At 72.6% G+C, this 115343-nt stretch carries 92 protein-coding genes and 1 riboswitch (2 of these 93 cut by a window edge); of the genes, 34 read left to right on the top strand and 58 right to left on the bottom strand.

Annotated elements, in window-relative coordinates:
* The 3 genes from ACH414_RS09695 to ACH414_RS09685 form a co-directional block, all read right to left on the bottom strand.
* Window positions 1-119: the 5' end (the start) of an acetolactate synthase large subunit gene (locus tag ACH414_RS09695; RefSeq protein ID WP_398941397.1), read on the bottom strand. The gene continues 1735 nt to the left of window position 1, outside the view; only the first 119 of its 1854 coding nucleotides appear in the window; the start codon lies at window positions 117-119; its stop codon lies off the left edge, out of view.
* 215 nt (window positions 120-334) lie between these two features.
* Window positions 335-3097 carry a putative bifunctional diguanylate cyclase/phosphodiesterase gene (locus tag ACH414_RS09690; protein ID WP_398941513.1) on the bottom strand — a complete coding sequence of 921 codons (2763 nt, stop codon included), beginning with the start codon at window positions 3095-3097 and terminating at the stop codon, window positions 335-337.
* Window positions 3098-3815: 718 nt separating this feature from the next.
* On the bottom strand, window positions 3816-4778 hold the full coding sequence (locus ACH414_RS09685; RefSeq protein WP_382538237.1) for a 2-hydroxyacid dehydrogenase: 963 nt from the start codon (window positions 4776-4778) through the stop codon (window positions 3816-3818).
* Window positions 4779-4853: 75 nt separating this feature from the next.
* On the opposite strand from ACH414_RS09685, the gene ACH414_RS09680 reads away from it, so the two are divergent.
* The 3 genes from ACH414_RS09680 to ACH414_RS09670 all read left to right on the top strand — a co-directional run bounded on the left by ACH414_RS09680 (window position 4854) and on the right by ACH414_RS09670 (window position 7305).
* Window positions 4854-5855 (top strand): aldo/keto reductase, encoded by a 1002-nt coding sequence (locus tag ACH414_RS09680; RefSeq protein WP_382538235.1) that lies wholly within the window; start codon window positions 4854-4856, stop codon window positions 5853-5855.
* A gap of 90 nt (window positions 5856-5945) precedes the next feature.
* Window positions 5946-7076, top strand: coding sequence for a PQQ-dependent sugar dehydrogenase (locus tag ACH414_RS09675; RefSeq protein ID WP_398941395.1), 1131 nt, complete (start codon window positions 5946-5948; stop codon window positions 7074-7076).
* Between the two features lie 13 nt (window positions 7077-7089).
* Window positions 7090-7305 (top strand): DUF6191 domain-containing protein, encoded by a 216-nt coding sequence (locus ACH414_RS09670; RefSeq protein WP_382538230.1) that lies wholly within the window; start codon window positions 7090-7092, stop codon window positions 7303-7305.
* Here the strand turns inward: ACH414_RS09670 and ACH414_RS09665 are convergent.
* From ACH414_RS09665 to ACH414_RS09650, 4 genes are all read right to left on the bottom strand, one after another.
* Window positions 7302-10382, bottom strand: coding sequence for a BREX system ATP-binding domain-containing protein (locus ACH414_RS09665; protein WP_398941393.1), 3081 nt, complete (start codon window positions 10380-10382; stop codon window positions 7302-7304). The two genes, ACH414_RS09670 and ACH414_RS09665, sit on opposite strands and share 4 nt — an antisense overlap.
* A gap of 7 nt (window positions 10383-10389) precedes the next feature.
* A complete protein-coding gene (locus ACH414_RS09660; protein WP_382538225.1) occupies window positions 10390-10563 on the bottom strand; it encodes a hypothetical protein in 174 nt (57 codons plus the stop codon).
* 155 nt (window positions 10564-10718) lie between these two features.
* Window positions 10719-11285, bottom strand: coding sequence for a GNAT family N-acetyltransferase (locus ACH414_RS09655; RefSeq protein WP_382538223.1), 567 nt, complete (start codon window positions 11283-11285; stop codon window positions 10719-10721).
* Entirely contained in the window at window positions 11263-13518 is a 2256-nt protein-coding gene (locus ACH414_RS09650; RefSeq protein ID WP_382538221.1) for an MMPL family transporter, read from the bottom strand. The genes ACH414_RS09655 and ACH414_RS09650 overlap by 23 nt, the downstream gene beginning before the upstream one ends.
* A gap of 307 nt (window positions 13519-13825) precedes the next feature.
* Between ACH414_RS09650 and ACH414_RS09645 the strand changes: the two genes are divergently transcribed.
* Window positions 13826-15037 carry an acyltransferase family protein gene (locus tag ACH414_RS09645; protein WP_382538217.1) on the top strand — a complete coding sequence of 404 codons (1212 nt, stop codon included), beginning with the start codon at window positions 13826-13828 and terminating at the stop codon, window positions 15035-15037.
* A 19-nt stretch (window positions 15038-15056) separates the two neighbouring features.
* Here the strand turns inward: ACH414_RS09645 and ACH414_RS09640 are convergent, their stop codons facing one another.
* From ACH414_RS09640 to ACH414_RS09575, 14 genes are all read right to left on the bottom strand, one after another.
* A complete protein-coding gene (locus tag ACH414_RS09640) occupies window positions 15057-16466 on the bottom strand; it encodes a ricin-type beta-trefoil lectin domain protein (protein ID WP_382538214.1) in 1410 nt (469 codons plus the stop codon).
* Between the two features lie 136 nt (window positions 16467-16602).
* Window positions 16603-18114 (bottom strand): Asp-tRNA(Asn)/Glu-tRNA(Gln) amidotransferase subunit GatB, encoded by a 1512-nt coding sequence (gene gatB, locus ACH414_RS09635; protein WP_382538211.1) that lies wholly within the window; start codon window positions 18112-18114, stop codon window positions 16603-16605.
* Window positions 18115-18129: 15 nt separating this feature from the next.
* Window positions 18130-18375, bottom strand: a complete 246-nt coding sequence (locus ACH414_RS09630) for a hypothetical protein (protein WP_382538208.1) — start codon at window positions 18373-18375, stop codon at window positions 18130-18132.
* Window positions 18372-19874 carry an Asp-tRNA(Asn)/Glu-tRNA(Gln) amidotransferase subunit GatA gene (gatA, locus tag ACH414_RS09625; protein WP_382538205.1) on the bottom strand — a complete coding sequence of 501 codons (1503 nt, stop codon included), beginning with the start codon at window positions 19872-19874 and terminating at the stop codon, window positions 18372-18374. Before gatA ends, ACH414_RS09630 begins: the two co-directional genes overlap by 4 nt.
* A gap of 6 nt (window positions 19875-19880) precedes the next feature.
* Window positions 19881-20177, bottom strand: a complete 297-nt coding sequence (gene gatC, locus ACH414_RS09620; RefSeq protein WP_046905390.1) for an Asp-tRNA(Asn)/Glu-tRNA(Gln) amidotransferase subunit GatC — start codon at window positions 20175-20177, stop codon at window positions 19881-19883.
* 231 nt (window positions 20178-20408) lie between these two features.
* Complete coding sequence (locus ACH414_RS09615; RefSeq protein ID WP_386569620.1) at window positions 20409-22559, bottom strand: putative bifunctional diguanylate cyclase/phosphodiesterase; 2151 nt, start codon at window positions 22557-22559, stop codon at window positions 20409-20411.
* 273 nt (window positions 22560-22832) lie between these two features.
* Entirely contained in the window at window positions 22833-25010 is a 2178-nt protein-coding gene (ligA, locus tag ACH414_RS09610; RefSeq protein ID WP_382538199.1) for an NAD-dependent DNA ligase LigA, read from the bottom strand.
* Between the two features lie 41 nt (window positions 25011-25051).
* Complete coding sequence (locus ACH414_RS09605; RefSeq protein ID WP_382538459.1) at window positions 25052-26074, bottom strand: methionine synthase; 1023 nt, start codon at window positions 26072-26074, stop codon at window positions 25052-25054.
* Between the two features lie 5 nt (window positions 26075-26079).
* Window positions 26080-28125, bottom strand: coding sequence for a tetratricopeptide repeat protein (locus ACH414_RS09600; RefSeq protein ID WP_398941387.1), 2046 nt, complete (start codon window positions 28123-28125; stop codon window positions 26080-26082).
* A 7-nt stretch (window positions 28126-28132) separates the two neighbouring features.
* Window positions 28133-28822, bottom strand: a complete 690-nt coding sequence (locus ACH414_RS09595; RefSeq protein ID WP_382538194.1) for an SDR family oxidoreductase — start codon at window positions 28820-28822, stop codon at window positions 28133-28135.
* Window positions 28823-28845: 23 nt separating this feature from the next.
* Window positions 28846-29310, bottom strand: a complete 465-nt coding sequence (locus tag ACH414_RS09590) for a hypothetical protein (protein ID WP_398941385.1) — start codon at window positions 29308-29310, stop codon at window positions 28846-28848.
* 95 nt (window positions 29311-29405) lie between these two features.
* The gene (locus ACH414_RS09585) at window positions 29406-31217 is read right to left on the bottom strand and encodes an alpha/beta hydrolase (protein ID WP_398941383.1); all 1812 of its coding nucleotides are present in this window, start codon (window positions 31215-31217) and stop codon (window positions 29406-29408) included.
* Entirely contained in the window at window positions 31214-31633 is a 420-nt protein-coding gene (locus ACH414_RS09580; protein WP_398941381.1) for a hypothetical protein, read from the bottom strand. Before ACH414_RS09580 ends, ACH414_RS09585 begins: the two co-directional genes overlap by 4 nt.
* 184 nt (window positions 31634-31817) lie before the next feature.
* Window positions 31818-32351, bottom strand: a complete 534-nt coding sequence (locus tag ACH414_RS09575; protein WP_382538183.1) for a TIGR00730 family Rossman fold protein — start codon at window positions 32349-32351, stop codon at window positions 31818-31820.
* 132 nt (window positions 32352-32483) lie between these two features.
* Here ACH414_RS09575 and ACH414_RS09570 point away from each other — a divergent pair, with 132 nt between their 5' ends.
* A complete protein-coding gene (locus ACH414_RS09570; RefSeq protein ID WP_382538180.1) occupies window positions 32484-33020 on the top strand; it encodes an alpha/beta fold hydrolase in 537 nt (178 codons plus the stop codon).
* A 16-nt stretch (window positions 33021-33036) separates the two neighbouring features.
* Here ACH414_RS09570 and mnmA read toward each other — a convergent pair whose 3' ends face one another.
* Window positions 33037-34167: a tRNA 2-thiouridine(34) synthase MnmA gene (gene mnmA / locus ACH414_RS09565; protein WP_382538177.1), complete on the bottom strand. Its 1131-nt coding sequence runs from the start codon at window positions 34165-34167 to the stop codon at window positions 33037-33039.
* A 60-nt stretch (window positions 34168-34227) separates the two neighbouring features.
* Between mnmA and ACH414_RS09560 the strand changes: the two genes are divergently transcribed.
* A complete protein-coding gene (locus tag ACH414_RS09560; protein ID WP_398941378.1) occupies window positions 34228-34917 on the top strand; it encodes an N-acetylmuramoyl-L-alanine amidase in 690 nt (229 codons plus the stop codon).
* Here ACH414_RS09560 and ACH414_RS09555 read toward each other — a convergent pair.
* From ACH414_RS09555 to ACH414_RS09505, 11 genes are all read right to left on the bottom strand, one after another.
* On the bottom strand, window positions 34910-36073 hold the full coding sequence (locus tag ACH414_RS09555; RefSeq protein ID WP_382538171.1) for a cysteine desulfurase family protein: 1164 nt from the start codon (window positions 36071-36073) through the stop codon (window positions 34910-34912). The two genes, ACH414_RS09560 and ACH414_RS09555, sit on opposite strands and share 8 nt — an antisense overlap.
* A gap of 94 nt (window positions 36074-36167) precedes the next feature.
* The gene (locus ACH414_RS09550; RefSeq protein ID WP_386569638.1) at window positions 36168-37010 is read right to left on the bottom strand and encodes a thioesterase family protein; all 843 of its coding nucleotides are present in this window, start codon (window positions 37008-37010) and stop codon (window positions 36168-36170) included.
* Window positions 37011-37033: 23 nt separating this feature from the next.
* Window positions 37034-37711 carry a trimeric intracellular cation channel family protein gene (locus ACH414_RS09545; RefSeq protein ID WP_382538167.1) on the bottom strand — a complete coding sequence of 226 codons (678 nt, stop codon included), beginning with the start codon at window positions 37709-37711 and terminating at the stop codon, window positions 37034-37036.
* Window positions 37712-37931: 220 nt separating this feature from the next.
* A complete protein-coding gene (locus ACH414_RS09540) occupies window positions 37932-39071 on the bottom strand; it encodes an ABC transporter ATP-binding protein (RefSeq protein WP_382538456.1) in 1140 nt (379 codons plus the stop codon).
* Window positions 39072-39094: 23 nt separating this feature from the next.
* The gene (locus ACH414_RS09535) at window positions 39095-40198 is read right to left on the bottom strand and encodes an ABC transporter ATP-binding protein (RefSeq protein WP_382538164.1); all 1104 of its coding nucleotides are present in this window, start codon (window positions 40196-40198) and stop codon (window positions 39095-39097) included.
* On the bottom strand, window positions 40195-41193 hold the full coding sequence (locus ACH414_RS09530; RefSeq protein ID WP_382538161.1) for an ABC transporter permease: 999 nt from the start codon (window positions 41191-41193) through the stop codon (window positions 40195-40197). Before ACH414_RS09530 ends, ACH414_RS09535 begins: the two co-directional genes overlap by 4 nt.
* Window positions 41194-41315: 122 nt before the next feature.
* Window positions 41316-43091 carry an ABC transporter substrate-binding protein gene (locus ACH414_RS09525; RefSeq protein ID WP_398941375.1) on the bottom strand — a complete coding sequence of 592 codons (1776 nt, stop codon included), beginning with the start codon at window positions 43089-43091 and terminating at the stop codon, window positions 41316-41318.
* Between the two features lie 111 nt (window positions 43092-43202).
* Complete coding sequence (locus ACH414_RS09520) at window positions 43203-44201, bottom strand: ABC transporter permease (RefSeq protein WP_382538155.1); 999 nt, start codon at window positions 44199-44201, stop codon at window positions 43203-43205.
* 323 nt (window positions 44202-44524) lie between these two features.
* Window positions 44525-45316 (bottom strand): enhanced serine sensitivity protein SseB C-terminal domain-containing protein, encoded by a 792-nt coding sequence (locus ACH414_RS09515; RefSeq protein WP_382538152.1) that lies wholly within the window; start codon window positions 45314-45316, stop codon window positions 44525-44527.
* Between the two features lie 96 nt (window positions 45317-45412).
* Complete coding sequence (locus ACH414_RS09510; RefSeq protein WP_382538149.1) at window positions 45413-46150, bottom strand: enhanced serine sensitivity protein SseB; 738 nt, start codon at window positions 46148-46150, stop codon at window positions 45413-45415.
* 137 nt (window positions 46151-46287) lie between these two features.
* Complete coding sequence (locus tag ACH414_RS09505) at window positions 46288-46980, bottom strand: AAA family ATPase (protein WP_386565693.1); 693 nt, start codon at window positions 46978-46980, stop codon at window positions 46288-46290.
* Between the two features lie 154 nt (window positions 46981-47134).
* Window positions 47135-47246, top strand: a riboswitch (glycine riboswitch).
* A gap of 156 nt (window positions 47247-47402) precedes the next feature.
* Between ACH414_RS09505 and gcvT the strand changes: the two genes are divergently transcribed.
* The 4 genes from gcvT (at window position 47403) to ACH414_RS09485 (ending at window position 51869) form a co-directional block, all read left to right on the top strand.
* Entirely contained in the window at window positions 47403-48527 is a 1125-nt protein-coding gene (gene gcvT, locus ACH414_RS09500; protein ID WP_398941371.1) for a glycine cleavage system aminomethyltransferase GcvT, read from the top strand.
* A gap of 128 nt (window positions 48528-48655) precedes the next feature.
* Entirely contained in the window at window positions 48656-49033 is a 378-nt protein-coding gene (gene gcvH, locus ACH414_RS09495; RefSeq protein WP_382538140.1) for a glycine cleavage system protein GcvH, read from the top strand.
* A gap of 24 nt (window positions 49034-49057) precedes the next feature.
* A complete protein-coding gene (gene glyA, locus ACH414_RS09490; RefSeq protein WP_382538137.1) occupies window positions 49058-50317 on the top strand; it encodes a serine hydroxymethyltransferase in 1260 nt (419 codons plus the stop codon).
* A 166-nt stretch (window positions 50318-50483) separates the two neighbouring features.
* Window positions 50484-51869 carry an L-serine ammonia-lyase gene (locus ACH414_RS09485; RefSeq protein ID WP_382538133.1) on the top strand — a complete coding sequence of 462 codons (1386 nt, stop codon included), beginning with the start codon at window positions 50484-50486 and terminating at the stop codon, window positions 51867-51869.
* Here the strand turns inward: ACH414_RS09485 and ACH414_RS09480 are convergent.
* From ACH414_RS09480 to ACH414_RS09465, 4 genes are all read right to left on the bottom strand, one after another.
* Window positions 51856-52482: a hypothetical protein gene (locus ACH414_RS09480; protein ID WP_398941368.1), complete on the bottom strand. Its 627-nt coding sequence runs from the start codon at window positions 52480-52482 to the stop codon at window positions 51856-51858. The genes ACH414_RS09485 and ACH414_RS09480 overlap by 14 nt on opposite strands.
* A complete protein-coding gene (locus ACH414_RS09475; RefSeq protein WP_398941366.1) occupies window positions 52479-53984 on the bottom strand; it encodes a hypothetical protein in 1506 nt (501 codons plus the stop codon). Before ACH414_RS09475 ends, ACH414_RS09480 begins: the two co-directional genes overlap by 4 nt.
* Before the next feature lie 75 nt (window positions 53985-54059).
* Window positions 54060-54968, bottom strand: coding sequence for a CopD family protein (locus ACH414_RS09470; RefSeq protein ID WP_386565702.1), 909 nt, complete (start codon window positions 54966-54968; stop codon window positions 54060-54062).
* 87 nt (window positions 54969-55055) lie between these two features.
* Window positions 55056-55271, bottom strand: coding sequence for an EF-hand domain-containing protein (locus ACH414_RS09465; RefSeq protein WP_382538122.1), 216 nt, complete (start codon window positions 55269-55271; stop codon window positions 55056-55058).
* A 74-nt stretch (window positions 55272-55345) separates the two neighbouring features.
* Between ACH414_RS09465 and ACH414_RS09460 the strand changes: the two genes are divergently transcribed.
* Window positions 55346-55984, top strand: a complete 639-nt coding sequence (locus ACH414_RS09460) for a GNAT family N-acetyltransferase (RefSeq protein ID WP_398941363.1) — start codon at window positions 55346-55348, stop codon at window positions 55982-55984.
* Window positions 55985-56018: 34 nt separating this feature from the next.
* Here ACH414_RS09460 and ACH414_RS09455 read toward each other — a convergent pair whose 3' ends face one another.
* From ACH414_RS09455 to ACH414_RS09430, 6 genes are all read right to left on the bottom strand, one after another.
* Complete coding sequence (locus ACH414_RS09455) at window positions 56019-57215, bottom strand: YncE family protein (protein WP_382538116.1); 1197 nt, start codon at window positions 57213-57215, stop codon at window positions 56019-56021.
* Window positions 57215-57970: a polysaccharide deacetylase family protein gene (locus ACH414_RS09450; protein WP_382538113.1), complete on the bottom strand. Its 756-nt coding sequence runs from the start codon at window positions 57968-57970 to the stop codon at window positions 57215-57217. Before ACH414_RS09450 ends, ACH414_RS09455 begins: the two co-directional genes overlap by 1 nt.
* A 391-nt stretch (window positions 57971-58361) precedes the next feature.
* Window positions 58362-58865: an ATP-binding protein gene (locus tag ACH414_RS09445; protein WP_382538110.1), complete on the bottom strand. Its 504-nt coding sequence runs from the start codon at window positions 58863-58865 to the stop codon at window positions 58362-58364.
* Between the two features lie 101 nt (window positions 58866-58966).
* Window positions 58967-59734, bottom strand: a complete 768-nt coding sequence (locus ACH414_RS09440) for an enoyl-CoA hydratase/isomerase family protein (protein ID WP_382538108.1) — start codon at window positions 59732-59734, stop codon at window positions 58967-58969.
* Between the two features lie 86 nt (window positions 59735-59820).
* A complete protein-coding gene (locus tag ACH414_RS09435; RefSeq protein WP_398941359.1) occupies window positions 59821-61065 on the bottom strand; it encodes an Ig-like domain-containing protein in 1245 nt (414 codons plus the stop codon).
* Window positions 61066-61238: 173 nt separating this feature from the next.
* A complete protein-coding gene (locus tag ACH414_RS09430) occupies window positions 61239-62453 on the bottom strand; it encodes an Ig-like domain-containing protein (RefSeq protein ID WP_382538102.1) in 1215 nt (404 codons plus the stop codon).
* Between the two features lie 160 nt (window positions 62454-62613).
* On the opposite strand from ACH414_RS09430, the gene glgX reads away from it, so the two are divergent.
* Complete coding sequence (gene glgX / locus ACH414_RS09425) at window positions 62614-64821, top strand: glycogen debranching protein GlgX (RefSeq protein WP_382538099.1); 2208 nt, start codon at window positions 62614-62616, stop codon at window positions 64819-64821.
* A gap of 3 nt (window positions 64822-64824) precedes the next feature.
* Here the strand turns inward: glgX and ACH414_RS09420 are convergent, their stop codons facing one another.
* Complete coding sequence (locus tag ACH414_RS09420; protein WP_391769412.1) at window positions 64825-66075, bottom strand: hypothetical protein; 1251 nt, start codon at window positions 66073-66075, stop codon at window positions 64825-64827.
* Between the two features lie 296 nt (window positions 66076-66371).
* On the opposite strand from ACH414_RS09420, the gene ACH414_RS09415 reads away from it, so the two are divergent.
* The 5 genes from ACH414_RS09415 to ACH414_RS09395 all read left to right on the top strand — a co-directional run bounded on the left by ACH414_RS09415 (window position 66372) and on the right by ACH414_RS09395 (window position 74929).
* Window positions 66372-68192, top strand: coding sequence for an ABC transporter ATP-binding protein (locus ACH414_RS09415; protein WP_398941357.1), 1821 nt, complete (start codon window positions 66372-66374; stop codon window positions 68190-68192).
* Window positions 68189-70060 (top strand): ABC transporter ATP-binding protein, encoded by a 1872-nt coding sequence (locus ACH414_RS09410; protein WP_398941355.1) that lies wholly within the window; start codon window positions 68189-68191, stop codon window positions 70058-70060. The genes ACH414_RS09415 and ACH414_RS09410 overlap by 4 nt, the downstream gene beginning before the upstream one ends.
* Before the next feature lie 566 nt (window positions 70061-70626).
* Entirely contained in the window at window positions 70627-72645 is a 2019-nt protein-coding gene (locus ACH414_RS09405) for a M4 family metallopeptidase (protein WP_382538087.1), read from the top strand.
* A gap of 96 nt (window positions 72646-72741) precedes the next feature.
* Window positions 72742-73398 carry a response regulator gene (locus ACH414_RS09400; protein ID WP_382538084.1) on the top strand — a complete coding sequence of 219 codons (657 nt, stop codon included), beginning with the start codon at window positions 72742-72744 and terminating at the stop codon, window positions 73396-73398.
* Entirely contained in the window at window positions 73391-74929 is a 1539-nt protein-coding gene (locus ACH414_RS09395) for a histidine kinase (RefSeq protein WP_382538081.1), read from the top strand. Before ACH414_RS09400 ends, ACH414_RS09395 begins: the two co-directional genes overlap by 8 nt.
* A 21-nt stretch (window positions 74930-74950) precedes the next feature.
* On the opposite strand, the gene glgP is transcribed toward ACH414_RS09395, so the two are convergent.
* Entirely contained in the window at window positions 74951-77497 is a 2547-nt protein-coding gene (glgP, locus tag ACH414_RS09390; RefSeq protein ID WP_382538078.1) for an alpha-glucan family phosphorylase, read from the bottom strand.
* A 507-nt stretch (window positions 77498-78004) separates the two neighbouring features.
* Here glgP and ACH414_RS09385 point away from each other — a divergent pair.
* The 4 genes from ACH414_RS09385 (at window position 78005) to glgB (ending at window position 85652) form a co-directional block, all read left to right on the top strand.
* Complete coding sequence (locus ACH414_RS09385; protein WP_398941352.1) at window positions 78005-79999, top strand: alpha-1,4-glucan--maltose-1-phosphate maltosyltransferase; 1995 nt, start codon at window positions 78005-78007, stop codon at window positions 79997-79999.
* Window positions 79996-81708, top strand: a complete 1713-nt coding sequence (gene treS / locus ACH414_RS09380) for a maltose alpha-D-glucosyltransferase (protein WP_382538073.1) — start codon at window positions 79996-79998, stop codon at window positions 81706-81708. Before ACH414_RS09385 ends, treS begins: the two co-directional genes overlap by 4 nt.
* 214 nt (window positions 81709-81922) lie before the next feature.
* On the top strand, window positions 81923-83272 hold the full coding sequence (locus ACH414_RS09375) for a maltokinase (protein ID WP_382538070.1): 1350 nt from the start codon (window positions 81923-81925) through the stop codon (window positions 83270-83272).
* A gap of 139 nt (window positions 83273-83411) precedes the next feature.
* Window positions 83412-85652, top strand: coding sequence for a 1,4-alpha-glucan branching enzyme (gene glgB, locus ACH414_RS09370; protein ID WP_382538067.1), 2241 nt, complete (start codon window positions 83412-83414; stop codon window positions 85650-85652).
* Here the strand turns inward: glgB and ACH414_RS09365 are convergent.
* On the bottom strand, window positions 85639-87876 hold the full coding sequence (locus ACH414_RS09365; protein WP_398941350.1) for a HelD family protein: 2238 nt from the start codon (window positions 87874-87876) through the stop codon (window positions 85639-85641). The two genes, glgB and ACH414_RS09365, sit on opposite strands and share 14 nt — an antisense overlap.
* 336 nt (window positions 87877-88212) lie before the next feature.
* Here ACH414_RS09365 and thrS point away from each other — a divergent pair, with 336 nt between their 5' ends.
* Together thrS and ACH414_RS09355 are read left to right on the top strand one after the other, a co-directional pair.
* Window positions 88213-89439, top strand: a complete 1227-nt coding sequence (gene thrS, locus ACH414_RS09360) for a threonine--tRNA ligase (protein ID WP_398941348.1) — start codon at window positions 88213-88215, stop codon at window positions 89437-89439.
* Window positions 89440-89488: 49 nt separating this feature from the next.
* Window positions 89489-90727 (top strand): glycosyltransferase, encoded by a 1239-nt coding sequence (locus ACH414_RS09355; RefSeq protein WP_386565728.1) that lies wholly within the window; start codon window positions 89489-89491, stop codon window positions 90725-90727.
* Window positions 90728-90750: 23 nt separating this feature from the next.
* On the opposite strand, the gene ACH414_RS09350 is transcribed toward ACH414_RS09355, so the two are convergent.
* From ACH414_RS09350 to ACH414_RS09340, 3 genes are read right to left on the bottom strand one after another with little or no spacing between them, the layout of a single operon-like run.
* Window positions 90751-91086 (bottom strand): thioredoxin family protein, encoded by a 336-nt coding sequence (locus ACH414_RS09350; protein ID WP_391769418.1) that lies wholly within the window; start codon window positions 91084-91086, stop codon window positions 90751-90753.
* Window positions 91083-91484, bottom strand: coding sequence for a MerR family transcriptional regulator (locus ACH414_RS09345; RefSeq protein ID WP_382538053.1), 402 nt, complete (start codon window positions 91482-91484; stop codon window positions 91083-91085). The genes ACH414_RS09350 and ACH414_RS09345 overlap by 4 nt, the downstream gene beginning before the upstream one ends.
* Window positions 91485-91526: 42 nt before the next feature.
* On the bottom strand, window positions 91527-92048 hold the full coding sequence (locus ACH414_RS09340; RefSeq protein ID WP_382538050.1) for an Lrp/AsnC family transcriptional regulator: 522 nt from the start codon (window positions 92046-92048) through the stop codon (window positions 91527-91529).
* A 44-nt stretch (window positions 92049-92092) separates the two neighbouring features.
* Between ACH414_RS09340 and ACH414_RS09335 the strand changes: the two genes are divergently transcribed.
* The 3 genes from ACH414_RS09335 to ACH414_RS09325 all read left to right on the top strand — a co-directional run bounded on the left by ACH414_RS09335 (window position 92093) and on the right by ACH414_RS09325 (window position 95445).
* Window positions 92093-92995: an NAD-dependent epimerase/dehydratase family protein gene (locus tag ACH414_RS09335; RefSeq protein WP_382538047.1), complete on the top strand. Its 903-nt coding sequence runs from the start codon at window positions 92093-92095 to the stop codon at window positions 92993-92995.
* Window positions 92995-93873, top strand: coding sequence for an aldo/keto reductase (locus ACH414_RS09330; RefSeq protein ID WP_398941343.1), 879 nt, complete (start codon window positions 92995-92997; stop codon window positions 93871-93873). Before ACH414_RS09335 ends, ACH414_RS09330 begins: the two co-directional genes overlap by 1 nt.
* 111 nt (window positions 93874-93984) lie before the next feature.
* Window positions 93985-95445, top strand: a complete 1461-nt coding sequence (locus tag ACH414_RS09325; RefSeq protein ID WP_398941341.1) for a glycoside hydrolase family 16 protein — start codon at window positions 93985-93987, stop codon at window positions 95443-95445.
* Window positions 95446-95540: 95 nt separating this feature from the next.
* On the opposite strand, the gene ACH414_RS09320 is transcribed toward ACH414_RS09325, so the two are convergent.
* Entirely contained in the window at window positions 95541-96896 is a 1356-nt protein-coding gene (locus tag ACH414_RS09320) for a cation:dicarboxylate symporter family transporter (protein WP_386565737.1), read from the bottom strand.
* A 144-nt stretch (window positions 96897-97040) separates the two neighbouring features.
* On the opposite strand from ACH414_RS09320, the gene ACH414_RS09315 reads away from it, so the two are divergent.
* The 4 genes from ACH414_RS09315 (at window position 97041) to ACH414_RS09300 (ending at window position 100916) form a co-directional block, all read left to right on the top strand.
* Window positions 97041-98657, top strand: a complete 1617-nt coding sequence (locus ACH414_RS09315) for an ATP-binding protein (protein WP_398941340.1) — start codon at window positions 97041-97043, stop codon at window positions 98655-98657.
* Window positions 98654-99355, top strand: coding sequence for a response regulator (locus ACH414_RS09310; RefSeq protein ID WP_382538033.1), 702 nt, complete (start codon window positions 98654-98656; stop codon window positions 99353-99355). The genes ACH414_RS09315 and ACH414_RS09310 overlap by 4 nt, the downstream gene beginning before the upstream one ends.
* 176 nt (window positions 99356-99531) lie before the next feature.
* Entirely contained in the window at window positions 99532-100140 is a 609-nt protein-coding gene (locus tag ACH414_RS09305) for a helix-turn-helix domain-containing protein (protein WP_382538453.1), read from the top strand.
* 29 nt (window positions 100141-100169) lie between these two features.
* Window positions 100170-100916: a tyrosine-protein phosphatase gene (locus ACH414_RS09300; protein WP_382538031.1), complete on the top strand. Its 747-nt coding sequence runs from the start codon at window positions 100170-100172 to the stop codon at window positions 100914-100916.
* A gap of 9 nt (window positions 100917-100925) precedes the next feature.
* Here ACH414_RS09300 and ACH414_RS09295 read toward each other — a convergent pair whose 3' ends face one another.
* On the bottom strand, window positions 100926-101927 hold the full coding sequence (locus tag ACH414_RS09295) for a helix-turn-helix domain-containing protein (protein WP_391769421.1): 1002 nt from the start codon (window positions 101925-101927) through the stop codon (window positions 100926-100928).
* A 200-nt stretch (window positions 101928-102127) separates the two neighbouring features.
* The gene (locus tag ACH414_RS09290) at window positions 102128-103153 is read right to left on the bottom strand and encodes an ATP-dependent 6-phosphofructokinase (RefSeq protein ID WP_382538025.1); all 1026 of its coding nucleotides are present in this window, start codon (window positions 103151-103153) and stop codon (window positions 102128-102130) included.
* Between the two features lie 291 nt (window positions 103154-103444).
* On the opposite strand from ACH414_RS09290, the gene pta reads away from it, so the two are divergent.
* The 3 genes from pta to pyk all read left to right on the top strand — a co-directional run bounded on the left by pta (window position 103445) and on the right by pyk (window position 108260).
* The gene (gene pta / locus ACH414_RS09285; protein ID WP_382538022.1) at window positions 103445-105535 is read left to right on the top strand and encodes a phosphate acetyltransferase; all 2091 of its coding nucleotides are present in this window, start codon (window positions 103445-103447) and stop codon (window positions 105533-105535) included.
* Window positions 105532-106767, top strand: a complete 1236-nt coding sequence (locus ACH414_RS09280) for an acetate kinase (RefSeq protein WP_382538019.1) — start codon at window positions 105532-105534, stop codon at window positions 106765-106767. The genes pta and ACH414_RS09280 overlap by 4 nt, the downstream gene beginning before the upstream one ends.
* Before the next feature lie 74 nt (window positions 106768-106841).
* Window positions 106842-108260, top strand: a complete 1419-nt coding sequence (pyk, locus tag ACH414_RS09275; protein WP_382538016.1) for a pyruvate kinase — start codon at window positions 106842-106844, stop codon at window positions 108258-108260.
* Window positions 108261-108334: 74 nt separating this feature from the next.
* Here pyk and ACH414_RS09270 read toward each other — a convergent pair whose 3' ends face one another.
* The 4 genes from ACH414_RS09270 to ACH414_RS09255 form a co-directional block, all read right to left on the bottom strand.
* Entirely contained in the window at window positions 108335-109639 is a 1305-nt protein-coding gene (locus ACH414_RS09270) for a hypothetical protein (protein WP_398941336.1), read from the bottom strand.
* Window positions 109629-110204, bottom strand: coding sequence for a DUF6114 domain-containing protein (locus ACH414_RS09265; RefSeq protein WP_386565745.1), 576 nt, complete (start codon window positions 110202-110204; stop codon window positions 109629-109631). Before ACH414_RS09265 ends, ACH414_RS09270 begins: the two co-directional genes overlap by 11 nt.
* A 127-nt stretch (window positions 110205-110331) precedes the next feature.
* Entirely contained in the window at window positions 110332-110985 is a 654-nt protein-coding gene (locus ACH414_RS09260; protein ID WP_382538007.1) for a DUF6230 family protein, read from the bottom strand.
* A 568-nt stretch (window positions 110986-111553) separates the two neighbouring features.
* On the bottom strand, window positions 111554-112528 hold the full coding sequence (locus tag ACH414_RS09255; protein WP_382538004.1) for a tetratricopeptide repeat protein: 975 nt from the start codon (window positions 112526-112528) through the stop codon (window positions 111554-111556).
* A 261-nt stretch (window positions 112529-112789) separates the two neighbouring features.
* On the opposite strand from ACH414_RS09255, the gene ACH414_RS09250 reads away from it, so the two are divergent.
* The gene (locus tag ACH414_RS09250; protein WP_382538001.1) at window positions 112790-113416 is read left to right on the top strand and encodes a TetR/AcrR family transcriptional regulator; all 627 of its coding nucleotides are present in this window, start codon (window positions 112790-112792) and stop codon (window positions 113414-113416) included.
* Window positions 113417-113524: 108 nt separating this feature from the next.
* On the opposite strand, the gene ACH414_RS09245 is transcribed toward ACH414_RS09250, so the two are convergent.
* Together ACH414_RS09245 and ACH414_RS09240 are read right to left on the bottom strand one after the other, a co-directional pair.
* Window positions 113525-115225 carry a methylmalonyl-CoA mutase gene (locus ACH414_RS09245; protein WP_382537998.1) on the bottom strand — a complete coding sequence of 567 codons (1701 nt, stop codon included), beginning with the start codon at window positions 115223-115225 and terminating at the stop codon, window positions 113525-113527.
* Window positions 115226-115296: 71 nt separating this feature from the next.
* Window positions 115297-115343, bottom strand: partial view of a DUF3817 domain-containing protein gene (locus ACH414_RS09240; RefSeq protein WP_382537996.1) — the final stretch only. Its footprint extends 286 nt past the window's final position; only the last 47 of its 333 coding nucleotides appear in the window; the start codon falls outside the window, past its right edge; its stop codon occupies window positions 115297-115299.

Below are 115343 nucleotides of genomic sequence, written 5' to 3'. Positions count from 1 at the left end.
TCGAGAGAGCGGATGAGGGACTGCGCACCCGTGACGTGCTCGACGGTGGTGGCGGGCTGCGCGCCGCTACGGGGCCGCGGCTGCGGATGGTGCCCGGTGGCCTGCTCGGTCATCAGCATTCTCTTCTCGAAGCAGAGGGTTTTTGCGAGGGTTTGGTACGACTTCGGGGGGATCCGGTGCAACAAAAAACCCCTCGTGCCGGGAGGCAAGCGAGGGGAGCGCGTCGGGAGCGTTTTAGGCGGCCTTCTCTTGGCCTGCCTCAGCCGACGCGCTTTCCAAGTACGAGAATTCGGGTGCGCATGGCACTGACCCTCCCCCCGACGCGCATTCACTGTCAAGTGGGTGGGACGGGCGTCTCACTATTTGAGCGGAACGGGGGACGGTTTCCGACGCTCACCGAGACGGCTCCGGGCAGCGGGTACTCGTCCCGCACCAGGGCCCGGCGCAGCCGGTACTCGTCGAGCGGGCCGGAGAAGGCCATGCCCTGACCATGGGTGCAGCCCATGGAGCGCAGGGCGAGCACCTGCTCGGGCACGTCCACCCCGTCGGCCACGGACTGCATGCCGAGATCGCCGGCGATCCGCAGCAGACCGCTGGTGATCTTGCGCAGTCTGGCCGATTCCACCACTCCCTCGACCAGGCCCCGGTCCAGCTTCAGTATGTCGACGGGCAGCCGGCGCAGCGCGGTGATGGCGGCGTGTCCGCTGCCGAATCCGTCCAGGGCGATCTTCACCCCGAGGCGGCGCAGCGCGGCGAGCCGCTGCTCCAGCTCCTCGAAGGAGACCCGGGGGTCCCGGGGGTCGCTTTCGGCCAGCTCGATGATCAGGGAGCCGGAGGGCAGGCCGTGCCGGGTCAGCAGGGACTCGACGGAGCCGAGCGGCAGGGAGCGGTCGAGCAGCAGGCGCGCGGAGAGCCGGATGGTGACCGGGGTGCGGTGGCCGATGCCGGCCCGCTCGGCGGCCTGCTCGACGGCCTCCTCCAGGAGCCAGCGCCCGAGCTCGGCGATCCGCTCGCTGTCGTCGGAGACCCGCAGGAACTCGGCCGGCGTGAACAGGATGCCCTGGGCGGAACGCCAGCGGGCCTGGGCGGCTACGGCGGCGATCCGGCCGGTGCTCAGGTCCACCACGGGCTGGTGCAGCAGGGCGAACTCGCCGTCGTGCAGGGCGGTGCGCAGTCGGGCGGCGAGCTCGGTGCGGCGGACGACCTCGGCCTGCATCTGCGGGGCGTAGAGCTCGACGCGGTCCTTGCCGCCGGCCTTGGCCCGGTACATGGCGAGGTCGGCGTTGCGCAGCAGGTCCCCGGCGCTGATGCCGGGCTCGGCGAAGGCGACGCCGATGGAGGCGGCGACCCGGACCTCGTTGGCGCCGTCGACGCGGTACGGCTGGGAGAGCGTCACGCGCAGCCGGTCGGCGATCTCGTGCACCTGGCACTCGCGGGCGGCCCGGTCCCGGTTGCCGTCGCCGAGGATGAGCGCGGCGAACTCGTCCCCGCCGAGCCGGGCGGCGGTGTCCCCGGCCCGTACGGAGTCCTGGAGGCGGCGGGCGGCCTGGATGAGCAGCTCGTCGCCCGCCTGGTGCCCGAGGCGGTCGTTGACGCCCTTGAAGCCGTCGAGGTCGATGAAGAGCACGGCGGTGCCGGGGTCGGAGGAACGGCGGCCGCTGAGGGCGTTCCTGACCCGCTCGGTGAACAGGGCCCGGTTGGGCAGGTCGGTGAGCGGGTCGTGCTCGGCGTTGTGCCGGAGCTGGGCCTGGAGCCGGACGCGCTCGGTGACGTCCCGGCTGTTGAAGATCAGGCCGCCCTGGTGCCGGTTGACCGTGGACTCCACGTTGAGCCAGTCGCCCCGGCCGGAGCGGAAGCGGCACTCGATCCGGGTGGTGGGCTCCTCGGAGGGCGACGCGGCGAGGAAGCGGCGCACCTCGTGGACGACGCCGCCCAGGTCCTCGGGGTGGATGAGGGAGGCCAGCTCGGAGCCGATCAGGTCCTCCGCCTCGCGGCCGTAGACCCCGGAGGCGGCCGGGCTGACGTAGCGGAGTATGCCGGTGGGCGCGGCGATCATGATGACGTCGCTCGAACCCTGCACGAGGGACCGGAAGTGGTTCTCCTTCTGGGCCAGTTCGTGGGTGAGGGCGATGTTGTCGAGCAGCATGATGCCCTGCCGCAGGACCAGGGCGAGCACGACCGTGCAGCCAGTGAAGACGACCACGCGATCCACTCTGCGTCCCTCGACGACGTTGTACAGGATGCCGAGGGTGCAGACCGCGGCGGCGAGATACGGGGTGAGGGCGGCGAGCGACCCGGCGAGGGGGCGGCTGTGCGGATGCCTGGCCCGTGTGGCGGCCGCCGGGTCGGCGGTGCGGCGCGCTCCCCAGGGCGCGTAGGCGAGCAGCAGGGAGCCGGCGAACCAGCCCGCGTCGAGCAGCTGGCCGGAGCTGTAGTGCTCGCGCAGCAGCGGCGAGGTGAACAGGGCGTCGCACAGCACGGTGAGCGCCAGGGCCGCGATGGCGGTGTTGACCGCCGAGCGGTTGGCGTGGGAGCGGCGGAAGTGGAGCGCCAGGACCATGCTGACGAGGACGATGTCGAGCAGCGGATACGCCAGGGAGAGCGCGGCACGGGCCACGCTCTCGCCCTCGGCCGTCTCGACGCGCGCGGTGTGCGCGAGGGCGAGGCTCCAGGACAGGGTGAGCAGGGAGCCGCCGATGAGCCAGGCGTCGAGTGCGAGGCAGATCCAGCCGGCCCGGGTCACGGGTTTCTTGGCGAGGACGAGCAGACCGACGATGGCGGGCGGGGCGAAGAGCAGGAAGCAGAGGTCGGCCAGCGAGGGGGTGGGCACCTCGCGGTCGAGCACGACCTCGTACCACCCCCAGACGCCGTTGCCGACGGAGGCCATGAAGGAGGAGAAGGCGAAGAGCAGCCAGGCGGGGCGGAAGCTGCCGAGGTGGCGCCGGGCGTAGAGGAAGCAGGAGACGGCGGCGGCGAGCGCGGCGGCGCTCAGCCCGAAGTCGCCCATGACGAGCGCGAGTTCCTCGGAGCCCCAGCCGAGGGCGGCGCCGGTCGCGTACCCCCCGGAGATCAGGCCGAGCCCGATCTGGGCGAGCACTCCCCCGGCCCCGGGTCCCGGGCGCCCCGGACCGGGGGCGGGCAGGCCGGGGCCGGGCCGCACCCCGGCCGTGTCCCGCACGGGGCGGGGCCGGACGAGCGCCCCGGGGGTGCTCACCGGATCCTCCGGGCTCTCGCCCGGGTGCGCGTGGGCGTGGGGGCCGGCGAGGGCGTCGGCCGCGCCGTCCGGACGCGGCACGGCGTGCCCGCAGGAACCCCCGGCGCTCGCGTCGGGGTGCGGGGCGGCACCGTCGCCGTCGCCGTCCACTGCCGGGCGCTTCGGGGCCGCGGGAGCCGCGGGCCCTTCGGCGTCCGCCGACGCGGGCCGGCCGCTCCGTGGCGCGACCGGTGCGTCACCCCCGCGGGGCACGGGGACGGCGTGGGCGCCGGCGCCGGCCGTGGCGTGGGTGGGGGTGTCCGCGCCGACCCCGGCCGGGGTCGGCCGATCGGAGACCGGCTGGTCCGGCGGGGCGGGGGTGATACGCGGGAGGGTCGTCGGCGGACCCGCCGCGTCGGATCGGCGGTCGTTCGGACGTACTTCATCCGTCGCCCCCCTCGGAATCTGATGACCCGTCACTTTGCTCCCCAGCGTCTGCCCGTACTCGACGCAGTCCCCCGCTCCGGGACGATACACCAGGATCGTCACTCAGGGACAGGGTCGCAGTACTCTCCGTGACGGGCAGGGGGCTCGCGACCGGCGCGCACCGGGGGCGCGCGCGTCAGGTGGTCAGAACGACGTTGGCCAGCTCCTCCCCGGCCGCGAAGCGGGTGAGCTGCGCGGCGAGCAGCCGCTTCGCGCGCGGCATGAACGCCGAGGTGGAGCCGCCGACATGGGGACTGACCAGAACACCGGGAGCGTGCCACAGGGGGTGACCGGCCGGCAGCGGCTCCGGGTCGGTGACGTCGAGGGCGGCGGTGATCCGGCCGCTCTCCGTCTCCTTCAGGAGCGCGGCCGTGTCCACCACCGGCCCGCGGGCCACGTTGACCAGCAGGGCGCCGTCCTTCATCCGGGCGAGGAAGCCGGCGTCGGCGAGGTGCCGGGTCTGGGGAGTGAGGGGCGTGGAGAGCACGACCACGTCGGCCTCGGGCAGCAGCGCGGGCAGTTCGGTCAGCGGGTGTACGGGACCGCGCTCGGTGGCACGCGCCGAGCGCGCGACGCGCACGACCCGCGCGCACTCGAAGGGGGCGAGCCGGTCCTCGATGGCGGCGCCGATCGACCCGTACCCGACGATCAGCACGGACTTGTCGGCGAGCGCCGGGTAGAAGCCGGCCCGCCACTCCTCCGCGTCCTGGCCGCGGACGAAGCCGGGGATGCCGCGCAGCGAGGCGAGGATCAGGGCGAGGGTCAGCTCGGCGGTGCTGGCCTCGTGCACGCCCCTGGCGTTGCACAGCCGGACGCCGGGGCGCAGCGCGCCGAGGCCGGGGGTCACATGGTCGATGCCGGCGGAGAGCGTCTGTACGGCGCGCACCGAGGTCATCCCGGCGAGCGGGCGCACCGCGATCTCCTCGCCCTTCATGTAGGGCACGACGTAGAAGGCGCAGCGCGCGGGATCGGCGGGGAACTCCGGCCCGCCGTCCCAGAAGCGGTAGTTCAGCCCCGACTCGCCCGGCTCGGGAAGTCCCGCGATCTCGTCCGCGGGAATCGGAAGCCACACGTCAGCGGCGGTGTCATCGAACGTCATGACCGGGAGGCTATGCGATGGATCCCGCGCGCGATTGGTTAGTTTGGGGGGCGGCACAGGGAGGGGTACCGGCAGGTGGAGCGCAGGACGATCGGGGCGACGGCGCTCGATGTGGGTGCGGTGGGCCTCGGATGCATGCCGATGAGCTGGGCGTACAGCAGTTCGCAGCAGCGGGGCGACCGCTCCTTGCGGACGGTGCACGCGGCGCTGGACGCCGGGACGAGCCTGCTCGACACCGCCGACATGTACGGGCCGTTCACCAACGAGCTGCTGCTGGGGCGGGTGTTGAAGGAGCGCCGGGCGGACGTCTTCGTGTCGACGAAGGTCGGGCTGCTCGCCGGCGACCAGCACATCGTGGCCAACGGGCGCCCCGGGTACGTGCGCAGGGCCTGCGACGCCTCGCTGCGGCGGCTCCAGACGGACGTGATCGACCTCTACCAGCTGCACCGGGCCGATCCGGAGGTCCCGGTGGAGGAGACCTGGGGCGCGATGGCCGAGCTGGTCCGGGCGGGCAAGGTGCGGGCGCTCGGGCTGTGCGCGGTGGGCGCCCGGGCGACCCGGCGCGGCCGGGCGGGCGGTGGCTACGAGGGAACGATCCGGCAGCTGGAGCGGGTCCAGCAGGTCTTCCCCGTGGCGACGGTCGAGGCCGAGCTGTCGGTGTGGTCGCCGGAGGCGCTGGAGCGGCTGCTGCCCTGGTGCGAGGCGCGGGGGGTGGGCTTCCTCGCCGCGATGCCGCTGGGCAGCGGCTATCTGACCGGGACGCTCACGCCGGGCGGCGGATTCGAGGAGGACGACCCACGGGCCAGGCATCCGCGGTTCACGGCCGAGATGATGGCGGCCAACCAGCCGCTGATCGCGGGGCTGCGGCGGGTGGCGGCCCGGCACGGCGACGGGGTCACCCCCGCGCAGGTGGCGCTGGCGTGGGTGCTGGCGCGCGGGCGGCACGTGGTGCCGATCCCGGGCGCGAAGCGGGAGCGCTGGGCCGTGGAGAACGCGCGCGCGGCCGAGCTCGCGCTCACCGCGGCGGACCTGGCGGAGATCGCCGCGCTGCCGGCGCCGCGGGGGTCGTGGGACTGACATACCCGGCGCGGGAGCGGGAACCAGAGGAGCCTCGGAGGAGTATCAAGGGGGAGACCGCCGCTGGGGCCGCCGGAAGGGATCGGGACCATGGGCCGAGGCCGAGACCGGGTCGTCGTGGGAGGCGTGGCGGGCGCCGCCGCCGTGCTGCTGCTGGCCGGCGGGTGCGGGTCGCCGCCGGACGGGGACCCGGGGCGCCCGTCGTCGCCGCCCGCCGCGTCGGCCTCTCCGGCGCCGTCCGCACCGGCCGGGGCGCCGCGCGTCGCGGGTGTGCTCACCCAGGGCCTGCGGTCGCCCTGGGGGCTCGCCGAGCTGCCCGGCGGGGACCTGCTGGTCTCCTCGCGCGACGAGCGGACCGTCACCCGGATCGACGCGCGGACCGGGCGGAAGACCCCGCTGGGCGAGGTGCCCGGGGTGGTGCCGGGCGGTGAGGGCGGCCTCCTCGGGATCGCCGTGCGGGACGGCCGGCTGTACGCGTATCTGACCTCGGCGACGGACAACAGGATCGTCCGCATGCCGTACGGGGGCGGCCCCGGCGACCGGCTCGGCCCGCCCGAGCCGGTGCTGACCGGCATCCCCAAGGGGGTGATCCACAACGGCGGCCGGATCGCCTTCGGCCCGGACGGGATGCTGTACGCGGGGACGGGCGAGACGGGCAGGACGGGACTCGCCCAGGACCGGGGCTCGCTCGGCGGGAAGATCCTGCGCATGACCCCGGAGGGCAGGCCGGCGCCGGGGAACCCCTTCCCGGGCTCCGTGGTCTACTCGTACGGGCACCGGAACGTGCAGGGCCTCGCCTGGGACCCGGCCGGACGCCTCTGGGCCTCCGAGTTCGGGCAGGACACCTGGGACGAGCTCAACCTGATCCGCCCCGGCGGCGACTACGGCTGGCCGGTGGTGGAGGGGCGCGCGGGCCGGGCCGGGTTCACGGACCCGGTGGCCCAGTGGCGCACCGGCGAGGCCTCGCCCAGCGGGATCGCGTTCGCACGGGGCGCGATCTGGATGGCCGGGCTCAGGGGCGAGCGCCTGTGGCGCATCCCGCTCTCCGGAGCGGAACGTTCCGGGGACCCGGAGGCGTTCCTGAGAGGTGAGTACGGGCGGCTGCGCACGGTCCTGGCGACCGGGGGCGGCGCCCGGCTCTGGCTGGTGACCAGTGAGACCGACACCCGGGGGACGCCCGGGCCCGGTGACGACATGATCCTCCGGCTGGAGGTCGGCTAGGAAGGCGAGGCGGATGTTCAACCTGATGGAAGAGCTGTTCGCACCGGGTCGCAAGCACACCGACGACGAGCGGCAGCGGCTCGCCCTGACCAGGGAGGACCTGGGCGACGGCGACCCGCACAAGGGCCCGATAGACCTGGCCTCGGGCAAGGTCGTGATCCGCATACCCGGCGCCGCCGAGGAGCCCTCCTCCGCGGCGGACGACCGGGACGGGACCGGGACGGCCTAGGGCTGCGGCTCCAGGAGCCGCAGGCGGTGGGCCAGTGCGGCGGCCTCGCCGCGGCCGGTGACGTTCAGCTTGGCGAGGATGTTGGAGACGTGGACGCTCGCCGTCTTCGGTGAGATGAAGAGCTCCTCGGCGATCTGGCGGTTGGTGCGCCCCTCCGCGACCAGGCGCAGCACGTCCTGCTCGCGCGGGGTGAGGCCGAAGACCTCGGAGGCCTCGGCGGGGTCGTTTCCGATCTCCGGTCCCGCCGGGTCCGGTTCCCCCGCGGGGGCGAGCAGGGTGAGGCGGGCGCGGGCCGCCAGCAGCTCGACGTCCTCGCGCAGCGGGTGGGCCCCCAGGCGGACGGCGGTGGCGTGGGCCTCGCGCAGCAGGGCGGCGGCCTCCTCGCGGTGGCCGCCCTCGGCGAGCAGGGCGTCGGCGAGCCGGTGCCGGGCCCTGGCCAGCTCGTGGGGGCGGTCGAGCGGGGCGAAGGCGGCGACGACCTCCGCCCGGCGTTCGGCGGTGTCCCGGCCCTCGGCGCGGGCCAGCTCGGCGGAGACCTGGAGCGAGTGGGCCTGCCACAGGGGCGCCGGGATGGCCAGCGAGCGTACGCAGCGGCGGATCGCGTCGAGGGCGGCGGCGCGGCCCTCGGCGGCGGCCGGCAGGCCCCGGGCGTCGGCCTCCGCGGTGGCCGCGACGAGGACGAGCGGCCAGCCGTAGCGGTGGGTGCCGGCCGGGAAGCCGGAGGCGGCCAGGGCGGCGAGCTCCGCGCGTACGTCGGCGAGGCGGCCCTCGGCGGCGGCGATGGCGGTCCTCACGTGCGTCATCGGCAGCGTGTACTGCGGGATCGGGTCGCGGCTGCCGTAGCGGGCGGCGGCCTCGGCGAGGCGGGTGGCGGCCAGGGCCGGTTCGCCGCGCCACAGGGCGAGATGGGCGAGCTGGAGCAGCGCGGTGCCGCCCGGCTTGGTGCCGGCGGCGCCGGTGCGCAGCAGCACTTCGCACTCCTCCTGGCCCCGCTCCCACTCGCCGAGCGACAGCAGCGACTCGGCGAGGTTGGCGCGGATCCAGCCGGCGCTGTCGACCAGGCCGTGGGAGCGGGCCATGGCGATCCCGGTGGTCGCGACCTCCACGGACTCGCGGGAGCGGCCGAGGCCCTCCAGGGCGGAGGAGATGTTCACCGCGGCCCGGGCGGCCTCGTGGAACTGGCCGAGGGCCAGGGTCCGTTCGCCGACCTCGCGCATCTCGGCGAGCCCGCTCTCGGTGTCCCCGGCGGAGACCATGATGGTGCCGAGGGTGAGCCGGGCGGAGAGTTCGGTCGCCTCGGCCCTGACCAGGCGGGCGTACTCGACGGCCCGCTCGGCGGCGGCGAGCGCGTCGGCGCCGGGGTTGCGGAGCATGCCCCAGCCGGCGGCGAAGGCGAGCACCACGGCGTGGACGGCGGACGGCGGCAGGCCGCGGACGAGGTCCTGGGCGCGGGCGATCTCCTCCCAGCCGTCGCCGCGGGCCAGGTTGGACTGGAGCCGGGCCCGCTCGACCCAGAACCAGGCGGCGCGCAGCGGGTCGTTCTCCTCGGCGCCGTCGAGCAGCCGGTGGGCCATCTTGCCGATCTTCAGGGCGCGTTCGCGTTCGCCGCAGAGCCGGGCGGCGACGGCGGCCTCGGCGAGCAGGTCGAGGTAGCTGAGCGGGGTGTCGGGGTCGCAGCCGCAGGCGGGATAGGCCTCGGCGTAGTCCAGCGGGCGCAGACCGCGGCGGACCTCGGCGGGGGCGTCGTCCCAGAGCTCCATGGCGCGTTCGAGCAGGCGCAGTTGCTCGGCGTAGGCGTAGCGCTTGCGGGTCTCGACGGAGGCGCGCAGCACGGCCGGCAGGGCGCGGGCGGCGTCGTGGGCGTGGTACCAGTACGTGGCGAGCCGGTTGGCGCGGGCGTCGGCGCGGACGAGGCCGGGGTCGTTCTCCAGGGCCTCGGCGTAGCGGCGGTTGAGGCGGGAGCGCTCGCCGGGCAGCAGGTCGTCGCTGACGGCCTCGCGGACGAGGGAGTGGCGGAAGCGGTAGCCGTCGCCGTCGGGGGCGGCGAGCAGGATGTTGGCGCCGACGGCGGCGCGCAGGGCCTCGATGAGCTCGTCGTCGGAGAGCCGGGCGACGGCGGCGAGCAGGTCGTACTCGACGGTGGAGCCGCCCTCGGCGACGATGCGGACGACCCGCTGGGCGTCCTCGGACAGCGCCTCGACGCGGACGAGCAGCAGGTCGCGGAGGGATTCGCTGAGGGAGCCGAGGGCGGTGCCGCACTCGTGGGAGGCGATGAGCTCCTCGACGAAGAAGGCGTTGCCGTCGGAGCGCCCGAAGACCTCGTCGAGGAGGAGCGGGTCGGGTTCGGCGGCGAGGATGCCGGTGAGCTGGCGGTGCACCTCGACGCGGGTGAAGCGGGCGAGCTCGATGCGCTGGACGGAGCGCAGCCGGTCCAGTTCGGCGAGGAGCGGGCGCAGCGGGTGGCGGCGGTGGATGTCGTCGGCGCGGTAGGTGGCGACGACCACGATGCGGCCGCGGTGCAGGGTGCGGAAGAGATAGGCGAGCAGGTGCCGGGTGGAGGCGTCGGCCCAGTGCAGGTCCTCCAGGACCAGGACGACGGTGCGCTCGGCGGCGATGCGCTCCAGGAGCCGTACGGTCAGCTCGAAGAGACGGGCGGTGGCGTCCTCGGCGGCCGGCTCGTGGCGGCCGAGGTCGCCGAACTCGGGCAGCAGCCGGGCGAGTTCGCCCTCGTGCCCGTCGGCGGCCGCGGCCAGCTCCTCGGGGAGGCGCCGGTGCAGTGCGCGCAGGGCGGTGGAGAAGGGCGCGAAGGGCAGTCCGTCGGCGCCGATCTCGACGCAGCCGCCGAGGGCGACGACCGCGCCCTGACGCTCGGCGCGCTCGGTGAACTCCTCGATGAGGCGGGTCTTCCCGACGCCCGCCTCGCCGCCGACGAGCAGGGCCTGGGGCTCTCCCGCGGTCGCGCGGGAGAGCGCCTCGGTGAGGGCGGTGAGTTCGCCGGCCCGGCCGACGAAGACGGGGCTGACTGACCTGGTCTCCACGGCGCCGAGCATCGCACAGGCGTCCGTCGTCTCGCTCATACGGGGGTCACGCGGCCCGTGCGAAGCGGTTCCGGTCGCCGCCCACCCGCCCCTCGGGTTCCTGCTTCCCGGCCCGGCGGCGGCCCTTGGCGGCATCCGCGGCCTCGTGCGCCAGACGCTCGGCGGCGGCCTCGCGGAGGAGTTCGGCGTGGTGGATGCGGTGGAGTTCGTACTCGAACATCGTGTTCTCCCTGGGGATTTCCGGTCATCGCTCCTTGCGATGCCTCTACTTTCCTCGGCCAGGGGGTGCGGCCACATGGGGAGAGTGCCGGATGTTCGGCGCCCGGGGGTCCTTAGGCGACGCCCCGGGGTCCTTAGGGAGCCCGGGGCGGTGCCTCAGACGGCCCGGTCGGCCTTGGCGGCGCGCCATTCGGGGGCCAGGACGGACCAGACCTCCATGTCGGCGCGCTTGCCCCGGTAGGGGTAGCTCTCGCGCAGGACGCCGTCCCGGCTCATGCCGAGGCGGCGGGCGACGGCGATGCTGGGGGCGTTGGCGGAGGAGACGTGCCACTCGACGCGGTGGATGCCGCGCTGTTCGATCGCCCAGTCGATGATGACCCGGCAGGCGCGGGTGACCAGGCCCCGGCCGCTGTATCCGGGCTCGACCCAGCAGCCCGCCTCGGCCATCTCGGCCTCGGTGTCGAAGATCCGGAACATGACGCCGCCGACGAGCGTCCCGTCGACCCGGATGCCGTAGAGCCGGCCGGCGTCGCGGGCGGTCTTGTCGGCGTACGAGGTGAGGAAGCGGCGGGCGGCTTCGAGGTCGCCGACGGCGTCGGCCAGGCCGACGTGGGCGCCGATGAACTCCCGGCCGCGTTCCATGTGGGCGAGGAACTCCTCGGCCTGCCAGGGCTCCAGCGGGGTCAGCTCGGCGCCGTCGTCACCCAGCGATATCGCGAACATCGTCGTTCTCCTCGGCCTGCGGAACCGTCACTCGTTGCGAGGGGATCTTCGCATGGCCGGGGGCGGCGTCGCGGGCGTCGGCGGCGGCCCGGCACTCCGGGGGCTCGATGCTGATCCGCGGCAGCCGCCGGTCGAGCCAGCGCGGCAGCCACCAGTTGGCGCTGCCGAGCATGTGCATGAGGGCGGGGACCAGGAGGGTGCGCAGGACGAAGGCGTCGAGGGCGACGGCGGCGGCGAGCGCGATGCCGAACATCGCGATGACCCGGTCGCCGGAGAGGACGAAGGCGAGGAAGACGGAGATCATGATGACCGCCGCGGAGTTGATCACGCGGCTGGTCTCGGCGAGGCCGACCCGGACCGCCCGCCGGTTGTCGCCGGTCTCCAGCCACTCCTCGTACATCCGGCTGACCAGGAAGACCTGGTAGTCCATGGAGAGCCCGAAGAGCACCGAGACCATGATCACGGGCAGGAAGGGCTCGATCGGCCCGGCGCTGCCGAGGCCGAGGAGCTCGCTGCCCCAGCCCCACTGGAAGATCGCGACGACGACGCCGAAGGCGGAGGCGACGGCGGCGACGTTCATCGCGGCGGCCTTGAGCGGGATGCCGATCGAGCGGAAGGCGAGCAGCAGCAGGACGCAGCCGAGGGCGATGACGACGCCGACGAAGAGGGGCAGCTTGCCGACGATGATCGCGGCGAAGTCGTCGTAGGAGGCGGTGACGCCGCCGACGTGGACCTGGAGCGAGGTGCCGTCGGACGCGGCCGGCAGGACGTCGTCGCGGAGCCGGTCGACGAGCTCGCTGGTGGCCTTCGACTGGGGCGAGGAGTCGGGGACGACGGTGAGGACGGCGGTGTCGCCGGTGCCGTTGTACGTGACCGGGGAGACCGACTCGACGCCGCGGGTGTGCGCGAGCGTGGCGGGCAGCTCGTTCAGGGCGACCTTGTCGTCGGCGCCGTCGAGCGAGGCGACGAGGGTGAGCGGCCCGTTGACCCCGGGCCCGAAGCCGTCGGCGAGCAGGTCGTAGGCCTGCCGGGTGGTGGCGGTGGCCGGGTTGTTGCCCTGGTCGGAGGTGCCGAGGTGGAGGGAGAGGGTCGGCAGGGCGAGCACCGCCATGACGACGGCGGCGACCACTCCGAGCAGCTTGGGGTGGCGCTCGACGAAGGCGGACCAGCGGGCGGCGAAGCCGGTGGGCAGCTCGGGCTGGGGGCCGTGCTCGGCGAGCCGGCGGCGCTCCTTGCGGCTGAGGGCGCGCATGCCGATGAGGGAGAGCAGCGCGGGCAGCAGGGTCACGGAGGCCGCGACCGTGAGCACGACGGTGAGGGAGGCGGCGATGGCGACGCCGTTGAGGAAGCCGAGTCGCAGGATCAGCATGCCGAGCAGCGCGATGCAGACGGTGGCGCCCGCGAAGACCACGGCCCGGCCGGTGGTGGCGACGGCGATCTGCGCGGCTTCGGGCACGGACAGGCCTCGTTTGAGGCCCTTGCGGTGCCGGGTGACGATGAACAGCGCGTAGTCGATGCCGACGCCGAGTCCGATGAGCATGCCGAGCATGGGGGCGAAGTCGGCGACCGTCATGAGGTGGCCGAGGAGCACGATGCCGGAGTAGGCGGTGCCGACGCTGACCAGGGCGGTCGCGATGGGGAGCACGGAGGCGGCGAGCGAGCCGAAGGCGAGGAAGAGGACGACGGCGGCGACGACCACGCCGACGACCTCGGCGATGTGTCCGCCGGGGGCCTCGGTGAGGGCGACGGCGCTGCCGCCGAGGGCGACCTGCACGTCGTCGGTCGCGGCGGCCTTCGCGGTGTCGACGAGGGCCTGGGCCTGGCTCTGGGGGATGTCGTCGGCCTGCGCGTCGAAGGCGACCGTCGCGTAGGCGGTGTGCCCGTCCTCGCTGATCATGCCCTGGGCGGAGCCGTACGGGGAGGTGACGGAGGCCACGCCGGGGAGGTCCGCGACCTTGTCGAGCATGCCGGTCATCCGCTGTTCGACGGCGTCGGCGCGGACGCTGCCCCGGTCGGTGTGCCAGACGATGGTGTCGCTGTCGCCGCCGGCGCCGTGGAAGCCCCGCTCGAGCAGCGCGGTGGCGCGGCCGGACTCGGTGCCGGGGACCTCGTAGTCGTTGGAGTACGCGCTTCCGGCGACCGCCGCTCCGGTGACGACCCCGCCGAGGGCGAGGAGCCAGAGCAGAACGGCGACGAGGCGGTGCTTGATGCACCACCGTGCGATGGCTGCCAAAGGACGTGCTCCCTGCGTGGATCGGTCTCGCGCCCCACTGTTACAGCCAAACGTGATCGTTTGCCCGTTTCGTGGCGATCCTCACAGAGTGTCCGAGGAGATGCGGGACGGAGTGTCCGGGGGCAGTGGGACGGAGTGTCCGGGGGCAGTGGGCCGGAGTGTCCGGGGGCAGTGGGCCGGAGTGTCCGGGGGCAGTGGGCCGGAGTGTCCGGGAGACCGGGCCGGAGGTCCCACTCCTTTCGATTCCTCGGGCAACCATTCGAAGGGGTCGCGGGTCGTACGGGGGCAATCGACTTTTGGGGAGCACATGACCGCACCACACATATCCGAGCGACCGGTGGCCGTCGACGAGCACACCCGGGGCAGAGCCTCCGGGACGTCGGACGGACCCCGCCGGCCGCGTCCGGAGCGGGCGGGGAAGGCCGGGCCGCCGCGTCTCGCGGTGGTCGACGGGCTGCGTCTGGTCGCCGCGCTGACGGTCGCCGCGTTCCACTTCCTGGGCACCCCGAAGCTCGGCACCTGGGGCGAGTCGCCGAAGGTCTTCGCGTACCTCGTGCACCGGGCCGCCATGTACGGCTGGCTCGGCGTCGAGATGTTCTTCCTGATCAGCGGCTTCGTGATCTGCATGAGCGCCTGGGGCCGCACCCCCGGCGAGTTCGCCGTCTCCCGGATCTCCCGGCTCTTCCCGGCGTACTGGTTCGTGATGCTGCTGATCGTCGTACGGGTCGCGCTGATCCCCCTGCAGTCGGAGGACCCGCGGGTCATGCTGCACCCCCGGGAGCTCGTCGCGAACCTGACGATGTTCCCCCTGCCGCTCAAGGCCGACCTGCTCAACGGCGTCGCCTGGACGCTGGACGTGGAGGCACGCTTCTATCTGCTCATGGTCCTCGTGCTGAGGTTCGGCGCGACCTACGAGCGGATGCTGGGCTTCTGCACCGTCTGGCTGGTGGCCGCCTTCGTCACCCACTCCCAGAAGATCGCCCTGCTCGACCAGTTCGTGCTGAGCACCTACGCGGGCCTGTTCGTGGCCGGCATCGTGCTCTACCTCATGTGCCGCTTCGGGCAGAACCTCATGCTGTGGACGATGATGGGCCTCGCCTGGGCCTACCAGCTCAGCGTGCTCCAGATCCGGGTGGACTGGCACCTCGCCACGTCCGGCACCCGGAACACCGTCTCCTGGACCCTGAGCGCCCTGCTCCTCACCGCGTTCCTCGGGGTGCTGATGCTGGCCACCCTCGGCCCGCTGCGCCATGTGCGCCACCGCTGGCTGGTCACCGCCGGCGCGCTCACCTACCCGTTCTACCTGCTCCACGTGAGCATCGGCATCCCGTTCGCCAAGGGGCTCACCCACCACGTCCCGGCGCTCGGCCACTGGGGCACCCTGGCGATCACCACGGCCTCGGTGCTGCTGCTCTCGTACGCGATCCACCGCTGGGTGGAGCGCCCGATGGGACGGCTCATGCGGCGCGGGCTCCGCCGCGGGCTGAGGCCCGCGGAGAAGCCCGCGTTCGTTCACTGAGGCACGGGGCCGGCCGGGGTCAGGAGCGCTGCCACAGCTGGTTCGGCTTGGCGTTGCCGTACCAGAGCGCGACCTGGCTGCCGGCGGCCGTGGCCTCGCCGGAGACGTCCAGGTTGAGACCGTTCTGCTGGTTGGTGACCGTGCCGTCGGCGTTGAAGGTCCACTTCTGGTTCGCGCCGCCGTTGCAGTACCAGATGATCAGCGCACGGGTGCCGTGGTCGGCGTCCAGGCACATGTTCCCGTAGACGCGCAGCTCCTTCTCGGGGGTGTACGCCCACTGCTGGTTGGCCGAGCCCGCGGTGCACCACCAGATGATCAGCGAGCTGCCGGCCTGCTGGGAGGCGCCGGGCACGTCCAGGCAGTGGCCGGAGCCCACGCCGCGCAGCACGCCGTTCGAGACGGCCGGCCTGCCCTGGCCGAACCAGGCCCAGGCGAGCCGGTCGGCGGCGGACTGGTTGGTGGTGCGCAGGGTCAGGTCCGTGCCGGTGCCCTGGAGCTCGGTGAGGCTGTACCAGTCACCGGTGCGCAGCCCCGGCCAGTAGACCGAGCCCATGCCGAGCTCGCGCAGCGTGTCCGTGTCGCCCTGGAGGTAGGCGATCTCGTGGGAGCCGTTGGTCGGGCCGTTGTAGTCGAGGCCGGAGTGCAGGTCGGCGCCGAACTCGGTGAGGACCGTGCGGGACGCGCAGGTGCCGACCTTGGTGCGCAGGTCGGACGCCCACTGGGCGCGGTCCTTCCAGTCGCTGTGCCAGAAGCCGTAGTGGTGCAGCGAGAGGTGGGTGCCGGACAGCCGGGAGTCGGCGCACACCGGGCGCACGTCATCGCTGTAGCCGGAGCCGCCCACGAAGACCCGCTCACGGGCGATGTACTGCCCGTGGTCGGCGAGCCAGCGGGCGGCGACGTCGGTCCACTGGGCCGCGGTGTAGCCGAACGGCTCGTTCATCGGCTCGAAGTAGACCTGGCGGTTGTCGCCGTACTTGGCGAGGATCGTCGACCACATGGCGTCGTAGGCCGTCTGGTCGTCGATCCGGCCGTCCTTGGTCTCGGGGGCCTCCCAGTAGCCCAGCAGGACCTTGGCGCCCTTGTGCACGGCCGCGTCGATGGCGCCCGTGTACGACTGCCAGTAGGGGCCGTTGACGGTGGCCGGGTTCACGGGCATCCGGACGGTGTTGACGCCGAACTTGCTCTGGAACTGGCCGACGATCGCGGCGGACTTGGCGTACGTGGTCGGGAAGTCGTCGGTCTTCGACAGACCGGACAGGACCAGCTCGTCGCTCGCGTAGTTGTCCCTGGGGTCGGCCCAGTTGACGCCCTGGAACCGACCGCTGTCCGTGGCGGCGGCCGCCCCGGCGGCCAGTGGCCCGGCCTGGAGGCCTATGAGCGAGAGACAGGCCGTGGCCACGAGTGCCAGGGCTCTGCGAGAGGCGTACATGCGTTCCCCCGTCGACGTGAAGATCATCTGCTGAACCGCGTGATGATATCGGCGGACCCTCCGCACACGACAGGGCGCCTCGCCCGGAGCCGTGGCTCCGGGCGAGGCGCCCTGGTGTCCGTACGGAAAGGCGGGGTCAGCCCTCGCTGACGCCCAGCCTCTCCAGGATGAGGTCCTTCACCCGAGCCGCGTCGGCCTGGCCACGGGTGGCCTTCATGACCGCGCCGACCAGGGCGCCGACCGCCGCGACCTTGCCGCCGCGGATCTTGTCGGCGATGGCCGCGTTGCCCGCGATGGCCTCGTCGACCGCCGCACCGAGCGCGCTGTCGTCCGAGACGACCTTCAGGCCGCGCTTCTCGACGACCTCGTCCGGGGTGCCCTCGCCGGCGAGGACGCCCTCGATGACCTGGCGGGCCAGCTTGTCGTTCAGGTCGCCGGAGGCGACCAGGGCCGACACGCGGGCGACGTCCGCCGGGGTGATCGGGAGCTCGTCGAGCGCGACGCCCCGCTCGTTGGCGTTACGGGCCAGCTCGCCCATCCACCACTTGCGGGCCGACGCCGCGTCGGCGCCCGCCTCGATCGTGGCGACGATCGGGTCGACCGCGCCCGCGTTGAGGATGGACTGCATGTCCAGCTCGGACACGCCCCACTCCTCGCGCAGCCGGTTGCGGCGCACCCGCGGCAGCTCGGGCAGGGCCGCCCGCAGCTCCTCGACCCAGGCACGGGCCGGGGCGACCGGGACCAGGTCCGGCTCGGGGAAGTAGCGGTAGTCCTCGGCGTTGTCCTTGATGCGGCCGGAGGTGGTGGAGCCGTCGTCCTCGTGGAAGTGACGGGTCTCCTGCAGGATCGAGCCGCCGGACTCCAGGACCGCCGCGTGGCGCTGGATCTCGAAGCGCGCCGCACGCTCCACGGAGCGCAGCGAGTTGACGTTCTTCGTCTCCGAACGCGTACCGAAGGTGCTGGAACCCTTCGGCATCAGCGACAGGTTGACGTCGCAGCGCATCTGGCCCTTGTCCATGCGCGCCTCGGAGACGCCCAGGGCCTTGATCAGCTCGCGCAGCTCGGCCACGTAGGCCTTGGCGACCTCGGGAGCGCGCTCGCCCGCACCGACGATCGGCTTGGTGACGATCTCGATGAGCGGGATGCCGGCCCGGTTGTAGTCGAGCAGCGAGTGCGAGGCGCCGTGGATGCGGCCGGTCGCGCCACCGATGTGGGTGGACTTGCCGGTGTCCTCCTCCATGTGGGCGCGCTCGATCTCCACGCGGAAGATCTCGCCGTCCTCCAGCTGGACGTCCAGGTAGCCGTCGAAGGCGATGGGCTCGTCGTACTGGGAGGTCTGGAAGTTCTTCGGCATGTCCGGATAGAAGTAGTTCTTCCGGGCGAAGCGGCACCACTCGGCGATCTCGCAGTTCAGCGCGAGGCCGATCTTGATGGCGGACTCGACGCCGACCGCGTTGACGACCGGCAGCGCGCCGGGCAGGCCGAGGCAGGTCGGGCAGGTCTGCGTGTTGGCGTCCTGGCCGAGCTCGGTCGAGCAACCGCAGAACATCTTGGTCTTGGTGCCCAGCTCGACATGGACCTCGAGGCCCATGACGGGGTCGTACTCGGCGAGCGCCGCTTCGTACGACAGCAGTTCAGTGACAGTCACGGTGGAACTTCCCTCTCAGCCCAGCAGGACGTCGTCGTCGCCGAGGCGCTTCAGCTCGCGGTACAGGATCGCGAGGCCGGTGACGATGGCGGCGGCGGACACGACGGCGTCGACCAGCTGGAGCGTGTCGTGCTCCGAGCGGGCCCTCTTGACCTGCTTCAGCACGCTGATGGCGCCGAACGCCGTGGTGCCCATCGACAGGTACGTACCGGTCTTGGACTTCTTGAAGCCCTTGGCCTTCTGCAGTGCACTGGTACTCACAGCGACGGAGCCTCCTCGAGCAGCGGGTGTCCCCACTTTTCCACGAAGGCGGCCTCGACGGCGGCACCGACCTTGTAGAGCCGGTCGTCCTTCAGGGCGGGGGCGATGATCTGCAGGCCGACCGGCAGACCGTCCTCCGGCGCGAGGCCGCAGGGCAGCGACATGGCGGCGTTGCCGGCCAGGTTGGTCGGGATGGTGCACAGGTCCGCGAGGTACATCGCCATCGGGTCGTCGGCGCGCTCGCCGATCGCGAAGGCGGTGGTCGGGGTCGTCGGGGAGACGATCACGTCGACCTGCTCGAAGGCCGCCTCGAACTCGCGGGTGATGAGCGTACGGACCTTCTGGGCCGAGCCGAACCAGGCGTCGTAGTAGCCGGAGCTCAGCGCGTACGTACCGAGGATGATGCGGCGCTTGACCTCGGGCCCGAAGCCGGCCTCGCGGGTGAGCGCGGTGACCTCCTCGGCGGAGCGGGTGCCGTCGTCGCCGGCCCGCAGGCCGTAGCGCAGACCGTCGAAGCGGGCGAGGTTGGAGGAGCACTCCGACGGCGCGATCAGGTAGTACGCGGAGAGCGCGAGGTCGAAGGTGGGGCAGTCGAGCTCCACGACCTCGGCGCCCAGCGACTTCAGCAGCTCGACGGACTCGTCGAAGCGCTGCAGGACGCCGGCCTGGTAGCCCTCGCCGCGGAACTGCTTGACGATGCCGACGCGCATCCCGGCGACGGAGCCGTTGCGGGCCGCCTCGACGACCGGCGGGACCGGGGCGTCGATGGAGGTCGAGTCGAGCGGGTCGTGGCCGGCGATGGCCTCGTGCAGCAGGGCCGCGTCGAGGACCGTACGGGCACAGGGGCCGCCCTGGTCGAGCGAGGAGGAGAAGGCCACCATGCCGTAGCGGGAGACCGCGCCGTAGGTCGGCTTGACGCCGACGGTGCCGGTGACGGCGGCGGGCTGGCGGATGGAGCCGCCGGTGTCCGTGCCGATGGCGAGCGGGGCCTGGTACGCGGCGAGGGCGGCCGAGGAGCCACCGCCGGAGCCGCCGGGGATCCGGGTGAGGTCCCAGGGGTTGCCGGTCGGACCGTACGCGCTGTTCTCCGTGGAGGAGCCCATGGCGAACTCGTCCATGTTGGTCTTGCCCAGGATGACCACGTCGGCGGCCTTCAGCCGCTTGACCAGGGTCGCGTCGTAGGGCGGGATCCAGCCCTCGAGCATCTTGGAGCCGACCGTCGTGGGGATGCCCACGGTGGTGAAGATGTCCTTCAGGGCGAGCGGGACACCGGCCAGCGGACCCAGCTTCTCGCCGCGGGCGCGCTTCTCGTCCACGGCGCGGGCCTGGGCCAGGGCGCCCTCGCGGTCGACGTGCAGGAAGGCGTGGACCTTCTCGTCGACGGCCTCGATCCGGGCCAGGTGGGCCTCGGTCACCTGGACGGCGGTGAGCTCGCCGGAGGCGATCTTCGCCGCGATCTCCGCGGCGGTGAGCTTGATGATGATGCTGTTGTCCGTCATGACTTCTTAGTCCTCCCCCAGGATCTGCGGCACCTTGAAACGCTGCTGCTCCTGGGCCGGGGCGCCGGAGAGCGCCTGCTCGGGGGTGAGCGACGGACGGACCTCGTCCGCGCGCATGACGTTGGTCAGCGGCAGCGGGTGGGAGGTCGGCGGAACGTCTTGGTCGGCGACCTCGGAAACGCGGGCGACCGCGCCGATGATGTCGTCGAGCTGGCCGGCGAAGTGGTCGAGCTCTTCGTCGGCGAGTTCCAGACGCGCCAGCCGAGCGAGGTGGGCGACCTCCTCGCGCGTGATGCCAGGCATGCGGATCCTCAGGGGTGAGCTTGATGGTGTTGGCCCAATCCTATGGGGCCCGCACCGCTGCCCGTGAAACGGTTTGCCCGTACCGGGCGCCCGGACCGGCCCGCGGGCCCTCCCGGGAGGCGCCGGAGCCCGCCGGGCCCGCTCACCCGGTCGGGTCCCCCGGACTCCCCGCGGACCTCCCCCGGACCTCCTGCGGAGTCCCCGGGACTCCCCCGGACCTCCTCCGGGGCGTCACTGCACGACGTGGCCCGAGGGGTGGTCGACGTCGACGACGTCCACGACGCCCGCGGCCGCCGCGGCGGCCGCGCTCGCGGCGATCTCCGAGGGGCGGCGCCAGCCGTGCTCGCCGCGGGCGCGCAGCCAGGCGGTGGTCTCGCCGGGCGGCATGGCGGCGGCCACCAGCCAGCCCTGCACGGCGTCGCAGCCCAGGTCGCGCAGCCGCTCCCAGGTCTCGTCGTCCTCGACGCCCTCGGCGACGACCAGCAGGCCGAGCGAGTGGGCGAGGTCGACGGTGCAGCGGACGATCTCGGCGTCCTCGTTGTCGACGGCGAGCCGGGCGACGAAGGAGCGGTCGATCTTCAGTTCGCTCACCGGGAGGCGGCGCAGATGGACGAGGGAGGAGTAGCCGGTGCCGAAGTCGTCGAGGGACATCTTGACGCCGTGGCCGGTGAGTCCGGCCATGGTGTCGGCCGCCCGCTGCGGGTCCTCCAGGAGCACGTGCTCCGTTATCTCCAGCTGGAGCGCGCCGGCCGGGACGCCGTGCCGGGCGAGCCGGGCGGCGACGGCACCCGCGAAGCCGGGGGTGTGCACGTCGCGCGGGGAGACGTTGACCGCGACCGGCACGTTGAGGCCCTGGGCGCGCCAGCGGGCCACCTGGGCGAGGGCGGTCTCCAGGACGTACTCGGTGAGGTGGGGCATCAGGCCGGAGGACTCGGCGATGGCGATGAACTCGTCCGGCGGGACCTTTCCGCGCTCGGGGTGGACCCAGCGGACCAGCGCCTCCAGACCCGCGACCTGGCCGTCGAAGCGGACCTTGGGCTGGTAGTGGAGCTCGACCTCGCCGGCGTCGAGCGCGCGGCGCAGGTCGCCGAGGAGGCCGAGGCGGTCGGGGGTGTTGGAGTCGCGCTTGGACTCGTACACCTCGACGCCGGTGCGGTCCCGCTTGGCCTGGTACATCGCCACGTCGGCCCGGCGCAGCAGGCCCTCGGCGTCGAGGGCGTGCTCGGGGAAGACGGCGACGCCGGCACTGGCCTCCAGGACGAGGGTGAGCCCGTCGAGGTCGAGCGGGGAGGAGAGCTCGGCGACGAGGTGGCGGGCGACGCGCTGGGCGCTGGTGGTGGAGTCGGCGGTGGGCAGCAGGACGGCGAACTCGTCGCCGCCGAGCCGGGCCGCCTCGGCCCCGCGGGGCAGGGCGAGCCGGAGGCGTTCGGCGATCTGGAGGAGCAGCCGGTCGCCGGCGAGGTGCCCGAGGGTGTCGTTGACCGAACGGAAGCGGTCGAGGTCGATCAGGACGAGGGCGGAGCGGGCTCCCTCGCCCTCGGCCTCCTCCAGCGCGGTCCAGGTGCGCTCCAGGAGCCACTGCCGGTTGGGCAGTCCGGTGAGCGGGTCGCGCAGCTGCTCCTCGGCTCGGGCGCGGGCGATCCACAGGGTGGAGTCGAGGGCGATGAGCGGGACGGCGAAGAGCGGCAGCAGCGGGGGCTGGGAGACGGCGACGACGCAGATGAGGGGGGCGATGCCGAGCAGGGCGACGGCGACGAGACCCTGGCGCAGCAGGGCGGTGCGGGCCGCGGTGGGCAGTGCGCCGCCCTGGGGGGCGAGCGCATACCACAGGAGGAGCCGGGTCACCACGAGGTAGGCGACGGCGGCGAGCACCACTTCCGGTATGTCGGCGATCCCCCAGTCGAGGGGTTTCCAGGGGTGCTCGACGGTGGGCACGTCCCCGAAGGTGGCCAGCACGAGGGCGGCGGCGCAGGCGCCGATGACGTCCACGGCGCCGTGCAGCAGTCCGTGCCGCCAGCGGTGCCGGCGGGCGGCGGCGACGAGGACGACGACGGAGAGGGAGACCAGACAGGCGGGCACCCAGCCGTAGAGGAGCAGCACGGCGAGGGTGAGCGCGGCGCCCGAGCCGGTGCCGCCCCACCAGCGGTCGCGGCCGAGCGCGACCAGGTGGCCGACGATGAGCCCGGTGAGGACGGCCAGGGACCAGCCGGCGGGGCCGCCGGGGAAGAGTCCCTCGCCGGTGCTCAGCGTCCGGTAAAGACCGGCGGTGAGCACGACGGCGGCGATGCCCACCAGCGCTCCGGACAGCCCGGAGGTGATGCCCACGAACGCCGCACGGCCCTGGGGCCGTGCGACCGGGGCGGCACTGTCGGTCGGTTTCATTCCCGTCCCTCTCACAGCCGGCGGTGCCGTCGCAACGCGGGGGCCGTCGTCATGCCACTGGGCCGTCGTGCCGCCGCGCGTCGTACCGCGTGTCCTGCTCCTGCGCCCGACTGGGCCCTCACACAGCCGTGTGCGGCGGACGCACGGTCACCACACTAGGCCGCGGAGGGCTTCTACGGGCAGCGCTCTCCATCTCTTGCCCGAATGCGACCCGGCCACCCGTAACGATCTGGTATGCGCCGAACGGGTGAGCTTCCGCGGCCCGTCGGGGGTCTACTCGACGACCGGGAGGGCGACCTCGCGAGCGGCTTCGGGACCCTGTTCGAGCAGGACCGTGAAGCCTTCCTCGTTCAGAACCGGAACCTTCAGCTGCATCGCCTTGTCGTACTTCGAGCCCGGGTTGTCACCGACAACGACAAAGTCGGTCTTCTTCGAAACGGAACCTGTCACCTTCGCTCCACCGGCTTGCAGCGACTCTTTTGCGCCATCCCTGGTGAAGTTCTGCAGGGTGCCCGTCACGACCACCGTCAGACCGTCCAGCGGACGCGGGCCGGTCTCCTCGCCGGCGCCCTCGTCCTCGAAGCTCACCCCGGCCGCCCGCCACTTGCGCACGATCTCCTGGTGCCACTCCTCGGCGAACCACTGCTTCACCGCGGCCGCGATGATCCCGCCGACGCCGTCGACCGCCGCCAGCTCCTCCTCCGTCGCCTGCTCGATCCGCTCCAGGGAGCGGAACTCACGGGCCAGCGCCTCGGCCGCGACCGGGCCGACATGGCGGATCGACAGGCCGTTGATGAAGCGCGCCAGCGGACGCGTCTTGGCCGCGGCGATGTTCTCGAGCATCGCCAGCGCGTTCTTCTTCGGCTCGCCCTTCTGGTTGGCGAAGACCGTGACGATCTTCTCCTCGCCGGTCTTCGGGTCCCGCTTGGGCAGCCCGCTGTCCGGGTCGAGGACATACGCCTTGATCGGCAGCAGCTGCTCGATCGTCAGGTCGAACAGGTCGCCCTCGTCCACCAGCGGCGGCTCGGCCGGCTCCAGCGGACGGGTGAGCGCCGCCGCCGCGACCGCCCCGAAGTTCTCGATGTCCAGGCACTGGCGGCCGGCCAGGAAGAACAGGCGCTCCCGAAGCTGCGCGGGACAGGTCCGCGCGTTGGGGCAGCGCAGATCGATGTCCCCCTCCTTCATCGGCTTCAGCGGGGTGCCGCACTCCGGGCACTCGGCGGGCATCACGAACTCGCGCTCGCTGCCGTCCCGCAGGTCCGCCACCGGGCCCAGGATCTCCGGGATGACGTCGCCGGCCTTGCGCAGCACGACCGTGTCGCCGATCAGCACGCCCTTGGCCTTGACCACCTCCTGGTTGTGCAGGGTGGCGAACTCGACCTCGGAGCCGGCCACCGTCACCGGCTCCACCTGGGCGTACGGCGTGACGCGACCGGTGCGGCCGACACCGACCTTGATGTCGACCAGCTTGGTGTTGACCTCCTCCGGCGCGTACTTCCAGGCGATCGCCCAGCGCGGGGCGCGCGCCGTGGAGCCGAGCCGGCCCTGGAGCGGGATCTCGTCCAGCTTGACGACGACCCCGTCGATCTCGTGCTCCACCGAGTGCCGGTTCTCACCGAAGTACGCGATGAACTCCCGCACCTCGTCGAGCGAGTCGACCACCCGGTTGTGCCGGGCGGTGGGCAGGCCCCACTCGCGCAGCAGCTCGTAGGCGTGCGACAGGCAGTCGATGTCGAAGCCCTCGCGGGCGCCGATGCCGTGCACCACCATGTGCAGCGGCCGGGTCGCCGTCACCTTGGGGTCCTTCTGGCGCAGCGAACCCGCCGCCGCGTTGCGCGGATTGGCGAAGGGCTTGTCGCCGGCCTCCACCAGGCGCGCGTTCAGCCCCTCGAAGGCCTCCATCGGGAAGTAGACCTCGCCGCGGATCTCCACGAAGTCCGGGATGCGCTCGCCGCGCAGCCGGTCCGGGATGTCGGCGATGGTCCGCACGTTCGGCGTGATGTCCTCGCCGGTGCGGCCGTCGCCGCGGGTCGCCGCGCGGGTCAGCCGGCCGTGCTCGTACGTCAGGTTCACGGCCAGGCCGTCGACCTTCAGCTCGCACAGGTAGTGGTAGTCGGAGGTGCCGACGTCCCGGGCGACGCGCTCGGCCCAGGCGGCCAGCTCCTCCTCGTCGAACGCGTTGTCCAGCGAGAGCATCCTCTCGCGGTGCTCCACGGAGGCGAAGTCGGTCTCGTACGACCCCGCGACCTTCTGCGTCGGCGAGTCCGGCGTCCGCAGCTCCGGATACTCCTCCTCCAGGGCCTCGAGGGCCCGCAGGAGCCGGTCGAACTCCGCGTCGCTGACGACCGGCTGGTCCTTCACGTAGTACCGGAAGCGGTGCTCCTCGACCTGCTCCGCCAGCTCGGCGTGCTTCTCCCGCGCCTCGGCGGGGGCCCCCTGCTCGACTGCCACCGTTCCTCGTCCTCCCGATGCCTGAAACCCGGTCGCCCCGGTCACTCTGGGTTGTCCGCGAGCGATCTCGCCGCCCGGGCGCAGTGGGCGAGCGCCTTGCGGGCGTACTCCGGAGAGGCGCCCGCGAGACCGCAGGTGGGGGTGACCACCACGGACTTTGCGAGAGTCCCCGGATTCAGCCCCAGCCTGCGCCACAACGTCCTGACACCCATGACGCTACCGCCCGGGTCTGACAATGCCCCCGAGGCCGGGTCCGTGGACGGCACCACACCGGCGAAGAGCTTCGTGCCGGCCTCCACGGCCTCCCCGATCGGCTCCTCGTCACGCTCGGTGAGAAGCGAGAAGTCGAACGAGACACCCGCGACGCCGGCCCGCCGCAGCAGCCCGAACGGCACCCCGGGAGCGCAGGAGTGGACGATCACCGGCCCGTCGTGGACCGCGATCACGTCCCGCAGCGCGCTCTCCACGACCTGCCGGTCGACGGCCCGGTGGGTGCGGTAGCCGCTGGCGGTGCGGACCTGCCCGAGCAGCACCGCGGTGAGCGACGGCTCGTCGAACTGGAGCACGACCCGGGCGCCGGGCACCCGCCTGCGCACCTCGGCGAGATGTCCGCGCAGCCCCTCGGCGAGCGAGCCGGCGAGGTCCCGGCAGGCCCCCGCGTCGGACAGCGCGGCCTCCCCGCCCCGCAGCTCCAGCGCGGCGGCGAGCGTCCACGGCCCCACCGCCTGCACCTTGAGCGGCCCCTCGTACCCCTGGGTGAACTCCTCCAGGGCGTCGAGGTCCTCCCCCAGCCAGGACCTGGCCCGCCGGGTGTCCCGGCCCGGCCGGTCGCTGATCCGCCAACCGCTGGGCTCCACGTGCGCGTACAGCTCGACGAGCATCCCCGCGGTCCGCCCGATCATGTCCGCGCCGGGCCCGCGGGCGGGCAGCTCCGCGAGGAACGGGAAGTCCTCGAAGGAGCCGGTGACGGTCTTGGCGGCCTCACGCGCGTCGCCGCCGGGCATGGAGCCGACACCGGTCGCGGGGGCCCAGGGGAACGCGTTCTTCTCACTCTTGTCGCTGATCTCGCTCACCGGGGAAGCGTACGTGCCATGTGCTCCAGGGTCGCGCGGGTGGCGGCGGTGACGGGGTGGCCGGGACCGAGGACGCGGGTGCGGGCGTCGAGGACGGCCGTCAGTTCCGGCACGGCGGCCGCGGGGTCGAGACAGGTGGCGAGGTTGAACCGGGCCGCCAGGGTCTGCGGGTGGTCGGCGTCGAGGACCCGCACGCGCGCCGCGAGAACGGCTTCGAGCTCCGGGCGCGCGGCCTCGGGGTCGCCGAGGTCGCGCCGTATGCAGGCCCGGTTCTCGCGGGTGACGAGCACCCGGGGGTCGTCCGGGCCGTACAGCCCGAGCTCCGCGGTGTGCACGGCGTCCAGCTCGGCCAGCGCCTCCTCGTACCGCCCGAGCATCGACAGGGTGACGGCGAGGTTGTGCCGGGTGGCCAGGGTCATCGCGTGCGCCTCCCCGAAGAGCCCGACGCGCAGGGCCAGCACCTCCGCGTTCTCGACGGCGGCCCGTTCGTAGTCCTGGGCCATCTGCAGGGCGTTGGCGTACTCGTTCCGGACCATGAGGGTCAGCGCGTCGTCCGCGCCCTCGGCCCGTACGCACTCCCGCGTGAGCGCCTCCAGCAGCGGCAGTGCCTCCTCGACCCGGCCCTCGACCAGCAGACCGCGCGCATGCCCCATCCGGGCCATCCTGGCCAGCGGGTGGTGCTCCGTCAGGGCGGCGACGGCACGGTCCCGTACGGCACGGCCCGCCGCGGCCGCCTCGCGCACCAGGCCCAGCACGTCCAGCACGTGGACCGCGGACACGGCCGCCTTCCACGCGCGCTCCGGGACGTCGCGGCCGAGGTCGTCGAGCAGGTGCGGGACGAGCAGCGGCCACAGCGGGTCCCGGTCCTCCGGGTCGCCCAGCTCCCCCACGAGCCGCGCCGACAGCCGCTCGCGTTCCCCCCGGTACGCGTCCCGGACCAGCGGATGCAGCGACACCACCGGCTCCCCGTCCGTGCCGAGGGCCGCCAGCCCCAGCCGGTCCAGCGCCTGGAGGCAGCTCCACAGCTCGCCGGGCGGGATGTCGACCCGCCCGGCCGCGAAGACCCGCAGCGGTACGGGCGCGTCGGCGAACCCGGCGAGCAGCCGGAGCAGCGTCTCGGCGTGCCCGTGCCCCCGGTCCCGCAGCAGCCGCAGGGACATCGCCCAGATCCGGGCGAGGGTGCCGTCGCCGTCCACCGTCACGTCCCCGGCGCCGAGGGCGGCGAGATAGGCGGCGTACGTGGCGGGCTCACCGGGCGCCCGGAGGAAGGCGGGGCGTTCGACGACGGAGGCGAGGTAGCGCCCGGCGCTGTCCAGGGCGAGCGGGAGCCCGCCGAGCCGTACGGCGAGCAGCTCGGCGTCCGCCGACGGCCCGGCCCCGGTGGTCGCCCGGTCGACGAGGACGCGACCGCCCTGGTCCCCCGGCAGGACCCCGAGCGGGTGCAGGACGGGCCCGGCACCCCAGGCACCGAGGTCCCCGTCGCGCGTGGTGACGAGCACGAGCCCCCCGCTCCCGGGCGCCGTGCGCACCCAGCCCGTACCGGCGGCGAGGGAGCCGGGCCCGTCCAGGAGGCCGAGGTCGTCGGCGTTGTCGAGAACGAGCAGCCACCGCCCGGGGAGCCGGGCGAGCCGCTCCCACAGCAGGTCGGCGGTCTGCCCCGAGGCCAGCTCCTCCTCCCCGAGGCCCAGCCGGCGGGCGACGGCCCGCATCCCGCCGGCGAGCCGGCCGCCGTCCTGGGCGGCGACCCACCACACCGGCGCGCCCTGGGCCGCGAAGGAGCCGGCGACCTCCAGGGCGAGACTGGTCTTGCCGACGCCCCCGAGCCCGTACAGCACATGGGTGCCGGAGGCGCCGAGGAGCAGGGCGAGCAGCGCGTCGCGCCCGCGCAGGGGCGCCCCGCGCCGGCCGAACGGCGGGGCGACGGTCACCTCGTCGGCCGGCGGCGGGGCCTGCCGGACGACGAGGTGCTCGATGTGTCCGGCCTGCACGACGGTGCCGTGGGTGCCGCCCGTGATGACGTTGCCGCCCGCCCCCGTGGTCATCGCCGCGTCAGGACCCCGGCCGCACCGACAGGTCGTTGACCTCGGCGTCGCGCGGCAGGTCGATCGCCATGACGATGGTCGTGGCCACCGACTCCGGGTCGATCCACTTCTCCGGGTCGTACGCCTTGCCCTCCTGCTGGTGCACCTTCGCCTGCATGGGGCTGGCCGTCCGCCCCGGGTACACCGAGGTGACCCGCACCCCGTTGCCGTGCTCCTCGTGCCGCAGCGAGTCGGCGAGCGCCTTCAGACCGTGCTTGGAGGCCGCGTAGGCGCTCCACTCGGCGTGCGCGTTGAGCCCGGCACCCGAGTTCACGAAGACGACGTGCCCCTTGGTGACCCGCAGTTGGGGCAGGAAGTGCCGGGTCAGTTCGGCGGGGGCGACCAGGTTGACGTTGAGCTGGTGGTGCCAGGTCTTCGGGGTGAGGTCACCGACCGGCCCGAGGTCGACGACGCCCGCGACGTGCAGCAGGCTGTCGACCCGGTCGGGCAGGCTCTGGTGCGAGAACGCCCACGACAGCCGGTCAGGGTCCGCCAGGTCCCCGACGAGCGTCCGCGCCCCCGGAAACTCCCCCGCCAGCTCCTTCGCCCGCCCGGCGTCCCGCGCGAGCAGCACAAGCTCGTCCCCGCGCGCGTGCAGCCGCCGCGCGACGGCGGCCCCGATGCCGGAGCCCGCTCCGGTGATCACATGAGTAGCCATGGGGACCATGCTCGCATCTGTGGTCAGGGGGTGGGGGTGGGAGTGGTGGCGGACCAGAAGTCGGAGTGGACGTGGGGGGTGGGGATCTTTCCGTAGGGGTAGGCGGGGCCGTTGGGCCGGGAGGCCGGATCGGCGACCTCGGAGTGCGCGACGCACGGGGTGGTGAGATCGAAGAACGCCTGGCCCTTGTAGCCGATCGTGAGGTCGAACTCGAAACCGTCCGCGCTCCTGGCGAAGACCGAGGGCATCTCGCGGTCCCGGTTGACGCCGGTGATCTCGTAACCGCTCTTCTTCCAGAAGCGCTCGACCACGCCGAGGAAGTTCCCCCGGCGCTGTTCGGAGATGACGGTCGTCACGACACGACGCCGCGTCACCGTGCAGCTTCCGCTGGTCCACGTGTCGTGGGCCCACTGGACCCCGGGCACGACGGCACCCAGCGTGTCGTCCAGGATCGCGTCCGCCCGCTCCGCCGCCTCCTGCATGTTCATGTCCGACCTCGCTCCTCGCTGCCCTGCACACCCCGCGAGCACCGCGCCCGCCAGGATGACGGGGACGGCGATCCGTGCCGTCCGCCCCAGTCGCCTCATCGGTGTTCCTCCGTGGTGATCCGCTCGGATCGCCCGGCGACGATCCTGGCGATGTTGTTGGCCGACTCCGGGTCGAGTTCGGGCGTGAAGTACTGGGAGTGGGCGTCGGTGAGCCCCAGTTCCAGAAGCATCCGGGGCCCGTCGTCGACCTTGAACCGGCGGGCCCCGAACGCCTCGCTCGCCGGGTCCTTGCCGAACCACACGTCGTCGTCGCCCCGGTCGAGGAGGTCGCGGCCGAGCAGGATCCCCGTCGGCCCTCCGAACAGGCTGCCGACCAGTGCCTCGTCCTTCGACGGGAGATGGGTGACCAGGTCGTGGTCCGCGGCGCCGACGAACACGTGCTCCTTGGCCACACCGAGGTCCTGCGCCCTGTCCACACCCACACCGGGGCTCCCGAGCAGGATGACATCGTCCGCACCCGGGATCCCGCCCGCCTGCCTGGCCGCCGTGCCCACGGTGAGCGAACCGTAGGAGTGGCCGATGGCGGTCAGGTGCGGGTCCTGGTTCTGGTTCGTGGCCCCCAGACCTGCCATGAACTCGTTGTACGCAGGCGCGCCCCGTTCCGCGTCACCCTTCAGCCCGACCGTGGCGAATCCCGGCGCGTCGTAGCCGAGCCAGACGATCGCGGAACTGGACGGGTCGAAGCGGCGAGCGCCTCTGGCCGTGTCCTGCGCCCGCTTCATCGTGTCCGTCACGAACTCGCCGTCGAGCTTGGTGCCCAGGCCCGGTACGTACGCCGAGACGTTCTTCGACGTGTCCGGGTTGCCGTACGCGACGATCGCGCGCCCGTTGCCCTCGTCGCCGATGCCGAGCAGGAACATCGGCGGGTCGCTCGGCTTGTTCAGCGTGTCCTGGATCATGCGGAGGGCGTCGAGCTTGGTCTGTGCGTCATCGCCGCCCCGGCGCCGCAGTTCGTCCATCAGGATGGGCAGGTAGGTGCGGTTGGCCTCGTCGCGGGCGACGGCGGGGATGCCGTCCAGGCCGCCGACCAGGTCGGGAGCGATCTCCAGGTACTCGCGGCGCTGTTCGTCGGTCAGGCCGTCCCACCACCGCTTGCGCTCGGCGGGGCTCTTGCCGTCGGGGACGTCCTCTCCGAGGTACCTGCCGGCCTGGCCGCGGACGTCCGCGGTGTCCCGGGTGACGTCCCTCAGGGTGGCCTCGGTGACGTCGAGGCCCTTCTCCGCCTTCAGGCCGTCGAGGGTCCTCGCGTACCGGGCGTCGATCTCCCGCGCGGACCGGACGGCCCGGGCGATGCGGTCGGCCACGTCCTGCGCCTTCGCCGCGTTCGGGTTGAGCGGGGTGAAGCCGTCGTAGCCCGGGTAGAGCGGCGACCGCCCGCCGGCGCCGAGGCCGGGCGGTTCCAGCCGGAGGCGGGAACTGCCGCGGGCGCTGCTGCCGGGGGCCCGCTTCGTCGCGCCGGTCAGGTCCTCGACGTCGACGGCCGGGTAGCTCACGGAACCGTCCTCGTGGACGGTGAAGTTCAGCGCGGCGGCGTCCGCGAGGGCCTGCTTCAGCCGGTTATGCGGCTCGGCCAGGTCGGCGGCGAGGCCGTTGAGGGCGGTGCGGACGAGCCCGCTCTCGGTGTGGACGTACCGGAAGTTGCGGCCGAGCCGCCGCAGCCGGCCCAGTGCGGCCTCGGCGGACTCGCTCTTCTGGGTCTCCCGCAGCCTCGCGGACATGGCGCGCTCGACCCGCACCCCGTCGGAGTCCGAGCGGCCGGACACCTGGTGCCAGGCGTCACCCGCCTCCTGGAACTCGGACAGCTTGAGGTCCCTGAGCTGCTGCCAGGTGAGGGAGGCTCCGGTCATCGCCGCGCCTCCTGCGGCTTCCCGCCGGCCGCGGCGAAGGCGTTCCTGATCGCGGTCTCGGTCTCCCCCATCTCCTTGGCGACGGAGAGCAGCGGGCCCCGCAGCGCCTCGCACTCGTCGCGGATCGCGGCCAGGCGCTCCTCCCAGGACGTCCGCACGGCGGCGAGCGCGGCGACGGAGGCCAGACCCGCACCGCCCGCCGTCAGCCCCTCGTGGCCCGGCCCGAGCGCGGCGCGGCTCGTCTCCGCACTGGTGCGGAGCTCTCCGGCGGTGGTGGAGGCGCCGGTCCACGGTCCGCCGCTGTGCCGGAGGTCTCCGTCGCCGGCAGCGGGTCCGGGTGCCGTGGAGGCGAGGGTCATCCGGGCGTCGGGGTCGTCATGCCCGAAGAGTTCCTGCCAGCGCTCCGAGTGAGCCATGTCCCCCGCCTTCCTTCAGGCGCCGTCGGCCCGGCGCGTCCCGAGGCTAACCGGCGGCGTGCGGGTCCACACGGCCGCGCCGCACATCGGTCCCGAAAAGGGTGCCGATGCCATAACAGCCCCGCCGCCAGGGCACAAGAGCGCTCCGGCTCAGCTGCCGTGCCTCCCGTGGCCGTTCGGGAACTCAGGCCGACCGGGACTCCAGATACGCCAGCGCCGCCGCCCCGTCCTCCGCGAAGAAGGCCAGTTCGGTCAGGGGGATCGGGAGGAAGCCCTCCTCCTCCATGCGGCGGAACTGGGTCTTGAGGCCGTCGTAGAAGCCGGCGGTGTTGAGGAGGACGACCGGCTTGGTGTGCTTGCCGTGCTTCTTCAGTTCCAGGATCTCGGTGGCCTCGTCGAGGGTGCCCGTGCCGCCGACCATGACGACGATCGCGTCGGACTTGGCGAGGAGCAGCGCCTTGCGCTCGGCGAGGTCCTTGGTGATGACCATCTCGTCGGCGACCGGGCGGGCCTTGTGGGCGAGGAAGTCGACCGAGACGCCGACCAGGCGGCCGCCCGCCTCCTCGACGCCGTCCGCGACGACCTTCATCAGGCCCGTGTCGGAGCCGCCCCAGACCAGGGTGTGGCCCGCCTTGCCCAGGAGGGTGGCGAAGTCGCGGGCGGGGGTCGTGTAGCGGTCGTCGAGGTCGGCGGCGGAGAGGAAGACGCAGATGTTCATGGGTTTCACGGTAGGCGGTGGGTCGGACGGCGGGGAGGCGGGGACTGGCGGCGGGAGGGCGGGGCGGGGGCTTTCCGGGGAAGTTCGCTTCGGGAGCGATGAGTTCTGTGGGGCCGCCCGGTCTGTCTTCTCATGGACTCGGTGAACATCACGGCGCAGGACGGGACGCGGATCGCGTGCGAGCGGTACGGGGAGGGGCCGCCGGTGATTCTGGTGGGGGCGGCGGCGGGCGAGCGGGCGCTGGCCGGGCTGCTGGCGCGGCGGTTCTCGGTCGTGCTCTACCGGCGGCGCGGCGGCGCGGGCGCGGTGGAGCGGGAGATCGGCGACCTCGCGCTGCTCCTGGAGGCCGTCGGCGGGGGCGCGGCCGTGCACGGGACGGCGGACGGCGCGGGTCTGGCGCTCGCCGCCGCGGCCGCGGGGGTGCCGGTGGGTGCGGTGTCGGTGTACGAGCCGCCGTACGCCGACGGGCTCGGCCGCGTGCACGCGCGGGTCCTCGTCGTCGACGGCGGCTCCAGCCCCGCCGGGACGCGCCGGGCGGCCCGTACGGTCGCCGCGGCCGTCCCGCGCGGGCGGCACCGCACCCTGACGGGGCAGACGCACGAGGTGGCGCCCCATGTGCTGGCACCGGTCCTGGAGCAGTTCCTCGACGAGGAAGTGGCCGGTGGGTGAGGGCGGGGGCGGGGGGTCAGGCGGGCTGGGTCGCCTTGCGGCGCACCGTCGTCGCGATCGTCGCCGAGCCGACCACCCGGGTGTCGTCGTAGAGGACGATCGCCTGGCCGGGGGCGACGCCGCGGACCGGCTCGTCGAAGGTGACCCGCAGCTCGCCGTCGGTGAGCTCCGCGCTCACGGGCGTCTCGCCGCCGTGGGCGCGGAGCTGGGCCGTGTAGCGGCCGGGGCCCTCGGGGGCGGTGCCGCACCAGCGGGGCTTGATCGCGGTGAGGGCGGTGACGTCGAGGGCCTCGGCGGGGCCGACGGTGACCGTGTTGTTCACCGGCGAGATGTCGAGGACGTAGCGCGGCTTGCCGTCCGGCGCCGGGTGCCCGATGCGCAGGCCCTTGCGCTGGCCGATGGTGAAGCCGTACGCGCCCTCGTGGCTGCCGATCTTGGTGCCGGACTCGTCGACGATGTCGCCCTCCGCCTTGCCCAGGCGGGTCGCGAGGAAGCCCTGGGTGTCGCCGTCGGCGATGAAGCAGATGTCGTGGCTGTCGGGCTTCTTGGCGACGGCGAGACCGCGTCGCTCCGCCTCCGCGCGGATCTCGTCCTTGGTGGTCAGGGTGTCGCCGAGCGGGAACATCGCGTGGGCGAGCTGCTTCTCGTCGAGGACGCCCAGGACGTACGACTGGTCCTTGGCCATGTCGGAGGCCCGGTGCAGCTCGCGGGTGCCGTCCTCGTTCACCAGGACGGTCGCGTAGTGGCCGGTGCAGACGGCGTCGAAGCCGAGGGCGAGCGCCTTGTCGAGCAGCGCCGCGAACTTGATCTTCTCGTTGCAGCGCAGGCAGGGGTTGGGCGTGCGGCCCGCCTCGTACTCGGCGACGAAGTCGTCCACGACGTCCTCGCGGAACCGCTCGGCGAGGTCCCACACGTAGAACGGGATCCCGATCACGTCCGCCGCGCGCCGGGCGTCCCGCGAGTCCTCGATCGTGCAACAGCCCCGCGCGCCGGTACGGAAGGACTGCGGGTTCGCGGACAGGGCGAGGTGCACTCCGGTGACGTCGTGGCCGGCCTCGGCGGCGCGGGCGGCGGCGACGGCGGAGTCGACCCCGCCGGACATGGCGGCGAGGACACGGAGGGGGCGCTGCGGCGGGGTCTGAGTCATAGCCCTACCAGGGTACGGGGCCGGGGAACCGTGGTCGCCTGAGTTGACGTTCTCGCTGGTATGGGGAACACGGGGAACAGGGGCGGCGGGAAGAAGGCCACGGCCGGGCCGGGGCGGCGGGCCTTCCTGGTCGGCGGTGGGGTCGCCGTGGTCGGCACCGCCGTGCTGGCCCGGGACGAGCTGGCGCGTCTGTGGTGGCGGCTGCCGGGGACGGAGCGGAAGCGGACCGAGGGCGAGCTGGACCACAAGGGCGCGGAGTGGACCGCGGCGTCCCGGGCGAACTGGCGGCGGGCGGACCGGCCGGACGACTACGTCGTCGACCGGGTCGTGATCCATGTGGTGCAGGGCAGCTACGCCTCCGCGCTGAAGGTCTTCAAGGACCCCGGGCACGAGGCCGCCGCGCACTACGTGGTGCGCAAGGACGGGCACGTCGCGCAGATGGTCCGGGAGCTCGACGTCGCCTTCCACGCGGGCGACCGCGATATGAACGAGCGCAGCGTCGGCATCGAGCACGAGGGCTTCGTGGACCGGCCGCAGGACTTCACGGCGGCGATGTACGCGGCCTCGGCGCGGCTGACGGCCGACATCTGCGCACGGTACGGGATACCCGTGGACCGGGAGCACATCATCGGGCACGTCGAGGTGCCGGGGACCGACCACACCGATCCGGGCCCGCACTGGGACTGGGAGCGGTACCTGGGGCTGGTACGCGAGGAGCGCGCCCGGCTGGGGGGCGGGAGGGTCAGCTGAGGCCGGCGGTCCGCGCGCGCTCCACCGCCGGGCCGATCGCCTCGGCCACCGCCGTCACGTCCTCCTTCGTGGAGGTGTGGCCGAGGGTGAAGCGCAGGGTGCCGCGGGCCAGGTCCGGGTCGGTGCCGGTGGCCAGCAGGACGTGGCTGGGCTGGGCGATGCCCGCGGTGCAGGCGGAGCCGGTGGAGCACTCGATGCCGGCGGCGTCGAGGAGCAGCAGGAGGGAGTCGCCCTCGCAGCCGGGGAAGGTGAAGTGGGCGTTGGCGGGGAGCCGGTCGACCGGGTCGCCGCCCAGGATCGCGTCGGGGATCGCCGTACGGACGGCGGAGACGAGCTCGTCGCGCAGGGCGCCGACGGTGCCGGCGAACTCCTCGCGGCCCTCGGCGGCGAGGCGGCCGGCTACGGCGAAGGCGGCGATGGCGGGCACGTCGAGGGTGCCGGAGCGGACGTGCCGCTCCTGGCCTCCGCCGTGGAGGACGGGGACGGGGGTGTACTCGCGGCCCAGGAGGAGGGCGCCGATGCCGTAGGGGCCGCCGATCTTGTGGCCGGAGACGGTCATGGCGGCGAGGCCGGAGTCGGCGAAGTCGACCGGAACCTGACCGAAGGCCTGGACGGCGTCGGCGTGCAGGGGCACGTCGAACTCGGCCGCGACGGCCGAGAGTTCGCGGACCGGCATGATCGTGCCGATCTCGTTGTTCGCCCACATCACGGTGGCGAGGGCGACGGAGCCGGGGTCGCGGGCGATGGCCTCGCGCAGGGCCTCGGGGTGGACCCGGCCGTAGCGGTCGACCGGCAGGTACTCGACGGTGGCGCCCTCGTGGGTGGCGAGCCAGTCGACGGCGTCGAGCACGGCGTGGTGCTCGACGGGGCTGGCCAGCACCCTGGTGCGGCGCGGGTCGGCGGCGCGCCGGGCCCAGTAGAGGCCCTTGACGGCGAGGTTGTCGGCCTCGGTGCCGCCGGAGGTGAAGACGACCTCGCTGGGGCGGGCCCCGAGCGCGCTCGCGAGGGTCTCCCGGGCCTCCTCGACGGTCCGCCGGGCGCGCCGGCCGGCGGCGTGCAGCGAGGAGGCGTTGCCCGTGACGGCGAGCTGGGCGGTCATCGCCTCGATCGCCTCGGGGAGCATGGGCGTGGTCGCCGCGTGGTCGAGGTAAGCCATGGTGGGTCGATTCTACGAGGCCGGGGCGGCGGCTCCGCAGTGTGGCCCGAATACGCCGTGGCGCTTCGGGCCACCTGCCCGTGGCCGGGGCCCGTCAGCTCCGCGGGGCGCGGGCCAGCTGGCGGGACTGCGCCACCAGGCGGTCGGCGGAGTCCCAGACCTCGGCGTCCTCCTCCAGGAAGCCGCCCGCGAGGTTGCGGGTGGTGATGGAGACGCGCAGCGGGCCGGGGGCCGGGCGGCAGCGGATGTGGGTGGTGAGCTCGACGGTCGGGGTCCAGCCCTTGAGGCCCAGCTCGAAGGAGGTCGGCGGGAGCGCGTCGACCGTGAGGAGCAGGGAGAACGGGTCGGGCTCGTGGCCGTCGGCCAGGCCGAACCAGGCGCGCATCTCGCCCTTGCCCGAGGGTGCGCCGACCGCCCAGCCGACGCAGGCCGGGTCGAGCCGCAGGTCGAGGCGTTCGGTGATCGCCGACGAGCCGGGGATCTGCGGGGTCGGGCCGTCCGAGGCGCTGAAGCACCGCTCGATCGGGGCGATCTCCGGCGGGGTCGCGGTGGTGCGGACCTCGTCGGGGAGGGCGTCCAGGTCGCCGTACGAGGCGAGCACGCGGATCCGCTCGACCTCGGTGCCGTCCTCGGCGTACTGGAAGAGGGAGGCCTGGCCGGTGGAGAGGGTGCGGCCGGTGCGGACCGTCTCCGTGCGGATGACCGCCGGGCCCGGCACGGAGGGCGTGAGGTAGTGCGCCGAGATGGTGAACGGGTCCGGGTGCGGCAGGTGGTCGCCGAGCGCGCGGCCGAGGAGGGCGAGGAGGTAGCCGCCGTTGACCGCGTGGATGATCGTCCAGCCCGCGGAGAGCTCGGCGTCGTAGACACCGGGGGCGCGGAGGGTGACGGCGGTGTCGCGGTCGAACTCGCTCGCCGTCTCGATGCTGCTCGTACTCATGGCGGCGACCGTACAGGATTTAGCTACTGAGCGGTAGCTTTTTCGGGTTCCTCGCGGGCCGAGGATCGCCGGTTCCAGGCGCGGGGCGCCCGCCAGTGGTAGCGCATCGCGAGCAGCCGCAGCGTGAAGGCGGTGAGGACGGCGGCGCCGCTGGTGTAGGCGTTGAGCACGTCGAAGCGGATGCAGAGCACGACCATCGTGGCGCCCACGATCGCCGGCACGGCGTACAGGTCGCGGTCCCAGCGCAGCAGGGAGGGGACCTCGTTCGCCAGCACGTCGCGCAGCACACCGCCGCCGACGGCCGTCGCCAGACCGAGCGCCGCGGAGGAGGTCAGGCCGAGACCGTAGTCGTACGCCTTGGTGGTGCCGGTGACGCAGAAGAGGCCCAGGCCCGCCGCGTCGAAGACGTTGACCGCGGTCTGGGTGCGCTCCACCTCCGGGTGGAGGAAGAAGACCAGGACGGTCGCGACCAGCGGCATCAGGAAGTAGCCGAGGTCCGTGAAGGCGGCCGGCGGCACCGCGCCGATGATCAGGTCGCGGACGATACCGCCGCCGAGCGCCGTGGCCTCGGCGAGTACGGCGATGCCGAAGACGTCGAAGTTCTTGCGTACGGCGAGGAGCGCGCCGGAGATCGCGAAGACGAAGATGCCGACGAGGTCCAGTGCGTGTTGGACGGAGGGGTTGAACAGATCGTGGAGCACCGGGCAATTGTGCCGGTTGTTCCCGTGGGGGCCGTGCCAGGCGTGGGCGGGACGGGGGGGACTTCCCCCACCCCGCCCCTCCCCTCCCCGAAACCCTGACGGGACCCGGGGGCTCCGCCCCGAGCCCCCGACGCCCGGCAGCCGCGCGCCGCCCGGCGCCCGCCCGCGACGCCGCGAGGCCCCCACCGCCGGGTGGCGGTGGGGGCCTCGCGAGCGGTGCTTACGGCTCCGGGGTCTCGTCCGACTCGGTCTTCGGCTCGGGCGCCTTCGCCTGTGCCGGGACCTCCGCCTCCGCCTCGGGGGCCGCGTCGGTCTCCGCCTCCGGCTTCTTCGTGATCGTGACCTCGACCGACTCGCGTGCGCCGGGGACCGTCAGGCCGTCCGCGTTCTCCGGGTGGTGGCAGGCCACCCGCTGGCCGGGGCGCAGCTCCAGGAGCGGCGGCTCCTGGGTCTTGCACACCTCCGTCGCCTTCCAGCAGCGGGTGTGGAAGCGGCAGCCCGGCGGCGGCGCGATCGGCGACGGGACGTCACCGGTCAGCAGGATGCGGTCGTTCTTCGCGCCACGCCGGCGCGGGTCCGGGATCGGCACCGCGGACATCAGCGCCCGGGTGTACGGGTGCATCGGGGACTCGTAGAGCGACTTGCGGTCCGCGAGCTCCACGACCTTGCCCAGGTACATGACCGCGATGCGGTCCGACACGTGCCGGATGACCGACAGGTCGTGGGCGATGATCACGTACGTGAGGCCGAGCTCCTCCTGCAGGTCGTCGAGGAGGTTGACCACCTGCGCCTGGATGGAGACGTCCAGGGCGGAGACGGGCTCGTCCGCGACCACCAGCTTCGGCTTGAGCGCGAGCGCGCGGGCGATGCCGATGCGCTGGCGCTGGCCGCCGGAGAACTCGTGCGGGTAGCGGTTGTAGTGCTCGGGGTTGAGGCCGACCAGGCCGAGGAGGCGCTGGACCTCCTTCTTCACGCCGCCCTCGGGCTCCACGCCCTGCAGCCGGAACGGCGCCGAGACGATCGCACCGACCGTGTGGCGCGGGTTCAGCGAGCCGTACGGGTCCTGGAAGATCATCTGGATGTCGCGGCGCAGCGGACGCATCTTCGCGACCCCGAGGTGCGAGATGTCCGTGCCCTCGAACTCGATCTTCCCGCCGGTCGGCTCCAGCAGGCGGGTGATCAGCCGGCCCATCGTCGACTTGCCGCAGCCGGACTCGCCGACCACGCCGAGGGTCTCACCGGGGTAGACCTCGAAGTCGATCCCGTCGACCGCCTTGACGGCGCCGGTCTGGCGCTGCAGCAGGCCCTTCTTGATGGGGAAGTGCTTCTGCAGGCCGCTGACCTTGAGCAGGGGTTCCATGTCGCTCACAGCCTTGGTCTCGCTCACAGCTTCGGCGCAATCTCTTCGGTCCAGATCCGGGTCCGCTCCTCCTGCGACATGTGGCAGGCCGAGAAGTGGCGGGAACCGGTCTCCGTCAGCTCGGGGCGTACGGTCCGGGTGATGCCGTCCTTGGGGACGTCCGCGTACGGGCAGCGCGGGTTGAAGGCGCAGCCGCTGGGGACGTTGATGAGGCTGGGCGGGTTGCCCTTGACCGGGATGAGCCGGTCGGTCTGCTCCCGGTCGATGCGCGGCATGGAGCCGAGCAGACCCCAGGTGTAGGGGTGCTTGGGCTCGTAGAAGACGTCCTCGGCCGAGCCGCGCTCCACACACCGTCCGCCGTACATCACGAGGATGTCGTCGGCGATCTCGGCGACCACGCCGAGGTCGTGGGTGATGATGATGACCGCGGAGCCGAACTCCTTCTGCAGGTCCCGCATCAGGTCGAGGATCTGCGCCTGGACGGTCACGTCGAGCGCGGTGGTCGGCTCGTCCGCGATGAGCAGCTCCGGGTTGTTGACCAGCGCCATCGCGATCATCGCGCGCTGGCGCATGCCGCCGGAGAACTCGTGCGGGTAGTTGTCGAAGCGCTTGGCCGGCTCGGGGATGCCCACGCGGTCGAGGAGTTCGACGGCCCGCTTGCGGGCGGTCTTCTTGTCGACGTCGTTGTGGACCCGGTAGGCCTCCACGATCTGGTGGCCGACCGTGTAGTACGGGTGCATCGCGGACAGCGGGTCCTGGAAGATCATCGCCATCTCGCGGCCGCGCATCCGCCGCACGGTGTCCGCGTCGGCGGTGAGCAGCTCCCGGCCGTTGAGCCAGATCTCGCCGGAGATCCGGGCCCGCTGGCGGCCGTACTGGCCGACGGTGTGCAGGCCCATGATGCCGAGCGAGGTGACCGACTTGCCGGAGCCGGACTCGCCGACGATGCCGAGGGTCTTGCCCTTCTCCAGCTGGAAGGTGAGGCCGTCGACCGACTTCACCAGACCGTCGTCGGTCGGGAAGTGGATCTTCAGGTCGCGGACGTCGAGGAAGGCGTCGGAGGGCGCGTTCCCGGTGGCGACCGGCTCGCCGACGGCGGCGCCGGTCTTCACGAGCTTGTCGGTCATGCCAGCCTCACTCGGGGGTCGATCACTGCGTAGAGAAGGTCCACCACGAGGTTCGCGAGGACGACACAGGCGGCGGTGATGAGGGTGACGGCGAGGATGATCGGCAGATCGCGCTCGCTGACTCCCTTGATGGCCAGGCCGCCGAGGCCGTGCAGGTTGAACGCGGTCTCGGTGAGGATCGCGCCACCGACGAGGGCGCCGAGGTCCATGCCGAAGATGGTGAGGATGGGCGTCATGGTGGAGCGCATGGCGTGCTTGCCGAGCACCACCGGCTCCGGCAGGCCCTTCGCCCGCGCGGTGCGGATGTAGTCCTCGCCCAGGACCTCCAGCATGGTGGCGCGGGTGAGGCGCGCGTACATCGCCGCGTACAGGAAGGCGAGGGTCACCCAGGGCAGCAGCAGGCCGCCGAACCAGCCGCCGAAGGACTCGCTGATCGGCACGTAGGAGGCGTCGAGCCAGCCCAGCTGGGTGCGGAAGACGAGCATCGCCAGCATGGCGGTGAAGAAGATGGGGAGCGAGACGCCCGCGAGCGCGGTGATCATCGCGGCGCGGTCGATGATCGTGCCCCGCTTGAGCGCGGAGACGACACCGGTGGAGACGCCGAGGACCAGCCACAGCACGGCGGCGCCGAGCACCATGGAGAGGGTCACCGGGAAGGCGTCGACCAGCATCGACCAGACGTCCTGCTCGGTACGGAAGGAGTAGCCGAAGCAGGGCATCGCGCAGTGGATGGTCTCGCCGCCGCCCGTGTAGTCACGGCCGACGAAGATTCCGGACACGAAGTGCCAGAACTGCACCAGGATCGGCTCGTCCAGGCCCAGCTTCTGCCGGATGCCCTCGATGGAAGCCGGATCCGCCTGCTTGCCGACGAACATGGCGGCAGGATCGCTGCCGGTCATCTTGGGGATGAGGAAGAAGATGCTGAGCGTCACCAGCGTGACGACGAACAGCATCATGACGACTGCGAAAAGCCGTCGGACTATGTATGCAAGCATGCGGTCGGCCGGTCGGCGGGCGGGGAACCCGATCGGGTTCCCCGCCCGCCGCCCACGGCCATCACCTGCCCTTCGGACCTAGCGGCGGGTGCGCCGTTGGAGCGAGTTGATGGAGACTCGGCTTACTTCACGACGCCGAGCGACGCGTAGTCGTAGCGGCCGTTGTAGGCGTCGGCCGTGTAGACGTTGGTCAGGCGCGAGCTACGCCAGATGATGTTCTTCTCGTGGGTGAAGGGCAGGTAGACCGCGGCCTCGGAGACCTTGGTGTTGATCTGCTTGTAGAGCTCGCCGGCCTTGGTCGGGTCGGTCTCCTTCAGCGCCTGGTCGAACAGGCCGTTGATGGCCGGGTCGTTCAGCTCGGAGAAGTTGTTGTTGCCGGACTGCAGGATGAAGCGGCCGTCGACGAGCGGCTGCAGGAAGCCCTGGCCGGTCGGGAAGTCGGCGCCCCAGCCCATGATGATGATGCCGTAGCCCTTCTCCTTGACCACCTTCGGCGAACCGATGATGCCCGAGGTCTGGGCGCCGTCGAACTGGTCGATCTGGGCGTCGATGCCGACGGCCTTCAGCGACTGCTGGAGGGACTCGGCGGTCGCGATCTCGATCTTCTTGTTGTTGCGGACCGCGATCGTGGTCTTGAAGCCGTTCGGCTTGCCGCACTTCTTCAGCGCCTCCTTCGCCTTGGCGAGGTCCGGGGCGCCACCGAGCTTGCCGTACGGGTCGTACTTCGGGTCGGCACCCTTGATCGCCGGCGGCAGCATGTTGGCGGCGATGTCGCCACCGGCCTGCGGGCCGCCACGGGCGGTCTGGAGGGACTTGGAGTCGGCCGCGTAGATGATCGCCTTGCGGCACTCGACGTTGGAGATGACCGTCTGCGGGAAGACCGCGTAGCGGATGAAGCCGGTCTGCGGGTTGTCCGCGTTCTCCTTGTGCTGCTGGAGCACCTTCTGGCGGGCGGAGGCGCCGACACCCGTCGCGTTGATGTCGAGGTCGTACTCGCCCTCGATCAGACGGTTGTCCATGTCGTCGGCGTTCGTGGTGAACGTGACGCTGATGGTGTCCGGGAGGGCCTTGCGGATGTTGTCCGTCTTGGCGTCCCAGTTCTCGTTGCGCACGAGCTTCATGGACTTGTTCGGCGTGTACGACTGCCACTTGTACGGGCCGGAGGAGAACACGTTCAGGCCGTACTTGGCCTTGGTGTCCTTGTCCTGGCGGACCGGGGAGGCGGCGGGCATCGCCAGCATCTGCAGGAAGTCGCCGTTGGCGACGGGCAGCTTGAAGACGATGGTCTTGTCGTCCGGGGTCTCGATCGCCTTGAGGCCGAGCTTGTCCGCGGAGGTGTCCTTGTACGGACCGGCGTAGGTCTTCTTGGGGTCGAGGACCTGCTGGAGGTAGATCGGGCCGCCGGAGATGACGTCCTGGGCCCAGATGCGCTCGATGCCGTACTTGATGTCCTTGGAGGTGATCGGCTTGCCGTCCTCCCACTTCACGCCGTCCTTCAGCGTGAACGTGTAGGTGAGGCCGTCGGCCGAGACCTTGCCCGCGTCGGTGGCGAGGTCCGGGACCAGCTCGGTGGAGGCGGAGCCCGGCGCGGCCTTGAAGGAGACCAGCTGGCGCGTGTAGTAGCGCTGGAAGTCCCACACGAAGCCGTAGTAGCCGCGCTGCGGGTCCCAGTTGTCGGCCTCCTGCGAGCCGATGAACTTCAGCTCGCCGCCCTTCTTGTCGGAGGGGCTGGCGACGTTGTTCACGGCGGCGTTGAAGCCGGCCGCGCCCGCCTTGCCGCCCTTGCCGCCACCGCTGCCGCCGTTGCCGCCGCCGCACGCGGTGGTCGCGACCATCGTGGCCGCGGCGAGCAGCGCGCCCGCGGCGATTCTGCGCCTCTGGGAGCTGTTCAGAGTCATGGTCGAGCAACCTCCGAAGTAGTGGCGGCCGTTGTCACGGTGGTCCGCCGTTGGGGGATGTGCCTCCTGTCGACAGCGGCAGGGGCTGGTCTTGCGGTGAACGGCGTACGGTCAGCGGGAGCTCTTCGGGTCGAGCGCGTCGCGCACGCCGTCGCCGAAGAGGTTGAACGCCAGAACGGTGATGAAGATCGCGAGGCCCGGGATCACCATGAAGAGCGGGTCCGCCTCGTAGGTGGTGATGGCCGTCGACAGCATCTGCCCCCAGGAAGCGGTGGGCGGCTTCACACCCGCGCCGAGGAAGCTGAGCGCCGCTTCGGTGAGGATGTTGGTGGGGATCATGAGGGTCGTGTAGACCATGATCGGGGCGATCAGGTTGGGCAGCAGCTCCCGGCGCAGGATGTACAGGCGGCCGGCGCCCAGGCTCTGGGCCGCTTCCACGTACTCGCGGTTGCGCAGCGAGAGGGTCTGGCCGCGGACGATGCGGCCCACGTAGGGCCAGCCGAAGAAGCCGATCACGACGACCAGGGCGACGATGCGGACGCCCGAACCGTCGAGGCCGAGGAGCTCGTTCGGCAGCACCGAGACCAGGGCGATGGTGAACAGGAGCTGCGGGAAGGCCAGCATCACGTCCATGACCCGGCTGAGCGCCGCGTCGATCCAGCCGCCGAAGTAGCCGGCGATGACACCGAGGACGGTGCCGAGCAGGACCGCGAAGAGCGCCGCGAGGAAGGCGACGAGCAGCGAGATCCGGGCGCCGTAGACGATCCGGCTGAAGACGTCGCGGCCGTTGACCGGCTCGACGCCGAAGAGGAAGTCGGAGCTCACGCCGCCCCAGGAGCCGATCGGGGTGCCGAAGAGCGGGTCGATCTTGTCCTCGTGGAACTCGTCCGGCGGGTGGCCGAGAAGGCCGACGATCACCGGGGCGAAGATCGCGACCAGGATCAGGAAGACGACGACGAACGCGCCCGCGAGGGCGAGTTTGTCGCGCTTCAGCCTGGTCCAGGCGATCTTCCAGGGGGATCGGCCCTCGATCGCCTTGGCCGGCGCATCGGGCACGACGTCGACGGCCGCGGCCTCGGCCGCATTCGTCTCGTGCAGTGGTGCCGTCATCGTGGTGAGGACCCCTCTCGGCCGCCGGGTCGCCGGCCCTTGCCCGCCGCGGGTAGCGGCTCGGTGGAACAACTGCTGGGCACCGGCTCCGGGGAGCCGAACGCCTGGTGTTCCGGGGAGTCTTCAATGTGCCCGCGATCACCCGCCAGACCCCACGGGGAATGTTTGCTCAAACGTGATGCGGTGCGTTGTCTTCCGTTATCCGGACGTCCTGATCGCGTGAGCGGACCAACTCGGCCGCTATTCGACCAGATCGGACATCCGGCCCAACTCCTGCCGCGCAGGGGTGAATTGGGGGGACGGACGGGACGGGACCGGACGTATCAGTACGTGCGGGGCGCTGCCGGGGGGTAGCCGTAGCCGGGCGCGCCCGGAGCCGCCGGGGCGGCGTGCGCGTCGCGGTCGTAGAAGGGGCGGGCGTGGGCGCCCAGCCACATCGCGACCGGGTCGTACGCGTCGGACATGGCGACGGTGGAGACGGGCAGCCCCTCCGGGACGGCGGCGACCGTCTGGCGCATCATCGCCCGGACCGCCTCGACGGAGGCCGGCGAGGAGTCGTAGAGGTCGAGACCGATGGCGAGGTACGGGGAGCCGAGCGCGGGCTGCACCCAGGCGCGGCGCAGCGAGCGCACGGCGGGGGTGCGGTGGGCGTTCTGCGTGAGCAGCGCGTAGAACTGCGGGATCTCCACCGCGGGCTCGGAGAGCCGCAGGGGTCCGGCGGGCATCCGGTCCAGACCGGTGGCGATCCGGCGCAGATCGGCCCAGGGGATGCCCACGCCGCCGCCGGGGGCGTGCGGATTGAGCCAGATGCCCCAGCGGTCGGGGTAGAGGGCGCGGGCGATCTCCAGCCCGGAGGTGAGCTCGTGGGCGCGGTTCCAGCCGGAGGCGGCGAGCTCCTGGGCGGAGGTGACGCAGGGGGCGTACCCGAAGCCGTCGACCTCCATGTTCCCGTACTGGGCGTCGGGCGAGCCGGGCGAGCCCTGCCAGAGCAGCATCCAGACGTCGGAGCCGGCGAGGGCGTGCAGCAACTGCTCGTAGGCGTCGTGGCGCCCGGGTGCCACCTGGCGCAGCATGTGCTCGACCTGACCGGTCGCAGCGGTGCCTGACGCGCTCACCTTCGGTTCCCGCCCCTCGTTGTCCGTATCGCGGTGTGGCCTGCCGTCCCGTGGTGTGGCCCGGCGTGAATCAGTTCAGCTTAAACAGGGGGGCGCTCACACGGCGGCGCGCTGGAAGAAGGGGCGCACCTTCGCCAGCATCCAGTCGCCCACCGGGTCCTGGGCCACGTCGAGCAGGATCAGGTTGACCGGCCAGGCGACCTCGACGCGTCCGAGGGCGCGTCCGAGGGCGTCGAGCGGCCCGTTGCGGTCGGCGTCCGGGGTGAGCAGCTGGACTCCGATGAAGAGGGCCGGTTCGGTGCCCTCGACGCTGGCGAGGACGCGGCGGGCGGTGGCGACGGTTCCGAGGGCCTCGAACTCGGCGGAGGCGGCGGCCAGGAAGTCGACCGGGTCGTCCTGCCAGTCGGGCTCGAAGAGGCGGACGCGGCCGCCGCTCGCGGGCCCGTCGAGCGGGGTGCGGCCGACCCGGCAGAGCTCGGCGACGGCGGGCGGGGGCAGCGGGACGCCGACGGTGCCGCCGGGGTTCACGGCGATGCCGAGCTGCGGGGGCAGTCCGCGGGCGAAGTCGCGGGCGGGGGCCACGGTGAAGGACATGTGGGTGCCGACGCAGGCGAGGAACTGCTGCTCGGAGCTGAAGACGGGCACGTAGGCGTAGCCGTCGATCTCCATGGTGGGCAGGTCGAGGTCGGTGCTGTCGGGGCCGCCGCCGTTGGGCAGCGGCACCCAGACGGCGCTGCGTCCCAGCACCTCGACGAGGCGGCCGCCGGCGGAGGGGTTGCCGAGGGAGGCGGCCAGTACTTCCTCGAGCTCGTTGCCCGGCCACGTCACGTCCACGGTTCTCTCACGTCCCCTCTCGGCATCCGGTGCGTCCGGCACACGTACGCGCGTCCAGCACACGGTGCGGTTCAGCACCTTAACGGCGCCTCGGCGCCGCCGTGACCGAAAAGGGACCGGAAAGGGCGCGGAGTGCTTCAGGACACGTCGCGGAACCCGATCTTCCGCAGGGCGTCGGCGGCGTCCCGGTCGAGCAGGGTCACCGAGGCGCAGCCCGGGGGCAGCCTGCCCTCCTCCGCGGTGCGCAGGAGCCGGCCGACGGCCCGCCGGTGGCGGGCGAAGGCGTAGCCGGAGACGCCTCGGCCGCGGGCGAGCTGGCCGGCTCGGGCGGTCTCGGGTTCGACGTCGAGCAGGATCAGGTGCAGGGCGGTGCCGCGGCGCCTGGCCTCGCGGGCGAGCCAGCCGCGGACCCAGGACTGGGTGCCGCAGTCGTGGACGACGACACCGGCCCCGGAGCGCAGGGCGCGGCGGAGTCCGGCGTAGTGGGCGATGCGGGCGAGCGGGCGGTAGACCGCGTACGGCAGGAAGCGGGGCAGCCGGGCCTCCCAGCGCTCGCGGGTGTGCTGCGAGTCGATGGCGCGGCCCTCGGCGGTGCGGGCCATCAGTGTCGACTTGCCGCTGCCGGGCAGTCCGGAGACGACCACGACGTCCCCGGTGGCGTAGGCCAGGGTGCGGGGGCCGCGTCCGCCGCGGTCGCGCAGGTCGCGCAGGAGCCGGCCCCGGCGGCGGGTGCGGGCGCGGGCCCGGTCGCCGGTGCGCTGCACGGGTATGCCCGCGCTCGTGGCGTAGGCGCCGCTGTGCCGGCTCGGCTGCGTGGGCGGCCTCGTCATCGCATCACTCCCCCAGATCGGGTCCGCGGGGACCCTTGCCCAGGAAGTGTAAAGAAACGGTAATGAGACGCAAGCGATTTGCCGCGCCGAACCGCCGTGCAATGATGTGCGCGCAGGCGCTCGCACGAGCGTCCACAACCGCATACCGGCCGCTCGAATCCGCGCGGGAGAGTTCCGGTCACGCACCGCAGTCACAGGGTGCGCCCGGGCGCCGAAGGAGCAAGTTCCTCCCTTGAATCTCTCAGGCCCCGTACCGCGTGGATGAGGCAGATCTGAAAAGCGGGCCGCGCCGTCGCGGCCCCACCCAAGGTGCAAGCCGGGGATGCCCTCGGTGAACCTCTCAGGTTCCATGACAGATGGGGAGGACCGTCCTCCGTCATGCATGTCGTGCCCTGCACGCCCTGGGACCCGGGAGCCACCCGATGAGCACTGCCCCCCGCCTGACCGCCCTCGATGCGCTGCATCGTTCGCTGGGCGCGACCATGACCGACTTCGCCGGCTGGGACATGCCGCTGCGCTACACCAGCGAGCGCGACGAGCACGTCGCCGTCCGCACCAAGGCGGGGCTCTTCGACCTCTCCCACATGGGCGAGATCACCGTCACCGGCCCGCAGGCCGTCGACCTTCTGGACTACGCCCTCGTCGGCAACATCTCCACGGTGGGCAACGGCCGCGCCCGCTACACGATGATCTGCCAGGAGGACGGCGGCATCCTCGACGACCTGATCGTCTACCGCCTGGGCGAGACCGAGTACATGGTCGTCGCCAACGCCTCCAACGCCCAGGTCGTCCTCGACGCCCTCACCGAGCGCGCGGCGGGCTTCGACGCCGAGGTCCGCGACGACCGCGACGCCTACGCGCTGATCGCCGTCCAGGGCCCGGAGTCCCCCGGCATCCTGAAGTCCCTCACCGACGCCGACCTGGACGGCCTGAAGTACTACGCCGGTCTGCCCGGCACCGTCGCCGGCGTGCCCGCGCTGATCGCCCGCACCGGCTACACCGGCGAGGACGGCTTCGAGCTGTTCCTGAAGCCCGAGCACGCCGAGGGCGTCTGGAAGGCGCTGACCGAGGCGGGCGAGGGCGTCGGCCTGATCCCCTGCGGCCTGTCCTGCCGCGACACGCTCCGCCTGGAGGCGGGCATGCCGCTGTACGGCCACGAGCTGACCACCGCGCTGACGCCGTTCGACGCGGGCCTGGGCAGGGTCGTGAAGTTCGAGAAGACCACCAACGAGGGGCGCTTCGTGGGCCGCGAGGCGCTGGAGAAGGCCGCCGAGCGCGCCGAGTCCGCCCCGCCGCGCAAGCTGGTCGGCCTGATCGCCGAGGGCCGCCGGGTCCCGCGCGCCGGCTTCTCCGTCGTCGCGAACGGCGAGATCATCGGCGAGGTCACCTCCGGTGCCCCGTCCCCGACCCTCGGCAAGCCGATCGCCATCGCCTACGTGGACGCGGAATTCGCCGCGCCCGGCACCGAGGGCGTGGGCGTCGACATCCGCGGCACGCACGAGCCGTACGAGGTCGTGGCGCTGCCGTTCTACAAGCGTCAGAAGTGACATGAGGGACCCGAGTGGCGCTCGGGGGCCCGAGAAGTGACGTTTCCCTCATGCCCCCGTCTCACTTGGTGTCTCATCCCGCAAGACTCACGTACATCCGCACTCCCCGCATCCAGGAGAATCAGGTCATGAGCAACCCCCAGCAGCTGCGCTACAGCAAGGAGCACGAGTGGCTGTCGGCCGTCGAGGACGGCGTCGCCACGGTCGGCATCACGGAGCACGCGGCCAACGCGCTCGGTGACATCGTCTACGTGCAGCTTCCCGAGGTCGGCGACACGGTGACCGCGGGCGAGTCCTGCGGCGAGCTGGAGTCCACCAAGTCCGTCAGCGACCTGTACGCCCCGGTGACCGGTGAGGTCGTCGCGGCCAACCAGGACGTCGTCGACGACCCGTCGCTCGTGAACTCCGCTCCGTTCGAGGGCGGCTGGCTGTTCAAGGTGCGCCTCGCGGGCGAGCCGGACGACCTGCTCACCGCCGACGAGTACACCGCCTTCACCGCCGGCTAAACCGAGACCCCCAGGGATCGATTCATGTCGCTTCTGAACACCCCTCTCCACGAGCTGGACCCGGACGTCGCCGCCGCCGTCGACGCCGAGCTCCGCCGCCAGCAGTCCACCCTCGAGATGATCGCCTCGGAGAACTTCGCTCCGGTCGCGGTCATGGAGGCCCAGGGCTCGGTCCTCACCAACAAGTACGCCGAGGGCTACCCGGGCCGCCGCTACTACGGCGGCTGCGAGCACGTCGACGTGGCCGAGCAGATCGCCATCGACCGGATCAAGGACCTGTTCGGCGCCGAGTACGCCAACGTGCAGCCCCACTCCGGCGCCTCCGCCAACCAGGCCGCGCTCTTCGCGATCGCCCAGCCGGGCGACACGATCCTCGGCCTCGACCTGGCGCACGGCGGTCACCTGACCCACGGCATGCGCCTGAACTTCTCCGGCAAGCAGTTCAACGTGGTCGCGTACCACGTCGACGAGGCCGGTCTGGTCGACATGGCCGAGGTCGAGCGCCTCGCCAAGGAGCACCGCCCCAAGGTGATCATCGCGGGCTGGTCCGCCTACCCGCGCCAGCTGGACTTCGCCGAGTTCCGCCGGATCGCCGACGAGGTCGAGGCCTACCTGTGGGTCGACATGGCCCACTTCGCGGGCCTGGTCGCCGCGGGTCTGCACCCGAACCCGGTCGAGTACGCGGACGTGGTCACCTCGACCACGCACAAGACGCTCGGCGGCCCGCGCGGCGGCATCATCCTGGCGAAGAAGGAGTTCGCCAAGAAGCTGAACTCCTCGGTCTTCCCCGGCTTCCAGGGCGGTCCGCTGGAGCACGTGATCGCCGCCAAGGCCGTCTCCTTCAAGGTCGCGGCCTCGGAGGAGTTCAAGGAGCGCCAGCAGCGCACCCTCGAGGGCGCCCGGATCATCGCCGAGCGCCTGGTCCAGGACGACGTCACGGAGCACGGCGTCTCGGTGCTGTCCGGCGGCACCGACGTGCACCTGCTCCTGGTCGACCTGCGCGACTCGGAGCTCGACGGCCAGCAGGCCGAGGACCGCCTCCACGAGGTGGGCATCACGGTCAACCGGAACGCCGTTCCGAACGACCCGCGCCCGCCGATGGTCACCTCCGGTCTGCGGATCGGCACCCCGGCCCTCGCCACCCGCGGCTTCCAGGCCGAGGACTTCGCCGAGGTCGCCGACATCATCGCCGAGACGCTGAAGCCCGGCTTCGACGCCGAGGCGCTGAAGGCCCGGGTGACGGCGCTCGCCGACAAGCACCCGCTGTACCCCGGCCTGAAGTAGTTTCGTACCCTTTTGTTACCGGGTTCGTTCGAACCCGTTCGTACGAAACTTCCGGGGCACCCGCACACTGGACGGTGAGTGGGTGCCCCGGCCCCTTGCTCCCCGCTCCACGTTTCTGCACCACCCCGGCAGACAACGGCGTCTAGCCCCCACAAGGAGTTCCCCCGTGGCCATCTCGGTCTTCGACCTGTTCTCGATCGGCATCGGCCCGTCGAGCTCCCACACGGTGGGCCCCATGCGCGCGGCCCGGATGTTCGCCCGCCGGCTCAAGAACGAGGGCCTGCTCGCCCACACGGCGGCGATACGAGCGGAGCTCTACGGCTCGCTGGGCGCCACCGGCCACGGCCACGGCACCCCGAAGGCCGTCCTGCTCGGCCTGGAGGGCAACTCCCCGCGCACCGTCGACGTCGAGAAGGCCGACGACGAGTTCGAGCGGATCAAGGCGAGCGGCCGGATCAACCTGCTCGGCATGCACGAGATCCCGTTCTCCTTCGACGACGACCTGGTCCTGCACCGCCGCAAGGCGCTGCCGTACCACGCCAACGGCATGACGGTCTTCGCGTACGACGCCGAGGGCTCGCTGGTCCTGGAGAAGACCTACTACTCGGTCGGCGGCGGCTTCGTCGTCGACGAGGACGCCGTCGCCGGCGAGAACCCGATCGTCCCGGACGACACCGTCCTGAAGTACCCCTTCCGCACCGGTGACGAGCTGCTCCGCCTCACCCGGGAGACCGGTCTGTCGATCTCCTCGCTGATGCTGGAGAACGAGAAGGCCTGGCGCACCGAGGAGGAGATCCGCGCGGGTCTCCTGGAGATCTGGCGGGTCATGCAGGCCTGCGTCTCGCGCGGCATGTCCCGCGAGGGCATCCTGCCCGGCGGGCTGAAGGTCCGCCGGCGCGCCGCCACCTCGGCCCGCAAGCTGCGCTCCGAGGGCGACCCGGCCGCGCACGCGATGGAGTGGATCACCCTCTACGCGATGGCCGTGAACGAGGAGAACGCCGCGGGCGGCCGGGTGGTCACCGCCCCGACGAACGGCGCGGCCGGCATCATCCCCGCCGTCCTGCACTACTACATGAACTTCGGCACCGGCTCCTGCACCCCGGAGGAGAAGGAGGACGGCGTGGTCCGCTTCCTCCTCGCGGCCGGTGCGATCGGCATGCTCTTCAAGGAGAACGCCTCGATCTCCGGCGCCGAGGTCGGCTGCCAGGGCGAGGTCGGCTCGGCCTGCTCGATGGCGGCCGGCGCCCTCGCCGAGGTCCTCGGCGGCTCCCCCGAGCAGGTGGAGAACGCGGCCGAGATCGGCATGGAGCACAACCTCGGCCTCACCTGCGACCCGGTCGGCGGCCTGGTCCAGATCCCGTGCATCGAGCGCAACGGCATGGCGGCGGTCAAGGCCGTCACCGCGGCGAAGATGTCGATGCGCGGCGACGGCAGCCACCTGGTCTCCCTCGACAAGGTCATCAAGACCATGAAGGAGACCGGAGCGGACATGAGCGTGAAGTACAAGGAGACCGCGCGCGGCGGTCTCGCGGTGAACATCATCGAGTGCTGACGCCGGGGACGGTCGGGGCCTCGTGGGGCCTCGGCTCGTCCCGCAGCAGCGGCACGGGGCCGCGCAGCGCGAAACCGCCGGGGAGGTCGACCGGGCGGCCCTTGCGCTCGGCGAGCACGGCCCCCTGCACGGCCAGGCTCGCGTCCACCGCGCAGTTCCCCGCGTTCACCCCCGTCATGCAGGCGTCGCGGACCACGCAGACGAACCCGGCCACCCAGAAGACCAGGTTCAGCTCCACCTGGAGCGTGCCGAGCTTCGCCCCGTCCACGTAGACGTCGACGAACGGCCGGTGCGTCGAGGTGACCCGGTGGGTCGCCAGCGCGACGACCTCCTCGCTGCCCGGCAGGTCCCGGGTGCGGCGGGCGGCCTCCCTCAGGGCCCCGTGCGAGCGCCAGCCGCCGGCGACGAGATCGAGCAGGTCCAGGCCCAGGAAGTCGTCGACGACGGTGGCCAGCTCGTGCTCGACGGCCCGGTCGGCTGCGGGGGTCCGGCCCCGCACCGGGGCGAGCAGCGGGCCCGCCGTGCCGTGGGCACGCAGCGGGCCGTCCAGGTCCTCCCCCGGCCCGAGCAGGATCGACCGGACGGTCTCGGGGGCGGCGGTCGTGGTGGTCATCTCTCCTCCTCGGGGCCTTCGACGGTCTGCCGGCCGGGGTCGGGGTGCGGGTCGAGCCGGGTCGTGTGGGTGGGCGGCTCACCGAGCCCGCGCTCCTCGGTCAGGGCCGCGGTGCCGGTGACGGGGCGGAGGGTCGCCTTGACGTGGCCGCGGACCCAGCGGGGGCCGCGGTGCAGCCGCCCGAAGTAGGCACCGGCGGCGACGGCGAGCGCCAGGGCCCCGCCGAGCGAGGCGGGCCCGGCGATCCACCCGACGGGGGTGGAGGACCCACCGCCGCTGTGCGTCGTGCCGCCGTCGGTGGTGGTGCCGCCGGTACCGCCGCCGGTGCCGCCGCCGTCGGTCGTGCCGCCGTCCTGGGTGGTCCCGCCGTCGGTCGTGCCGCCGTCCTGCGTCGTCCCGCCGTCGGTCGTGCCGCCGTCCTGCGTCGTCCCGCCGTCCTGCGTCGTCCCTCCGTCCTGCGTGGTCCCGCCGCTGTTGTCCGTAGGACTCTCGGTCACGGAGAACGGGGCGTCGGCGTACTGCGCGGGATCCGCCGTGCAGGCCGCCCGTACGGTGTGGTCGCCGGGCTGGGCGTCCGCCGGGATCGTGATCCCGGTGCCGAAGCCGCCGTCCGTGACCGTCGCGGGGGTGAGCACCGCGCCGTCGTCCCAGCTGAGCTCGACGTCCGGGCAGGTGAAGCCGGTGCCGTCGGCCTGGGCGGAGGTCCCCTTCTCCCCCTGGGACGGGTCGAGGGTGAGCCGGGGATCCGCGGTCTGCGCCTCCGTCACCGTGAAGGGGGCGCTCGCCTTGATGTCCGGGAACTGGACGCAGGCGGCCGTGATCGAGTAGGTGCCCGGTGTCGCCGTCTTCGGGACGGTCAGCTCCTGACTGAAGGTGCCCGTCTCCGCACCGACGTCGACGGGGTAGTCCAGCAGGTTCCCCTTCTCCCCTTCCACGTACAGCCGGACGTCCTGGGCGTAGCACGTGCCGAAGCCCGAGCCCGAGATGGTGTACTGCGTCCCGGGCGGTCCTTCGGACTTGTCCAGCGTGACGTCCGGGTTCTCGCAACAGGGGCCGGTCTTTTCGCCGGGGCTCTGCTGCTCGGGACTCTTCTGCTCGGGGCTCTTCTGCTCGGCGGCGGGAGCGGTCACCGTGAAGGTCGCCGTGGCGTAGTCGGGGTCCGGAGAGCAGTCGGCGACGATCTCGACCGGGCCGGCGGCGGTGCCCTGCGGGATCGTGACGGTGCCGCCCAGGGTGTGGGACGCCTGGTTCACGTACACCGTGGTGGTGGTCCCGCCCTCCACGCCGAGCTTCGCCGCGTCGCAGTGCTCGAAGCCGGTGCCGCCCACCTGGACGTGCGTCCCGGCCGGTCCGGAGTCGGGGCCCAGGGAGAGCGCCTCCACCTTCAACCGGGCAGCGGCCCCCGCCGCCGGCGGCGTGAAGCCGACCGGCCCCACGCTGATCGCTGCGCTCAGAAGCACCGCCGTCAGCAGTCGACGCACCAGTCGCAGGGCAGTGGACATGAGGATGAGGGGGGTGGGTGGATCACTCCCCATGTTCCTCCCCGACACGCAGCTCCGCATGTCGTGTACACAGGGTCACGAAATCAGCCAGTGGGGGTCCGGGACCACCGTGAGCAGCGCCGAGACCAGCACCACGAGACCGAGCACCGCCAGCTCGATCCGGGCCGGGGGCCGGGCGTCACCACCGCCGAGCATGCGGCGACGGGCGGTGAGCGCGAGCAGGGCGGTCAGGCCGAAGAGGGCGAGCTTGACCAGCAGGACACGCCCGTACGCGGTGGTGAGGACGGCGTCGAGCGGGAGGCGGCGCAGGGTGGAGCAGGTGCCGGTGACGGCGAGTGCCGCGAAGACCCAGGCGGCCATCCTGGCGTAGCGCATCAGCACGTCCCGGCCGCCGCCGCGCAGCCGCATGGTGCGCAGCACGTACAGCAGGGTGCCGAACCACAGCGAGGCGCCGGTCAGGTGCACCACCGTGAGCCCGAAGCCGATGGCCGGGCTGTACGCCTCGGGGTGGGCGCGCAGGGCCTCCGCGCCGATCCCGACGGCGAGCGGGGCGAGGGCGAGGGAGGGGCGCCGGGAGGCGGCGCACAGGGCCGCCAACGCGAAGGCGTTGGCGGTGACGAGCAGGAGCCGGCCCTCGCGCAGCCCGTAGACGGTGGTCAGCTTCAGGCCGCTGATGACGGCGAGGAGGACGAGGAGGCCCGCGGAGGAGGCGCAGCCGAGCATGGCGGCGGGCAGGGACCAGCGGCGGGGCAGCGGCCCCTCGCCGGCGCAGCGGACGCCGGCGAGCTCGCCGAGCTGGACGGCGAGGGCGACGAGGAAGAGCAGGCGCAGCAGGGTGATCGTGCCCGCGGCGGGGATCTCCAGTTCGCCGGTGCCCGTCTGGGCGAGTCCGGCGCCGAGGAGCGCGACGGCGAGGACGGCGACCGCGGCGAGCACGGCCGCGGTGAGCCGGGTCGGGGTGCCGAGGGGTCCGGGGAGCGTCACCGGACGATCGTCACCGGGGGCCGGACGGGCGGCAACTCGCGTACGTACGCTTGGTCGTACGGTGCCGCCCGTCGGGGCCCGGACGGCTCAGGCCTTGTTGAGGTGGCCCCAGAACTCGTCCCAGGAGAGCACGCCGTCGCCGTTGTCGTCGCGCTGCTTGATGAGCGCCTCGGCGACGGTCTCCGTCACGTTGAAGTCGCCCATCTCGGCCATGACGTGCTTGTACTCGGCGGCCGTGATGAAGCCGTCCTTGTCCACGTCGAACTTGTCGAACGCCGTGCGCGCCTCGTTGATGTCGGCCACTGCTTCCGCCCCTTCATGGTGCTTCGATGTCGGGGGCCAGATTATCGGGCCCCGCGGTGCCCGATGATGGGGGTATGAGCACCGAAGTGGCACGGATCCTGGCAGCGGCGGCGCACGGCGGTTTCCCGCCGCCGGACGGGTCGACGACGATCCTTCCCCAGCCGAACGGGCGGGACGCGGGGGTGCTGTCGTTCACGGCCCACTCGGTGGTCTTCCTGGACGAGGACCCGGAGTGGATACGGGCGGAGCTGGCGGCCGCGTCGACGGATCCGCTGGTGGCGAGCATGACCCCGCGGTTCCATGCGGCGCTGATGGCGCGCACGGGCCGGCAGGTGAGCACGGTCGACCTGATGGCGGTCGCGGACGCCCTGCCGGGTGAGCCGGAGATCGAGCTGCGGGAGATCCGGGACCAGGGGCATCCGCGGGTGGCGCGGGCGCTGAAGTACCGGGACGAGGTCCGGGTGTGGGCGGCGGACGGCGGGGTGCTGATCCTCGGGCGGGGTGTCGCGGGCCGGATGGAAGTCGCCGTCGAGGTGGACGAGGGCGCCCGGCACCGGGGCCTGGGACGGGCGCTCGCGACGGCGGCCCGGCAGCTGACCCCGGACGCCGTGGTGTGGGCCCAGAACACCCCGGGCAACGCGCGCAGCGTCCGCACCTTCCAGGCGGCGGGTTACCGCCCGGTGGGCGCGGAGGCGCTGCTCGTCGCGGTCTAGGCCGTGTCCGGACACGGCCCAGGGGTCTTCCGCCCTACCGGAAGATGCCGGTGTGGCCGAGCGAGTACCGGCCCGGCTGGGGGTAGACCGCCAGGCCGTGCGGGCCGCCGCCGACGGGGATGCGGGCGAGCTGCTTTCCGGTGCTCGTGTCGAGGGCGTAGACCTCCGAGTCGTAGCGGCCGGAGAGCCACAGCACCTTGCCGTCGGCGGAGACACCGCCCATGTCGGGCGATCCGCCGTCGGGCAGCCACCACTTCTTGGTCAGCTTGTTCCGGGTGAAGTCGAAGACGGAGACGGACCCCTCGCCGCGGTTGGAGACGTACATCTCCTTGGAGTCGCGGGAGACGTAGAGGCCGTGGCAGCCCTTGCCGGTGGGGAGCAGGGTGGGGGTGGTGAACTTCTCCCCGTCGAGCACCCACATGCCGTGGGCCATCATGTCGGCGATGTAGAAGGTCTTGCCGTCCGGGGAGATCTTCACGTCCTGCGGCATGGCGCCCTGGAAGGGCAGCTTCTGCTGGCCGATGACCTCCATCTTCTCGGTGTCGACCTTGAGGAGTTCGCCGGAGAACTCGCAGGAGACGACGAAGTAGCGCCCGTCGGCGGAGAAGTCGGCGTGGTTGACGCCGTAGCAGGAGACGGGGACGGTCTTCCTGCGTTCCATGGTGTGCGGGTCGCGGAAGACGAGTTCGCGGTCGAGCGAGGCCATGACGACGGCGTACTTGCCGTTGGGGGTGAAGTAGAGGTTGTACGGGTCGTGCACCTCGACGGGCTTGCCGGCGACGCCGGTGGCCGGGTCGATGGGGGTGAGCGTGTGGCCGCGGTTGTTGTTGACCCAGAGGGTCTTCATGTCCCAGGAGGGGACGACGTGCTGCGGCTGGTTGCCGACCGGGATGGTCTCGATGACCTTGTACGTGGCGGGGTCGATGACCGAGACCGTGTTGGAGGTGGTGTTGGGGACGTACACCCGGGAGGGGAAGCCCCGGACGACCGGGGAGAGCCGGCCCGGCCGGTCGGCCGCGTAGACGTCGTCCGGCTTCAGCAGCGGCGGCATGCCGGGCAGCCCGGCGGGGGCGGCGGCCGGTTTCGGTACGGCGGGCAGCGCGGCGGCCTTCTTGGTGCCGCCGCCGTTCTCGGCGGGGTGCGGGCTGCCGCAGCCGGCGAGGGCGAGGAGCAGGGCGGCGGCGAGCAGGTTCCGGGTGCGGCGGGTCGGGCGGGGGGCGTGGGTCGGCATCAGGTCAGCAGCTCCGTGGTGGTCACCGCGCGCAGGCCGCGGCGGTCGAGGTCGGCGAGGAGGAGGGGGAGCGCGGCGACGGTGTCGGCGTAGCCGAAGTGGAGGCTGACCACCGACCCGTCGCGGATCGCGCCGGTGACGTTGGCGACGACGGCCGCGGGCCCCGGCGAGGTGAAGTCGAGGGAGTCGACGTCGTACGAGAGGACGTGCGGGTAGCCGACCCGCCGGGCGGCCTGGCGGACCGTTTCGCCGGCGTGCTGGGTGCGGGAGGGCCGGAACCAGGTGCCGATGGAGCCGGTGAGCCGGCGCAGCCGGGTGGCGCAGGCCTGGATCTCCTCGACGGCTTGGGCCTCGGTCATGGCGTCGACGTCGAGGTGGCGCTGGGTGTGGTTGCCGAGCTCGTGGCCGCCGTCGAGGACGCGGCGGGCCATCTCGGGGTGCTGGTCGAGCCAGTCGCCGACGGCGAGGACGGTGACGCGGGCGCCGGCCCGCTCGGCGTGGCCGAGCACGGCGCGGGCGAGGGCGGGGTCGCCCTGTCCGTGGAAGGTGAGGGCGACCCTTGGGCGGTCCCGGGGGCCGTGGGCGATCTCGTCGGGCATGCCCGGGTAGCGCCGGGGCGAGGGGGCGGCGGGCGCGGGCGCGGGGCCCTTGGGGGGCGGCGCCGGGCGCGGCTCCGTACCGCACGCGGTGGCGAGGGCGCCCGCGAGGGCGGTGGCCGCGCCGGCCCGGAGGGCACCGCGGCGGTCGGTCGGCATCACGGGACCATTAAAAGGCTGGTATGCCCGATTGGTGTGGATTGGGCCAATTCAGGACGTTTGCGGGTCAAGATCAACGGTCCACCATGCGGACAAGGCGAGGAAACACCCGATGAACGCCATACCTATTCACCATTTACAAGGGTGGTGCTCCATGTCACCAACGATTCATCGGTAAACTGTTCGCGTTTGTCCGGATATGCACCGGTAGGGACTTTTGGCGGAGAGGCCGCCCGTCTGCCATAGTCGGAGACACGACCCCCATTGACCCGGGCCAGGTCGACATAGCGGCCGTGGATACACCCCCCCCAATCCACGGCGCACCACACGAAAGCCCCCACGCGCCTCACCACGGCGGACGGGGGCTTTCGTGCGTCCGGGCGCACGCCCCCTAGCGGTCGGAGACCCGCATCTCGAACCAGGTGGTCTTGCCGCGCGGGGCGAGGTCGACGCCCCAGCGGTCGGAGAGCTTGTCGACGAGGAAGAGGCCCCGGCCGCTGGTGTCGAGCTCGTGCACCGGCATCAGACAGGGCAGCCCGCGCGAGGGGTCGCGCACCTCGATCCTGATCCAGCCGCGACGGCGGAGCATGCGCAGGGCGAAGACCCGGGCCCCGGTGTGCCGGACGGCGTTGCCGACCAGCTCGGAGACGAGCAGCACCGCGTGCTCGGCGATCAGCGGAGTGAGCGCCCACTGGCGCAGCACGACCCACTGGGTGAGCCGGCGGGCGACCGCGGCGGACTCGGGACGGGACGGCAGCCGGACATCCTCCTCGGCCGGGTTCCCGTACAACTGCAGTGCTTCCGCGGCCTGTTCGTCCTCTGCGGCCGGTACCCACCGGGCGGCGGTCGCACCGCCGCGCTGCCGCGGTTGATCCATACCTTCCAGGCCCGCCATGCCCCCATCATGGCCGCACGGAGCGGAACGCGGGGCCGTTCCGGGGGATTCGACCCCCCGGAATCGACAATTCCGGGGGATTCGCTCGGCATATGCCAGAGTCAGGCGAACTTGGCCTTACCCGGACCCTCCTCGACGAAGCTGCGCATCCCGCGCTCCCGGTCCTCCGTCGCGAACAGACCGGCGAACCAGTTGCGTTCGATGGCGAGACCGGTGTCGATGTCGGCCTCCAGGCCCTGGTCGATCGACTCCTTGGCCGCACGCAGGGCGATGGCCGGGCCCTGCGCCAGCTTCGCGGCCCAGGCGTGCGCCTGCTCGTAGACCTCGGCGGCCGGCACGACCCGGTCGACGAGACCCAGCTGAAGCGCCTCGTCCGCCTTCACCATCCGGCCGGTGAAGATGAGGTCCTTGGCCTTCGAGGGGCCGATCAGACGGGAGAGCCGCTGGGTGCCGCCGGCGCCGGGGATGAGGCCGAGCAGGATCTCGGGCTGGCCCAGCTTGGCGTTGTCGGCGGCGATCCGGTAGTCGGCGCAGAGCGCCAGCTCGCAGCCCCCGCCCAGGGCGTAGCCCGTGACGGCCGCGACGACGGGCTTGGGGATCCGGGCGATCGCGGTGAAGGAGTCCTGCAGCGCGCGGGACCGCTTGACCATGGCCGCGTGGTCCATGAGCTGCATCTCCTTGATGTCCGCGCCGGCCGCGAACACCTTCTCGCCGCCGTAGAGGATCACGGCCCGCACGTCGTCGCGGTCGGTGGCCTCCTCCGCCAGCTCGCGCAGCCGGTCCTGGGTGGCGATGTCCAGGGCGTTCATCGGGGGGCGGTCGAGGCGGATCGTGCCGACGCCTTCGGCGACTTCGAGGTTCACAGTCATGGTCCGAGGTTAGCCGCCGTTAACGGCGAGGGACCCGGTGCGGTTGGTCACAGCACCGGGTCCCTCGCGCGGATCCTCGGGACCCGTCAGGCCTTCCACTCCGACCAGGACATGTTCCAGCCGTTGAGGCCGTTGTCCGGGCGGATCTGCTTGTCGCGCGAGTTCTTCACGATGACGACGTCACCGATGATCGAGCGGTCGTAGAACCAGGCGGCGGGCGTCGAGCTGTCCCCGGCGCCGCGGGAGTCCTCCAGACCGACGCAGCCGTGGCTGACGTTGGCCGAGCCGAAGGTGGAGGACGAGGCCCAGTAGTTGCCGTGCACGAAGGTGCCCGAGGTGGACAGGCGCATCGCGTGCGGCACGTCCTTGATGTCGTACTCGCCGCCGAAGCCCACGGTGGCGCCGTTCATGCGGGTCACCTTGTACTTCTCGCTGATGACCATCTGACCGTTGTACGTGGTCGTGGACGGCGCGCCGGCGGTGATCGGCAGGGTCTTGATGATCTTGCCGTCGCGCTCGACCTTCATCGTCTTGGCGCTCGCGTCGACCGTGGAGACCTGGCGGCGGCCGATGGTGAAGGTGATGGTCTTCTTCTGCTTGCCGTAGACGCCCGGGCGGCCCTCGACGCCGTCCAGGTTGAGCTTGACGGTCACCTTGGTGCCCGCGGCCCAGTACTCCTCGGGGCGGAAGTCGAGGCGGTCGTTGCCGAACCAGTGGCCCTCGATCTCGACCGCCGGCTCCGCCGTCACCTTGATGGCGCGCTCGACGGCCTCCGGGTTGGTGATCCCCCGGGTGAAGTTGATGGAGACCGGCATGCCCACGCCGACGGTCGAACCGTCCTCCGGCGTGTAGTGGCCGATGAAGGTGTTCTTGGGGACCAGCGTGCTGAAGGTGGTGTCCTTGGCCGACTCGCGGCCCTCGGCGTCCTTGGCGACCGCGTGCACCTTGTACTGGGTGCCCGCGGACAGGTGTCCGAGCGGCTCCCAGCTCGTGCCGTCCGCCGCGATCTTCCCCTCGACCGGGGTGCCCTTGGTGTCGGCGACCGTGACGGTGGTCAGCTTGCCCTGATCGGCCGTCACCTTGAGGGCCCCGCTGGTGGCGACCGAGTCGGCGCCGTCCTTGGGGGCGATCGTCACGACCGCCGTGGAGGCCGCGATCTCCTGCTTGCCGCCGTTGCCCGCCGGGTCCTGGCCACCCTTGCCGCCGCCGGTGGCACCGCCGCCGCCGCACGCGGTCAGCGCGAGGAGCAGCGTCCCCGTCGCCAGCGCCCCGAGGCGGGCGCCTCGGCGCCGTCGTCCGGCGGTCCCTCCGGATATCGGCTGCCCGTTCACTATGGTCTTCTCCCCTCGGACGACCCGGCACAGCTCGGGCCCCACCCCCGTGCGCATCCTCCCGCGCACACGGCGTTAGATAATCACACCCGAAGACACGAAAGTTCCACGCGAATGTCACCGTTCAGTCCCAGTTCACGCGGGGTGCGGGGGACGTTCCGGGCCGACCGGGATCAGTCCAGCGCGGAACCGGCCCTCCACGCGCCCCAGTCCAGGTTCCAGCCGCCCAGACCGTTGTCGGCGGCCACCTGCTTGTCGCGCGAGTTGACGACCTCGACCACGTCGCCGATGAGGGTCCGGTCGAAGAACCAGCCGGCCGGGGTGTCCGCGCCGCCGCCCTTCACGTCCCGCAGGCCGACGCAGCCGTGGCTGACGTTCGCCGAACCGAAGGTCGAGGCCGAGGCCCAGTAGTTGCCGTGCAGGAAGGTCCCCGAGTCGGTCAGCCGGATCGCGTGCGGCACGTCCTTGATGTCGTACTCGCCGCCGAACCCGACCGTCCGGCCGTCCATCCGCGTCACCTCGTACAGCTCGGTGACCACCATCTTCCCGTTGTACGTGGTGGTCTTCGGCGCCCCCGCCGTGATCGGCAGCGTGGTGAGCAGGTCGCCGTCCCTGCGGATCTCCATGGTGTGCTTCTCGGCGTCGACCAGGGAGACCTGGGAGCGGCCCACCGTGAAGCCGACCTTCTTGCGCTGGATCCCGTACACCCCGGGCGAGCCCTCGACGTCGCGCAGGTCGAGCTCGACGGTGACCTCGGTGCCCGGCTGCCAGTACGCGGCGGGGCGGAAGTCCAGCCGCTCCTTGCCGAACCAGTGGCCGACGACCTCCACCGGCGGGTCCGAGGTGACCCGGATGGCCCGCTCGACCGCCGCGCGGTTCTCGATCTCCCGGTTGAAGGAGAAGGAGACGATCATGCCGGTGCCGACCGTGGAGCGGTTCTCCGGCTTGAAGTAGCCGATGAAACGGTGCTCGGGCACCACGGTCGTGAAGGTGGTGTGGCGCGCCGAGCGGCGCCCGTGGGCGTCGAGCGCGACCGCGTCCACGCTGTACTTCGCGGCCAGCGCGAGCCGGGTGTCCGGGCGCGGCCGCCAGCGCAGCCCGTCCGGGGAGATCTCCCCCGCCACCCGGCTCCGCTGGGCGTCCTCCACCTGGACGACCGTCACCCGTTCGAGCCGGCCGCTGTCCACCTTCACCTCCAGGGGCCCGTCCGCCGGCACGCCGCGGCTGCCGTCCTCGGGGCTGACCCGGATCACGTCACCCGGTGCCCGTGCCTTGCCCGGCAGCGCCACGTCCACGCCGCCGGCGCCTGCTCCGGTGCAGCCCGCGAGGCCCGCCAACAGTCCCGCCACCGCGAGCGCGTACCCCGCCCGCTTCGTCAGATGTCTCACGACCGGCCCAACGACGGCCACCCTCCAGGGGAAACGTGCGTGCGGGGCATGTTGGGAGCACGGCCGTGCGGGCAGAACAGGTGGGAGGACCACGTGCGGGGACGGGTGGCCGGGACGCCGCCTTCCCCCCGGGCGGGGAGAGCCGCGGGAGGCCGGGACGGTGTCGAGTGCAGCCGAGCAGCAGGCGGTACGTGAGCATGCCCGCGCCCCGAAGGGGCCGCAGCGGGTGGTGTGGCCGGGGGCGCCGACGCCCCTGGGCGCCCGCTGCCGGGTCGGCCCCGACGGGGTCGCGGGCACCAACTTCGCGCTGTGGGCGGGCGGTGCGGAGGCCGTCGAGCTGTGCCTGTTCGACGCCGACGGCACCGAGAGCCGGCTCGAACTGACCGAGCTGACCCACGAGATCTGGCACGGCTTCGTGCCCGGCGTCGGCCCCGGACAGCGGTACGGCTACCGGGTGCACGGGCGCTGGGACCCGTGGACCGGGGCCCGCTGGAACCCGGCGAAGCTGCTCCTCGACCCGTACGCACGGGCCGTCGACGGCGAGTTCGCGCTGCCGCCCGAGGTGTACGGGCACGTGCGGGACTGGCCCCAGCAGCATGTCGCCGACACCGTCCGCGACGAGCGGGACTCCGCCCCGCACGTCCCCAAGGGGGTCGTCGTGCAGGACGACGACGACTGGTCGGACGACCGCAGGCCCAAGACGCCCTGGCCGGACTCGGTCATCTACGAGGTGCACGTCAAGGGCTTCACCGCGCGCCACCCGGGCATCCCCGAGCAGCTGCGCGGCACCTACGCGGGCCTCGCGCACCCGGCGGCGATCGAGCACCTCGTCCGCCTCGGGGTGACCGCGGTGGAGCTGCTGCCGGTGCACCAGTTCGCGCACGAGGACCATCTGCTGCGGCGGGGCCTGACCAACTACTGGGGCTACAACTCGATCGGCTACTTCGCCCCGCACGCCGGTTACTCGTCGAGCGGCACGGCGGGGCAGCAGGTCGGCGAGTTCAAGCGGATGGTGCGGGCGCTGCACGCCGCCGGGATCGAGGTCATCCTCGACGTCGTCTACAACCACACCGCCGAGGCCGGCGAGCTCGGCCCCACGCTGTCCCTGAAGGGCATCGACAACCGCGGCTACTACCGGCTCCAGTCGGACGCCCGGCGCTACGCCGACTACACCGGCTGCGGCAACACCCTGCACGTGGTGCAGCCGCAGGTGCTGCGGCTCATCACCGACAGCCTGCGCTACTGGGTGACGGAGATGGGCGTGGACGGCTTCCGCTTCGACCTGGCGGCGGCGCTCGCCCGCTCGATGCACGACGTCGACATGCTCTCGCCCTTCCTCGCGGTCATCGCCCAGGACCCGGTGCTGCGCCGGGTCAAGCTGATCGCGGAGCCCTGGGACGTGGGCAACGGCGGCTACCAGGTGGGCTCCTTCCCGCCGCTGTGGACGGAGTGGAACGACCGCTACCGGGACGCCGTGCGGGACTTCTGGCGCGGCGCCCTGCCCGACGTACGGGACCTCGGCTACCGGCTCTCCGGCTCCAGCGACCTGTACGCCTGGGGCGGGCGCCGGCCGTACGCCTCCGTCAACTTCGTCACCGCGCACGACGGCTTCACCCTGCGCGACCTCGTCACCTACGAGCGCAAGCACAACGAGGCCAACGGCGAGGGCAACCGGGACGGCACGCACGACAACCGCTCCTGGAACTGCGGTGCGGAGGGCGAGACCGACGACCCGGCCGTCAACACCCTGCGCCGCCGCCAGCTGCGCAACCTGATGACCACGCTGCTGCTCTCGACCGGGGTGCCGATGCTCGTCGCCGGCGACGAGATGGGCCGCACCCAGGGCGGCAACAACAACGCCTACTGCCAGGACAACGAGATCGGCTGGCTGGACTGGACCCTCCCCGAGGACCCCGGCCGCGCCCAGCTGCTGGCCCTGACCCGGCGCCTGCTCGCCCTGCGCCACCGCCACCCGGTGCTGCGCCGCCGTGCCTTCTTCTCCGGTCGCCCCCAGGGCGCCGACGGGCTGCGGGACCTGGCGTGGTTCACCGCGGACGGCACCGAGATGACCGAGCCCGACTGGTACGCGCCGGCCGCCACGCTCGGCCTCTATCTGTCGGGCCGTGACATACCGGGCCGTGACGCGCGCGGCGAGCAGGTCACCGACGACAGCTTCCTCGCGATCCTGCACGCCGGCCCCCGCCCGGTGGAGTACCGGCTGCCGGGCCCGCCGTGGGCGGAGTCGTACGAACGCGTCGTGGACACCGCCCTGGAGGACCAGTCCCGCGCCCCGGGGACGGCGCACCGGGGCGGGGGGACGATCACGGTCGCGGGGCGGTCGGTGGTGCTGTTGCGGGTGGGGGGCTGAGGGTCAGCGGCCGGAGATGTCGACGTAGCAGGTGTAGTCGCCTTCGACCGTGACGTCGGGGCCGGTGTACGCGTAGCTGACGGCGGCCCCGCCGTAGCTGTAGTGGGTGGCGGCCGGGTGGGCGTCCGCGATCCAGGCGCGGGGCACCGACCGGTAGGCGGCCACGCACTTGTCCTCGGCGATGCCCGGGGCGACACCGTCCGGGTCGCCCTGGATGGTCTTCTTCACCTTGACCTGTCCGAAGACCCGCAGGTCGGCGCCGGGGCCGCAGGCGACCACCCGGACCAGGTCGATCGAGGCGAGCCCGGTGTCCCGGGAGACGCAGGCGCCCGGCCTCACCTTGTGCACGGGCGTCAGCACCTTCTCGGCGTCCTGTGTCCTCTCGCCCGCGGGCAGCGGCGGTACGGGCGTCCTGCCGTGGCCGGAGAGCACGTACTCGGCGCGCAGCGAGGTCACGCCCTTCAGGCGGTGCCCGTCGTGCAGCAGCTTGAGCGCGGGGGCGTAGTCGGCGGTGGCGCGGACGAGCCGCCCCTCGGCGTCGAGGACGACGGTCAGCGGGATCGGCCCGGGGGCCTGCCGTGCGCTGTCCTGGCCGACCTCGATCCGCTTGGGCAGCGCCCCGGTGGCGTAGGTGAGCGGGATGGCGAGCCGGTAGGTGCGGGTGCCGTCGGCGCCCTTCACGGGGGGCTTCGTCGCGTCGGCGACGGAGACGACCTCGGCGAGGGTCCTGCCGTACGGCGCGACCTCGCCGGCCCGTTGGAGGGCGTCGTCCATGAGGTCGACGACGTCGCTCGAGGCGCTGGACGAGTAGCGCAGCCAGCTGCCGCCCGCGGTCCGGTAGGAGACCCGGTTGCCCGAGACGGCGTACTGCTGCGGCTCGCGCGGGCCGCCGGGCTGACCGCCGAGGTCCGCGGCCGCGTCCTCGGGGAAGCGGCGCGGGATGTCGAGGACCCGTTCGGCTCGCGCGGTGTCCTTCGCGTAGTCCTGCACACCGGTCACGCGTTCCACGGCGGTGCCCTTGGCGGAGCCGTAGCGCAGGGTCCAGGTGAAGGCGGCGGAGCCGGCCGCCCGCGTCGCCTCGCTCGCGGCGGAGAGCTGGTCGTCGAGCCGCACCGAGAAGACGGGGGTGGCCGAGGGCGGTGCGGGCTTCGCTTCCGGCCTGCCGTCCTGGCCGCCGGACTGGCAGGCGGCCAGCGTCGTCAGCAGCAGCGGAAGCACCAGTGCGGCGGCGCGCCGTCTACCGGAGTCGTTCATGGTCCCCACCCTCGTCTTTCCGACCCGTGGTCGCTGGGCCGGGATCCTATGGGGTGGGTGCGGCGAGTCCGCGGCCGCCCCCGCACCGGCCACCACGGCGCGACGGCGGTGGCCGGCGGGGGGAAGGGACACGTGGCGGCCCGCCGTCCCCCGTGGGCCGTCCCGTGCCCGTCCAGTCTGCGCGCCGGCGCGTGCGGCGTGTTGGCGCCGAGCGCACGGCTCGTTGACGCTGGGCGCACCGCCGCGGCCGGAAAACCATGTGAGCCCGTCAGGAGCGAACCGTAGGCTCGGGCCTGATGCCCACTGAACATGTACCCACCAAGGAATCCCCGGCCTCCGCGCGGCGCTCGGCGGTGCGCACCCTGCTGCGCCTGTGGCCGTACGTACGGCCGGTGCGGGCGCGGCTGTTCCTCGCCGCGGCCGTCGCGATCGTCGCCTCCTGTCTGTCTCTCGTCATCCCGCTGGTCCTCAAGTGGCTGGTGGACGGGCCCGTCGCGGCCGGCGACTCGACCGGGGTGTGGTTCGGCGCGCTGTACCTGCTGCTGCTCGGGATCACCGAGGCGGGGCTCTTCGGTCTGCGGCGCTGGCTGGTGGCGCGCCCGTTGGCCGGGGTCGAGGCGGGGATGCGGGCCGGTCTCTACGCCCGGCTGCAGCGGCTGCCGCTCGCCTTCCACGACCGCTGGGCATCGGGCCAGCTGCTGTCCCGCGCCACCACGGACCTGATGATCGTCCGGCTCTTCCTCGCCTTCCCGCTGACCTTCCTGCTGGTCAACGGCGTGACGATCCTGGCGGGCTACGCGGTGCTGTTCGCCCAGGACTGGACGCTGGGCCTGGTGCTGCTCGGCCCGGTCGCGCCGATGGTCATCCTCTGCTCGCTCTTCGAGCGGCGCTACGCGGTGGTGACCAGGCGGGCGCAGGACCAGGTGGGCGATCTGACGACGGTGGTCGAGGAGAGCGTGCTCGGCATCCGGATCGTGAAGGGTTTCGGCCGGCACCGCAGCCAGGCGGAGGCCTTCCGCACCCTCGCGCGGCGGCTGCGCGGCACGGAGCTGGGCAAGGCCCGGCTGCTCGCCTGGATCTGGGCGGTGAACACCCTGCTGCCGGAGCTGGCCGTGGGCGCGGCGCTGGTGTTCGGCACGGTGCAGGTCGCCGACGGGGACCTGTCCGCGGGCACGCTGGTGGCGTTCCTTTCGACGGCGCTCGCGCTGCGCTGGCCGGTGGAGTCGATCGGCTTCCTGCTGGCGATGAGCCAGGAGGCGGTGACGGCGACGGAACGGTACTTCGAGGTCATGGACGCCCCCGAGGAGACGCGGACGGTTCCCGGCCGGGCCGTCGGCGCGGCCCCGGTGCCCGACGGGGTGCGGTTCGAGAACGTCTCCTTCCGCTACCCGGACGCGCCCGCGGACGCCCCGCCGGTCCTGGACGGCGTCGACCTGCACATCCGCCCGGGCGAGACGCTGGCCCTGGTCGGCGGCACCGGCTCGGGCAAGACCACGCTCACCGCCCTCGTACCGCGCCTGCACGAGGCGAGCGGCGGGCGGATCCTGCTGGACGGCGAGGACATCACCGCGATGCCGCGGGAGCGGCTGCGCTCCCTGGTCTCCATGGCCTTCGAGGAGCCGACCCTGTTCTCGGCGAGCATCGGCGAGAACGTCCTCATGGGCCTGGCGGACGCCGACGAGGGCACGGCCGGTCCCGAGCTGGCCCGTGCGCTCGCCGTGGCCCAGGCGGAGGGCTTCGTGGGGCGCCTCTCCGAGGGCGCCGCGACCCAGGTCGGCGAGCAGGGCCTGAGCCTGTCGGGCGGCCAGCGGCAGCGCCTGGCCCTGGCCCGCGCGGTCGTCGGCCGGCCCCGCTTCCTGGTCCTCGACGACCCGCTGTCGGCGCTCGACGTGCACACCGAGGCGAAGGTCGAGGCGGCGCTGCGGGAGGTGCTGCGCGACACGACCGCCCTCGTGGTGGCGCACCGCCCGTCGACGGTGCTGCTGGCCGACCGGGTGGCGCTGCTGTCCGGGGGCCGGATCGCGGCCGTCGGCACCCACCACGAACTGCTGCGAGCGAACGCCGAGTACGCCTGGCTGATGTCCGGCGAGAGCGACGAGGACCGGGGGCCCCGATGACGGACACGACCAAGGAGACGGCGGCCGCCCAGGCTCCGGACGCCACCCCCGTGGGGGGCCAGGACCCGGTGGCCGCCGCCGACCCCTTCGACCAGGACGACCTGCCCACCGCCCGCGGCGCCACCGGCCGGCTGCTGCGCGACCTGCTGCGCGCGCACCGCCTCCGGGTGACGCTGGCGGCGCTGGTGCTGCTCGTCCAGCAGGCGGCGCTCCAGGCGGGCCCGCTGCTCGTGGCGTACGCGATCGACCGGGGCGTGCCGGCCTTCCGGGCCGGGGACCACGGCCCGGTCCTCGCGGTGGCCGTCGGCTATCTGGTGTGCGCGGCGGCCGGGGCGCTGCTGCAGTACGCGTTCGTCCGGGTGGCCGCCCGGGTCAACCAGGACGTGCTGCTCGACCTGCGCGGGCGGATCTTCCGGCACGCGCAGGCGCTCAGCGTCGACTTCCACGAGCGCTACACCTCGGGCCGGCTGATCTCCCGCTCCACGACGGATGTCGAGTCGCTGCGCGAGCTGCTGGCCGAGGGGCTCCAGGAGCTGATCGGGGTGGTGCTGTCCTTCGTGTCGATCTCGGTCGTGCTGCTCTGGCTCGACCTGGGCATCGGCGCGGTCGCGGTGGCCTCGTTCGGCCCGCTGTATCTGCTGGTGGTGAGCTACCGGCGCCGCTCGGCGGAGGTGTTCGCGGTCCGCTCCACGGCCATCGCCGGGGTGATCGTGAAGTTCGCGGAGACGATGAACGGGATCCGGCCGGTGCGGGTCTTCCGCCGGGAGCGGGTCAACGACGCCGAGTTCGCGGCCCTCAACGCGCGGCACGAGCGCAGCAACGGCGACGCGTTCCTGGAGATGGCCCGCTATGTGGTGGGCTCCCGTCTGGTGGCGAACACCGCGGTGGCCGGCATGTGCCTGTGGGGCGCGTACCGGGTGGCGGGCGGCACCCTGGAGCTGGGGGTGCTGGCGGCGGCGGTGCTGTACGTGCGGCGGCTCTACGACCCGATCGACCGGCTGGGCATGTTCCTCAACTCCTACGAGGCGGCGGCGGCCTCGCTGGCGAAGATCGCGGGGCTGCTGGCGCAGGAGCCGGGGGTCCCGGAGGCGGCCGCGCCCCGGGAGCTTCCGGCGCGGACCGGCGGGGCGGGGCGCGAGGTGGTCTTCGAGGGCGTCCGGTTCGCCTACCGGACGGGCGGCGAGGTGCTGCCGCGCTTCGACCTGACGATCCCGGCGGGCCAGACGGTCGCCGTCGTGGGTGCGACGGGCGCGGGCAAGTCGACCCTCGCGAAGCTGCTCGCCCGCTTCTACGACCCGACGGAGGGCCGGGTGCTGCTCGACGGCACCGATCTGCGCGACCTCGCCACGTCCGAACTGCGGCGGGGCGTGGTGATGGTGACGCAGGAGGCGTTCCTGTTCTCGGGGACGGTCGCGGAGAACATCGCGATCGGGCGCCCGGAAGCGAGCCGCGAGGAGATCGAGCAGGCGGCGAAGGCGATCGGCGCGCACGAGTTCATCGCGGCCCTCCCGGACGGCTACGACACCGACGTACGCAAGCGGGGCGGCCGGATCTCCGCGGGCCAGCGGCAACTCGTGGCCTTCGCGCGCGCGTTGCTCGCGGATCCGGCGGTGCTGATCCTGGACGAGGCGACCAGCTCGCTGGACGTGCCGGGCGAGCGGGCGGTGCAGCGGGCGATGGACACGGTGCTCGCGGGCCGTACGGCGGTGGTCATCGCACACCGCCTTTCCACGGTCGAGGTCGCCGACCGGGTCCTGGTGATGGAGGCGGGCCGGGTGGTGGAGGACGGCTCGCCGGCCGCCCTGGTCGGCGGCGAGGGGCATTACGCGGGTCTGCACCGGGCCTGGAGGGACAGCCTGGTGGGCTGACGCACCCGCCCGTTTTCGGCCGTCCGTGCGCCTCTTCGCCGCGAACGCCGCAGACCCCCGCGCCGCGAGGCCGTACGGGGCGGCCCCGGCAGGACCGGCGCGGGCGGAACGTATCCGAAGTGACGTCCGTCGGCGGGCCCGGGGGCCGTGATCCGGTCGAGATCGAGGACCGGGCACGAGCCCCCGCCGGCGCCCGCTCGGCGGGGGCGCGGCGTCTCAAGGCGTGGATGGCAAAGGGCGCTGCGGCGTCGGACGGGACGGCGGACGGCCAGCCGGAAGTGCCCAGGGCAGGAAACCGCCGGGGGTCCGGCGAAGGCACCGTTCGCAGTATTGAAACGTTCGGTTAACGAACAGCGACGTACGGGCAACGGACGATTTCCGGCCAAGTTATTGACGCGCTCCTGACAGGAGGTGGCCACAACTGCCACTCTCTCCCCCGGCTCTTCGCACCGACGTTCAACGCATCACCCGAACGTGTTCCCCAGCACGTGCTCCACAGCTCTGTTTGCTCTGCCCGGGCGGCGTCACCCAGCGCTCCCGGTACCCCCCTCGCAAAAGGAGTCTGCGTGAGATCCACGCCCAGCCGTCGCGCCACCGCGACCGGCGCCCTGATCGCTGCCGCCGCCATGATCGCCGTCGGCGTCCAGACCGGTTCCGCCACCGCCGACCAGCTCGGCGCGGCGCCCAAGGCCCAGGCCGCCGGGAAGGCCAACCCGGGCAAGCTGCCCGCCGACCTCTCCCCGGCCCAGCGTGCCGCGCTGATCCGCGCCGCCCAGGCGGACTCCGCCGCGACGGCCAAGCAGCTCGGCCTCGGCGCCCAGGAGAAGCTCGTCGTCCGCGACGTCGTCCAGGACCGCGACGGCACGACCCACACGCGCTACGAGCGCACCTTCGCGGGCCTCCCGGTCCTCGGCGGCGACCTGATCGTCGAGGAGACCAAGGCGGGCGCCACCGCCTCCGTCTCCAAGGCCACCCGCGCCGACATCAGCAAGGTCGACACGGCCGCCAGCCTCGCCCCGGCCACGGCCGAGAAGCAGGCGCTGGGCCGCGCGACCGCCCAGGGCGCCAAGAAGGCCACGACCGACCGCGCCCCGCGCAAGGTCGTCTGGGCCGCCAAGGGCACCCCCGTGCTCGCCTACGAGACCGTCGTCGGCGGCACCCAGCACGACGGCACCCCGAGCGAGCTGCACGTCGTCACGGACGCCAAGACCGGCGCCAAGCTGTACGAGTGGCAGGCCATCGAGACCGGCGTCGGCAACACGCAGTACAGCGGCCAGGTCACCCTCGGCACCGCCCCGTCGTACACCCTGACGGACACCGGCCGCGGCAACCACAAGACGTACAACCTCAACGGCGGTACGTCCGGCACCGGCACGCTGTTCAGCAACACCACCGACGTGTGGGGCAACGGGACCACGTCCAACAAGGAGACCGCGGGTGCCGACGCGCACTACGGCGCCGCGCTCACCTGGGACTACTACAAGAACGTGCAGGGCCGCACCGGCATCCGCGGTGACGGCGTCGGCGCGTACTCCCGGGTCCACTACGGCAACGCGTACGTCAACGCGTTCTGGTCGGACTCCTGCTTCTGCATGACCTACGGCGACGGCTCCGGCAACACCAAGCCGCTCACGTCCATCGACGTGGCCGCCCACGAGATGACGCACGGCGTCACCTCCAACACCGCCGGCCTGGTCTACAGCGGTGAGTCCGGCGGCCTCAACGAGGCCACCTCGGACATCATGGCGGCGGCCGTCGAGTTCTACGCCAACAACGCGTCCGACCCGGGCGACTACCTGGTCGGCGAGAAGATCGACATCCGCGGCAACGGCACCCCGCTGCGCTACATGGACAAGCCGAGCAAGGACGGCTCGTCCAAGGACGCGTGGTACTCGGGCATCGGCTCCATCGACGTCCACTACTCCTCGGGCCCGGCGAACCACTTCTTCTACCTGCTCTCCGAGGGCAGCGGCGCCAAGACCGTCAACGGCGTGAACTACGACTCGCCGACCTCCGACGGCCTGCCCGTCACCGGCATCGGCCGCGACAAGGCCGCGGCGATCTGGTTCAAGGCGCTCGCCACCAAGTTCAGCTCGAACACCGACTACGCCGGTGCCCGCACCGGCACCGTCGCGGCCGCCACCGACCTCTACGGCGCCAACAGCGCCGAGGTCACGGCCGTCCAGAACGCCTGGGCCGCCATCAACGTCGGCTCCCGTCCCGGTGGCCCCGGCGGCGGCACGGTCTTCACCAACGACACCGACGTGTCCATCCCGGACAACGGCGCCGCGGTGACCTCGTCGCTGACCGTCTCCGGCGTCACCGGCAACGCCCCGAGCAACCTCTCCGTCGGTGTGAACATCGTCCACACCTACATCGGTGACCTCGTGGTCGACCTCATCGCCCCCGACGGCTCGGTCTACAACCTGCACAACCGGACCGGCGGCAGCGCGGACAACATCAACCAGACCTACACCGTGAACGCCTCCTCCGAGGTCGCCAACGGCGTCTGGAAGCTCCGCGTCCAGGACAAGGCCTCGATCGACACCGGCTACATCAACAGCTTCAAGCTGACCTTCCCCTAACCGGGAGAGCGGCCCCGAGCCGAACTGAGCCGAACCGGCGGACGCCCGGAGGGAACGTTCCCTCCGGGCGTCCGCGCGTCTGCGTAGGGTGGCGGGATGATCAGGGTGCTGCTGGCCGACGACGAGGCGATGATCAGGGCCGGGGTGCGGGCGATCCTCGCCGCCGACCCGGGCGTCGAGGTGGTCGCCGAGGCCGGCGACGGCCACGAGGCCGTGGAGCTCGCCCGGGTGCACCGGCCCGACGTCGTGCTGCTCGACATCCGGATGCCCCGGCTCGACGGGCTCGGCGCGGCCGAGGAGCTGCGGCGGGCCGTGCCCGGTGCGGCCGTCGTCATGCTCACCACCTTCTCCGAGGACGCGTACATCGCGCGGGCGCTCGGCAGCGGGGTGAGCGGCTTCCTGCTGAAGTCCGGGGACCCGCGGGAACTGCTCGCCGGGGTGCGGGCGGTGGCCGAGGGCGCCGCCTTCCTCTCCCCCGCCGTCGCCCGCCGGGTCATCGACACGCTGGGCGGCGAGCGGTTCTCCCGGGCGGCCGCGGCCCGCGCCCGGCTCGCCCCGCTGACCGGGCGCGAGCGGGAGGTGGTCGCCCTCGTCGGGGCGGGCCTGTCGAACCAGGAGATCGCCGCCCGGCTGCACGTCGTCGAGGGCACGGTGAAGGCCCACGTCAGCGCCGTCCTCGGGCGGATCGGGCTGCGCAACCGGGTGCAGCTGGCGATCCTCGCGTACGAGGCGGGGCTGGTGCCCGATGCGTGAGCGGCTCCGCGAGCGGGTCTTCGACCTCGCGCTGTGGCTGCTCCTGAGCGTCCCCGTGCTTCTGTTCTCGGGCCCCGACGACGGCGGTTCCTGGCCCCGGGCGGCGGTGGGCACGGCGCTGCTCGCGGTGTGCGTGGCGCTCGGGCGGCGGTGGCCCACGGCCCCGCCGGCCCTCGCCGTCGCCGTCTCCCTGGCGACGAGTCCCGAGCTGTTCACCCCGGCGTACGTGCTCGCCCTGGTCGCCTTCGGCTATCTCGCCGGGCGCCGGCAGGAGGCGACGCGTCCCGCGCTGTGGCTGTTCGGGGCGGTGCCGCTGGTGGGCCTCGTGCTGGTCCGGCTGACCGGCCGGCCGCTGACGGCCTGGTTCGCGCTGGTGCTCTCGCTGGCCCTCGCGGTGGTGGCGCCCTGGCTGATCGGGCGTTATGTGCGCCAGTACGACCGGCTGGTGCGCAGCGGCTGGGAGCTGGCCGACCGGATGGAGCGCGAGCAGGCGGCCGTCGCCGACCGGGAGCGGCTGCGGGAGCGGTCCCGGATCGCCGGCGACATGCACGACTCGCTCGGCCACGACCTGGCCCTCATCGCGCTGCGGGCGGGCGCCCTCGAGGTGGACCCGGCGCTCGGCCCCGCCCAGCAGGAGGCGGCGGGCGAGCTGCGCCGGGCGGCGGCCGGTGCGACGGAACGGCTGCGGGACATCATCGGGGTGCTGCGCGAGGGCGAGGACGAGGCGGCGGGGGCGCCGGTCACCCCGCCGGGCGAGACGGTCGCGGAGCTGGTCGCGCGGGCGCGGGCCTCCGGGATGGCGGTCGAGCTCGTGGACCGGGCGGGAGCGGTGCCGCTCGCGGAGATGACCGCGCGGGCCCTGCACCGGGTGGTGCAGGAGGGGCTCACCAACGCCGCCAAGCACGCGCCGGGGGCGCCGGTCGCGGTCGTCGTCGAGGGGGCCGCCGCCGGGGACGGGGCGGCCGGGGTGCGGGTCCGGGTCGCCAGCGGCCCCGCGGGGCCCGGACGTTCCGGGCTCGCGTCCGGCGGGACCGGACTGGTCGGTCTGGAGGAGCGGGTGCGCCTCGCGGGCGGCACGCTGGGCCGGCGGGCCACCGAGGAGGGCGGCTTCGAGCTGTCCGCCGCACTGCCGCTGCGCACGCCCGCGCCGCGGCCCGCGGCACCCCGGTCGGCGCGGGAGCTGGACCGGGCCCGCCGCGAGGTGCGGCGCGGGCTCGCCCGGGCGATCTGGATCCCGCTCGCCCTGCTGGGCGCGCTCGGCGTGCTGATGACGGGCGTCGCGCTCTACACCCAGCACCAGTCGTATCTGGAGCCGGAGGACTACGCCCGGCTCCGGCTCGGGCAGTCCCGCTCGGAGCTCGCCGAGCGGCTGCCCGACCGGCCCCTGGACGGGCGCCCGCAGCGGGCTCCGGCGGAGCCGCCCGGGATGGACGAGTGCCTGTACTACCGGACGACGTTGCTCGCCGCGATCCCGGTGTACCGGCTCTGCTTCGTCGACGGGCGGCTCGTGGACCGGGCGGAGCTGCCGTGAGCCGCCCGGCCAGGACCCGGGCTAGCGCAGGATGACTCCCCCGTTCTCGGCGGCGCCGGTCTCCGACGGCAGGGTCACCAGGCCCGGTTCGGCCGGGTGGGCGAGCAGGCGGTGGCTGGGCAGGACGCGGACCGTGCAGCCGAAGGGGCCCGTGCGGTCCAGGGAGAGGGCGCCGGCGTAGGGGACCCGGCCTTCCAGGTCCGGGCCCGCGGCGGGCTTGAGGACGGTGGTGCGGGGGTCGAGGAGCCGGTCGTCGGGGTCCACCCGGCCGGTGACGACCTGGACCTCGACGTCGTCGGGGGTCAGTTCGCCGAGGGCGACGCGGACGCGGAGCGCGGGGGTGGCGCCGAGTTCGGCGTCCTCCAGGTCGTCGCCGACCTCGACGTGGTCGACGGAGACCTTCGGCCAGGCGCCGCGCACCCGGGCCTTCCAGGCGGCGAGGTCGCGGGCCTCGGCGGGGCCGAGCGCCCGGTGGGCGGCGGCCGCGGGGGCGTAGAGCCGGGTCACGTACTCCCGCACCATCCGGTCGGCGAGCACCTTGGGGCCGAGGTCGGTCAGGGTGCGCCGGACCATCGCGGTCCAGCCGGCCGGCACCCCGTCGGGGCCCCGGTCGTAGAAGCGGGGGGCGACGCGGCGCTCGATGAGCTCGTAGAGCGCGGCGGCCTCCAGGTCGTCGCGGCGGTCCTCGTCGAGGGCGGCGGCCCCGTCGGCGGTGGGGATGGCCCAGCCGAAGTCGGGCTCGAACCACTCGTCCCACCAGCCGTCCAGGACGGAGAGGTTGAGGCAGCCGTTGAGGGCGGCCTTCATCCCGCTGGTGCCGCAGGCCTCCAGGGGGCGCAGCGGGTTGTTGAGCCAGACGTCGCAGCCGGGGTAGAGCCCGCGGGCCATGGCCATGCCGTAGTCGGGCAGGAAGACGATCCGGTGGCGCACCCGCGGGTCGTCGGCGAAGCGGACGAGTTCCTGGACGAGCTTCTTGCCGCCGTCGTCGGCGGGGTGGGCCTTGCCCGCGACCACGAGCTGGACGGGCCGCTCGGGGTGGAGGAGCAGGGCGCGCAGCCGGTCCTTGTCGCGCAGCATCAGGGTGAGGCGCTTGTACGAGGGGACGCGGCGGGCGAAGCCGATGGTGAGGACGTCGGGGTCGAGGACGGTGTCGGTCCAGCCGAGTTCGGCGGCTGCCGCGCCGCGCTGCCGCCAGGAGGCGCGCAGTCGCTGCCGTACGTCGGTGACGAGCCGTTCGCGCAGGGTGCGGCGGAGCTCCCACAGGGTGCGGTCGTCGGTGTCGGGGCCGAGCCGGGCCACCTCGGGGGCGGTCCAGGTGGGGGCGTGGACGCCGTTGGTGATGGAGGTGAGGGGGATCTCGTCGCCGTCGAAGCCGGGCCACAGTCCGGCGAACATGGCGCGGCTGACGGCGCCGTGCAGGGTGGAGACGCCGTTGGCGCGCTGGGCGAGCCGCAGGCCCATGGCGGCCATGTTGAAGACGCCGGGTTCGCCGCCGAGCGGGGTCTCGTCGCCGAGGGCGAGGATCCGGCCCACGTCGAGGCCGGGGAGTTCGCCGTCCTCGCCGAGGTGGCGGGCGATCAGGGCCCGGTCGAAGCGGTCGATGCCGGCCGGGACGGGGGTGTGGGTGGTGAACACGGTGCCGGCCCGTACGGTCTCCAGGGCGGCGTCGAAGTCGAGTCCGTCTCCGGCGAGTTCGCGGATGCGTTCGAGGCCGAGGAGTCCGGCGTGGCCCTCGTTGGTGTGGAAGACCTCGGGCGCGGGGGTGCCGGTGAGCCGGCACCAGGTGCGGACGGCGCGGACGCCGCCGATGCCGAGCAGCATCTCCTGCAGCAGCCGGTGTTCGCTGCCCCCGCCGTAGAGCCGGTCGGTGACCTCGCGTTCGCCGGGGGCGTTCTCCTCGACGTCGGAGTCGAGCATGAGCAGCGGGACGCGGCCGACCTGGGCGATCCACAGGTGGGCGTGCAGGCTGCGGCCGCCGGGCAGGGCGAGGGTGACCCGGGCGGGGGTGCCGTCGGGTTCGCGGAGCAGGGTGACGGGGAGCTCGCCCGGGTCGAGGACGGGGTAGTGCTCCTGCTGCCAGCCGTCGCGGGAGAGGGACTGGCGGAAGTAGCCGTGGCGGTAGAGCAGTCCGACGCCGATGAGCGGGACGCCGAGGTCGCTGGCGGCCTTGAGGTGGTCGCCGGCGAGGATGCCGAGGCCGCCGGAGTACTGGGGCAGGGCGTCGGTGACGCCGAACTCGGGCGAGAAGTACGCGATCGAGGCGGGCGGCTCGCCGGGCTGCCGCTGGTACCAGCGGGGCTCGTGGAGGTAGCGGTCGAGGTCCTCGGCGGCGGCCCGCAGCCGGCCTTGGAAGTCCTCGTCGGCGGCGAGCGCGGCGAGCCGGCCCGCGTCGATGCCGCCGAGCACACGGACGGGGTCGCCGTCGGCGTGCCCGTCGGGATCGAGGGAGGCGAAGAGTTCCCGGGTGGGTTCGTGCCAGGACCAGCGCAGGTTGCGCGCCAGGTCGGCGAGGGGTCGAAGGGTGTCGGGGAGGACGGGGCGCACGGTGAATCGACGGATTGCCTTCACGTGTTCCACCTTCGCAGGAGGTGACGGAGCGGAGCGGAAGCACCACGCTGTGCGTCCGTGGTTCCGTCGCGGAAGGCTAGGCGAAGGCGACGGATCCCGCCACGGCGCGCGGGGGAGGCGCGCGGCCCGCGGGGGTGCTCCGGGGCTCCCGTAGCGGACGCCCCGTCAGCCGGCCCTGCCCGATATCGGAACTCCGGTGTCCGCGGCCACGGACCGGGCCCGTCGGGAACCGGCCCCGTCCGACAAGGCCGGGGCCGGTTTCTTGTCCGGGACGCGTTCTTGTCGGCCCGGCTACGCCCTAGTAGTTAACAAAGCGCCGGATTGCCCACCCGAAAACCGTGGGAAGGCTCCCTCCCGTACCCCGCTGTACTCCCTCCAGACCCGCCATCCGAGTGAACGCGCACAGGAGCGGTCATGCCCGCAACCCGCCGGCCGTCGACGGAGCTACAAAGAGCGCACCACCACCCGCACCCCCGTAAACCGTCAGGTGATGCTGTGAATCCGCTCATGGGACGCATTCCCGTACTGGACGTCCGCCCTTTGGTCGACTGCGGCCGCCGCCCCGCGAAGGCGGTGGTGGGCGAGACCTTCGAGGTCACGGCCACCGTCTTCCGGGAGGGCCATGACGCAGTCGCCGCCAATGTGGTGCTGCGCGGCCCGTCCGGCCGCCCGGGGCCCTGGACCCCGATGCGCGAACTGGCCCCCGGTACCGACCGGTGGGGCGCCGAGGTCACCCCGGACGCCGAGGGCTCCTGGACCTACACGGTCGAGGCCTGGAGCGATCCGCTGACCAGTTGGCGGCATACCGCGAAGATCAAGATCCCGGCGGGGATCGACTCGGAGCTGGTCCTCGCGGAGGGCGCCGAGCTGCACGAGCGGGCGGCCAAGGGAGTGCCCAAGAAGGGTGGCGGGCGCGAGGCGGTGCTCGCCGTGGCGGACACCCTGCGCGACGACTCCCGGCCGGCCGCGGTCCGGCTCGCGGCGGCCTTCGCGCCCCGGGTGCTCCAGGCCCTGGAGCGCCATCCGCTGCGCGAACTGCTGACCAAGTCCCCCGCGTTGCCCCTGCGGGTGGAGCGGGAGCGGGCCCTGTTCGGTTCCTGGTACGAGTTCTTCCCGCGCTCCGAGGGCGTGCGCGAGGTCGGCGGGCGGACCGTGCCCGGCACCTTCCGGACGGCCGCCGAGCGGCTGCCGGCGATCGCCGCGATGGGCTTCGACGTGGTCTACCTGCCGCCGATCCACCCGATCGGCGTCACCCACCGCAAGGGCCCGAACAACTCGCTGTCGGCGAGCCCCGAGGACGTCGGGGTGCCGTGGGCGATCGGCTCGCCGGAGGGCGGCCACGACGCGGTGCACCCGGACCTCGGCACGATCGAGGACTTCGACGCCTTCGTCGCCCGGGCCCGCGAACTGCGCCTGGAGATCGCCCTGGACTTCGCGCTGCAGTGCTCGCCCGACCACCCGTGGGTGGAGAAGCACCCGGAGTGGTTCCGGCGCCGCCCGGACGGCTCGATCGCGTACGCGGAGAACCCGCCGAAGAAGTACCAGGACATCTACCCGATCGACTTCGACGGGGCCGGCGACGGCATGGACGGGATCGTCGCCGAGACCGTCCGGGTGCTGCGGCACTGGATGGACCACGGGGTGCGCACCTTCCGGGTCGACAACCCGCACACCAAGCCGGTGGTGTTCTGGGAGCGGGTGCTGCGCGAGATCAACCGCGCCGACCCCGACGTGATCTTCCTGGCGGAGGCCTTCACCCGCCCGGCGCTGATGCACGCCCTGGGCGCGATCGGCTTCCAGCAGTCGTACACGTACTTCACCTGGCGCAACACCAAGGAGGAGCTCACGGAGTACCTGACCGAACTCTCCGGGGACGCGGCCGCCTACATGCGGCCCAACCTCTTCGTGAACACCCCGGACATCCTGCACGCCTACCTCCAGACCGGCGGCCGGCCGGCCTTCGAGGTGCGGGCGGTGCTCGCCGCCACCCTCTCGCCCACCTGGGGCATGTACGCCGGGTACGAGCTGTGCGAGGGCACCCCGCTGCGGGACGGCAGCGAGGAGTACCTGGACTCCGAGAAGTACCAACTACGGCCGCGCGACTGGGAGTCGGCGGAGCGCTCGGGTGCCTCGATCAGCCCGCTGATCACCACCCTGAACCGGATCCGACGCCGGCACCCCGCCCTGCGCCGGCTGCGGAACCTGACCTTCCACACGACCGACAACGACGCCGTGATCGCGTACTCCAAGCGCTCCGGTTCGAACACCGTTCTGGTGGTCGCCAACCTCGACCCCCACCACACCCAGGAGGCCACGGTCTCGTTGGACATGCCGGCACTCGGCCTGGACTGGCACGAGACCGTTCCGGTGCGCGACGAGCTCACCGGTGAGACCTATCACTGGGGCAGGAACAACTACGTGCGCCTAGAGCCGGGCGTCACGCCCGCGCACGTGCTCGTCCTGCGACCGTCCCCGCAGACCGGAGGGTCACCCACATCATGACTGTCAACGAACCCGTCCCCGACACCTTCGAGGACACCCCCGCCAAGGACCGCGATCCCGACTGGTTCAAGCGGGCGGTCTTCTACGAGGTCCTCGTCCGCTCCTTCCAGGACAGCAACGGAGACGGAGTAGGCGACCTGAAGGGCATCACGTCCCGCCTGGACTACCTCCAGTGGCTGGGCGTGGACTGCCTCTGGCTGCCGCCGTTCTTCAAGTCCCCGCTCCGGGACGGCGGCTACGACGTCGCCGACTACACCTCCGTGCTGCCCGAGTTCGGCGACCTCGCCGACTTCGTGGAGTTCGTCGACGCGGCCCACGCCCGCGGGATGCGCGTGATCATCGACTTCGTCATGAACCACACCAGCGACCAGCACCCGTGGTTCCAGGAGTCGCGCAGCGACCCCGACGGGCCCTACGGGGACTACTACGTCTGGGCCGACGACGACAAGCAGTTCTCGGACGCCCGGATCATCTTCGTCGACACGGAGACCTCCAACTGGACCTTCGACCCGGTCCGCAAGCAGTACTACTGGCACCGCTTCTTCTCCCACCAGCCGGACCTCAACTACGAGAACCCGGCGGTCCAGGAGGAGATCCTGTCCAGCCTGCGCTTCTGGCTCGACCTGGGCATCGACGGCTTCCGGCTCGACGCGGTGCCGTACCTGTACCAGCAGGAGGGCACCAACTGCGAGAACCTGCCCGCCACCCACGCCTTCCTCAAGCGGGTCCGCAAGGAGATCGACGAGCACTACCCCGACACGGTGCTGCTCGCCGAGGCCAACCAGTGGCCGGAGGACGTCGTCGACTACTTCGGCGACTTCCGCTCGGGCGGCGACGAGTGCCACATGGCCTTCCACTTCCCGGTGATGCCGCGGATCTTCATGGCGGTGCGGCGCGAGTCCCGCTACCCGGTCTCCGAGATCCTGGCGAAGACCCCGGAGATCCCGTCCGGCTGCCAGTGGGGCATCTTCCTGCGCAACCACGACGAGCTCACCCTCGAGATGGTCACCGACGAAGAGCGCGACTACATGTACGCCGAGTACGCCAAGGACCCGCGGATGCGGGCCAACATCGGCATCCGGCGCCGGCTCGCCCCGCTCCTCGACAACGACCGCAAGCAGATGGAGCTGTTCACCGCGCTGCTCTTCTCGCTGCCGGGCTCACCGGTGCTCTACTACGGCGACGAGATCGGCATGGGCGACAACATCTGGCTGGGCGACCGGGACGGGGTGCGCACCCCGATGCAGTGGACGCCCGACCGGAACGCGGGCTTCTCCTCCTGCGACCCGGGGCGGCTGTACCTGCCGGCCATCATGGACCCGGTCCACGGCTACCAGGTGACGAACGTCGAGGCGGGGATGGCCTCGCCGTCCTCGCTGCTCCACTGGACGAAGCGGATGATCGAGATCCGTAAGCAGAACCGTGCCTTCGGGCTCGGCTCGTACACCGAACTGCCGTCCTCGAACTCGGCCGTTCTCGCCTTCCTCCGCGAGTCCGCCCCCGAGGAGGGACTCGACGCCGACCTGGTCCTGTGCGTGAACAACTTCTCGCGGCACGCCCAGCCGACCGAGCTGGACCTGCGCCGGTTCTCCGGGATGCGGCCGGTGGAACTGATCGGCGGGGTGCGTTTCCCGGCGATCGGGGAGCTGCCGTATCTGCTGACGCTCGCGGGGCACGGCTTCTACTGGTTCCGCCTCAAGCGATCCTGAAGTACCGTCAATTCAGTTTTCCCTCCCATGTGAGGCGGTTTCCCCCGCTTCACATGGGGAAGGTCCATCCGGGCCCACTTGCCGGACCCATACGGATCTTCCCCCTCCGACACGTCCCGCACAGCCGGACAGCCGAAGCCGCCATCCGGGACACTCTGCGCATTTGAACGCATACGAACGCCCCTTGCGCACCCCGGGGAAAGGACGCGATGCCATGCCGGAGACCGCATCCACAACCCGGGCCCCGGACGCCCTCCTCCCGTCGCTCACGCCCCTGCTCCACAGCTGGCTGCCCCGGCAGCGCTGGTTCGCCGGCAAGGGCCGCCGGGTCACCGGTTTCACCCTGGACGCGGCCACCGAGCTGCTGCCACTGGACGGCCCCGGACCCGGACTCCTCCATCTGCTCGTACGGGTCGAACAGCCGGCACGGCCGGCCGGAACACCCGCCGACTGCTACCAGTTGCTCCTCGGCGTGCGGCCCCAGCTGCCGCCGCGGCTCGCCCCCGCCCTGATCGGGCGGATCCGGCAGGGCCCGCTCGCCGGCCGGGCGGTCTACGAGGGGCTGCGCGACCCGCGGCTCGCGGGACTGCTCTACGAACGCCTGCGATCGCCGGGCCGGATCGGCCCGCTGAGCTTCCACACCACGGCCGAGCTGCCGCCCGCCCTGGCACCCCGCGTCCTGGACGCCGAGCAGTCCAACTCGTCCCTGGTCTTCGGAGATTCGTTCATCCTGAAGATCTTCCGGCGGGTCAGCCCGGGGGCCAACCCGGATCTGGAGCTGCCGCTGGCGCTGGCCGGCGCCGGCTGCGCCCGGGTCCCGGCCCCGGTCGCCTGGTTCGAGACGGGCGCCGCGACGCTCGGGGTCCTGCAGCCCTACCTCCGCGACTCGCGCGACGGGTGGCGGCTCGCGCTCGACGCACTGGCCGACGGCCGGGAGTTCACCCGCGAGGCCGCCGCGCTCGGCCGGGCCACCGCGGAGGTGCACCTCGCCCTCGCGACCGCCCTGCCCACCGAGCGGCTGCACCGCGCGCAGACCCGGCACCTGGCCGCGGCGATGGACGCGCGGCTGCACGCCGCCGCGCAGGCCGTCCCCGCCCTCCTCCCCCATGTCCCCGGTCTGCGCGCCGTCTTCGCCGCGGCGGAGGACGCGCTCGGCTCGGGGCGGCTCCAGCGGATCCACGGCGACCTCCACCTGGGGCAGACCCTGCGGGACGCCGACGGGGGATGGGCGGTGATCGACTTCGAGGGCGAGCCGGCCAAGTCGCTGGACGAACGGCGCCGCCCCCAGCCGCCGGTCCGCGACATCGCCGGCATGCTCCGCTCCTTCGACTACGCGGCCCGCACCCACCGTCCGTGGAACGCCGAGTGGGCGGCCCGCTGCCGCGCGGCCTACTGCACCGGTTACGCGGAGGCCTCCGGTACGGACCCCCGGGACGATCCCGCGCTGCTGCGGGCGTACGAGACCGACAAGGCCGTCTACGAGGTGGTCTACGAGGCCCGTCACCGCCCGGACTGGCTGCCGGTCCCGATGGCCGCGATCGAGCGACTCGCGGGGGGCTCGTGAGCGCCCCGTTCGGCGCAACGGCCGAAGGCCCGGGCCTGCGGCGAAGGGCACGGGCCCCGTTCGGCCGAGTGTCCCGGAGCCGTACCTGGCCGTTGCGTACTCGTACCCCCGTTCCCCTCGCCCTCCAGGAGGCACCCCGGTGACCGCCCGACCCGCAGGCAAGACGGCAGGCAGCTCCACAGTGCGCAAGGCGCCGCCGCTCGATCCCGGCGACCGGGCCCGGCTGCTCGCCGGTGAGCACCACGACCCGCACGGGGTCCTCGGCGCCCACCCGGTCAAGGGCGGGGTCGTGGTGCGGGTGCTCCGCCCGTGGGCGAAGGAGGTGACGCTGGTCCTGCCGAAGGGGCGGCGGCTCGTCCTCCACGACGAGGGCGACGGCCTGTTCACCGGCCTCGTCCCGCTGCTGCGGAAGGTGCCGGCGTACGAGCTCCGGGTCCGCTACGACGGCGACGAGCTCGCCGTGGACGACCCGTACCGCTTCCTGCCCGCCCTCGGCGAGCTCGACCTGCACCTCATCGGCGAGGGCCGGCACGAGGAGCTGTGGACGGCGCTGGGCGCGCGGGTCATGACCCACCAGGGCACGCCCGGCACCCGCTTCACGGTGTGGGCGCCGAACGCCCGCGGGGTGCGGGTCACCGGCGACTGGACGTACTGGGACGGCAGTGCCCTGCCGATGCGCTCGCTCGGCTCCTCCGGCGTGTGGGAGCTGTTCGTGCCGGGCGTCGGCGAGGGCGCACTCTACAAGTTCGACATCGCCCGCCCGGACGGTTCGCACACGGTCCGGGCCGACCCGATGGCCCGCCGCACCGAGTGCCCGCCGAACACCGCGTCGGTGGTGACCGCCGACCACCACGTGTGGGGCGACGAGGAGTGGATGGCCCGGCGCGGCGCCCGGCCGCACCACGAGGCGCCGCTGTCCGTGTACGAGGTGCACCTGCCGTCCTGGCGGCCCGGGCTCTCGTACCGGCAGCTGGCCGAGCAGCTGCCGGCGTACGTCCGCGATCTCGGGTTCACCCACGTCGAGTTCATGGCCGTCGCCGAGCACCCCTTCCACGGTTCGTGGGGCTACCAGGTCACGGGCTTCTACGCGCCGACCGCCCGCCTCGGCACCCCCGACGACTTCCGGTACCTGGTGGACGCCCTGCACCAGGCGGGCATCGGGGTCCTGATGGACTGGGTGCCGGCGCACTTCCCGCGCGACGACTGGGCGCTCGCCGAGTTCGACGGGCGGCCGCTGTACGAGCACGAGGACCCGCGGCGCTCGGCCCATCCGGACTGGGGGACGCTGGAGTTCGACTACGGGCGCAAGGAGGTGCGCAACTTCCTGGTCGCCAACGCCGTGTACTGGTGCGAGCGCTTCCACGTCGACGGGCTGCGGGTCGACGCGGTCGCCTCGATGCTCTACCTGGACTACTCGCGGGAGCACGGCGAGTGGGTGCCGAACGAGTTCGGCGGCCGGGAGAACCTGGACGCGGTGGCGTTCCTCCAGGAGATGAACGCCACCGTGTACAAGCGCTGCCCGGGGGTCGTCACCTTCGCCGAGGAGTCCACGGCCTGGGACGGGGTGACCCGGCCGACGGACCAGGTGGGTGCGGGCGGCTTCGGCGGGCTCGGCTTCGGCATGAAGTGGAACATGGGCTGGATGCACGACTCGCTCGGCTACATGGGCAAGGAGCCGGTGCACCGCAAGTACCACCACCACGAGATGACCTTCTCGATGGTGTACGCGTACAGCGAGAACTACATCCTGCCGATCTCCCACGACGAGGTCGTGCACGGCAAGCGCGCGCTGGTGTCGAAGATGCCCGGCGACTGGTGGCAGCAGCGCGCCGACCACCGGGCCTACCTGGGCTTCATGTGGGCCCACCCGGGCAAGCAGCTGCTCTTCATGGGGCAGGAGTTCGCCCAGGGCGCGGAGTGGTCGGTGGACCACGGTCCCGACTGGTGGCTGCTCGACCCCTCGTACGGGGCGGAGGCCGACCACCGGGGGGTGCGGGACCTGGTGCGCGACCTGAACACGGTGTACGTGGCGACGCCGGCGCTGTGGGAGCGGGACACCTCGCCGGAGGGCTTCCAGTGGGTCGTGGGCGACGCGGCGGAGGACAACGTCTTCGCCTTCCTCCGCTTCGACGCCGTCGGCTCCCCGCTGCTCGCCGTGTGCAACTTCTCCCCGGTGGTGCGGCACGACTACCGGCTGGGCGTGCCGGACACCTTCGCGGCCTGGGCGGAGGTGCTCAACACGGACGCGGCGCGCTACGGCGGCGGGAACGTGGTGGGCACCGACCCGGTGAAGACCGAGTCGGTGCCGTGGCACGGGCGCTCGGCGAGCCTGCGGATGACGCTCCCGCCGCTGGCGACGGTCTGGCTCAGGCCCGCCTGATCACGCCCATCCGCTGGGTGGCCCGGGTGAGCGCCACGTACAGGTCGTTGATCCCGTGCGTGGCGCCGTCCCGGATGCCGTCGGGGTCGACGACGAGGACGGTGTCGAACTCCAGGCCCTTGGCCTGCCGGGGGTCGAGGAGGACGACCGGCCGGGTGAGGTCGGGCTTCGGCCCGTACGCGGCCCCGGGCAGGGCGGCGATCAGTTCCGGGTGGTGGCCGGCGGGGGCGATCACCGCGAGGCGGCCCTCGGTGCGCAGCTCGGCGGCGACCGCGTCCGCGGTCTCCTTGACCGGGTCCTCCACGGTCCGGTCCCAGGGCTCGACGCCGGTGGAGCGGACCGAGCGGGGCGGCTCGAAGGCCGGGTCGGCGGCGCGCCGGACCTCGGCGGCGACGGCCATGATCTCGGCCGGGGTGCGGTAGTTGACGCCGAGGCGGACGAGCTCCCAGCGGTCCTCCACGTACGGCGCGAGGATCCGCTCCCAGGAGCCGACGCCGGCCGGGTCGCCGGTCTGCGCGGGGTCGCCGACGAGGGTCATGGACCGGGTGGGGCTGCGGCGCATGAGCAGCCGCCACATCATCGCGGAGAGCTCCTGCGCCTCGTCGACGATGATGTGCCCGAAGGCCCAGGTGCGGTCGGCGGCGGCGCGCTCGGCGGCGCTGCGGTGGTCGGCCTCCTCGTGGCGTTCGGCGAAGCGCTCGGCGTCGATGATGTCGTGCGCGGACAGCACCTCGGAGGCGTCCTTGTCGAGCTCCTCCTTGTCCTCGAACTCGTAGGTGCGCGAGGCGAAGGAGACGTCGAGGACGCCCTGGGCGTACTGGATCTGCTTCTGCCGCTCGGCCTCCTCGGCGGCCCGGGCCGCCGAGTCGTCCTCGCCGAGCAGCTCGGCCGCCTCGTCGAGGAGGGGCACGTCGGCGGGGGTCCAGGGGCCGGCGTCGCGGCGGATCGCCCGGAGGTCGGCCTCGTCGTCGAGGTGGGTGGGCTCGGCGAGGTAGTCGGCGAGGAACTCCTGCGGGGTGAGGGCCGGCCAGAGGGTGTCGAGGGCGGTGTGCACCTCGGGGTTGGCGGCGACGCCCTTGGCGAGCAGGGCGCGGTCGTCGGGGCCGAGGAAGTTGGGGCCGCCGTAGGGGTCGGCGCCGATGCGGTCGGCGAGCTGCTCGGCGAGCGCGTCGAGGATGTGGAAGACGAAGTAGGGGCGGGCGAGGTTGTGCGGCAGGAGGGTCTCGCGGGCCTTGTGGCGCGCCTCCAGGGCCATGTCCCAGTCGATGACCAGGTCGCCGTCCTCGTGCGGGACGACCAGCGGCTCGCCGCGCTCGGGGACCTGCTGGCGGTCCCGTACGGCGGCGGCCAGGGCCTCGGCCATGGCGGCGGAGCCCTTGACGGCGGCGGCGCGGGGGGTGTCGGTGCCGGTGGCGTGGACGCCGGGGAAGAGCTCGCCCGGGGTGGCGAGCAGCACGCCGGTCTCGCCCAGGGAGGGCAGGACGTTGCCGATGTAGCCGAGGAAGGCCGGGTTGGGGCCGACGATGAGCACGGCCCGCTTGGCGAGCTGCTCGCGGTGGGCGTAGAGCAGGTAGGCGGCGCGGTGCAGCGCGACGGCGGTCTTGCCCGTCCCGGGACCGCCCTCGACGACGAGGACGCCGCGGTGCGGGGAGCGGATGATGGCGTCCTGCTCGGCCTGGATGGTCTGCACGATGTCGTGCATCCGGCCGGTGCGGGCGGCGTCGAGCGCGGCGAGCAGCACCTCGTCGGCGTCGCGGCTCTCGTACCCGGTGCGGGTGGCGTCGGCGAGGTCGAGCACCTCGTCGTGGAGCGAGACGACCTCGCGGCCCCGGGTGGTGATGTGGCGTCGCCGGCTCAGCCCCATGGGCTCGTAGCCGGTGGCGAGGTAGAACGGCCGGGCGATCTCGGCGCGCCAGTCGACGACGAGCGGGGTGCGGTTCGGGTCGTCCTCGCGGATGCCGATGCGCCCGATGTGGTGGTCGCGCCCGTCCTGGAACACGAGCCGTCCGAAACAGAGCCCGGTCTCCCCCGCGTCGAACGCGGCGAGCAGCCCGGACTGCTCGGCGACGAGCACGTCCCGTTCGAGGCGCGCCTGGGCGCTGCCCTCTCCGGACGTGGCGAGCGCCCGCGCGACACCGGCCTCGGCCTGGTCCCTCAGGTCGTCGAGTCGTGCGTAGAGCTCGGTGATGAATCGCTGCTCTTTCCGAAATTCCTCGGTTGACAATTCGACTCCCGGCGCGATACAGTGCGTTTATTGAATCCGTCCGCGCCTTTGGCGTGCGCAGACACGGAACTTATTAATATACGCGATGTTCGACCCCGGCTGTCCATTCTAGTCCGGGGCTTTTTTGTGCCCGTTCGCCGCGTGCGCATAATCCCGCGCGCCCGGCCGGCTGCCGCTGCTACCGTCGGCCGCATGAAGCGCGCTGCCATGATCACGACGACGCCGGAGAGTGTCCCGGCGCGCTGACAGCTGTCTTTGTCCGAAGCCCCGGGGCGAGTGCCCCGGGGCTTCGTCGTGCCGGCCGGGGGCTCGCTCCCCACCGCACGAGGAGTACCCGTGAACGCAGGCCACGCCGACCACCGCCGGCTCGGCCGCGAGCTCGGGCTGTTCGACACCGACCCGCTGATCGGCGCCGGACTCCCGTACTGGCTGCCCGCCGGGGCCGCCGTACGGCACGCCCTGGAGGAGTACGTGCGCGAGGCCGAGCGCCGGGCCGGGTACCGGCACGTGCACTCGCCCGTACTCGGCAAGCGGGAGCTGTACGAGATCTCCGGGCACTGGTCGCACTACGGCGAGGACATGTTCCCGCCGATGCGGGTCGGCGGCGAGGAGTTCGTGCTGCGGCCCAGCCTCTGCCCGCACCATGCGGTGATGTTCCGCTCCCGCGCCCGCAGCTACCGGGAACTCCCGCTGCGGATGGCCGAGTTGGGCGGCATGTTCCGGTCCGAGCTGTCCGGGGTGCTGGGCGGGCTCACCCGGGTCCGGGCCATCCAGCTCAACGACGCGCACATCTTCTGCACCCTCGACCAGGTCGCCGAGGAGGCCGCCGCCGCCCTGGAGCTGATCCGCCGGGCCCACGCGGCGATGGGCATCGTGCCGGTGCGCCACCGGCTGTCGCTGCCGGGCCCGGGCGGGAAGTACGTCGCCGACCCCGGGAAGTGGGAGCGTTCGATCGCGCTGCTGCGGGAGGTGCTCGACGCCTCCGGGCTCGCCTACGAGGAGGCCGAGGGCGAGGCCGCGTTCTACGGGCCCAAGATCGATGTGCAGATCGCGGACCCGGCGGGCCGCGAGTCGACCCTCTCCACCGTGCAGATCGACTTCCACCAGCCCGAGCGCTTCGGCCTGGAGTACATCGGCCCGGACGGCGCCAGGCACCGCCCGGTCATGATCCACCGCAGCGTCGTCGGCAGCGTGGAGCGGGCCGTCGCCCACCTCGTCGAGCACCACGCGGGCGCCTTCCCCGCCTGGCTCGCCCCCGTCCAGCTCGCCGTCCTGCCCGTCTCCGACGCCGAGTACGGGGCCGCCGCCCGACTCGTCGAGCGCGGCACCGCGCTCGGGCTGCGGGCCGAGGTCGTCGGGCCCGGGCACGGCACCCTGGGCGCCCGCGTCCGGTCGGCCCGGCTCGTCCCGTACCAGGCGGTCGTCGGCGCCAGGGAGGCCGCCGCGGGAGAGGTCTCCGTGCGACTGCGGGACGGGCGCCGCCTCGACCCGCTGCCGGCCGGTGAACTGCCGGCCAGGATCGCCGGGTTGGTCCGGGCGCACACCACCGCCCTGTGGGACTGAGGCAGAATCGGCTGCTCGGACAAGATCCACGGGGAACGGGGTGCATGGGATGCGTGTGGTTCTTTCTGCCTACGACTCGCGCGGGGGCGTCGAACCGCTGGTCGGGCTCGCGGTGCGGCTGCGCGAGCTCGGCGCGGAGGTGCTGGTGTGCGCCCCGCCCGACGAGGAGTTCGCCCAGCGGCTTGCCGGGGTGGGCGTCGAGATGGTGCCGACCGGTGCGTCGGTGCGGGACCTGGTGAGCGGGAAGACGCCGCCGTCGCCCGGGGGCGTGCCGCGGCGCGCGGCCGAGCTGGTCGCCGCGTTCCACGCCAACGTCTCCACCGTGGCCGAGGGATGCGACGTGCTGCTCGCCACCGGCCTGGTCCCGGCCGTGGCCGGGGTGAAGTCGGTGTCCGAGAAGCTCGGCATCCCCTATGTGTACGCGAGCTATCAGCCGGTCAGCCTGCCCTCGCCGCACCACCCGCCGATCCCTCGGCCCGGCCGCCCGTTGGCGCCGGGCGTGACCGACAACCGGGCGCTGTGGGAGCAGGACGCCCGGGACGCGCAGGACGTGTTCGGCGAGGCCGTCAACGGCCACCGGGTCTCTGTCGGCCTGCCGCCGGTCGACGACATCCGCGACCACGTCTTCACCGAGCGCCCCTGGCTGGCCTCGGACCCGGTCCTCGCCCCGTGGCGGGAGCCCGCCGAGCTCGACGTGCTGCAGACCGGCGCGTGGGTCCTGCCGGACGAGCGCCCGCTCCCCGCCGACCTGCTCGCCTTCCTGGACGCCGGTGCCCCGCCCGTGTACGTGGGTTTCGGCAGCGTCCCGGTGCGCGACCCGCGGGACGTCGCGCGGGCGGCCGTCGAGGCGGTGCGGGCGCAGGGCCGCCGGGTCCTGCTCTCGCGCGGCTGGGCCGAGCTGGCCCCGGCCGACGCCGCGGACGACTGCTTCGTGCTCGGCGAGTCCAACCACCAGGCGCTGTTCCGCCGGGTGGCCGCCGTGGTCCACCACGGCGGCGCGGGCACGACCACCACGGCCACCTGGGCGGGCGCGCCCCAGGTGATCGTGGCGCAGGGCGGCGACCAGCCGTACTTCGCCGAGCGGATCGCCGCCCTCGGCATCGGCGCGGCACACGACGGCCCGACACCGGGCTTCGCGTCGCTGTCGGCCGCGCTGAAGACGGCCCTGGCCCCCGAGACCGCGGAGCGGGCCGCTGCCGTCGCCGCGGGCTTCCGCACGGACGGCGCCGAGACGGCGGCCCGTCTGCTGCTCGACCTGGCGGCCGGCCGCTCCGCCAACCCGGCCTGATCCGAAAGGACGGGCCCCGGCCGCTATCCCCGGGACGGCTCCAGCACATCCGCCAGCTCTTGAAGGAGCCGGCGCTTGGGGCGGGCGCCCACCATCGACTTCACGGGTTCGCCCGCCTGGAAGACCATCAGGGTCGGAGTCGACAGGACGCCGTACCTCACGGTCGTCCCGGGGTTGCGGTCGACGTCGATCTCCACGACCTTCAGCCGCTCCCCCTCCTCGGCGGCGATCGCGCCGAGCACCGGCTTCAGCTGCCGGCACGGGCCGCACCACGTGGCCGTGAACTTCACGAGCACGGGCCCGTCGGCGCCCAGCACCTCCGTGCCGAAGTCGGCGTCCGTCACCTCTGCGTACGTCATCGCTCTGTCCCTCCCAGTTCGCATCGCGGTTCCGGGCCGCCCGGGAGCTCCGCCTCGGCCCGCAGCAGCTGCGCCCCGACCTGGGCGCGCACCGCCTCCAGCTCCTCGATGAGCCCGTCGAGCTCGGCGAGCTTGCGCCGGTAGACGGCGAGCGACGCCGGGCAGGCGTCACCCGCCGGGTGACCGGCCCGCAGGCACTCCACGAACGGCCGGGTCTCCTCCAGCTCGAACCCGAAGTCCTGCAGGGTCCTGATCTGCTGGAGCAGCCGCAGGTCGCCCTCGTCGTAGGAGCGGTAGCCGTTCTCCGTGCGCCGTGCGGCCAGGAGGCCACGGGACTCGTAGTACCGCAGAGTCCGCGTGGTCGTCCCCGCCCGCTCGGCAAGCTCGCCGATTCGCATGTCCCCGAACGTAAGCCCTGACGCCGACGTCAAGGCAAGGGCTCACTCCGCGGGCGGCAGCAGCGGCTTCCGTTCGACCGGGGAGGACAGGACGATCGACGTCGTCGTGCGGCCCAGCGCGGAGACCAGTTCCAGGACCTCCTCCAGGTGCACGGTGTCGGTCACGGCGACCTTGAGGATCCAGCAGTCCTCGCCGACCACGTGGTGCACCTCGCGGACCTCGGGCCGGGCGGTGAGCTCCAGGGTGCGGGGGTGCTTGAGGGTGTAACCGCCGTGCGGGTTCACGCGGATGAAGGCCTGGATGCCGTAGCCGAGCCGGGCCGGGGCGACCTGTGCCCCGTATCCGGTGATCGCGCCGCAGGCCTCCAGACGGCGGACCCGCTCGGTGACGGCGGCGGGGCTGAGCCGGACCCGGCGGCCGAGCTCGCTGAGTTTGATCCGGCCGTCGCTCTGGAGCAGGTCCAGGATCTGCCGGTCGATGGGGTCGTAGGCGCTCGCCGAGGTTTCGACGGCGGCGGCGCGCAGATGCCGATGTTCCTTCGGTGCGGCGGCCTGGACTCCCATGTTTCCCCCTTCAGATGGCGAGCGCACAACGTAACACTTGAGCCATGGACATTCTGATCATCGGCGGTAACCGCTATTTCGGAAAGCGGCTCATCGCGCGTCTGTCGGACGCCGGACATCGGGTGACGGTGCTCAATCGGGGTTCTTCCCCCGCGCCCGAAGGCACCGTCGGACTGGTCGCCGACCGGAACGACGAGGCCGCTCTGGAAAAGGCCCTCGACGGGCGGAGTTTCGATGTCGTGGTGGACCAGGTCTGCTACACCCCGCGCCAGGCGGACATCGCCCGGCGGGTTTTCGCGGGGCGGACCCGGCGTTATGTGATGACCTCGACGGTGGAGGTGTACGGGTACGAGGACTCCGCCGTCCCGGTCGCCGAGGACGTCCTCGACCTGGGTGCGGTGACGGTCGACCTCGGACTGCCGTGGGAGGACCCGGAGTTCCTCGACGCGCAGTACGGGGAGGGGAAGCGGCAGGCCGAGGCGGTGTTCGCGGCCGGCGCGGAGTTCGCCTGGGCCTCGGTGCGGGTCGCGCACGTGCTGGGCGGCGCGGACGACTTCACGGGCCGGGTCGACCACTACGCGCGGCGGATCCGCGCCGGCGAGCCGATCGCCGTGCCGGCCGTGAACCGGGCCGCGACCTATGTGTACGTGGAGGAGATCGCCGCGTTCCTCGCCTGGGCGGTCGGGGCGGAATTCACCGGGCCGGTCAACGCGCACGCGCACGGCCCGCTGACCACCGCCGACATCTGCGCGGAGATCGAGTCCCAGGTGGGCGGAAGGACCGTTTTCCAGGAGGTCGAGGTCGGGGAGGTCTCCCCGTTCTCCTTCGCCCGTTCCTATGCGATGGACAATTCCCGCGCCGAGGAGCTCGGATTTCGCTTCTCGCATTCCTCCCAGTGGCTTTCGCAGGCCCTTTCCGAGACGCTTTCGGCGAAGGCGGGCGCCTGATGCGGCACCGTTCCCTCGGCGGGCTGGCCGTGGGCGCCGTCGGGCTGGGGGCGATGCCCCTGTCCATCGAGGGGCACCCGGACGAGGCCCGCGCCCTCGCCACCGTCCACGCGGCCCTGGACGCGGGGGTGACCCTGCTCGACACGGCGGACTCCTACCACCCGCCGGGCGGTGAGCCCGGCGCGGGCGAGCGGCTCCTCGCCCGTGCGCTCGCCGCGTACGGGGGCGACCGGGACGCGGTGCTGGTGGCCACCAAGGGCGGCCGGGGCCGCAGCGCCGACGGCGGCTGGACGGTCGACGGGCGCCCCGAGCACCTGCGGCGCGCGGCCGAGGGCTCGGCGCGGCGGCTCGGCACCGACGCCATCGGCCTCTACCAGCTGCACAAGCCGGACCCGGCCGTCCCCTACGCCGAATCGCTCGGCGCGATGAGGGAGTTGCTCGACGCGGGCACGATCAGGCTGGCCGGGATCTCCAACGTCGACGGCGAGCAGATCCTGCTGGCCCGCAAGATCCTGGGCGAGCGCCTGGTGTCGGTGCAGAACCGCTACTCGCCGGCCGTCCGGGACGCCGAGGCGGAACTGCGGCTCTGCGCGGAGCTCGGCCTGGCGTTCCTGCCGTGGAGCCCGCTCGGCGGCATCTCGCGCAGCTCGCTGGACGGCACGTCGGCGCAGGAGGAGGACCCGCGGTTCGGGGCCTTCCACCGGGTGGCGCGGGCGCGCGGGGTGAGCCCGCAGCGGGTGGCGCTCGCCTGGCTGCTGGCCCGCCCGGGAAACGTGCTCCCGATCCCGGGGGCGAGCCGCCCCGAGTCGGCGCGCGACTCGGCTCTGGCGGCCGAACTGGTGCTGAGCGAAGCCGAGTTGGCCGAGCTCGGTGTTTGAGAGGCGAAGGCGCCGGACCCATTGACGGGGCCGGTTCCTTCACCTACAAAAGCGTCGTGAGAGCGCTCTCATCACCCCGTAGGCCCCCACGCCCCCACCGGAGGTGCTCCCTTGAGCCGCGCCAGACGCACCCCTCTGCTCGCCTCGCTCCTCGCCGCCGCCCTCGCCGGCGGCGCCCTGCTCGGCCTCGGCGGGGCCGGCACCGCCAACGGCGCCGTACCCACCGCGCCCGGCTGGACGCTCCAGTGGAGCGACGACTTCGACGGCCCCGACCGCGCCCTGCCCGACGCGGGGCGCTGGCAGATCGACACCGGGCACAGCTATCCGGGCGGCCCGGCCAACTGGGGCACGGGCGAGATCCAGGAGTACACCGCGAACCCCGACAACGTGCGGCTCGACGGCACCGGCAACCTACGCATCACCCCGCTCAGGGACGCGGCCGGCAACTGGACCTCGGGCCGGATCGAGACCAGAAGGGCCGACTTCAAGGCCCCGGCCGGCGGCACCCTGCGCATCGAGGGACGCGTTCAGATGCCGAACGTGACCGGCGACGCGGCCCTCGGCTACTGGCCCGCCTTCTGGGCGCTCGGCTCGCCGTACCGCGGCAACTACTGGAACTGGCCGGCCATCGGCGAGTTCGACATCATGGAGAACGTCAACGGGCTCGACTCGGTGTGGGGCGTGCTGCACTGCGGGGTGAACCCGGGCGGCCCCTGCGGCGAGACCACGGGCATCGGCGCGAGCCGCGCCTGCCCCGGCTCCACCTGCCAGTCCGGCTTCCACACGTACCGCTTCGAGTGGGACCGCTCGGTCTCCCCCAACGAGCTGCGCTGGTACGTCGACGGACAGCTCTTCCACAGCGTGAACGAGACCCGGGTGGGCGCCACCGCCTGGGCCGACATGACCGGCCACGCGGGCTACTTCGTGCTGCTCAACCTGGCGGTCGGCGGGGCGTTCCCGGACGCGCTGGCCGGCCGGACGCCGACGGCCGCGACCGCGCCCGGGCGGCCCATGCTCGTCGACTACGTGGCGGTGTGGGCCAAGGGCGGCTCGACGACCACGCCGCCGACCACTCCCCCGCCGACCACCCCGCCGCCCTCGGGCTCCCCGACGCTGTACCTGCGCGGGGACGGTGGCGCCGGGGACGCGCAGGGCTCGGCCGGGACGGTCACCCTCGCCTCGGCCGGCGGGGCCAACCACGACGGGACGCCCGCCGGTGCGCAGGTCTTCACCTCGGGCCCGGTGACCCGGGCGTACGGCGGCGGCGCGACCCGCTTCGACCTCCTCGTCGACGCGGGCACGGTGGTCGCCAACGGGCAGCAGGTGCGGGTGAGCTACGACCGCACCGGCGACGGGACCTGGGACCGGGTGGAGACCTACCGCTACTTCGCCACCGATCCCGTGCCCGGCTACGAGCACTACACCGAGGCCGCCGGCCTCCAGTCGGCCACCGGCACGCTCGGCGACCTGGTGAACGGCCGGATCAGGGTCGAGGTGTGGAACGCGATCGGCAACGGGCCCAGCACGCTGGGCACCGGGAACCAGTCGGTGGTCCGGATCCCGTTCTCCTAGCGGCGCGTGCGCACGGACCGACCCCGGCCGCGGGCGGCCGGGGTCGGTCCGCTTCCGGTGCCCGGATCCGGCTCAAGGCCCGGGACCCGGAGCTCCTAGACGCCCGCGCGGGCGCGCTCCTCGCCCTCGTCGGAGCGCTGGTCCGGGACGGGCGCCGGGCCGTGGCCGTCGTCGACCAGGGTGGTCTCGTCGAACGGGACCCGGCCGGCGAGCACCTCGGTCACCCGGGCCTTGTCGATCTCCTTGGTCCAGGTGCCGACGAGGACGGTGGCGACGGCGTTGCCGGCGAAGTTGGTGAGGGCGCGGGCCTCGCTCATGAAGCGGTCGATGCCGACGATCAGGCCGACGCCGTCGACCAGGTCGGGGCGGTGCGACTGGAGGCCGCCGGCGAGGGTGGCGAGACCGGCGCCGGTGACGCCGGCCGCGCCCTTCGAGGCGATGATCATGAAGACGAGCAGGGAGATCTGCTCGCCCAGCGAGAGCGGGTTGCCCATGGCCTCGGCGACGAAGAGCGAGGACATCGTCAGATAGATCGCGGTGCCGTCGAGGTTGAAGGAGTAGCCGGTCGGGACGGTGATGCCGACCACCGGCTTGCTGACGCCGAGGTGCTCCATCTTCGCGATGAGCCGCGGCAGCGCCGACTCGGAGGAGGAGGTGGACAGGATCAGCAGGAACTCGCGGCCCAGGTACTTCAGCAGGGACCAGATGTTCACGCCGGCGACCAGTCGCAGCAGCGCGCCGAGCACGACGAAGACGAAGAGCGCGCAGGTCACGTAGAAGCCGATCATGATCACGGCGAGCGACTTCAGGGCGTCGACGCCCGTCGCGCCGACCACGGCGGCGATGGCGCCGAAGGCACCGACCGGGGCGGCCCACATGATCATGGCGAGGATGCGGAAGACGAGGCGCTGGATGTGCCCGATGCCGCGCAGCACCGGCTCGCCGGCCTTGCCCATCGCCTGGAGGGCGAAGCCCGTGAGCAGCGCGACGAGCAGGGTCTGGAGGACCTCGCCCTCGGTGAAGGCGGAGACCAGGGTCTTGGGGATGATCCCGAGGAGGAAGTCGGCGGTGCCCTCGCTCGCCCCCTCGGCCTGCTTGGCGCCGGCCTCGGCGAGGTCCTTGGTGAGGTGCAGGCTGGAGCCGGGCTCCAGGATGTTGCCGACCACCAGGCCGATGGCGAGGGCGACGGTCGACATGACCAGGAAGTAGCCGAGGGCGAGACCGCCGACGGCGCCGACCTTGGCGGCCTTGCGGACCGAACCGACGCCGAGCACGATCGTGCAGAAGATGATCGGCGAGATCATCATCTTGATCAGGCTGACGAAGCCGGTGCCGAGGGGCTTCAGCTCGACGGCGACGCCGGGGGCCAGGAAGCCGACGGCGATGCCGAGCAGGACGGCGCCGATGACGGCCAGATACAGATAGTGGGTGCGGTCCCGTCGTGCGGCCACGGGCTCCTCCTCGTACGCAGGGGCTGTCCACGTCCCGGTGGACCCCGCGACTATCCACCAGCGCTGTGACCGGGGTCACGCTTGCGTACCTTTCGTTCACGACGGAAGGCACGGGGGCGCGATCCGGCCAGGCACACTTGCCGCATGCGCCTCTCCCTCCCCCGGCCCCGCAGCCTGGCCGGCCAGCTCTTCGCGATGCAGGTCGTGCTGGTGGCCGCCGTCGTCGCGGGCTGTGCCGTGTTCGCGTACGTCACGGACCGCGCCCAGGCCGAGGAGACCGCGCGCCGCCAGTCCCAGGCGACCGCGACGGCCGTGGCCGACTCGCCCGCGGTGGTGGCGGCGGCCCGCTCGGCGAACCCGACGGCGGTGCTCCAGCCGTACGCGGAGTCGCTGCGGCAGCACGCGGGCGTCACCTTCGTGGTGATCATGGCGCCGGACGGGACGCGCTGGACGCACCCGGATCCGGAGCAGATCGGCCGCACCTACCTCGGGCACATCGACCGGGCCGTGCGCGGGGAGACCTTCTCCGAGACGCACCTGGGCGTGCTCGGTCCCTCGGTGCGCACGGTCGCCCCGGTCTTCGACCACGGCAGGGTGGTGGCCCTGGTCAGCGCGGGCATCACCATCGAGAAGATCAGTGAGCAGGTGCGCGAGCAGGTCACCGCGCTGCTCGGGACGGCGGGCGCGGCCGTGGTGCTCGGGGGCGCCGGCACGTATGTGATCAACGCCCGGCTGCGGCGGCACACCAAGGGCATGAACGCGACCGAGCTGAGCCGGATGCACGACTACCACGAGGCCGCGCTGCACGCCGTGCACGAGGGCCTGGTGATGCTGGACGGGCAGCGCCGGATCGCGCTGATCAACGACGGGGCGCGGGAGCTGCTCGGCCTGGGCCCGGACGCGGTGGGCCGCTCGGCGGCCGAGCTGGGGCTGCCGGCGCCGCTCACCGGGGCGCTGCTCTCCGCGGAACCGCGGACGGACGAGCTGCATCTGACGGACGAACGGGTGCTCGTCGTCAACACCCGCCCGGTGGTGGGCGGGGAGCGCCGGGGCACCGTGGTCACCCTGCGGGACCGCACCGAGCTCCAGGCCCTCTCCGGCGAGTTGGACTCGGAGCGGGGCTTCACGGAGGCGCTGCGCTCGCAGGCCCACGAGGCGGCGAACCGGCTGCACACGGTGGTCTCGCTGATCGAGCTGGGCCGGGTCGAGGAGGCGGTGGGTTTCGCCACCGCGGAGCTGGAGCTCGCGCAGGCGCTGACGGACCGGGTGGTGAGCGCGGTCGGCGAGCCGGTCCTGGCGGCGCTGCTGCTGGGCAAGGCGGCGCAGGCCAACGAGCGGGGCGTGGAACTGGTCCTGACCGAGACCAGCCGGATCGACGACGGGGTGCTGCCGCGGTCGCTGCCCTCGCGGGACCTGGTGACGATCCTCGGCAACCTGGTCGACAACGCCGTCGAGGCGGCGGGCGGCTCCCCGTCCGCCCGGGTGACGGTGACGGCCCTCGCGCAGGCCGGCGAGCTGCTGTTGCAGGTCGGCGACAGCGGGCCGGGGGTGCGCCCCGAGGACCGCGCCGCGGTGCTGGACCGCGGCTGGTCCACCCGCGGGCCGGGCCGCGGGCTGGGTCTCGCCCTGGTCCAGCAGGCCGTGACCCGGGCCGGCGGCTCGCTGTCGCTGGCCGAATCCCCGCTGGGCGGCGCGGAGTTCACGGCCCGGCTGCCGTTGCAGCGGGCCGCGGTCACCGGTGTCGCGGAGGTGGCGAGATGAGTACGGGCATCCGGGTCCTGGTCGTCGAGGACGATCCGGTCGCCGCCGACGCGCACGCGCTGTACGCGGGACGGGTGCCGGGCTTCACCGTGGTCGGGGTGGCCCACTCGCGGGCCGCGGCCGTGCGGCTGCTCGACCGGACGCCGGTGGACCTGATCCTGCTCGACCTGTATCTGCCGGACGGGCACGGGCTGCATCTGCTGCGGGCGCTGCGCGCGGCCGGGCACGCGGCCGACGTGATCGCCGTGACCTCCGCGCGCGATCTCGCGGTGGTCCGCGAGGGGGTGTCGCTGGGGGTCGTCCAGTACGTCCTGAAGCCGTTCACCTTCGCGACCCTGCGCGACCGGCTGGCCCGGTACGCCGAGTTCCGGGCGGCGGCCGGGGAGGCCTCGGGTCAGGACGAGGTGGACCGGGCGCTGGCGACCCTGCGCGCCCCGCAGCCGGCCTCGCTGCCGAAGGGGCTGAGCGCACCCACCCTGGAGGCGGTCACCCGGAGCCTGCGTGCGGCGGCGGAGGGGCTGACCGCGGCGGAGGCGGGCGCGGCCGTCGGCATCTCGCGGATCACCGCCCGCCGCTATCTGGAGCACCTGGTGACACAGGGGCGGGCGGCGCGCGCCCCTCAGTACGGGCAGATCGGGCGTCCCGAGCTGCAGTACCGCTGGCTCAGCGCGGCGGAGGGGCCCGCACGGGGCCGCTGAGCGGGCCGCCGGACGGGGTGTCCGTTACTGACCGGTTCCCACGTTCCTACGACCCTGAGGGTTGGGGGAACACACCGTAGCCAACGATCACCCTCCGCTTCTACGGTGGCAGCGTGCACCAACCCTCCCCACCCTTCAACGCCCTCGCCGCACGCCGTCTGCGCGAGGGCCTCGGCATGGCTCCCGGCCATGTCGCCTACGGCCTGCGGGCCCAGTACGGCCTCCTCGTCGCCCCCGAGACCGTCGTCGCCTGGGAGCGCGGCCGGATCGCTCCCAGCTCGCAGGAGCTGACCGCCCTCGCGGGCGTCCTGTGGTGTTCCCCCGCCGAGCTCCTCGCCTCGGCGACCACCCTGCGCGAGCACCGGATGGCCCGGGGCCTGACCCCCGAGGACCTGGCCCGCCGGGTCGGTCTCGACGCCGCCGCGTATCTGCGGATGGAGGAGTCGGGCCGCTGGCGCGGCAACGACCGCCAGACCGCCGCGCTCGCCGAGATCCTCGGCCTCGGCCCGCGCGCCCTGCTCACCGCGACCGGCGGCGACGAGAGGCTCGCGGGCGTGCTGCGGGACGCGGCGACCACCCGCTGGCAGGCCTATGTGAAACCGGTGGTCAAGCTGCTGCCGCTGCCCAGGCGGACGGTCGAGGACGCCCTGCAGCGGCTGCACGGCGACTACCACGCCAGGATGGCGGCCACCAGCAGCTGGGGCGCCTCGGGCTCGACGGGCGACGAGGGCCGCGCGTACCTCGACGAGATCATGGACCACTTCTGGGCCCTCGTCGGGGGCTAGCGGCCCCCGAGGGCCCGTAGATTGACGCCGTGAGACGACACATATCCTTCGAACGGCTCCACAACTTCCGTGACATGGGCGGCTATCGGACCGCCGACGGAGGCACCGTGCGGTGGGAGACCCTCTACCGCTCCGACTCCCTCCACAAGTTGGCGGGACCCGACGCCGAAGCCGATCTGAAACGCTTCCGCGAGCTGAACGTGGCCACCGTGATCGACCTGCGCTACCCGTGGGAGATCGCGGCCAGGGGCCGCCACCCCGAGACCGAGCCGCAGGCCTGGCACAACCTCAGCATCGAGCACCGGCCCTACGACCAGGCCGAGATCGACCCCGCGCTCGACCCCTGGCGCTATCTCGCCGACCGGTTCGCGGAGGTCGCCGCCGACGGTGCGGCCGAACTGCGCCAGGCCCTGGAGATCATCGCCTCCGCCGAGGGTCCGCTGGTCTTCCACTGCGCGGCCGGCAAGGACCGTACGGGTCTCCTCGCGGCGCTCGTCCTGGCGCTGCTCGACGTCTCCGACGAGCAGATCCTTTCGGACTTCGCCCTCACCGAGCTGGCCACGGAGCACTTCGTCGCCGACTGGAAGGCCCGCCACCCGGGCCGCGAGCTGCGCTGGCCGGGCTTCGGGCGGGCGCCCGAGGAGATCATGCGGCTGGTCCTCGCCGATCTGCGCGCGGAGTACGGCTCGGTGTACGCGTACGCCACCGGCCACGTCGGCCTCGACCCGGCCGTGGTGGGGGCGCTGCGCTCACGGCTGGTGGAGCCGGCGGCCTGACCTTGGCCGTCAGCGCCGGTCGAAGCTGAAGAGCTGGCCCCGGGCGTCCGCGGTGCAGGGGGCCTGGCTGAGCCGGGACCACTCGGCCGTCCGGTCGCCGACGACGGTGACACAGCTGCCGGGGGTCGCGGAGCCGGCCGGCACGATGCGGTAGCCGCGGACCGGGGTGCCGTACGGCTCCAGGGCGAAGCGTTCCACGCGGGTGGGGTCGCCGCACTCGGAGTCCTCGAGCGCGGCGTACGGTATGCGGCCCCCGGACGGGATCCCGGAGCAGCCGACGGGGAAGTCCGGGTGCACCGAAACGATCCGCCAGTGGGCCCCGCCGAGCCGCTTCAGCTCGTAGCGGGGGACCTCGGCGCCCGCGCAGTCGCGCTGGTAGATCTGCCCGTCGCGATGGCCGCGCCGCTCGTTGAGGCAGAGGTCCGAGCCGATCACCCGGATGTGCACCGGGCCCTCGGCGGGCGCGGTGAGCACCGGGCGGTGCGGTCGGGCGGGCCGGGGGTCGTCGCGTACGAGGGCGACCACGCTGACGGTGGCGAGGACCAGTCCTGCCACGGCGACGGCCCCGACGAGGACGCGGCGCAGCCGGGAGCGCGGATCGGGCGGCGGGGCCGTGGCCGGCTCCTCGGGGGCGGGCCAGGCGGGCGGCTCGGCCGGCGGCGCGGGCGGCTGGCCCGGCGGCTCCGCGGGCGGCTGCGCCGGCGGCTCGTCCGGGCTGTACGCGGCCCGGGCGGCGAGCTCCTTGCGTACGGTCTCCCACTCCCCCGTCTCGCGGGGGCCGAGCCCGCAGGCGCGCGCGAAGGAGGCGAGCAGTTCCTCGCGCGGCAGGGTGGTGCGGGCCAGCATGTTGGCGACGGTCGAGCGGGGCAGGACGTCGCCGAGGGCCTCGGCGCGGGCGGAGAGCTCGCGGTAGGTGAGCCCCGACCAGTCCTTGAGCTGCTGCAGTCGCGCGATGAACTCGGCCGGGTTCCGTGCCCCCCGCGGGTCGGGAGGCGTCTCCCCCGTCGTCATGGCGCGCGGCTCCCCTCGTCGGGACATGTCCGGGACAGCCTCAAGCCTTGTTGATCGCGGCTTCGGGCTCAAGCATGGATTCGGCCCCGATCGTCCACGTGGGGATGATCGGGGCCGGGGGCCGTCCGGGACAAGTCGGGACCTTGGTCCCGCTCGCGGGGGCCGGAGGGACGGGCCCTCGGGCCCGGTGGCCGGGGCGGTCAGAAGACCGACTCGGCCTCGCGCATCCGGTCCTCGGGGACGGTCTTGAGCCGGGTGACGGCCTCGGCGAGCGGGACCATCGTGATGTCCGTGCCGCGCAGTGCGGTCATCCGGCCGAACTCGCCGCGGTGTGCGGCCTCGACGGCGTGCCAGCCGAAGCGGGTGGCGAGCACCCGGTCGTACGCGGTCGGGGTGCCGCCGCGCTGGACGTGGCCGAGGATGACGGGGCGGGCCTCCTTGCCGAGGCGGCGCTCCAGTTCGACGGCGAGGCGGTTGCCGATGCCCTGGAAGCGCTCGTGACCGTACTGGTCGATCTCGCCCTTCTGGTAGTCCATCGACCCCTCGGCGGGGTGCGCGCCCTCGGCGACGCAGATGACGGCGAACTTCTTGCCGCGGGCGAAGCGTTCTTCGACCATCTTGACCAAGTCGGCGACCTGGAAGGGGCGTTCGGGCAGGCAGATGCCGTGGGCGCCGCCGGCCATGCCGGACTCCAGGGCGATCCAGCCGGCGTGCCGGCCCATGACCTCGACGACCATCACCCGCTGGTGGGACTCGGCGGTGGTCTTGAGCCGGTCCATGGCCTCGGTGGCCACGCCGACGGCCGTGTCGAAGCCGAAGGTGCGGTCGGTGGAGGAGATGTCGTTGTCGATCGTCTTGGGGACGCCGACGACGGGCATCCCGGCGTCGGAGAGCATCCGGGCGGCAGTCAGGGTGCCCTCGCCGCCGATCGGGATGAGCACGTCGATGCCGTACTTCCGGGCCAAGTCGGGGGCGGACTCGGCGGCTTCGCGCAGCCGGTTCCGCTCCAGCCGGGCGGAGCCGAGGATGGTGCCGCCGCGGGCGAGGATGCCGCTGACGGCGTTGAGGTCGAGGGGGCGCACATGGCCGTCGAGGAGACCCTTGAACCCGTCCTCGAAGCCGATGACTTCGTCGTCGTGGCCGGTCAGTGCCCGGTGCACGACCGACCGGATCACTGCGTTCAGGCCGGGACAGTCGCCGCCTGCGGTGAGAACTCCGATGCGCATCGTGCTGTGTCTCCTGCTCGGTGAGGTACGTGTGAGCCTCGTCGATTCTCACACGCCCGGACGTGCCGCCGCGCTCGCTGCTACTCCGCGCGCCCGGCGCCCGTGGGCCTTCCGGGGCCTTTGGTCCCACCCCTTCGGGCCCTACGTCCGGCGGGCGTCCTATCCACCCGCGGGGGTATTGTCAAGAGGGCAATGCCGCCCTATCGGTGTTTTTTGAACACACTCGATTGACATCGACGGCCCCTCCACGGGGCACCCGACCCACCTCGACCGATATCAGGAGACGACGGCGTGACGCGCAGCGTGTACGTGACCGGGATCGACCGCGGCGACGGCCGCCAGGTCGTCGAGCTGGGAGTCATGGAGCTCCTCACCCGCCAGGTGGACCGGGTGGGGGTGTTCCGCCCCCTGGTGCACGACGGACCCGACCGTCTGTTCGACCTGCTGCGCAGCCGCTACCGGCTCAGCCAGGACGCCGCGACCGTCTACGGCATGGACTACCACGAGGCGAGCGACCTCCAGGCCGAGCGCGGCACCGACGAGCTGGTCTCTCGCCTGGTGGACCGCTTCCACGCCGTCGCCCGCGACTACGAGGTCGTGCTCGTCCTCGGCACCGACTTCGCCGGCACCCAGCTCCCCGACGAGCTCGCGCTCAACGCGCGGCTCGCCAACGAGTTCGGCGCCTCGGTGATACCGGTGGTCGGCGGCAAGGGCCAGAACGCCGAGTCCGTACGGGCCGAGACCCGCAACGCCTTCCGCGCCTACGACGGGCTCGGCTGCGACGTCCTCGCGATGGTGGTCAACCGGGTGGCCGGCGAGGACCGGGCCGAGATCGCCGAGCGGCTGACCGCCCGGCTGCCCGTGCCCTGCTACGTGCTGCCCGACGAGCCCGCCCTGGCCGCGCCGACCGTCGCCCAGATCACCCACGCGCTGGGCGCCTCCGTGGTCCTCGGCGACGACGCCGGGCTCGCCCGCGACGCGCTCGACTTCGTCTTCGGCGGCGCGATGCTGCCGAACTTCCTGAACGCGCTCACCCCCGGCTGTCTGGTCGTCACCCCCGGGGACCGCGCCGACCTGGTGGTCGGCGCGCTCGCCGCGCACTCCGCGGGCACCCCGCCGATCGCCGGCGTGCTGCTCACCCTCAACGAGCGCCCCAGCGACGAGATCCTCACCCTGGCCGCCCGCCTCGCGCCCGGCACCCCGGTCATCTCCGTGCCGGGCAACAGCTTCCCGACCGCCGCCGAACTCTTCGCCCTCGAAGGCAAGTTGAACGCGGCCACGCCCCGCAAGGCGGAGACCGCCCTCGGCCTCTTCGAGCGCCATGTCGACACCGCCGACCTGCTGCGCCGGATCTCCGTCGCCCGCAGCGGCCGGGTCACCCCGATGATGTTCGAGCACGAGCTCCTGGAGCAGGCCAGGGCCGACCGCCGCCGGGTGGTGCTGCCCGAGGGCACCGAGGAGCGCGTGCTGCGCGCCGCCGACGTGCTGCTGCGCCGCGACGTCTGCGACCTGACGCTGCTCGGCGACGTGGAGACCATCCGCAAGAAGGCCGCCGACCTGAGCGTGAACCTCGGCGACACCCAGCTGATCGACCCGCAGACCTCGGAGCTGCGCGACTCCTTCGCGGAGAAGTACGCGGCGCTGCGCGCCCACAAGGGCGTCACGGTGGAGCTGGCGTACGACGTGGTCTCGGACGTGAACTACTTCGGCACCCTGATGGTCCAGGAGGGCCTGGCCGACGGCATGGTCTCCGGCTCGGTGCACTCCACGGCCGCGACGATCCGCCCGGCCTTCGAGATCATCAAGACCAAGCCGGACGCCTCGATCGTGTCCTCGGTCTTCTTCATGTGCCTGGCGGACAAGGTCCTGGTCTACGGCGACTGCGCGGTCAACCCGGACCCGAACGCCGAGCAGCTGGCCGACATCGCCGTGCAGTCCGCGGCCACCGCCGCCCGCTTCGGGGTCGAGCCGCGGATCGCGATGCTCTCGTACTCCACCGGCACCTCCGGCTCCGGCGCCGACGTCGACAAGGTGCGCGAGGCCACCAAGCTGGTCCGCGAGAGCCACCCGGAGCTGCGCATCGAGGGCCCGATCCAGTACGACGCGGCCGTCGAGCCCTCCGTGGCGGCGACCAAGCTGCCCGGCTCCGAGGTGGCCGGCCAGGCGAGCGTGCTGATCTTCCCGGACCTCAACACCGGCAACAACACCTACAAGGCCGTGCAGCGCTCGGCCGGCGCGGTCGCCGTCGGCCCCGTTCTGCAGGGTCTGCGCAAGCCCGTGAACGACCTGTCGCGCGGCGCGCTCGTCAGCGACATCGTCAACACCGTCGCCATCACGGCGATCCAGTCCCAGAACCCGGCCGGTCAGGAGCACCAGGCATGACCACCCCCACCCGTGTCCTCGTCCTCAACTCGGGCTCGTCGTCGCTGAAGTACCAGCTGCTCGACATGAACGACGGCAGCCGACTCGCGGTCGGCCTGGTCGAGCGGATCGGCGAGCAGAGCTCGCGGCTCGTGCACAGCCCGCTGCTCGGCGGCGGCGGCGCGAAGCGGGAGCGGGAGGAGACCATCGCCGACCACGAGACCGCGATGAAGGCGGTCGCCGAGGAGCTGGCCGCGGACGGGCTCGGCCTGGACTCCCCCGAGCTGGCCGCCATCGGCCACCGGGTGGTGCACGGCGGGCTGCGCTTCACCGCGCCGACCGTCATCGACGACGAGGTGCTCGCCGAGATCGAGCGCCTCGTGCCGGTGGCACCGCTGCACAACCCGGCCAACCTGACCGGCATCCGCACCGCCCAGGCGCTGCGCCCCGACCTGCCGCAGGTGGCGGTCTTCGACACCGCGTTCCACACGACGATGCCGGAGGCGGCGGCGCGGTACGCGATCGACGTGGAGACCGCGGACGCGCACCGGATCCGCCGCTACGGCTTCCACGGCACCTCGCACGCCTACGTCTCCCGGGAGACGGCGAAGCTGCTCGGGAAGACGCCGGAGGAGGTGAACGTGATCGTGCTGCACCTGGGCAACGGGGCCTCCGCCTCGGCGGTGGCCGGCGGCCGCTGCGTGGACACCTCGATGGGCCTGACCCCGCTGGAGGGCCTGGTCATGGGCACCCGCTCGGGTGACGTCGACCCGGCGGTCACCTTCCACCTGGCACGCAACGCGGACATGTCGATGGAGGAGATCGACGTGCTCCTGAACAAGCGGTCCGGCCTGGTCGGGCTCTGCGGCGACAACGACATGCGGGAGATCCGGCGCCGGATCGACGAGGGCGACCCGCGTGCGGCGCTCGCCTTCGACGTCTACGTCCACCGGCTGAAGAAGTACATCGGGGCGTACTACGCGGTGCTCGGCCGGGTGGACGCGGTGGTGTTCACGGCGGGGGTCGGCGAGAACGCGGCCCCGGTGCGGGAGGCTGCGATCGCCGGCCTGGAGGAGCTGGGTCTGGCGGTGGACGCCGGCCTCAACGCCGTCCGTTCCGACGAGGCGCGGATCATCTCGCCGGAGTACGCGCGGGTGGCGGTCGCCGTGGTGCCGACGGACGAGGAGCTGGAGATCGCCCGCCAGAGCTACGCACTCGTGAGCGAGTCGCCGCTCGGAGGAGTGAACGCCTGAGCGACCCCGCGCCCATTTGTACTTTCCACCAGACGGAATATTCCGCAGTGAAACAAACCGATAGGATCCGCCTCATGCGCCGTTCCAAAATCGTCTGCACGCTGGGCCCCGCCGTCGACTCCTATGAGCAGCTGAAGGCTCTCATCGAGGCCGGCATGAACGTGGCCCGATTCAACATGAGCCACGGGACCCAGGCAGAGCACCAGGAGCGGTACGACCGCCTCCGCAGGGCGGTGGCGGACACCGGCCGCGCCGTCGGCGTGCTCGCCGACCTCCAGGGCCCCAAGATCCGTCTGGAGACCTTCGCCGAGGGCCCCGTCGAGCTGGTGCGCGGTGACGAGTTCACCATCACCACCGAGGACGTCCCCGGCGACAAGTCCATCTGCGGCACCACGTACAAGGGCCTGCCCGGCGACGTCTCCAAGGGCGACCAGGTCCTCATCAACGACGGCAACGTCGAGCTGCGCGTCGTCGAGGTCGAGGGCCCGCGGGTCAAGACTGTGGTCATCGAGGGCGGCGTCATCTCCGACCACAAGGGCATCAACCTGCCCGGCGCCGCGGTCAACGTCCCGGCCCTGTCCGAGAAGGACGTCGAGGACCTCCGCTTCGCGCTGCGCATGGGCTGCGACATGGTCGCGCTCTCCTTCGTCCGCGACGCCAACGACGTCAAGGACGTCCACAAGGTGATGGACGAGGAGGGCCGCCGGGTCCCCGTCATCGCCAAGGTGGAGAAGCCGCAGGCCGTCGAGAACATGGCGGACGTCGTCGCGGCCTTCGACGCGGTGATGGTGGCGCGCGGCGACCTCGCGGTGGAGTACCCGCTGGAGAAGGTCCCGATGGTGCAGAAGCGCCTCGTGGAGATGTGTCGCCGCAACGCCAAGCCGGTCATCGTCGCCACCCAGATGATGGAGTCGATGATCACCAACTCCCGCCCGACCCGCGCCGAGGCGAGCGACGTCGCCAACGCGATCCTGGACGGCGCGGACGCGGTCATGCTGTCGGCGGAGTCCTCCGTCGGCGCGTACCCGATCGAGACCGTGAAGACGATGTCGAAGATCGTCGCCGCGGCCGAGGAGGAGCTCCTCTCCAAGGGCCTGCAGCCCCTGGTCCCGGGCAAGAAGCCGCGCACGCAGGGCGGTTCGGTCGCCCGCGCGGCCTGCGAGATCGCCGACTTCCTGGGCGGCAAGGCGCTGATCGCCTTCACCCAGTCCGGCGACACCGCCCGCCGCCTCTCCCGCTACCGCGCGGCCCAGCCGATCCTCGCCTTCACCACCGAGGAGTCGACCCGCAACCAGCTGACCCTGAGCTGGGGCGTGGAGCCCTTCCTGGCCCCGTTCGTGGAGACCACCGACGCCATGGTCGAGCTGGTCGACGCGGAGCTGCTCAAGCTCCAGCGCTTCAACGCCGGCGACACGATGATCATCACCGCCGGCTCGCCCCCCGGCGTCCCCGGCAGCACCAACATGGTCCGGGTGCACCACCTCGGCAGCTGAACCGCGACGAGGCCCCCGTCCCTCCGAGGAGGGACGGGGGCATCGTCGTGTGCGGCTCCCGGAGTGGTTCGGGGTCAGCTGCGCTCGATCGTGTTGGTCAGGCCCGGGACCTTGAGGGTGCCGCCGAACTGGCCCGCCTGCGTCACCTTGGCGTTGGAGAAGAAGGCGAAGGGGACGTTCAGCGGGGGCGGGGTCTCGGGGCTGAAGGTGACCGGGATGAGGCCGAAGAGGTTGCCCTTCAGCTCCTCGGTGTACATGGTCACCGTGCCGTTGCGGATCGTGGAGGTCGAGCCCCGGTCCGAGCGCACATGGGCGGTCAGGCCGTCGGAGTGGACCGTGAGCTGGTGCAGGTCCTTGATGTCCACCTCGTCCGCGGTGAACTTGAGGACCTTCTTGGTCTTCCCGCTGCCCGTCTTGACCTCGACGATGCCCTTGTAGTCGAGGCCCCGCAGGGTGAGCAGCGAGGTCTCCAGGCGCCACGGCTCGTCCGGGAGCAGCGGGATGCCCGGCTCCAGCGACGCGTCGGCGAGGGCCTGCGGGTCGGGCTCGGGGCACGGGAAGCGCGGCTTCGCGCCCTCGGGTATGTCCTCGTCCTTCTTGGCGTCGAGGCCCTTGGCGGACTCCGGCAGTTCCTCGGTCGTGGCACCGGCCTTGTCGGCGGCGGACTTGATGGCGGCCTTGGTCCTGTCGGCCGTCTTGTCGGCCGTGCCGCCCGTGGTGCCCGTGGAGCCCGTGGAGCCGCCGGTCGTACCGGTCTTCGGCGGTGTCGTCCGCCCCGGGGCGGGCGCGCTCGGCGTCGGCTTGGGCGCGGCCGGTGCGGACGTGGTCGGGGCGGGGGCCGGCTGCGTGGTCGCGCCCGGTCCGTCGAACAGGTCCTTGAGCGCGTCGCCCAGGCCCAGCGGGTCGAGCGGGTTGACCGACTTGGTGGGCGAGGGGGCGGGTGCGGGCGCCGCGGTCGTCGACTTGGGTGCGGGCGACTGCGTGCCGTCCGGCTTCGGTGCCGTGCCGCCGGTGGCGGTGGCCGTGGCGGTCGGCTCCGGGGCGGAGGTGGCGGACCCGGTCGGGTCGGGCTTCGCGGTCCCGGTGGCGCTCGCCGTCGGGGCGGGGCTCTTCGTGCCGGCGGGCTTGGTGCTCGGCTCCGCCGACGGCTCGTCCGATCGGGTGACGCAGGGGCCGGGCGCGAAGGGGATGTCCTTGTCGTCGGCGAGGGCCAGCTTGGGTGTGAGGCCCATGCCCACGATCACCGCGGTGGGCATGGCAGCGAGTGCCATGGCCTTGCCCGCGGGCACGTGGATCTTGTTCAGCAGAGACTTGCGCGGGGCCGCGTGGCGCGGTCCTCTCGGCGTCTGCGCCGCCGACTGTGTCTCGTCACCCCGCACTGTTCCTCCCGCCGTTGGCTTCGATCGTCGTCTCGGCCACCGGCGCCTCGGAACCCTGCTGCGGGATCACGGGCTGCGTCGTGCCGTCGTGCGTGTGCGCGTACTCGACCGGGGCGGCCGCTTCGGCCGCTGCCGGGGCGGCGCCCTCCTCGGTGCTCGCTTCGTGCTCCGCGGCCGGTGGTGCCGGCGCCCAGGCCACCGACATTCCGCCGCCGACGAGGGCGAAGAGGAAGCCGACGACGAGTCCGCCGAAGTTCGACACGGGGATGGAGACCAGCCCGAGCACGATCGTCGCGACACCCGCGAAGACCCGGACGAGGGGCTGGAACCACATCGTCAGACCGAGCGTGATGAGCAGGACGCCGATGATCAGCGCTCCGGCGCCGGCCGTCGTCTTCATCGCGAGCGTGACGTTGCCGAGCCGCATGTCCCCGTACGGGAGGTAGGCGATCGGTACGCCGCCGATGATGGTCAACAGGCCCGCCCAGAAGGGCCGGGTCTGCCGCCAGACCTTGAACCGGTTCTCGTGGGGGACTCCGCTGGAAGCAGTGGACTCGGCGCTCATGGAAACAGCTCCCTGGAAGCGGTGTTGCTGAAAAAGGTGAAGAAGAGGCACTCGGCCGAAGCGGGTGGGGGGCCGCACGGTGCGGCCCCGCACCCTATGAGGCGTCAGTCCTGGGCGGACGTCGGCATCAGTAGCATTCGACCCCGGCGCCCTTGCCCCGGTGCAGGGAAAGGTCGAGGTTCGGCAGCTTGAAGGTCGCGGCGGTGGTGGCCCACGCCTTCTGGTGGACGTTGCTCAGCTTGGCGTCCTCGGCACGCTGGCCGAAGCCGTACGGGTTGGCCTTGGTGCCCGGCTGGATGCCCGGCTTGCCGTCCGCCTTGGCGAGCTTGCCGGCGGCGACACCGATGTCGATGTTGCCGAACTCGGCGTCGGCCTTCAGCTCGCTGACATCCAGGTAGATGTCCTTCGCGTAGACCGGCTTGTTGTTCTCGGTGCCGGCCTTCAGCACCAGCGTGACGTCGCCGACGAACGGGACGTTCGGCGTCACGACGGACTGGCACATGTTGCTGATCCAGGCCTCGGAGAAGCCGGACACGGCGACCGGGGCCGCGAAGTCCTTGCCCTCGAGGTCCTTACCGGCGTCGACGCTGCCGTACTGGACGAAGTCCTTGCCGACGAGGCTGTCGGCCTTCACCTTGAACTCCTGGCCGGAGATGCTGAAGGACGCGGCGAGCGCGCCCTGGGCCAGGCCGACACCGATCGCGGCCGTCGCGGCCACGCTCGGCACCATGACGACGGCGAACCGCTTCCATCTGGTCCCGCCACGAACCTGGGACTTCATGAGAATTCCTCCTTCTCGGACGTACATCTCCGGATGGGCCCAGGGCCCGTCCTGGGATGGGAGAAGTGCTACGTCCTCGGGAAGGGGAGCGCCGAGGGCTCAGGCGGCACGACGCACGTCCGAATCACCGGCGATCACCCCCGAGCGACAACCACTGGCCACACCGTGCGCGCGGCCGGATTGGACAGGCCCTGCCGGCAGAGCAGGAACCCCCCTGTCCACGACCGACGGCACCGCCGCCGGCCCGCTCGGTGGGGACCCGCTGCCACTGGTGCGGCATCGGACCGAGCGTCGCCGATCGTGGTCCATTCCGGGCGCCCGCACAAGGGGGTTCGTTACTCACTAGTAACGGCCTGATAACCACGACACGACGGGCCGGCACCGGACCGCCACACAGGGTGCCGTCGCGTGAGGCGAGAAAAGGTGAGAAGAAGGGAGAAATCCGGACAGAAATCCGGGTTCGATTTACTGCAAGTAACAGCGGCCGCGATTACCAAGTTTTGGTAAAGCGCGGCCGCCGAATGTCACTGTGTCGCCAAATCGTCCCCGTACGCCCGGGGCGACCGGCTCAGTACAGCGCCCTCGCCAGGGCCTGCCGGGCCGCCGTGACCCGGGGGTCGTCGGCACCGATCACCTCGAACAGCTCCAGCAGCCGCAGCCGGGCCGCGGTGCGGTCGTCGCCCGCCGTGCGGCGCACGGTGTCGACCAGCCGGCCGAAGGCGTCCTCGACATGACCGCCCACCAGATCCAGGTCGGCGGCGGCGATCTGGGCGGCGACGTCGGCCGGAGCGTCGGCCGCGGCCTTGCGCACCGCCTGCGGGTCCATCGACTGCACCCGGGCGAGCAGCTCGGCCTGGGCGAGCCCCAGCTTGGCCTCCGGGTGCTGGGGGTCGTCGGCGAGCACGTTCTTGTACGCCTGGACGGCACCGGCCATGTCACCCGCGTCGAGCGCGGACATGGCCGCCTCGAGCAGGGCGTCGTACGGGCCGACCGGCGCGGGGGCACCCTCGCCGCCCGCGGCGCCCGGGGCGTTCGGGTCGACCTGGATGCCGGTGAGGCCGAAGCGCTCCTCGGCGACCATGACCAGCTGGTCGAGGGTCTCGCGGATCTGCGCCTCGGGGGCCGCACCCTGGAAGAGCGGCAGGGCCTGACCGGCGACCACCGCGAAAACGGCCGGAATTCCCTGGATGCCGAACTGCTGCATCAGCATCTGGTTGGCGTCGACGTCGACCTTGGCGAGCAGGAAGCGCCCGTTGTACTCGACGGCGAGGCGCTCGAGAAGGGGGCCGAGCTGCTTGCAGGGCTCACACCACTCGGCCCAGAAGTCGATGACGACCGGGACCTCGGCGGAACGCTGGAGCACATCGCGCTCGAAGCCCGCCTCGTCGACGTCGATCACCAGGGCGGAGGGGGCGACGGCGGGCGTCCCGCCCTGCCGCGCGGCCTCGGCGCGCGCCTGCTCCGCCTTCGCCTTGGCCTCTCCGGCCGCCTTCACCGCGGCGAGGTCGACGACGCCGCTCATGGACATGTTTCGGGGCTGCATGCCTACATCCTCCCCCTTCCGCGCGCGTTACCGGTAAGCCATGGCTGAACCGTGCCGTCCGCGGGAGGACGACACGGTCCCTGTTCGTCTGCGCCGGGTCCCCACCCGGCGCGGTGGTTGTCGCGAGGCGGCCGCTCAAAGCCTTTCGCTACGGGTCGTAGCGTAATCCTCCCGCCCCGGCCGTGGGGAGGCCGGGGTGGTGAACTGGCTCACATCTCCACCCCCTGGCGCAATACCTACCGGCGGGTATGGTCGACACCCATGTGTAGCCGCACCCGCTCCCGCGCCCGATCCGGACGCCCCCGTTCCGCCGAGGCCGACACGGCCATCCTGGTGGCGACCCGGGCGGCGCTGGTGGAGCTGGGCTGGTCCAAGCTGACGATGGGCGACGTCGCCACCCGCGCCGGGGTCGCCAAGACCACGCTCTACCGGCGCTGGGCCAACAAGAACGAACTCGTGGTGGACGCCGTCGCCGTCCTCTTCGACGAACTCGAACTGCCCGACCGGGGTTCCCTCCAGGCCGACATCGCCCACGTGGTGCTCCAGTTCGCCGCGCTCCTCGAGCGCCCCGAGACCAAGACCGCCCTGATGGCGGTGGTCGCCGAGTCCACCCGCGACGAGCCGCTGCGCGAGCGCATCCGCGCCTCGATCGTGGACCGCCAGAAGCGCCTCGTCCTGGAGGGCCGCCAGCGCGCCCAGGAGCGGGGCGAACTGCCCCGGGAGCGCGACCCGCTGACCGTGGAGGCGATCGACGACCTCATCTTCGACGTGGTCGCGGGCGCGGTGGTGCACCGGGCGCTGGTCAGCGCGGAGCCGGTGGACGAGGCCTGGGTGCAGCGGCTGACGGCCCTGCTGCTCGGCGGCCTCGCGATGGCGGCGGAGCAGTAGGACCCGCGGAGGAGACGGACGGGGGCCCGGCAGCAGACGAGAGCGCCCCCCGCACGCCGTTGTGCGGGGGGCGCTCTGCTGCCGGGGCTGCCGCGAGGGCCGGCGCGCCTAGAAGTTGGCGGGATCCGTGTAGATGCCCCACTCGTCGCGCAGGACGTTGCAGATCTCGCCGAGCGTGGCCTCCGCGCGGACCGCGTCCAGCATCGGGGGGATCATGTTGGAGCCGTCCCGGGCCGCGGTCAGCATCGCGTCCAGGCAGGCCTTGACCTTCGCGTCGTCGCGGCGGCCCTTGCGCTCGCCGAGGACGCGGACCTGCTCCCACTCGACCTCGTGGCTGACCCGCAGGATCTCCAGGTCGCCGGTGACCGAGCCGTGGTGGACGTTGACGCCGACGACGCGCTTCTCGCCCTTCTCCAGGGACTGCTGGTAGCGGAAGGCCGACTCGGCGATCTCGCCGGTGAACCAGCCGTCCTCGATGCCCCGCAGGATGCCGGAGGTGATCGGGCCGATCGGGTGCTTGCCGTCCGGGTAGGCGCGCAGACCGCGCTCCTTGATCTGGTCGAAGATCTTCTCGGCGTCGGCCTCGATCCGGTCGGTGAGCTGCTCGACGTACCAGGAGCCGCCCAGCGGGTCGGCCACGTTGGCCACGCCGGTCTCCTCCATCAGCACCTGCTGGGTGCGCAGGGCGATCTCGGCGGCCTGCTCGCTGGGGAGCGCGAGGGTCTCGTCGAGGGCGTTGGTGTGGAGCGAGTTGGTGCCGCCGAGGACCGCGGACAGGGCCTCGACCGCGGTGCGCACGACGTTGTTGTACGGCTGCTGCGCGGTGAGCGAGACACCGGCGGTCTGGGTGTGGAAGCGCAGCCACTGCGCCTTGTCGGTCTTGGCGCCGTAGACCTCCTTCATCCAGCGGGCCCAGATCCGGCGGGCGGCGCGGAACTTGGCGATCTCCTCGAAGAAGTCGAGGTGCGCGTCGAAGAAGAAGGACAGGCCGGGCGCGAAGACGTCCACGTCGAGGCCGCGGGAGAGGCCGAGCTCGACGTAGCCGAAGCCGTCCGCGAGGGTGTACGCGAGCTCCTGCGCGGCCGTCGCCCCGGCCTCGCGGATGTGGTAGCCGGAGACCGAGAGCGGCTTGTACGCGGGGATGCCGGCCGCGCAGTGCTCCATCAGGTCGCCGATGAGGCGCAGGTGCGGTTCGGGCTGGAAGAGCCACTCCTTCTGCGCGATGTACTCCTTGAAGATGTCCGTCTGCAGCGTGCCGTTGAGGACGGCCGGGTCGACGCCCTGGCGCTCGGCGGCGACGAGGTACATGCAGAAGACGGGCACGGCGGGGCCGCTGATCGTCATGGAGGTGGTGACGTCGCCGAGCGGGATGTCCTTGAACAGGACCTCCATGTCGGCGGCGGAGTCGATGGCGACACCGCAGTGGCCGACCTCGCCGAGCGAGCGCGGGTCGTCGGAGTCGCGGCCCATCAGGGTCGGCATGTCGAAGGCGACCGAGAGCCCGCCGCCGCCGGCGGCCAGGATCATCTTGTAGCGCTCGTTGGTCTGCTCGGCGTTGCCGAAGCCGGCGAACTGGCGGATGGTCCAGGTCCGGCCGCGGTAGCCGGTCGGGTGCAGTCCGCGGGTGAAGGGGTACTCACCGGGCCAGCCGATGCGCTCGAACCCCTCGTAGCTGTCCCCGGGGCGCGGGCCGTAGACCGGCTCCACGGGGTCGCCGGAGAGCGTGGTGAAGTCGGCGTCGCGCTTGCGGGCCTTGTCGTAACGGGCCTGCCAGCGACGGCGGCCTTCCTCGATCGCGTCAGCGTCCATGCTTCGAATTTACTAGGACGTCCTAGTAAATGTCGATGGCAAAGCCCCGCACATCCGTGCGGGGCTTCGGCTCAGACCTTGGCCGGAACCGGCTGCGCACCGCTGACCAGCGGAAGCG

Source organism: Streptomyces sp. NPDC020422 (assembly GCF_044386705.1).
In the GTDB taxonomy this organism is placed as follows: Bacteria; Actinomycetota; Actinomycetes; order Streptomycetales; family Streptomycetaceae; genus Streptomyces.
The sequence above is the reverse complement of the archived record's forward strand: the minus strand, read 5'-3'. Positions and strand labels throughout refer to the sequence as shown.

Bases quoted from the DNA above. Each gene is read 5' to 3' on its own strand.
- ACH414_RS09685 (WP_382538237.1), bottom strand. From the start codon at position 4,778: ATGACGTTCGATGACACCGCCGCTGACGTGTGGCTTCCGATTCCCGCG.
- ACH414_RS09675 (WP_398941395.1), top strand. From the start codon at position 5,946: ATGGGCCGAGGCCGAGACCGGGTCGTCGTGGGAGGCGTGGCGGGCGCC.
- ACH414_RS09670 (WP_382538230.1), top strand. From the start codon at position 7,090: ATGTTCAACCTGATGGAAGAGCTGTTCGCACCGGGTCGCAAGCACACC.
- ACH414_RS09665 (WP_398941393.1), bottom strand. From the start codon at position 10,382: ATGAGCGAGACGACGGACGCCTGTGCGATGCTCGGCGCCGTGGAGACC.
- ACH414_RS09660 (WP_382538225.1), bottom strand. From the start codon at position 10,563: ATGTTCGAGTACGAACTCCACCGCATCCACCACGCCGAACTCCTCCGC.
- ACH414_RS09655 (WP_382538223.1), bottom strand. From the start codon at position 11,285: ATGTTCGCGATATCGCTGGGTGACGACGGCGCCGAGCTGACCCCGCTG.
- ACH414_RS09645 (WP_382538217.1), top strand. From the start codon at position 13,826: ATGACCGCACCACACATATCCGAGCGACCGGTGGCCGTCGACGAGCAC.
- ACH414_RS09640 (WP_382538214.1), bottom strand. From the start codon at position 16,466: ATGTACGCCTCTCGCAGAGCCCTGGCACTCGTGGCCACGGCCTGTCTC.
- gatA (WP_382538205.1), bottom strand. From the start codon at position 19,874: ATGACGGACAACAGCATCATCATCAAGCTCACCGCCGCGGAGATCGCG.
- gatC (WP_046905390.1), bottom strand. From the start codon at position 20,177: ATGCCTGGCATCACGCGCGAGGAGGTCGCCCACCTCGCTCGGCTGGCG.
- ACH414_RS09615 (WP_386569620.1), bottom strand. From the start codon at position 22,559: ATGAAACCGACCGACAGTGCCGCCCCGGTCGCACGGCCCCAGGGCCGT.
- ACH414_RS09600 (WP_398941387.1), bottom strand. From the start codon at position 28,125: ATGACCACGGGGGCGGGCGGCAACGTCATCACGGGCGGCACCCACGGC.
- ACH414_RS09595 (WP_382538194.1), bottom strand. From the start codon at position 28,822: ATGGCTACTCATGTGATCACCGGAGCGGGCTCCGGCATCGGGGCCGCC.
- ACH414_RS09590 (WP_398941385.1), bottom strand. From the start codon at position 29,310: ATGAACATGCAGGAGGCGGCGGAGCGGGCGGACGCGATCCTGGACGAC.
- ACH414_RS09585 (WP_398941383.1), bottom strand. From the start codon at position 31,217: ATGACCGGAGCCTCCCTCACCTGGCAGCAGCTCAGGGACCTCAAGCTG.
- ACH414_RS09580 (WP_398941381.1), bottom strand. From the start codon at position 31,633: ATGGCTCACTCGGAGCGCTGGCAGGAACTCTTCGGGCATGACGACCCC.
- ACH414_RS09575 (WP_382538183.1), bottom strand. From the start codon at position 32,351: ATGAACATCTGCGTCTTCCTCTCCGCCGCCGACCTCGACGACCGCTAC.
- ACH414_RS09570 (WP_382538180.1), top strand. From the start codon at position 32,484: ATGGACTCGGTGAACATCACGGCGCAGGACGGGACGCGGATCGCGTGC.
- mnmA (WP_382538177.1), bottom strand. From the start codon at position 34,167: ATGACTCAGACCCCGCCGCAGCGCCCCCTCCGTGTCCTCGCCGCCATG.
- ACH414_RS09560 (WP_398941378.1), top strand. From the start codon at position 34,228: ATGGGGAACACGGGGAACAGGGGCGGCGGGAAGAAGGCCACGGCCGGG.
- ACH414_RS09555 (WP_382538171.1), bottom strand. From the start codon at position 36,073: ATGGCTTACCTCGACCACGCGGCGACCACGCCCATGCTCCCCGAGGCG.
- ACH414_RS09550 (WP_386569638.1), bottom strand. From the start codon at position 37,010: ATGAGTACGAGCAGCATCGAGACGGCGAGCGAGTTCGACCGCGACACC.
- ACH414_RS09540 (WP_382538456.1), bottom strand. From the start codon at position 39,071: ATGGAACCCCTGCTCAAGGTCAGCGGCCTGCAGAAGCACTTCCCCATC.
- ACH414_RS09535 (WP_382538164.1), bottom strand. From the start codon at position 40,198: ATGACCGACAAGCTCGTGAAGACCGGCGCCGCCGTCGGCGAGCCGGTC.
- ACH414_RS09530 (WP_382538161.1), bottom strand. From the start codon at position 41,193: ATGCTTGCATACATAGTCCGACGGCTTTTCGCAGTCGTCATGATGCTG.
- ACH414_RS09525 (WP_398941375.1), bottom strand. From the start codon at position 43,091: ATGACTCTGAACAGCTCCCAGAGGCGCAGAATCGCCGCGGGCGCGCTG.
- ACH414_RS09520 (WP_382538155.1), bottom strand. From the start codon at position 44,201: ATGACGGCACCACTGCACGAGACGAATGCGGCCGAGGCCGCGGCCGTC.
- ACH414_RS09505 (WP_386565693.1), bottom strand. From the start codon at position 46,980: ATGACGAGGCCGCCCACGCAGCCGAGCCGGCACAGCGGCGCCTACGCC.
- gcvT (WP_398941371.1), top strand. From the start codon at position 47,403: ATGAGCACTGCCCCCCGCCTGACCGCCCTCGATGCGCTGCATCGTTCG.
- gcvH (WP_382538140.1), top strand. From the start codon at position 48,656: ATGAGCAACCCCCAGCAGCTGCGCTACAGCAAGGAGCACGAGTGGCTG.
- glyA (WP_382538137.1), top strand. From the start codon at position 49,058: ATGTCGCTTCTGAACACCCCTCTCCACGAGCTGGACCCGGACGTCGCC.
- ACH414_RS09480 (WP_398941368.1), bottom strand. From the start codon at position 52,482: ATGACCACCACGACCGCCGCCCCCGAGACCGTCCGGTCGATCCTGCTC.
- ACH414_RS09475 (WP_398941366.1), bottom strand. From the start codon at position 53,984: ATGTCCACTGCCCTGCGACTGGTGCGTCGACTGCTGACGGCGGTGCTT.
- ACH414_RS09460 (WP_398941363.1), top strand. From the start codon at position 55,346: ATGAGCACCGAAGTGGCACGGATCCTGGCAGCGGCGGCGCACGGCGGT.
- ACH414_RS09455 (WP_382538116.1), bottom strand. From the start codon at position 57,215: ATGCCGACCCACGCCCCCCGCCCGACCCGCCGCACCCGGAACCTGCTC.
- ACH414_RS09450 (WP_382538113.1), bottom strand. From the start codon at position 57,970: ATGCCGACCGACCGCCGCGGTGCCCTCCGGGCCGGCGCGGCCACCGCC.
- ACH414_RS09445 (WP_382538110.1), bottom strand. From the start codon at position 58,865: ATGGCGGGCCTGGAAGGTATGGATCAACCGCGGCAGCGCGGCGGTGCG.
- ACH414_RS09440 (WP_382538108.1), bottom strand. From the start codon at position 59,734: ATGACTGTGAACCTCGAAGTCGCCGAAGGCGTCGGCACGATCCGCCTC.
- ACH414_RS09420 (WP_391769412.1), bottom strand. From the start codon at position 66,075: ATGAACGACTCCGGTAGACGGCGCGCCGCCGCACTGGTGCTTCCGCTG.
- ACH414_RS09415 (WP_398941357.1), top strand. From the start codon at position 66,372: ATGCCCACTGAACATGTACCCACCAAGGAATCCCCGGCCTCCGCGCGG.
- ACH414_RS09410 (WP_398941355.1), top strand. From the start codon at position 68,189: ATGACGGACACGACCAAGGAGACGGCGGCCGCCCAGGCTCCGGACGCC.
- ACH414_RS09400 (WP_382538084.1), top strand. From the start codon at position 72,742: ATGATCAGGGTGCTGCTGGCCGACGACGAGGCGATGATCAGGGCCGGG.
- ACH414_RS09395 (WP_382538081.1), top strand. From the start codon at position 73,391: ATGCGTGAGCGGCTCCGCGAGCGGGTCTTCGACCTCGCGCTGTGGCTG.
- ACH414_RS09385 (WP_398941352.1), top strand. From the start codon at position 78,005: ATGGGACGCATTCCCGTACTGGACGTCCGCCCTTTGGTCGACTGCGGC.
- treS (WP_382538073.1), top strand. From the start codon at position 79,996: ATGACTGTCAACGAACCCGTCCCCGACACCTTCGAGGACACCCCCGCC.
- ACH414_RS09375 (WP_382538070.1), top strand. From the start codon at position 81,923: ATGCCGGAGACCGCATCCACAACCCGGGCCCCGGACGCCCTCCTCCCG.
- ACH414_RS09355 (WP_386565728.1), top strand. From the start codon at position 89,489: ATGCGTGTGGTTCTTTCTGCCTACGACTCGCGCGGGGGCGTCGAACCG.
- ACH414_RS09350 (WP_391769418.1), bottom strand. From the start codon at position 91,086: ATGACGTACGCAGAGGTGACGGACGCCGACTTCGGCACGGAGGTGCTG.
- ACH414_RS09345 (WP_382538053.1), bottom strand. From the start codon at position 91,484: ATGCGAATCGGCGAGCTTGCCGAGCGGGCGGGGACGACCACGCGGACT.
- ACH414_RS09340 (WP_382538050.1), bottom strand. From the start codon at position 92,048: ATGGGAGTCCAGGCCGCCGCACCGAAGGAACATCGGCATCTGCGCGCC.
- ACH414_RS09335 (WP_382538047.1), top strand. From the start codon at position 92,093: ATGGACATTCTGATCATCGGCGGTAACCGCTATTTCGGAAAGCGGCTC.
- ACH414_RS09330 (WP_398941343.1), top strand. From the start codon at position 92,995: ATGCGGCACCGTTCCCTCGGCGGGCTGGCCGTGGGCGCCGTCGGGCTG.
- ACH414_RS09315 (WP_398941340.1), top strand. From the start codon at position 97,041: ATGCGCCTCTCCCTCCCCCGGCCCCGCAGCCTGGCCGGCCAGCTCTTC.
- ACH414_RS09310 (WP_382538033.1), top strand. From the start codon at position 98,654: ATGAGTACGGGCATCCGGGTCCTGGTCGTCGAGGACGATCCGGTCGCC.
- ACH414_RS09305 (WP_382538453.1), top strand. From the start codon at position 99,532: ATGGCTCCCGGCCATGTCGCCTACGGCCTGCGGGCCCAGTACGGCCTC.
- ACH414_RS09295 (WP_391769421.1), bottom strand. From the start codon at position 101,927: ATGACGACGGGGGAGACGCCTCCCGACCCGCGGGGGGCACGGAACCCG.
- ACH414_RS09290 (WP_382538025.1), bottom strand. From the start codon at position 103,153: ATGCGCATCGGAGTTCTCACCGCAGGCGGCGACTGTCCCGGCCTGAAC.
- ACH414_RS09280 (WP_382538019.1), top strand. From the start codon at position 105,532: ATGACCACCCCCACCCGTGTCCTCGTCCTCAACTCGGGCTCGTCGTCG.
- pyk (WP_382538016.1), top strand. From the start codon at position 106,842: ATGCGCCGTTCCAAAATCGTCTGCACGCTGGGCCCCGCCGTCGACTCC.
- ACH414_RS09265 (WP_386565745.1), bottom strand. From the start codon at position 110,204: ATGAGCGCCGAGTCCACTGCTTCCAGCGGAGTCCCCCACGAGAACCGG.
- ACH414_RS09260 (WP_382538007.1), bottom strand. From the start codon at position 110,985: ATGAAGTCCCAGGTTCGTGGCGGGACCAGATGGAAGCGGTTCGCCGTC.
- ACH414_RS09255 (WP_382538004.1), bottom strand. From the start codon at position 112,528: ATGCAGCCCCGAAACATGTCCATGAGCGGCGTCGTCGACCTCGCCGCG.
- ACH414_RS09250 (WP_382538001.1), top strand. From the start codon at position 112,790: ATGTGTAGCCGCACCCGCTCCCGCGCCCGATCCGGACGCCCCCGTTCC.
- ACH414_RS09245 (WP_382537998.1), bottom strand. From the start codon at position 115,225: ATGGACGCTGACGCGATCGAGGAAGGCCGCCGTCGCTGGCAGGCCCGT.